The organism is Cylindrospermopsis raciborskii Cr2010 (assembly GCF_003367075.2).
Classification (GTDB): Bacteria; Cyanobacteriota; Cyanobacteriia; order Cyanobacteriales; family Nostocaceae; genus Raphidiopsis; species Raphidiopsis raciborskii.
This window is the reverse complement of the sequence record NZ_CP065936.1, coordinates 805,999-921,341: the sequence shown is the minus strand read 5'-3', so window position 1 is coordinate 921,341 and position 115,343 is coordinate 805,999. Positions and strand designations below refer to the sequence as shown.

Annotated in this window: 102 protein-coding genes, 3 tRNA genes and 2 pseudogenes (1 of these 107 running past the window's edge); 47 read left to right on the top strand and 60 right to left on the bottom strand. The window is 40.0% G+C overall.

Annotation, left to right across the window (positions count from 1 at the left end; all coding sequences use genetic code 11):
* The 3 genes from ntrB to C6N34_RS04210 form a co-directional block, all read right to left on the bottom strand.
* Positions 1-399, bottom strand: partial view of a nitrate ABC transporter permease gene (ntrB, locus tag C6N34_RS04220; RefSeq protein WP_236107407.1) — the 5' portion only. 363 nt of this gene lie to the left of the window's left edge; 399 of the gene's 762 nt are visible here — the first part of the coding sequence; it begins with the start codon at positions 397-399; its stop codon lies beyond the left edge, outside the window.
* A gap of 73 nt (positions 400-472) precedes the next feature.
* Positions 473-1,165 carry an IS1 family transposase gene (locus C6N34_RS04215; protein ID WP_141302948.1) on the bottom strand — a complete coding sequence of 231 codons (693 nt, stop codon included), beginning with the start codon at positions 1,163-1,165 and terminating at the stop codon, positions 473-475.
* A gap of 125 nt (positions 1,166-1,290) precedes the next feature.
* Entirely contained in the window at positions 1,291-2,658 is a 1,368-nt protein-coding gene (locus C6N34_RS04210; RefSeq protein WP_115539161.1) for a CmpA/NrtA family ABC transporter substrate-binding protein, read from the bottom strand.
* Positions 2,659-3,020: 362 nt separating this feature from the next.
* On the opposite strand from C6N34_RS04210, the gene C6N34_RS04205 reads away from it, so the two are divergent.
* Positions 3,021-4,307, top strand: a complete 1,287-nt coding sequence (locus C6N34_RS04205) for a recombinase family protein (protein ID WP_115539160.1) — start codon at positions 3,021-3,023, stop codon at positions 4,305-4,307.
* A gap of 10 nt (positions 4,308-4,317) precedes the next feature.
* Here C6N34_RS04205 and C6N34_RS04200 read toward each other — a convergent pair whose 3' ends face one another.
* Entirely contained in the window at positions 4,318-5,829 is a 1,512-nt protein-coding gene (locus C6N34_RS04200; protein WP_115539159.1) for a hypothetical protein, read from the bottom strand.
* Between the two features lie 191 nt (positions 5,830-6,020).
* On the opposite strand from C6N34_RS04200, the gene C6N34_RS04195 reads away from it, so the two are divergent.
* Complete coding sequence (locus C6N34_RS04195; RefSeq protein WP_235528996.1) at positions 6,021-7,349, top strand: ArnT family glycosyltransferase; 1,329 nt, start codon at positions 6,021-6,023, stop codon at positions 7,347-7,349.
* Between the two features lie 539 nt (positions 7,350-7,888).
* Positions 7,889-9,769 (top strand): chloride channel protein, encoded by a 1,881-nt coding sequence (locus C6N34_RS04190; protein WP_115539158.1) that lies wholly within the window; start codon positions 7,889-7,891, stop codon positions 9,767-9,769.
* Positions 9,770-9,822: 53 nt separating this feature from the next.
* On the opposite strand, the gene C6N34_RS04185 is transcribed toward C6N34_RS04190, so the two are convergent.
* Positions 9,823-10,239 carry an AbrB family transcriptional regulator gene (locus tag C6N34_RS04185; RefSeq protein WP_057178543.1) on the bottom strand — a complete coding sequence of 139 codons (417 nt, stop codon included), beginning with the start codon at positions 10,237-10,239 and terminating at the stop codon, positions 9,823-9,825.
* A 338-nt stretch (positions 10,240-10,577) separates the two neighbouring features.
* On the opposite strand from C6N34_RS04185, the gene C6N34_RS04180 reads away from it, so the two are divergent.
* From C6N34_RS04180 to pyrR, 3 genes are read left to right on the top strand one after another with little or no spacing between them, the layout of a single operon-like run.
* On the top strand, positions 10,578-11,021 hold the full coding sequence (locus C6N34_RS04180; RefSeq protein ID WP_096547439.1) for an Rrf2 family transcriptional regulator: 444 nt from the start codon (positions 10,578-10,580) through the stop codon (positions 11,019-11,021).
* 34 nt (positions 11,022-11,055) lie between these two features.
* Positions 11,056-12,021, top strand: a complete 966-nt coding sequence (cbiB, locus tag C6N34_RS04175) for an adenosylcobinamide-phosphate synthase CbiB (RefSeq protein WP_407928744.1) — start codon at positions 11,056-11,058, stop codon at positions 12,019-12,021.
* Positions 12,011-12,547, top strand: a complete 537-nt coding sequence (gene pyrR, locus C6N34_RS04170; RefSeq protein WP_006275882.1) for a bifunctional pyr operon transcriptional regulator/uracil phosphoribosyltransferase PyrR — start codon at positions 12,011-12,013, stop codon at positions 12,545-12,547. Before cbiB ends, pyrR begins: the two co-directional genes overlap by 11 nt.
* On the opposite strand, the gene C6N34_RS04165 is transcribed toward pyrR, so the two are convergent.
* Positions 12,544-14,454 (bottom strand): ATP-binding response regulator, encoded by a 1,911-nt coding sequence (locus C6N34_RS04165; protein ID WP_115539166.1) that lies wholly within the window; start codon positions 14,452-14,454, stop codon positions 12,544-12,546. The two genes, pyrR and C6N34_RS04165, sit on opposite strands and share 4 nt — an antisense overlap.
* Positions 14,455-14,861: 407 nt before the next feature.
* On the opposite strand from C6N34_RS04165, the gene C6N34_RS04160 reads away from it, so the two are divergent.
* From C6N34_RS04160 to C6N34_RS04150, 3 genes are all read left to right on the top strand, one after another.
* Complete coding sequence (locus tag C6N34_RS04160) at positions 14,862-15,347, top strand: molybdenum cofactor biosynthesis protein MoaE (protein ID WP_096547440.1); 486 nt, start codon at positions 14,862-14,864, stop codon at positions 15,345-15,347.
* Between the two features lie 54 nt (positions 15,348-15,401).
* A complete protein-coding gene (locus tag C6N34_RS04155) occupies positions 15,402-15,836 on the top strand; it encodes a DUF29 domain-containing protein (RefSeq protein ID WP_096547441.1) in 435 nt (144 codons plus the stop codon).
* A gap of 102 nt (positions 15,837-15,938) precedes the next feature.
* The gene (locus C6N34_RS04150; protein WP_057178547.1) at positions 15,939-16,265 is read left to right on the top strand and encodes a hypothetical protein; all 327 of its coding nucleotides are present in this window, start codon (positions 15,939-15,941) and stop codon (positions 16,263-16,265) included.
* Between the two features lie 58 nt (positions 16,266-16,323).
* Here C6N34_RS04150 and C6N34_RS04145 read toward each other — a convergent pair whose 3' ends face one another.
* Together C6N34_RS04145 and clpS are read right to left on the bottom strand one after the other, a co-directional pair.
* Positions 16,324-16,620: a DUF2103 domain-containing protein gene (locus C6N34_RS04145; RefSeq protein ID WP_006278795.1), complete on the bottom strand. Its 297-nt coding sequence runs from the start codon at positions 16,618-16,620 to the stop codon at positions 16,324-16,326.
* A 5-nt stretch (positions 16,621-16,625) separates the two neighbouring features.
* Positions 16,626-16,949 carry an ATP-dependent Clp protease adapter ClpS gene (gene clpS, locus C6N34_RS04140; protein WP_006278794.1) on the bottom strand — a complete coding sequence of 108 codons (324 nt, stop codon included), beginning with the start codon at positions 16,947-16,949 and terminating at the stop codon, positions 16,626-16,628.
* A gap of 123 nt (positions 16,950-17,072) precedes the next feature.
* On the opposite strand from clpS, the gene C6N34_RS04135 reads away from it, so the two are divergent.
* A complete protein-coding gene (locus tag C6N34_RS04135; RefSeq protein ID WP_236107405.1) occupies positions 17,073-19,496 on the top strand; it encodes a tetratricopeptide repeat protein in 2,424 nt (807 codons plus the stop codon).
* A 16-nt stretch (positions 19,497-19,512) separates the two neighbouring features.
* On the opposite strand, the gene C6N34_RS04130 is transcribed toward C6N34_RS04135, so the two are convergent.
* Complete coding sequence (locus C6N34_RS04130; RefSeq protein WP_181884048.1) at positions 19,513-21,534, bottom strand: FAD-dependent oxidoreductase; 2,022 nt, start codon at positions 21,532-21,534, stop codon at positions 19,513-19,515.
* A gap of 1,804 nt (positions 21,535-23,338) precedes the next feature.
* On the opposite strand from C6N34_RS04130, the gene miaB reads away from it, so the two are divergent.
* Together miaB and aspS are read left to right on the top strand one after the other, a co-directional pair.
* Positions 23,339-24,682 carry a tRNA (N6-isopentenyl adenosine(37)-C2)-methylthiotransferase MiaB gene (gene miaB, locus C6N34_RS04125; protein ID WP_057178550.1) on the top strand — a complete coding sequence of 448 codons (1,344 nt, stop codon included), beginning with the start codon at positions 23,339-23,341 and terminating at the stop codon, positions 24,680-24,682.
* A gap of 113 nt (positions 24,683-24,795) precedes the next feature.
* A complete protein-coding gene (gene aspS, locus C6N34_RS04120; RefSeq protein ID WP_057178551.1) occupies positions 24,796-26,592 on the top strand; it encodes an aspartate--tRNA ligase in 1,797 nt (598 codons plus the stop codon).
* A 50-nt stretch (positions 26,593-26,642) separates the two neighbouring features.
* Here the strand turns inward: aspS and C6N34_RS04115 are convergent, their stop codons facing one another.
* From C6N34_RS04115 to alr, 3 genes are all read right to left on the bottom strand, one after another.
* Positions 26,643-27,263 carry a hypothetical protein gene (locus tag C6N34_RS04115; RefSeq protein WP_006278789.1) on the bottom strand — a complete coding sequence of 207 codons (621 nt, stop codon included), beginning with the start codon at positions 27,261-27,263 and terminating at the stop codon, positions 26,643-26,645.
* A 69-nt stretch (positions 27,264-27,332) separates the two neighbouring features.
* Positions 27,333-27,414: transfer RNA gene (locus C6N34_RS04110), tRNA-Leu, on the bottom strand.
* A 69-nt stretch (positions 27,415-27,483) separates the two neighbouring features.
* Entirely contained in the window at positions 27,484-28,659 is a 1,176-nt protein-coding gene (alr, locus tag C6N34_RS04105; RefSeq protein WP_115539155.1) for an alanine racemase, read from the bottom strand.
* A 143-nt stretch (positions 28,660-28,802) separates the two neighbouring features.
* Between alr and C6N34_RS04100 the strand changes: the two genes are divergently transcribed.
* From C6N34_RS04100 to C6N34_RS04085, 4 genes and pseudogenes are all read left to right on the top strand, one after another.
* Positions 28,803-29,300: an HNH endonuclease gene (locus tag C6N34_RS04100; RefSeq protein WP_040010093.1), complete on the top strand. Its 498-nt coding sequence runs from the start codon at positions 28,803-28,805 to the stop codon at positions 29,298-29,300.
* Between the two features lie 91 nt (positions 29,301-29,391).
* A complete protein-coding gene (locus C6N34_RS04095) occupies positions 29,392-30,657 on the top strand; it encodes a DHH family phosphoesterase (RefSeq protein WP_006278786.1) in 1,266 nt (421 codons plus the stop codon).
* A gap of 7 nt (positions 30,658-30,664) precedes the next feature.
* On the top strand, positions 30,665-31,672 hold the full coding sequence (gene tilS, locus C6N34_RS04090) for a tRNA lysidine(34) synthetase TilS (protein WP_115539153.1): 1,008 nt from the start codon (positions 30,665-30,667) through the stop codon (positions 31,670-31,672).
* 103 nt (positions 31,673-31,775) lie between these two features.
* A pseudogene (locus C6N34_RS04085) lies at positions 31,776-32,104 on the top strand (hypothetical protein); the annotation flags it as partial.
* On the opposite strand, the gene C6N34_RS04080 reads toward C6N34_RS04085, so the two are convergent.
* Positions 32,073-32,816, bottom strand: coding sequence for a class I SAM-dependent methyltransferase (locus C6N34_RS04080; RefSeq protein WP_115539152.1), 744 nt, complete (start codon positions 32,814-32,816; stop codon positions 32,073-32,075). The pseudogene C6N34_RS04085 and the gene C6N34_RS04080 sit on opposite strands and share 32 nt — an antisense overlap.
* A 190-nt stretch (positions 32,817-33,006) precedes the next feature.
* Here C6N34_RS04080 and C6N34_RS04075 point away from each other — a divergent pair, with 190 nt between their 5' ends.
* Positions 33,007-33,750 carry a class I SAM-dependent methyltransferase gene (locus C6N34_RS04075; RefSeq protein WP_115539151.1) on the top strand — a complete coding sequence of 248 codons (744 nt, stop codon included), beginning with the start codon at positions 33,007-33,009 and terminating at the stop codon, positions 33,748-33,750.
* Positions 33,751-33,858: 108 nt separating this feature from the next.
* Here C6N34_RS04075 and C6N34_RS04070 read toward each other — a convergent pair whose 3' ends face one another.
* Positions 33,859-34,932: a glycosyltransferase family 4 protein gene (locus tag C6N34_RS04070; RefSeq protein WP_115539150.1), complete on the bottom strand. Its 1,074-nt coding sequence runs from the start codon at positions 34,930-34,932 to the stop codon at positions 33,859-33,861.
* Positions 34,933-35,188: 256 nt separating this feature from the next.
* Here C6N34_RS04070 and C6N34_RS04065 point away from each other — a divergent pair.
* From C6N34_RS04065 to C6N34_RS04050, 4 genes and pseudogenes are all read left to right on the top strand, one after another.
* Positions 35,189-35,626 (top strand): annotated as a pseudogene (locus C6N34_RS04065) (TilS substrate-binding domain-containing protein); the annotation flags it as partial.
* 36 nt (positions 35,627-35,662) lie between these two features.
* A complete protein-coding gene (locus C6N34_RS04060; protein ID WP_115539149.1) occupies positions 35,663-36,223 on the top strand; it encodes a chemotaxis protein CheW in 561 nt (186 codons plus the stop codon).
* Positions 36,220-37,671 carry a methyl-accepting chemotaxis protein gene (locus C6N34_RS04055; RefSeq protein ID WP_115539148.1) on the top strand — a complete coding sequence of 484 codons (1,452 nt, stop codon included), beginning with the start codon at positions 36,220-36,222 and terminating at the stop codon, positions 37,669-37,671. Before C6N34_RS04060 ends, C6N34_RS04055 begins: the two co-directional genes overlap by 4 nt.
* 35 nt (positions 37,672-37,706) lie before the next feature.
* Entirely contained in the window at positions 37,707-39,158 is a 1,452-nt protein-coding gene (locus C6N34_RS04050) for a chemotaxis protein CheW (RefSeq protein WP_115539147.1), read from the top strand.
* A gap of 22 nt (positions 39,159-39,180) precedes the next feature.
* Here the strand turns inward: C6N34_RS04050 and ftsH3 are convergent, their stop codons facing one another.
* The 3 genes from ftsH3 to C6N34_RS04035 form a co-directional block, all read right to left on the bottom strand.
* Positions 39,181-41,022 (bottom strand): ATP-dependent zinc metalloprotease FtsH3, encoded by a 1,842-nt coding sequence (gene ftsH3, locus C6N34_RS04045; protein WP_006278775.1) that lies wholly within the window; start codon positions 41,020-41,022, stop codon positions 39,181-39,183.
* A gap of 109 nt (positions 41,023-41,131) precedes the next feature.
* On the bottom strand, positions 41,132-41,923 hold the full coding sequence (locus C6N34_RS04040; RefSeq protein ID WP_006278774.1) for an aminotransferase class IV: 792 nt from the start codon (positions 41,921-41,923) through the stop codon (positions 41,132-41,134).
* Between the two features lie 28 nt (positions 41,924-41,951).
* Entirely contained in the window at positions 41,952-42,737 is a 786-nt protein-coding gene (locus tag C6N34_RS04035) for a hypothetical protein (RefSeq protein WP_115539146.1), read from the bottom strand.
* A 138-nt stretch (positions 42,738-42,875) separates the two neighbouring features.
* Here C6N34_RS04035 and C6N34_RS04030 point away from each other — a divergent pair, with 138 nt between their 5' ends.
* Genes C6N34_RS04030 through C6N34_RS04020 form a run of 3 tightly spaced genes read left to right on the top strand, consistent with a single transcriptional unit; the run spans position 42,876 to position 45,220 of the window.
* Positions 42,876-43,364, top strand: a complete 489-nt coding sequence (locus tag C6N34_RS04030; RefSeq protein ID WP_057178558.1) for a hypothetical protein — start codon at positions 42,876-42,878, stop codon at positions 43,362-43,364.
* A gap of 37 nt (positions 43,365-43,401) precedes the next feature.
* Positions 43,402-44,181, top strand: a complete 780-nt coding sequence (locus tag C6N34_RS04025; protein WP_115539165.1) for a hypothetical protein — start codon at positions 43,402-43,404, stop codon at positions 44,179-44,181.
* Positions 44,182-44,215: 34 nt separating this feature from the next.
* Entirely contained in the window at positions 44,216-45,220 is a 1,005-nt protein-coding gene (locus C6N34_RS04020) for a hypothetical protein (protein ID WP_115539145.1), read from the top strand.
* On the opposite strand, the gene C6N34_RS04015 is transcribed toward C6N34_RS04020, so the two are convergent.
* The 11 genes from C6N34_RS04015 to C6N34_RS03965 all read right to left on the bottom strand — a co-directional run bounded on the left by C6N34_RS04015 (position 45,210) and on the right by C6N34_RS03965 (position 58,338).
* Positions 45,210-46,565, bottom strand: a complete 1,356-nt coding sequence (locus C6N34_RS04015; protein WP_115539144.1) for a (Fe-S)-binding protein — start codon at positions 46,563-46,565, stop codon at positions 45,210-45,212. The genes C6N34_RS04020 and C6N34_RS04015 overlap by 11 nt on opposite strands.
* A 116-nt stretch (positions 46,566-46,681) precedes the next feature.
* Positions 46,682-47,971, bottom strand: a complete 1,290-nt coding sequence (locus C6N34_RS04010; RefSeq protein ID WP_236107403.1) for an FAD-binding oxidoreductase — start codon at positions 47,969-47,971, stop codon at positions 46,682-46,684.
* 23 nt (positions 47,972-47,994) lie between these two features.
* Entirely contained in the window at positions 47,995-49,236 is a 1,242-nt protein-coding gene (argJ, locus tag C6N34_RS04005) for a bifunctional ornithine acetyltransferase/N-acetylglutamate synthase (protein ID WP_115539164.1), read from the bottom strand.
* 230 nt (positions 49,237-49,466) lie between these two features.
* Complete coding sequence (gatB, locus tag C6N34_RS04000) at positions 49,467-50,945, bottom strand: Asp-tRNA(Asn)/Glu-tRNA(Gln) amidotransferase subunit GatB (RefSeq protein WP_115539143.1); 1,479 nt, start codon at positions 50,943-50,945, stop codon at positions 49,467-49,469.
* Positions 50,946-51,009: 64 nt separating this feature from the next.
* Complete coding sequence (ung, locus tag C6N34_RS03995; RefSeq protein WP_057178563.1) at positions 51,010-51,684, bottom strand: uracil-DNA glycosylase; 675 nt, start codon at positions 51,682-51,684, stop codon at positions 51,010-51,012.
* A 23-nt stretch (positions 51,685-51,707) separates the two neighbouring features.
* Positions 51,708-52,964, bottom strand: a complete 1,257-nt coding sequence (locus C6N34_RS03990) for a dihydroorotase (RefSeq protein ID WP_115539142.1) — start codon at positions 52,962-52,964, stop codon at positions 51,708-51,710.
* A gap of 25 nt (positions 52,965-52,989) precedes the next feature.
* Positions 52,990-54,336: a histidine phosphatase family protein gene (locus C6N34_RS03985; RefSeq protein ID WP_057178565.1), complete on the bottom strand. Its 1,347-nt coding sequence runs from the start codon at positions 54,334-54,336 to the stop codon at positions 52,990-52,992.
* A 156-nt stretch (positions 54,337-54,492) separates the two neighbouring features.
* Positions 54,493-55,887: an amidase gene (locus C6N34_RS03980; RefSeq protein ID WP_115539141.1), complete on the bottom strand. Its 1,395-nt coding sequence runs from the start codon at positions 55,885-55,887 to the stop codon at positions 54,493-54,495.
* Positions 55,888-55,908: 21 nt separating this feature from the next.
* Positions 55,909-56,739 (bottom strand): type I methionyl aminopeptidase, encoded by an 831-nt coding sequence (gene map, locus C6N34_RS03975; protein WP_006278761.1) that lies wholly within the window; start codon positions 56,737-56,739, stop codon positions 55,909-55,911.
* A gap of 319 nt (positions 56,740-57,058) precedes the next feature.
* Positions 57,059-57,199 (bottom strand): hypothetical protein, encoded by a 141-nt coding sequence (locus C6N34_RS03970; protein WP_236107402.1) that lies wholly within the window; start codon positions 57,197-57,199, stop codon positions 57,059-57,061.
* 452 nt (positions 57,200-57,651) lie between these two features.
* The gene (locus C6N34_RS03965) at positions 57,652-58,338 is read right to left on the bottom strand and encodes a histidine phosphatase family protein (protein WP_006278759.1); all 687 of its coding nucleotides are present in this window, start codon (positions 58,336-58,338) and stop codon (positions 57,652-57,654) included.
* A gap of 350 nt (positions 58,339-58,688) precedes the next feature.
* Here C6N34_RS03965 and C6N34_RS03960 point away from each other — a divergent pair, with 350 nt between their 5' ends.
* Positions 58,689-60,026, top strand: a complete 1,338-nt coding sequence (locus C6N34_RS03960) for a S8 family peptidase (RefSeq protein WP_057178568.1) — start codon at positions 58,689-58,691, stop codon at positions 60,024-60,026.
* 130 nt (positions 60,027-60,156) lie between these two features.
* Here C6N34_RS03960 and C6N34_RS03955 read toward each other — a convergent pair whose 3' ends face one another.
* From C6N34_RS03955 to psaA, 4 genes are all read right to left on the bottom strand, one after another.
* Positions 60,157-61,026: a Tab2/Atab2 family RNA-binding protein gene (locus C6N34_RS03955; RefSeq protein WP_006278757.1), complete on the bottom strand. Its 870-nt coding sequence runs from the start codon at positions 61,024-61,026 to the stop codon at positions 60,157-60,159.
* Positions 61,027-61,080: 54 nt separating this feature from the next.
* A complete protein-coding gene (gene mtnA / locus C6N34_RS03950) occupies positions 61,081-62,106 on the bottom strand; it encodes an S-methyl-5-thioribose-1-phosphate isomerase (protein WP_006278756.1) in 1,026 nt (341 codons plus the stop codon).
* Between the two features lie 92 nt (positions 62,107-62,198).
* A complete protein-coding gene (gene psaB, locus C6N34_RS03945; protein WP_006278754.1) occupies positions 62,199-64,430 on the bottom strand; it encodes a photosystem I core protein PsaB in 2,232 nt (743 codons plus the stop codon).
* A 110-nt stretch (positions 64,431-64,540) separates the two neighbouring features.
* Positions 64,541-66,796 (bottom strand): photosystem I core protein PsaA, encoded by a 2,256-nt coding sequence (psaA, locus tag C6N34_RS03940; RefSeq protein WP_115539140.1) that lies wholly within the window; start codon positions 66,794-66,796, stop codon positions 64,541-64,543.
* Between the two features lie 511 nt (positions 66,797-67,307).
* On the opposite strand from psaA, the gene C6N34_RS03935 reads away from it, so the two are divergent.
* Positions 67,308-68,723 carry a hypothetical protein gene (locus tag C6N34_RS03935; protein ID WP_236107400.1) on the top strand — a complete coding sequence of 472 codons (1,416 nt, stop codon included), beginning with the start codon at positions 67,308-67,310 and terminating at the stop codon, positions 68,721-68,723.
* Here the strand turns inward: C6N34_RS03935 and C6N34_RS03930 are convergent.
* Positions 68,706-69,755, bottom strand: a complete 1,050-nt coding sequence (locus C6N34_RS03930; RefSeq protein WP_082604693.1) for a glutaminase — start codon at positions 69,753-69,755, stop codon at positions 68,706-68,708. The genes C6N34_RS03935 and C6N34_RS03930 overlap by 18 nt on opposite strands.
* 239 nt (positions 69,756-69,994) lie before the next feature.
* On the opposite strand from C6N34_RS03930, the gene C6N34_RS03925 reads away from it, so the two are divergent.
* From C6N34_RS03925 to C6N34_RS03900, 6 genes are all read left to right on the top strand, one after another.
* Positions 69,995-70,981, top strand: coding sequence for a cytochrome c oxidase subunit II (locus C6N34_RS03925; RefSeq protein WP_006278750.1), 987 nt, complete (start codon positions 69,995-69,997; stop codon positions 70,979-70,981).
* Positions 70,982-71,006: 25 nt separating this feature from the next.
* Entirely contained in the window at positions 71,007-72,674 is a 1,668-nt protein-coding gene (ctaD, locus tag C6N34_RS03920; RefSeq protein ID WP_181407021.1) for a cytochrome c oxidase subunit I, read from the top strand.
* 31 nt (positions 72,675-72,705) lie between these two features.
* Entirely contained in the window at positions 72,706-73,302 is a 597-nt protein-coding gene (locus C6N34_RS03915) for a cytochrome c oxidase subunit 3 (RefSeq protein WP_006278748.1), read from the top strand.
* A gap of 140 nt (positions 73,303-73,442) precedes the next feature.
* The gene (locus C6N34_RS03910) at positions 73,443-73,934 is read left to right on the top strand and encodes a hypothetical protein (protein WP_057178572.1); all 492 of its coding nucleotides are present in this window, start codon (positions 73,443-73,445) and stop codon (positions 73,932-73,934) included.
* Between the two features lie 84 nt (positions 73,935-74,018).
* Positions 74,019-74,624: a cysteine dioxygenase family protein gene (locus tag C6N34_RS03905; RefSeq protein WP_057178573.1), complete on the top strand. Its 606-nt coding sequence runs from the start codon at positions 74,019-74,021 to the stop codon at positions 74,622-74,624.
* A 279-nt stretch (positions 74,625-74,903) separates the two neighbouring features.
* The gene (locus C6N34_RS03900; RefSeq protein WP_057178574.1) at positions 74,904-75,350 is read left to right on the top strand and encodes an ArsC/Spx/MgsR family protein; all 447 of its coding nucleotides are present in this window, start codon (positions 74,904-74,906) and stop codon (positions 75,348-75,350) included.
* Here C6N34_RS03900 and recN read toward each other — a convergent pair.
* The 3 genes from recN to C6N34_RS03885 form a co-directional block, all read right to left on the bottom strand.
* Complete coding sequence (recN, locus tag C6N34_RS03895; protein WP_115539138.1) at positions 75,347-77,068, bottom strand: DNA repair protein RecN; 1,722 nt, start codon at positions 77,066-77,068, stop codon at positions 75,347-75,349. The genes C6N34_RS03900 and recN overlap by 4 nt on opposite strands.
* Positions 77,069-77,165: 97 nt before the next feature.
* Positions 77,166-78,134, bottom strand: coding sequence for a DUF4145 domain-containing protein (locus C6N34_RS03890; RefSeq protein ID WP_115539137.1), 969 nt, complete (start codon positions 78,132-78,134; stop codon positions 77,166-77,168).
* A 9-nt stretch (positions 78,135-78,143) separates the two neighbouring features.
* Complete coding sequence (locus tag C6N34_RS03885) at positions 78,144-81,017, bottom strand: CHAT domain-containing protein (RefSeq protein WP_115539136.1); 2,874 nt, start codon at positions 81,015-81,017, stop codon at positions 78,144-78,146.
* A 184-nt stretch (positions 81,018-81,201) separates the two neighbouring features.
* On the opposite strand from C6N34_RS03885, the gene C6N34_RS03880 reads away from it, so the two are divergent.
* Together C6N34_RS03880 and C6N34_RS03875 are read left to right on the top strand one after the other, a co-directional pair.
* Positions 81,202-82,272, top strand: coding sequence for a cell envelope integrity protein TolA (locus C6N34_RS03880; RefSeq protein ID WP_236107397.1), 1,071 nt, complete (start codon positions 81,202-81,204; stop codon positions 82,270-82,272).
* A 69-nt stretch (positions 82,273-82,341) separates the two neighbouring features.
* Positions 82,342-82,412, top strand: a tRNA-Gly gene (locus C6N34_RS03875).
* Here C6N34_RS03875 and C6N34_RS03870 read toward each other — a convergent pair.
* A complete protein-coding gene (locus tag C6N34_RS03870; RefSeq protein WP_236107395.1) occupies positions 82,383-84,266 on the bottom strand; it encodes a peptidoglycan D,D-transpeptidase FtsI family protein in 1,884 nt (627 codons plus the stop codon). The two genes, C6N34_RS03875 and C6N34_RS03870, sit on opposite strands and share 30 nt — an antisense overlap.
* Positions 84,267-84,283: 17 nt before the next feature.
* Positions 84,284-84,718, bottom strand: a complete 435-nt coding sequence (locus C6N34_RS03865) for a hypothetical protein (RefSeq protein ID WP_141303598.1) — start codon at positions 84,716-84,718, stop codon at positions 84,284-84,286.
* On the opposite strand from C6N34_RS03865, the gene C6N34_RS03860 reads away from it, so the two are divergent.
* The 4 genes from C6N34_RS03860 to glgB all read left to right on the top strand — a co-directional run bounded on the left by C6N34_RS03860 (position 84,687) and on the right by glgB (position 88,221).
* Entirely contained in the window at positions 84,687-84,905 is a 219-nt protein-coding gene (locus tag C6N34_RS03860) for a hypothetical protein (protein ID WP_115539132.1), read from the top strand. The genes C6N34_RS03865 and C6N34_RS03860 overlap by 32 nt on opposite strands.
* Positions 84,906-85,098: 193 nt before the next feature.
* Entirely contained in the window at positions 85,099-85,299 is a 201-nt protein-coding gene (locus tag C6N34_RS03855; RefSeq protein WP_057178615.1) for a hypothetical protein, read from the top strand.
* A gap of 142 nt (positions 85,300-85,441) precedes the next feature.
* Positions 85,442-85,765, top strand: coding sequence for a hypothetical protein (locus C6N34_RS03850; protein ID WP_057178579.1), 324 nt, complete (start codon positions 85,442-85,444; stop codon positions 85,763-85,765).
* A 164-nt stretch (positions 85,766-85,929) separates the two neighbouring features.
* Entirely contained in the window at positions 85,930-88,221 is a 2,292-nt protein-coding gene (gene glgB, locus C6N34_RS03845) for a 1,4-alpha-glucan branching enzyme (RefSeq protein WP_115539131.1), read from the top strand.
* 39 nt (positions 88,222-88,260) lie between these two features.
* On the opposite strand, the gene sfsA is transcribed toward glgB, so the two are convergent.
* The 4 genes from sfsA to C6N34_RS03825 form a co-directional block, all read right to left on the bottom strand.
* Positions 88,261-88,989, bottom strand: coding sequence for a DNA/RNA nuclease SfsA (gene sfsA, locus C6N34_RS03840; protein ID WP_115539130.1), 729 nt, complete (start codon positions 88,987-88,989; stop codon positions 88,261-88,263).
* A 39-nt stretch (positions 88,990-89,028) separates the two neighbouring features.
* The gene (locus C6N34_RS03835) at positions 89,029-91,092 is read right to left on the bottom strand and encodes a serine/threonine-protein kinase (protein ID WP_115539129.1); all 2,064 of its coding nucleotides are present in this window, start codon (positions 91,090-91,092) and stop codon (positions 89,029-89,031) included.
* 178 nt (positions 91,093-91,270) lie between these two features.
* Positions 91,271-91,771: a 2TM domain-containing protein gene (locus tag C6N34_RS03830; RefSeq protein ID WP_057178583.1), complete on the bottom strand. Its 501-nt coding sequence runs from the start codon at positions 91,769-91,771 to the stop codon at positions 91,271-91,273.
* An 80-nt stretch (positions 91,772-91,851) separates the two neighbouring features.
* Positions 91,852-92,688, bottom strand: a complete 837-nt coding sequence (locus tag C6N34_RS03825) for a prephenate/arogenate dehydrogenase (protein WP_040010097.1) — start codon at positions 92,686-92,688, stop codon at positions 91,852-91,854.
* Positions 92,689-92,785: 97 nt separating this feature from the next.
* Between C6N34_RS03825 and dhaK the strand changes: the two genes are divergently transcribed.
* From dhaK to C6N34_RS03810, 3 genes are all read left to right on the top strand, one after another.
* The gene (gene dhaK / locus C6N34_RS03820) at positions 92,786-93,859 is read left to right on the top strand and encodes a dihydroxyacetone kinase subunit DhaK (RefSeq protein WP_057178584.1); all 1,074 of its coding nucleotides are present in this window, start codon (positions 92,786-92,788) and stop codon (positions 93,857-93,859) included.
* Position 93,860: 1 nt separating this feature from the next.
* Positions 93,861-94,532: a dihydroxyacetone kinase subunit DhaL gene (dhaL, locus tag C6N34_RS03815; protein ID WP_006278729.1), complete on the top strand. Its 672-nt coding sequence runs from the start codon at positions 93,861-93,863 to the stop codon at positions 94,530-94,532.
* Between the two features lie 211 nt (positions 94,533-94,743).
* A tRNA-Val gene (locus C6N34_RS03810) sits at positions 94,744-94,817 on the top strand.
* 11 nt (positions 94,818-94,828) lie between these two features.
* Here C6N34_RS03810 and C6N34_RS03805 read toward each other — a convergent pair.
* On the bottom strand, positions 94,829-95,197 hold the full coding sequence (locus tag C6N34_RS03805; protein ID WP_057178586.1) for a pentapeptide repeat-containing protein: 369 nt from the start codon (positions 95,195-95,197) through the stop codon (positions 94,829-94,831).
* Between the two features lie 335 nt (positions 95,198-95,532).
* Between C6N34_RS03805 and C6N34_RS03800 the strand changes: the two genes are divergently transcribed.
* Positions 95,533-96,246, top strand: coding sequence for a C40 family peptidase (locus C6N34_RS03800; protein WP_236107393.1), 714 nt, complete (start codon positions 95,533-95,535; stop codon positions 96,244-96,246).
* 62 nt (positions 96,247-96,308) lie between these two features.
* Positions 96,309-97,319 (top strand): glycosyltransferase family 2 protein, encoded by a 1,011-nt coding sequence (locus C6N34_RS03795; RefSeq protein WP_057178588.1) that lies wholly within the window; start codon positions 96,309-96,311, stop codon positions 97,317-97,319.
* A 10-nt stretch (positions 97,320-97,329) separates the two neighbouring features.
* Here C6N34_RS03795 and C6N34_RS03790 read toward each other — a convergent pair whose 3' ends face one another.
* From C6N34_RS03790 to C6N34_RS03730, 13 genes are all read right to left on the bottom strand, one after another.
* A complete protein-coding gene (locus C6N34_RS03790) occupies positions 97,330-97,797 on the bottom strand; it encodes a DUF29 domain-containing protein (RefSeq protein ID WP_006278725.1) in 468 nt (155 codons plus the stop codon).
* 12 nt (positions 97,798-97,809) lie between these two features.
* The gene (locus C6N34_RS03785; RefSeq protein ID WP_236107391.1) at positions 97,810-98,040 is read right to left on the bottom strand and encodes a hypothetical protein; all 231 of its coding nucleotides are present in this window, start codon (positions 98,038-98,040) and stop codon (positions 97,810-97,812) included.
* A 415-nt stretch (positions 98,041-98,455) separates the two neighbouring features.
* Positions 98,456-98,749, bottom strand: coding sequence for a YraN family protein (locus C6N34_RS03780; RefSeq protein ID WP_236107389.1), 294 nt, complete (start codon positions 98,747-98,749; stop codon positions 98,456-98,458).
* Between the two features lie 130 nt (positions 98,750-98,879).
* On the bottom strand, positions 98,880-99,137 hold the full coding sequence (locus C6N34_RS03775) for a HetP family heterocyst commitment protein (RefSeq protein WP_006278666.1): 258 nt from the start codon (positions 99,135-99,137) through the stop codon (positions 98,880-98,882).
* Positions 99,138-99,281: 144 nt separating this feature from the next.
* Positions 99,282-100,379: a T3SS effector HopA1 family protein gene (locus C6N34_RS03770; RefSeq protein ID WP_115539128.1), complete on the bottom strand. Its 1,098-nt coding sequence runs from the start codon at positions 100,377-100,379 to the stop codon at positions 99,282-99,284.
* A 61-nt stretch (positions 100,380-100,440) separates the two neighbouring features.
* Positions 100,441-101,604 (bottom strand): phosphotransferase family protein, encoded by a 1,164-nt coding sequence (locus C6N34_RS03765; RefSeq protein WP_115539127.1) that lies wholly within the window; start codon positions 101,602-101,604, stop codon positions 100,441-100,443.
* 17 nt (positions 101,605-101,621) lie between these two features.
* Positions 101,622-101,819, bottom strand: a complete 198-nt coding sequence (locus C6N34_RS03760; protein WP_236107387.1) for a hypothetical protein — start codon at positions 101,817-101,819, stop codon at positions 101,622-101,624.
* 125 nt (positions 101,820-101,944) lie between these two features.
* Positions 101,945-102,178, bottom strand: coding sequence for a hypothetical protein (locus C6N34_RS03755; RefSeq protein ID WP_006278661.1), 234 nt, complete (start codon positions 102,176-102,178; stop codon positions 101,945-101,947).
* A gap of 77 nt (positions 102,179-102,255) precedes the next feature.
* On the bottom strand, positions 102,256-102,492 hold the full coding sequence (locus C6N34_RS03750; protein WP_057178592.1) for a hypothetical protein: 237 nt from the start codon (positions 102,490-102,492) through the stop codon (positions 102,256-102,258).
* A gap of 63 nt (positions 102,493-102,555) precedes the next feature.
* The gene (locus C6N34_RS03745) at positions 102,556-102,786 is read right to left on the bottom strand and encodes a hypothetical protein (protein WP_057178593.1); all 231 of its coding nucleotides are present in this window, start codon (positions 102,784-102,786) and stop codon (positions 102,556-102,558) included.
* 245 nt (positions 102,787-103,031) lie between these two features.
* Positions 103,032-103,268 (bottom strand): hypothetical protein, encoded by a 237-nt coding sequence (locus tag C6N34_RS03740; RefSeq protein ID WP_006278658.1) that lies wholly within the window; start codon positions 103,266-103,268, stop codon positions 103,032-103,034.
* A gap of 236 nt (positions 103,269-103,504) precedes the next feature.
* Positions 103,505-105,022, bottom strand: a complete 1,518-nt coding sequence (locus tag C6N34_RS03735) for a M16 family metallopeptidase (protein WP_006278657.1) — start codon at positions 105,020-105,022, stop codon at positions 103,505-103,507.
* Positions 105,023-105,045: 23 nt separating this feature from the next.
* Positions 105,046-106,593, bottom strand: coding sequence for a M16 family metallopeptidase (locus C6N34_RS03730; protein ID WP_057178594.1), 1,548 nt, complete (start codon positions 106,591-106,593; stop codon positions 105,046-105,048).
* A 153-nt stretch (positions 106,594-106,746) separates the two neighbouring features.
* On the opposite strand from C6N34_RS03730, the gene C6N34_RS03725 reads away from it, so the two are divergent.
* Positions 106,747-107,373, top strand: a complete 627-nt coding sequence (locus tag C6N34_RS03725) for a TetR/AcrR family transcriptional regulator (RefSeq protein ID WP_006278655.1) — start codon at positions 106,747-106,749, stop codon at positions 107,371-107,373.
* On the opposite strand, the gene C6N34_RS03720 is transcribed toward C6N34_RS03725, so the two are convergent.
* Positions 107,367-107,654, bottom strand: coding sequence for a DUF29 domain-containing protein (locus C6N34_RS03720; protein ID WP_115539126.1), 288 nt, complete (start codon positions 107,652-107,654; stop codon positions 107,367-107,369). The two genes, C6N34_RS03725 and C6N34_RS03720, sit on opposite strands and share 7 nt — an antisense overlap.
* 467 nt (positions 107,655-108,121) lie before the next feature.
* Between C6N34_RS03720 and C6N34_RS03715 the strand changes: the two genes are divergently transcribed.
* Positions 108,122-110,035 (top strand): alkaline phosphatase, encoded by a 1,914-nt coding sequence (locus tag C6N34_RS03715; RefSeq protein ID WP_115539125.1) that lies wholly within the window; start codon positions 108,122-108,124, stop codon positions 110,033-110,035.
* 319 nt (positions 110,036-110,354) lie between these two features.
* Positions 110,355-110,780, top strand: coding sequence for a DUF29 domain-containing protein (locus C6N34_RS03710; RefSeq protein WP_115539124.1), 426 nt, complete (start codon positions 110,355-110,357; stop codon positions 110,778-110,780).
* Between the two features lie 75 nt (positions 110,781-110,855).
* Here the strand turns inward: C6N34_RS03710 and C6N34_RS03705 are convergent, their stop codons facing one another.
* Entirely contained in the window at positions 110,856-111,047 is a 192-nt protein-coding gene (locus tag C6N34_RS03705) for a hypothetical protein (protein WP_115539123.1), read from the bottom strand.
* Between the two features lie 526 nt (positions 111,048-111,573).
* Between C6N34_RS03705 and psbA the strand changes: the two genes are divergently transcribed.
* Positions 111,574-112,656: a photosystem II q(b) protein gene (psbA, locus tag C6N34_RS03700; protein ID WP_006277566.1), complete on the top strand. Its 1,083-nt coding sequence runs from the start codon at positions 111,574-111,576 to the stop codon at positions 112,654-112,656.
* A gap of 141 nt (positions 112,657-112,797) precedes the next feature.
* Here psbA and C6N34_RS03695 read toward each other — a convergent pair whose 3' ends face one another.
* A complete protein-coding gene (locus C6N34_RS03695) occupies positions 112,798-114,417 on the bottom strand; it encodes a protein kinase domain-containing protein (protein WP_236107385.1) in 1,620 nt (539 codons plus the stop codon).
* Between the two features lie 80 nt (positions 114,418-114,497).
* The gene (locus tag C6N34_RS03690; protein WP_236107383.1) at positions 114,498-115,292 is read right to left on the bottom strand and encodes a M15 family metallopeptidase; all 795 of its coding nucleotides are present in this window, start codon (positions 115,290-115,292) and stop codon (positions 114,498-114,500) included.
* Positions 115,293-115,343: the final 51 nt, after the last annotated feature.

Genomic DNA, 115,343 nt, shown 5'->3' with positions numbered 1-115,343 from the left:
AGAGGTGATAAAAATTACGAACAATGCCGCTGGTTCATTCTGTCTTAACGCAGCTAAAGAAATAGGTACCCAAGCTAAGGGTGGTACGGTTCTTAGCAATTGAAATAGGGGATCTAAGGCCTTGGACATGGTGGTATTTACACCAATTAAAATTCCTAAACCTATCCCTACCACAGCAGCTAATGTGTAACTAATAGCCACCCTTTGTAAACTGGCAAAAACTTGCCAGAATAGACCTTTGTCAATCCCACCTCGATCATAAAATGGGTAAATAATCAATTGCCAAGTGTCTTGTACTACTTGAATTGGTCCGGGTAACGTACCACCTACTAAGGAAAATACCTGCCAAACAACCAAAAAGGCAACTATGGCAATAAACGGAGGTATAATTTCTGGCATTTTTTTATTGATAAATGCCAGTATAAGATTCTCGGAACTATTATTATTGGGCGTTGCATATTTGCGGGATGAATCAACTAAACGCGGGTATTACTTCATACTTTAAATAGTGAAGTAATAATTTAATTGAATACCTAAGCATATCTACAGATTTTGAATAGCATAGCGTTTTTCTATGTAGTCGCGCTAAGTAGTGACGTAAACGTGTATTTTCACCCTCTACCCTAGTCATATATGTTTTGCTCACAATATGATCCTCTGGCTGAATAAAACTCGGATAAACCCTCCACCCATCAGTAACATAAAAAAAGCATTGCCAGAGTTTAACGATGTCCCACAAAGGTTGAAATGCTTGTGAGCTGTGGTCTCCCACAACCCAAGCCAGGATATTTTTACGGAAGTGATTTACTGCTGTCCACAACCATATTTTGTTTTTTTTTGATCCCACAAAGGTCTCCAACTCATCAAGCTCACCTACCAAGGGTGTTTCCTCAACTGGTGGAGCATCTGGAAGTATGGAACCAATTTGTTTTAGCCAGTAAATAATAGTTGTATGATGAACGCCTTTATCGCGTTCAATTGCTCTAAATCCCATACCGTTAACATAAGAGCGCAGGCAACTTTGTTTAACTTCTTCTGAATAGCCTTTAGGTGGACTATAGACATCGATAAATTGACGACCACAATCAACACAAATGTGATTTTGTTTACCTCGACGTTTGCCATTCTTTCTGATTTTGGAAGACCCGCAGTTTGGACAATGCACAGTAGATTACCTCAATTCATACCTCTATTATGCAACGCCTTATTATTGCTACGACGTTTGGCGGTTACTGTTGTCATCTTTGTATCCTTTTGTAGTTTATAGATTTTAGCTAGTGATCAAAGCAATCAAATATTTACCTTTTTGATTTTCAAGCTCTTTAAGTACCCACGAGGATCTGATGGATCAAATGTAATACCATCAAAGAACTTTTCTAACCCACGGGACGTACTAGTAGGAATATCAGTATCAGGTATGCCCAATTCCTTAGCAGCTTCTCGCCATATATTTTCTTTGTTAACTCTGTTGATCAGATCCTCTGATTTTTCTAGATAGTCTGCTGGTAGGAATCCCCAACGAATACTTTCAGTTAAAAACCACAGGTCATGACTCTTATATGGATAGGAAACACTACCTCTTTCATCCTTCCAATATAATACCGCCATTGATTTATCTTTAACTTGTTGACCATCTCCCATATCATAGTTACCCTGGAAGGGGTCTGTGAGGAAGGAGGGTGATAGGTTAAAGTATTTGAGAGGGGCTAAAATGTTGGCAGCAGTTTCTCTGTTTTCAAACTTATCTAACCACTGCTGGGCCTCCATAACTGCTTTTAAAATCGCCTTTGTGGCTTTTGGGTTAGCATCTACCCACTCTCCTCTGATTGCAAGGTATTCTTCAGGATGATTTTTCCATATTTGGGCAGTAAGCGCGGAGATAAAACCTATTTTGTCTTTGACGATTCTATAAGGCCAAGGATCTCCTGTACTGAAAGCATCCACAGTTCCAGTTCTCATATTGGCTACCGTTTGAGCAGTAGGTACTGGAATCAATTTCACATCAGTGTCAGGATTTACCCCTCCCGCTGCTAACCAGTAGCGCAACCAAAATTCCTGGTTAACTTTCCCAAAAGTAAATGCCGCTGTAAAAGGTGATGGGGTTGATTTTAATTTGTCAAAAACTGCCTTTCCCCCCTTAGATAAGTCAAGATGAACTTGCTTGCCTGCATGCTTATTAGCAATTGCAATACCATTACCTTGCGTGTTCAATTGGGCTAGTAGATACATGGGTATTTTTACGTTTCCCTTTGTAATTAGCCCCTCAGTGATTAAGTGTGGCATGGGCATTTGATATTGGCCACCGTCTACACCTCCTCCTGCAGACCCAATTTCCGTGTTGTCTCGCATGGAACCCCAAGATGCTTGTTTGGCAAGTTCAACTTCGGTCATTCCCCATCTTTTAAAGAACCCTAATTCCTGGGCGATAATTAGTGGTGCAGCTTCTACAATGGGAATATATCCTAATTTAATTTTTGGGGTTTCTGGTGTGATCTCTGGTGTTAAATTTGCTGCTTCTACTTGTTGACTTTGGGAGCTGGACCCCGCACCCTTTTCTGGTGGGTTTCCTAAACATCCTTTAATTAATACTGCACCCGTGGCAATTCCTGCTGTGGTAAGAAATTTGCGTCGGGAAGTTTGACTCCATAATCCGGACATCAGTTTATCTCTTTATCTCTTGTTGTTAATATCTGGTTTCTAGTCCTTGCTTGACCCCTATACCCCCCTGAACAATTAGTTATCTTGGATGGGATCAAGTGTTTGCTCTCAACCAATGAAATTTAGTCTACAGGTTTTTAAAAAAAATAGATCACTAGTCAACAGCAAATTCCACACAAATATTGGATTGGATATATAAGAAAAAATTTATATTTTTAACCCGATGATTATCATTGTTCCTAACTTATGATTCATATCTATAATAGATGGAAATAATTGTATTCATAGTTTTTAAACTATGCACTTTTTCTGGGAAGGTTAAAGTAAAATCAAGTAGAAATCTATAATTTCTATAACTTCCCATGAAAATCATTGCCTATGCTTATACAGATCCACTTTTAGAAACTGCACCCGATGACTCTATTTGGGGTTGGGAGGTAGATAAGATTTATCATGACCTGGGAGGAAGGTCTCAATTACAACAGTTAATCTGGGACTGCCATTCCCCTACCTATCTTCTCATTAGACGTTTAGAAGAACTGGGAGATACTCTACAACAAGTGGGCGATCGCCTGAATCAACTAGAAACTATGGGAGTAATAATTATTGCTATAGAACAACCATATATATCGGAAAATGTTGAGGTACCCCTGACTATGCTGGATTTAGCCCAGGAAATTCAAAGCCAACAGCGTAGTCGTCGTATTCGTCGTGGACACGCCAAAAATCGTCTGGAAGCCTTGCGACCACCTGGTAAGATTCCCTATGGCTATCGGGTCAGTAAGGGAAAGTACATTATTGATCGCAGTACATCTCCCGTAGTCAAAGAATTTATTGATCACTTTTTACTCTATGCTTCTGTACGGGGTGCAGTTCGTTACCTAGCCAAAAAATACGGTAAAAAAATCTCCGTTACCACTGGTAGACGGTGGTTAACCAATCCTGTTTATCGTGGTGACACTATTTATCAAAATGGAGAAACTATCCCTAACACCCATCCTGGTATAATATCTAAGGAAGAATCAGCCCAAGTTGACAGAATTTTACGCAGTAATAGTCGTTTATCATCCCGTACAGCTAGTGCGCCCTATTCCTTAGCTGGACTAGTCCTATGTAATCAATGCCAACAAAAAATGAATATTAACCGGGTTACACACTCTTTCCAATCACAAGAGTACCTATATTTGCGAAACACCAAGTGTCCCCAAAATCCTAAATGTCATTCTATTTCTTATCAACAGGTTCTAACCAGAACCATTGAAACTATTTGTCAAAATTTACCTACAGCTGTTGCCCAAGTAAATTTTACCCAATTAGATAATATGAAAAAAAAGTTAACTGCTCAAATTGTAAGTCAACAAGAAATTCTTGACCAGTTACCCGTCTTAATAGAAACGGGAGTGCTAGATCAAGAAACAGCAAAATTAAGGCGTTATAAACTCCAGACAGAAATTTCTCAACTGGAGTCTCAGTTGGCTATTCTCCCTCCCGTGAATTTGTCCTCCGTTGCACAAGCTGTCTCCATTCCACAGTTCTGGATGGACTTATCGGAGGTAGAAAGGCGTTTTTACCTCCGAGAATTTATTCGTCAAATAGAGATTATTCGTCAAGGTGAAAATTGGAATTTACAAATCATCTTCAGTTTTTAAAAACTACTCCCTAATTCCCCGTTCCCTTGTTCCCTTTACCCGTATTTCTCACATTCATAACTTTACCTAGTAAGTCAAACCAAAAAGGCGCACCCATAGCAATGGCAAAACCACTGACTAGCCAACCCATTATCATATTAGAACTTACAACCGAGACACCATTAATTTTGATCGGATTAGTCCCCAGTTGCTCAGCTAAGTTTTTTTCACTCCAACCAATGGGTAAACTAATATCCTCTAATATCTGATTGGTGTCAATATTTTTCAAGTTAGGATCCAGCACTTGCTGATCTATGGTCTGTTGAGCTTTATAAACAATTGCTTCCCTCAACGCTGTATCCTTCGATAACCGATCAATAATGTAAAATGTATCCGCGTTAGCACCAAAAGCTATAACAATACCAATTAAAATTGCCACCCCTTTGGCATTACGTTTATAAACACCTCCAGCTCTTTGCATGGAACTATCAAAAGAATTTTCTATTTCTTGTCTTAATACCCGTATCCCCTCCTCTGTAGTTTTGGCTTTATACTGGGCTCGCTTGGCCATGGTCGCAATGTTATGCTTCATTCCCGGTGGTAAGCTATCAATCAAATCTCTAATGGTGGCATATTTTTCACTATCTCTCTGTTGTAAACTACTTTGAATTTCATTATATCCAGCTTTACCAGTTTCCATTAATTGGATAATTTCACTAATACTGGGCTTGAGACCCGCAACAGTAATTGCTTTCTCAAGACTAGGAAAAATATGATTTTGTAAAGTTTGCAACCGCTTGTGTGTTTCCATTAACGCTGGATGATTATTTTCAATATTAGCTTGAAAATTGTTGATATATTTGCTTAAACTATCCTGCATCCGATTCACACTAGTATCTACATCAAATCTTTGATTTTTAAAGTCATCCACAATTTGCCTATATTCAGAGTCTAGATTCACAAAATCATCATTAATATCATGAGTAACATTAGTTGATAACTCACTAGCTGCTATTTGTCTTAAAGACCTGGTTAAAATTAGTTTAATTTCTCGCAAATGTTGAATTTTAAAATTTTCTAACCTCACTTCTGCAAGAGCATGAATGATTTTAGGCACTTTTAACTCCTCTAATAAACCAGAAACAAAACTGTCACTAGAGATATAGGAAGGTCCACTATTTTGATTGGCAAAAATTTTGTTTTCCGGTGATGATCTAGAAACCAAATTTTTGACTGAACGAACTATGTCAGCTACCTTCCAGGTCATTTTTCTGGGTAAGGTTGATAAAAATCCCTTTGTTTCCTGGTTAATGCTCCTAATGATAGGATTATTATAAATCCTATTCACCAGGTCCAGTACATCCTTAGTATCTGAATTCTTTACATCCCCTGCTAAGAATATCTCAATAGATTTTTTCAGATGTACCGCTCGCCATTGCAAAACAGTAGCAATTAGCTCTTGAATCTCCGAGGCTAACAAACTTAAAATTAGGTAGGTGAAAACTAATCCTAGGGCTATATCCAAAACAACAGGTAGGTTCATTGGTAAACTCCTTATAACAGACTGGTCAAGTTGGTTTTGTGTCACTTATAACATTTAATTGACGCAAAAAATGTTAAATTGTTTAAAAAATAACTAAGAAAAGTTTTGTTCAAAAAATTATTATTTTCTGCTGAAAACTGCGCTATTTTTAGATCTAGTTATTACTTGTCAGCACAAACAATTAATACAGGGTGACACAGAGCAAATGGAGATCCGATCAGTCAGCAAAATTATCAGTAAAATTATTACTATGGAATATGCAAGAAGGAAGTTATATTTGGATTTGGCCACAACAACAGTATGGTGCAGTTAATAACCGGACTGATAGGATATTTCTAACCATACTAGTCCTAGCAGCAATATTACTATTTATTATTGATCTTGGTGAAGCACCACTTACCAGTCAGGAAATTTCCGTTTCTGTAGTAGCCAGTAAAATTTCTCAAATAGGTACTATAGGCTACTCTACTTCTGACAGTGTGCTTACACCTCATCTTATCCACTGGTTAGTAGCTCTGGCGTATTTTCTGGGAGGTAACAACGAATGGACAACCCGTCTTCCAGCAGCTATTCTTACCTCCTTTTCCGTACCCCTATTGTACTGTATTGCTAGAGAGACTTTTCGGATTCGGGCTATTGCTATTTATAGTTCATTTATTTATCTTACTATTTTACCAGTGGTTTGCTATGGCAGGTTAGCTATATCAGATGGTATATTTACCACCATGTTAATGGTTCTAATTTTGTCCGTTTTGAGATCGCGCCGAGATTTGCGCTACTGTTTGGGTATAGGAATCTGTTTGGGAATGATTTGCCTGACTAAGGGACTATTAGCAATATTATTAACCTTTATAATGGTAATGGTGTTTCTATTTTGGGACACACCAAGAATCCTGATTAGTTCCTATTTATGGCTAGGAATTTTTATTGGTTTATTACCCTCCCTAACCTGGTACATTTGTCAACTAGTAGAACACAACCACTGGTCAGGGGACTGGGGAAATCAAACCCAACCTCCCTGGTACTATTGTGTGGAGTTGATAAAATGGACTTGGCCGTGGCTGGTGTTTTTACCGCAAACCATTAGAGCTACTTGGGAAAACCGCAATTTTAGCTGGGCAAAATTGACTATGGTCTGGGGTGGAGTCTATTTACTGATGATATCCTTAGTCAAATTTAAACTGACTTGGTACTTATTTCCTGTGTATCCCAGTTTGGCATTGGCCTTGGGATTCTACTTGACAACAATTGAAGACTGGACTTCATTTTTTTCCTACCCTCGGATTTGGGTGATCAGTTTTGCCATTTTGTCTCTGGTGGCCTCTGGAGCTAGTATTTATCTGGGGTTAACAATTCCTGGAACAACTGAACTACAGGTAGTCCTGGGAACTGCGGCCATAACCATGATTTTAGCCGCAATCCTAGCACAAAAACAAGACCGGCAATTTTTGCCCATTCTGGTCTGGGGAAGTTACATTTCCCTACTTCTGCTAGTTCGCTCTCACCACTGGATATGGTAAGCCAAAAAAATACTAAATTCCCAATCCCATCTATCAAAGGTGACGTAATTGATTAGGGTACTGTTTATAACTAGTGTTTTGTTCAGTGATTACCATTGTCGTCAATATCACGCTAATTCCCACTCCCACTAGGAGCAAGTATCGCCTGAGGGAAAACAAGTCGCGTACCAATCTCGATAAGGGTTGACTTTGACGGCGCAATGCCGAACCCAAAACAATTTTCCGCCAGCTAAAGGGGTCACGCACATAGTGACCACTTTTGCAAACTACTAGCCTTTCGTGACAGAACGGACAGGTGAAAAGTCCCATGTACGTCCCAAAGGATTTTCTTGTGTTACTCCCCCGGCAAATCGGGCAGCTTAGATGATTACTATCAGAAATGTTTATGTTCATTTATGGAATTTGCCCAGTCAATGGAATAGACAACTGGGAATTTAGTCACAGTTTCTCTTCCAATAGTTGTTTACTAGGTAAATTATGCCTCACAATAAAGACTAACAGATAAAAATTAAATTTTTCGTTATATTTACTGGTTTTCCATGAGCTTATTGCCCCCCACACAAATGCATAAGGTATTTCAACCGACTACCTTTCCTCATATTTCCACTTTCTTAACTAATCTGATTCGCCGTTTCGAGCCATCCCAGGAAACGGTGGTATTATTTCTAGCTATACTTATCGGTAGTGGTACAGGTATGGGTGTAGTAACCTTTCACTATCTAATTGAATTTGTTCACGACTTAATGTTAGAAAACCTAATGGCATCCATAGGAAGGTGGGGAGCTTGGACTTTAGCTTGTGTTCCTACCTTGGGTGGCATAGTTGTTGGTTTAATGCGTTGGCGCACTCAGGATTTTGGTCCTGGGCTTTTGTCTTTAATTGCTGTTTCCCAAGGGAAGGAAGTTAAGCAAAAACTTCGTCCCGTTACCAAAATGATAGCTGCTGGTGTTTCTTTGGGTAGTGGTGCTTCCCTAGGTCCAGAGGGTCCGAGTGTGGAAATTGGGGCAAATTTTGGGGTTTTATTCTCAGATGTCTTACAAGTTTCTCAAGAACGACAAAGACTGTTAATAGGAGCAGGCGCTGCTGCTGGTTTAGCCGCTGGGTTTAATGCTCCCATTGCTGGGGTGTTTTTTGCCTTGGAAGTGGTTTTGGGCGCTACCTCTTTTGCTACTTCGGCAGTTAGTATAGTTTTACTAGCAGCAGTGGTGGCAGCCTTAATCGCCCAAATTGGTTTGGGCGGTCAACCGGCTTTTACTTTACCTGCATACGAGGTTCGTAGTCTTTTGGAGTTACCCCTATATCTGGGTTTAGGTTTGGGAGCTAGTGTGGTAGCTCTTACTTATAAACAATCTATTAGCATGGCCCAAAACTTGTTTAATGGCAAATTTAAGGGTCTGGCATTTTTAGGTAAGATTCCCAAACCTATACAACCAGTTATCGGTGGTTTTCTGGTTGGTTTGGTAGCTTTAAAGTATCCCCAAATTTTGGGTATTGGTTATGGAACCGTGGAAGCTATTTTACAAGACCGGGAATTTTCTTTGTATCTCTTGCTGGCTTTAATGTTGTTAAAACTATTAGCAACGGCAATTAGTTCGGCCAGTGGTTTTGTAGGGGGACTTTTTGCCCCAGCAATGTTTTTAGGCGCATCCCTGGGTTCTGCATACGGAAAGTTCCTGTCCTTGATATTCCCAAGTGTAGCTGAGTATATGGCTGCACCCCCCGCTTATGCCATGGTTGGTATGGCTGCTGTTTTGGCTGCCAGTGTTCGAGCTCCTTTAACTGCTATATTAATGTTATTTGAACTGACCCGTGACTACCGTATTGTTTTGCCTTTAATGGCAGCAGTGGGTTTAAGTATATGGCTCATGGAATTGATTAAACCTACTGTTAGTTCCAATGTGAACCTACAACAAATTGGTCTTGCGGAATTAAAAGATCACAAATTGGAAGTGATTCAAACCATTTCTGTTGCTGAGGCCATCCATTTCCACCCCAAAAAAATCCCTGCCAATCTTAGCGTGCTAGAAGCAGCTTTGGAAATGATCCACGATCATGTTCCTAGCGCCCTAGTGATTGATGCTAATGAAAAATTGGTGGGTATTGTCTCTTTGGATGATATTAATCGCACCCTTTCTCGCTGGGAAAACTACCAAACTCCCTCTGACCAACTAAAACCCGATTTTTTTGGTCAAACCATTCTCGATATTTGTACCACCGATATCCTTTATGCTTGGCAAGATGAACCTTTGTCTGAGGCTTTAGACCGTATGGCACTCAGAGGACTGCAGCAATTACCGGTATTAGACAGGCATAATCCTGATTGTATTGTGGGTTTGTTAGAACAAAAGGAAATTGCTTTAACCTGTAATTTAGCAACTACTCGCAAAGTAGTAGAGCCTTATTTATCTAAAGACTGCTGAAGTAATGAAAACTCCCCGCTTTAAAAAGACGGGGATTCGGAAATTTTCGATAATTAGGCTGTTACTTCTTCCAGCTGATCATCATCTTCTCTTTCTTCTGGCTCTACTTGTCGCAGTCGAATATGCTTTTTACCTAAGGTGATGACAAATTCATCGCCGGGTTTTAGATTCATCTGTTTTGTGTAAGCTGAACCTATGAGTAAATTGTTGTTCGACTGGACGCTAACTCTATAGCTGGCACTCCTTCCACCACGACCGTTGGCACCGGGTGCGCCATCTAACTGAATACCCTCGGCCTCAATTAAGGCGTTCAAGAACTTCATTATATTCACCCGCTCTATGCCATTCTTGGTAATGGTATAGTAGCCACACTGTTTAGCTTTCTCTTCCCTGGTTTCGCTCCCTAGCTCCTTAACCCTTTGGAGCAGTTCTTCACCAACAAGAGGATCAATTTTCTTTTGCTTAGGCATCAACTTTGGCTGGAATTGGATAACTGAAGTGGTTGATTCGATTTGATTTTAACTGATACCCGAGCCAATGGGAAGCCCCTAAATTGGTTCCCCAAACCTGCTCTTAGTTTACAGTTAAACTATATGGAAATTATAATAGAAATTGTTGCACAATCATCTATTTTGTCAAGGGGTTTTTTTGAAGAAAATTTTCTCCCTCCTCCTACCTTTAGGTGGATAAGTTGATTTGTACACTGATTTTCAGGATCGAATTCATTAAGTTTTTTAAACCCCTGTCAATATTTCCTAGGTTGGAGGAAGATGGGGGAGAAAGTTTGTTGAGCGGGTTAACTATAAAGATGAAATTAACTACCAGGGGACACTATAGTGTAAAGGCGTTGCTGGATTTGAGTTTACAACCAAAATATGGGCCTGCTTCCGTGAAGGCGATCGCCTCGCGGCAAGAAATTCCTGCTGCTTATTTAGAAAAGCTATTGATAGAAATGCGTCATGCTGGTTTAGTTCACTCCCTACGTGGGAGTATTGGTGGCTATAAATTAGCAAGACACCCTCAACAAATTTCCATAGGGGAGATTTTAGAAGCGGTGGGGGAAAATATCGCTGATTTGGCTGTGAAAGTTTCACCATCCACACAAGCTGAAGATTGGGTGACATTTACTTTGTGGCAAAGACTCAACCAAAAGTTACGAGAAGCTCTATATAGCATTACCTTGGCTGACCTCTATTATGATGCTAGAAGCAGACAAGCTGCTGTTGGGGAAGAAGCAAGTTTTGTGGTTTAGTTGGAATTTGGATATGAGCTACATCATATTAATAATGGCTGCTTTCTTAGATTACATCATTGGTGATCCCTGGGGTTGGCCTCACCCTGTTAGGGTAATGGGTTGGTTTATTTCTGGTTGGACTCAATTTTCCTGGCAACACTTCTATGGGCCCCTATCACAGCGTCTAGCTGGTATTGGTTTGGCCTTGACTACAATTGGTGCTGCTGCTGTATCTGGGTGGCTGATTGTTCATATTGCTCACTGGTTACACCCCTGGTTAGGTATTACTGTTGCCAGTATTTTGCTGGCCAGTTGTTTTGCCCTTCACAGTTTAACCAAAGCTGCTTTGGATGTTATCAAACCTTTAAATGATGGCAAATTATCACAAGCTCGAGAGATTCTCAGTCAATACGTGGGTAGAGATACAGCAGATCTCTCGGAATCAGAAATCCTGCGAGCAGTTTTAGAAACTGTGACGGAAAATGCCACTGATGGGGTTATGGCCCCTCTATTTTATGCTATCATCGGTATATTGATTCCCGCTGTTGGTCCTATTCCTTTGGCCCTAGGTTATAAAGCCAGTAGCACTTTAGATTCTATGGTTGGTTATCGAGAACCTCCCTATACCTATATCGGTTGGTTTAGTGCTAAGCTAGAGGATTGTTTGACCTGGGTTCCCTGTCGTTTAACAGTCATTACGTTGGCTATTTTGTCACTTAAACCCCTAAGTGTTTGGCGTCTTTGTAGGCGGGATGCCATTCAAGACCCTAGCCCCAATTCTGGTTGGAGTGAGTGCGCCTATGCTGCCATTTTGGGCGTCCAGATGGGAGGATTAAACTGGTATAAAGGAGTAGCTAAGTATAAGCCACTTTTAGGGGATCCTATTTATCCCATTACTTCTACTTCCATTTATCGAGCTTTACAATTAACTCGATATTCCTTTTTACTTTGGTTAGGGTTGACAATTTTAGCATATAAAATTATCACAACTTATTATATTGACTATCATGTCTACTAAGGTAGTTGAAATTCTCTCATCGGAAGAATTACGTCGTACTTCAATTCGTCTGGCTTCTCAAATTGTAGAAAAGACTCGGGATTTATCACAGTTAGTTTTTTTAGGTATCTACACCAGAGGAGTATGTCTAGCTAAGTTATTGGCACGTCAAGTCGAAAATTTAGAAGGTATCAGCGTCTCCGTGGGAGCATTGGATATCACATTCTATCGTGACGACCTAGACAAAATTGGACCAAGAACCCCAGCTAAAACTCACATACCTTTTGATTTGACGGGTAAAACTGTGATTTTGGTGGATGATGTGATTTTTAAAGGTAGAACCATTCGCGCAGCTCTGAATGCTGTTAATGAATATGGTAGACCGGAACTAATTCGTTTAGCAGTTCTAGTAGACCGAGGTCACCGAGAATTACCTATTCATCCTGATTTTATCGGTAAAAAATTACCAACTACCAAGGAAGAAATTGTTAAGGTTTACCTGCAAGATTTTGATGGTAGAGACGCAGTGGAGTTAATCAGCAATTAATTGATGGCAAAATTATTTACTCCATTTACCGCACTAATGGTTTGCAATAACTGAGTAGCAGTAAAAGGTTTACATAAAAATGCTGTTACGCCTATACTATAAGCTGCATTAATTTTATCACTAGGTGCTAACCCACTAAAAGCAATAATTTTTAAATGGGGATTAATTTTCTTGAGAGTTCGAATACTGGTCAATCCATCCATGGATGGCATAACTATATCAGTTAGAATCAGAGATATCTGATCTCGATGTTCCACATATAAGGCGATCGCTTCAATACCGTCATGGGCGGTCATTACCCGATAGTTATAATTCTCTAGTGATGCTTTTGTTATTTCACAAATAGCTGGTTCATCATCAACCACCAAAATGGTTTCTCCGTGACCACGAGGAGGGGATATTTCTGTGGTCTCCATAATTTCACTTGTATCTTGAGCTGGTAAATAAACTTGAAACTCACTACCCTTGTTTTCTCGACTGTAAACATTAATAAAACCACCATGAGCTTTAACAATCCCCAAAACCGTAGAAAGTCCTAAACCCGTACCCTGACCAACATCCTTAGTGGTGAAGAAAGGTTCAAATATCCGATCAATGAGGGTTGGTTTAATACCCATGCCCGTATCTCTGATACTAATCAACACATAAGCACCTGGTTTAAAATCAGTATGTGTTTGGGTATAATGTTCATCAATCAATATATTTTCAGACTTAATACTTAAAGTACCACCATTGGGCATAGCATCCCGGGCATTGATACATAAATTCATTAAAACCTGATGTAATTGAGTAGCATCACCACAGACAGTCCATAGACTTTGAGGAATTTCAGTGGTTAAAATAATAGTTTTAGGGAATGTTTCTTTAATAATATTCTGAACTTCTATGAGTAAGTGTTTTATTTGTAAAATAGTCCGCTCCCCTTCCATACCTCTGGCAAAGGATAACACTTGTTTAACCAAATTTGCGCCGCGTTTAGCACTAGCAATTAATATAGGAATCAGTTGACGAGGTTTTTCATCTTTCACTTGAGTTTCTAAGATTTGTGCTGTCATCAAAATTGGGGTGAGAACATTATTTAGATCGTGGACCACACCACTAGCCAAAGTACCGATACTTTCTAGTCTTTGAACCCGTAGGAATTTCTGCTCCAATTGCTTTTTTTGGGTAATATCAGTATTAACCACTAAAATAGATTGATGTTTACGGTTGAAGGTCATTACTAATGTCCAGCGACTCGCAACAATTACTTCTTGCTCGGACTTATTAATTTGTGTCAGTTCCCCTTCCCAATTGCCATAGCTGGTTAGCACTTTAAGCACCCGGGAAAGTTGAGGTAACTTTTCTGCTGAAAATAAGTGATGAATTTGTTTTGTCATTGCTATTTCCGCAGACCAACCATATATACGTTCTGCTGCTTTATTCCAAAATAAAATGTGCTGATGATCTAAATCAGTTACAAAAATCGCATCATTAGACCCATCCAGCAAGATCTCTTGTTGGTGAATTTTCTCATCTCTTTGTTTTTTTTCAATCGCATAACGGATGGATTTTTCTAACAAGGGGGCTGTTAATTGACTTTTTTCCAGATAATCGACCGCTCCAATTTTTATCACCTCCATATCTGATTTTATATCCTCTTTACGTGCTAACAGAATAAATGGAAAGTTCCAACCATTTTCTGTAGCCTCCCGCAATAGTTTTAAGCCATTATTACTCTCTAAATAATAGTCCACTAGATAAATATCATGTTGGTATTGGGCTATGGATTCCTTCGCCAATTGATAACTATTCACCCATTCTAAGTCGCAGGTAATCAGCTGGAATTGTCTAAACCAGCTGCGAGTTAAAATATAATCATCCTCAGCATCATTAATTAACAAAACTTTTATGATTTCATCATTCATGATTATTCGATTTTTATCATCTCCAGCAATCACAAAAAATCCACTCCCAACTGTTCATATCTTTTTACTAACTAAGTAGGGAGGCGCAATTATTTGTAGGATGGGTCGAGTCACGAGACCCGTGGTGTTGGGTTTCATACTTCAACCCAACCTACGTTAATCTTATATTTAATTTCACCGACCCACTTACACTTGTATAATACTTATATAATTAGTAGTATTTTTAAGTGTATTATTAATCCCCCTTGAGGAAGAAAAATCGGAGTTAATAACAATACCTCAGCCAAGATCCTGAAACGCAATAAAATCGTAACGCACCCTACCATATTTGGACAATTTTTTCAATGATCGGAAGAAAAGAGGTTAGAATTCCCTAGGTATAGCAGTTTAAAAGACATTTAAAAAACATGAACCCCCCGAAAATCTTAGTTAATTTACCGACTAAACCCAGAGCGGAAGACAGTTTTGCCATTACCCTAGCTCCCCTATTACCAGAAGAAATATATACTGCTGCTCAAGACCTGAGCAATGGTGCGGTTGTATTGATGAGTGGTGTTGTTCGTAATCAAACCGATGGTAAGCCCGTAGTAGCATTAGAGTATCAAGCCTACGAACCTATGGCTTTGCAGGTGTTTTACCAAATTGCTACCCATATTCGTCATCAATGGTCTAATGTGAATAGGGTAGTGATTCATCATCGCATTGGCAAATTGAGAGTGGGAGAAATTAGCGTCCTAGTAGCGGTAGGATCTCCCCACCGAGGTGAAGCCTTTTCTGCTTGTCAGTACGCGATAGATACCCTTAAACATCAGGCACCAATTTGGAAAAAAGAATATTGGCAAGATGGTTCTAGTTCTTGGGTAAGTATTGGCTTGTGTCAACAAGAATGTTGATTTAACAATAGGATAGGATGGATAATTAGATCCTAAAGATCTGTGGAGGGTAGGATGGGATTCAATCTCTATGAAACCGACTTTTACGGGTGGACCCTAAAACAGTCCAGGTTACTTAAACAAGGCGATTTTCGACAATTGGATATTACTAACCTAGTAGAGGAAATTGAGTCATTGGGGAAGCAAGAACGTCGGGAGTTAGAAAATCGCCTAGCCATTTTAATCGGTCATTTGCTCAAGTGGGAATACCAAGCTGAAAAACGCAGTAAAAGTTGGAGGGCAACTATTCGCGAACAAAGACGCATGGTACAAAAACTGCTCAGTCAAAACCCTAGTCTTAAACCTTACTTATTGGAGTTAATTGCTGATGGGTATGAATCTGGCAAGGATTTAGTCGTGAGGGAGACTCCACTAGACTACCTAGACCTACCGGAAAAGTGTCCTTATATACCTGAGCAAATCTTGGACCGGGAATACCCGCTTGAATGATAGTGGAGAATATTTCAGTTTGTTACTATTTTGTGTCATCCCCAGGAATATGACCTTAGACTAATGCGGGTATGAATATGATTGAAATAGGAACAAAGGTAAATGTGTCTAGCAAATGTCTTTTGCCACCAATTTGTCATTGCCCTTTCCTTTATAGCTTGTATTATGGGGTTATGGTTGCTTAGGAACAGTCAACAGCAAACAGATGAAACTGAGGAAACCGAAGCAGTTCTCTTAAGAATGAGCTTTACCTACTGGTTAGTTTATTGTATTGCCTTCACCTGTGAAAAAATTCTCATAAGCTCAGAATGGGAAGGTTTAACAATGACTCTAAGAATTACTACGGCCTTGGCATATTTTTTAACTTTCTCTTGCATCCTGAGTCTACCACTATATAAGTTCGCCGTCCATAAAGTTGAAATTGATTGAAAGCTATCATAAGGATCAAAAGAGGAGTGCTGGGAACTCCTCTCGTGATGCTTAATGCTCATGCAGTTTTCATAGCGATCGCGATCGCATTTTCCAATTCTTCCTGTGGTAAACTAGTAACCACAAACACTTCCTGTACGGTTTTACCCTGGCGTGCAATTACCTTATAACCACCGCGAATTGGTACGGAGACACGCAACTGCATTTTAGGAGCGTGTCCTTTAACTCTGCCAATTACTGCTGGCGTTACAGTAGTAATGCCATGTTGTTGACATAAACGTTCTAAAATAGGAATAAGTCCGGGAATATGGGTAGAATGATTCCAAACAAGTCTACCATCTGTTAGTTTACTCATATTAGCTAAGCTGCTTCCAGGGGGGCCATAGTCAATCCAGCGCGACGCAGCTGTTGGTGGTATAATTCCGCTTGTTCTTGAGGTCCTACCCAAACAATAGCTTGTCCCTCATAGTGTACCTGGTTAGTTAGCTCCCAAGCTTGTTCAGTGGTCATTCCCGGAATATACTTCATTAAAGATTTAGCCACATGCTCAAATGTATTAAAATCATCATTTAACACAATGACCTTATAATTGGGATAGGGTTTGCGAACTACTTGAGTTCCCTGGTCAGGGGTGACAGTGGGAGCTGAGGCCATTGCATAAACGGGAGATGGTCTTGTTTTCATAAATCAAAAACCTACGGTTGAAAAAAACACTTCAACTCTCCAGTGTAATTCAATGTTGGGAAACAGGTTGAGCTGAGGATTTTGGCCGTCCACTGGAGAGGAATAATTATAGATAGGGAAATCATGAACAGCAAAAACTCCACTTTTTCCGGACTAACATTAAAAAGCCTAGTTCTATTGTCATCTTTATTGATATATAACAGTTTGACTATTGGAGGGTTTGAATTGTCTGCAAATGCTCAGGTACTGTCAAGTGCGGAAAGGGAAGAACTAAGTAGACTTAGGACAGAAACTAAGATTCAGAAGCAACTACAGTCGTATTTGAGTATTTGGTTGACATTGCTCAGTTTGTTTGCGGTGGGTTTAATAGCCACTCTATGGGTTTTAAGAAAGGCCATAATTAGGGATATTGTTGGACGAGCAATGAGACAAATTGGGAGTATAGAAAACTTGCAGACGGAGCTAATTGCTGCTAATCAAAAGACAACTGGTTTGATTGAGTATTCACAAGATTTAGCCTTAGAGTTGGAACAAAAGGTGAATCACCTGAAAACGACTATTGAGGGTGAGGGAGGGAAATTATCCGTACTTTTATCTGATTTGCCCAAGTCGAAGCAGGAATTTTTAACTGCGTTGGAAAGGGAAGTAACAGCTGCGCAGGAGAATATTAGTAGCTTAGAATTTAAGCTGAATACTCAATTGGAGCAAGTGACTCTTGCTGCGCAACAGCAAAGGGTAACTATTGAAAATATTAAAAAACTAGAATCGGAGCTATTTGCCCAGTTTTCGGAAATAAAATTATCTATAGAAAATCATCGAGATACTGCTGCTAGTGATATTAGTAATTGTCGTTCTCAGTTAGTTGAGCAGTTTGAGATTTTGGCACTGGAAACTCTAGAAAACAAAACCCAGGTTGTGGAAGCTATCACCAAAAATGCGTCGGAATTTACTGGTAATTTGTCCCAGTTACAAACCAATGCTCAAGAACAAATAAATAGCTTTACTGGTAATTTGTCCCAGTTACAAACCAATGCTCAAGAACAAATAAATAGCTTTACTGGTAATTTGTCCCAGTTACAAACCAATGCTCAAGAACAAATAAATAGCTTTATTGGTAATTTGTCCCAGTTACAAACCAATGCTCAGCAGAAGATGGATGTCTTTACATCTAGTTTATCAGATATAAATCAAGCCAGTAAATTACAATTATCGGATTTACAAACTGATGCTCAAAAACAAAAAGACGATATTTGCAACGATTTGGCAAAATCACAGTCCGAATTTTCTCACTACTTGCTACAGCTAAAGAACACCACTGAAAGTCGCCAAGGAGAAATAATTGATAATTGGCAAAAATCTGTTGATGAGGTTGAACAGATGCTTTTTAACCTTCACAATGATGTAGAGGAACAAAAAACTAATATATTAGAAAATCTAAAAGCTTTGGGCTTAGAGTTCCAGAAGCAAATTGGGGATTTACACAACTCTACTGAACAACGTCAGCGCAAATTCTTTCAAACCTCCCAACATTCCGTTGACCAGTTCATATCAGAGTTTACCTCTGAACTATCAGTTATGAAATCACACATGAAAAATGATCTTGATCATCAAAAAACAACCTTGATAGCACGACTAGCAAAACTAGAAAAGTTAGAGGCTCAATTTGTTGATAAACTAGAAAAATTGCAACTAGATGCGGAAAATCGCCAGTATGAAACCTTAAAAGAATTATCACAAATGACTCCCCAAACTCCCGTAAAGGAACAACAGCTATCACCACCGGGGACTGACACCAATACTATTGATGTTAATAATATTACTGATATTAATATCAATGTTGATAATCCTGATAATTTTGATCATCGGATTCAAGAAGCAGAAGAGCTGCTTTCACAAAACCGTTATGAAGATGCTTTGTCAATTTATGAAAAAATCACCAATATTCAACCCAACCAGGGAGAACATTGGTTAAAACGTGGTTTTATCCTCAATAAACTCAAAAGACATAAAGAAGCAATTGGAGCATACAATCAGGTAATTAGAATTAACCCAGCACACTACCAAGCATGGTTTGACATTGGTATTACCTGTGGTAAACTAGGTAAACATCAAGAAGCTTTCAATTGTTTTAATAAAGCCACAGAAATCAAACCGGAAGAGAGTGTTGCTTGGTTGAATCGTGGTTTATCCCTGGTGGAATTAGAAAATTACGAAGAGGCCATATTTTCCTTTGATAAAGCACTAGAAATCCAACCCAGTTCCTTTAAAATTTGGGATAAAAGAGGTTATACATTAGTCAGATTAGGAAAAGACGAGGAAGCAATTACTAACTTTAATAAAGCCCTAGAAATCAACCCAGACTACGGTAGCGCCTTATATAACAAAGCAGCTTGTTATGCACTACAAAAGAATGTAGAATTAGCCTTGATCAATTTGCAACAAGCTATAAAAAACAAACCTAGTTATAGGGAAGACGCTGCAGGTGATATAGACTTTGATGACATCAACCATGACCCCAGATTTCAACAATTAATTCATGGTGATTAAACCCGGAAAATCCCTCCTATCTCCAATCTTCCCAACTTTGATTAAAAATGGAAGTATCAGGAAAAGCAGTTGGATTTCCGTTCTGGTCAAGAATTTTCCTGAGCATCTGTAACTTAGGTTCGAATCTCGGTAAATTATCAACCAACTCATAGGGAAATATATTTTTCCTCAGTGCAAAACTCGCTACAGTCCCAGCAGCAGCACCGGAAGACCATTCAAAAGAATGGACTCGATAAGCAGCAGCAGCGATGTGACTAGTAGCAATGCTTTTACCCCCAACTATTAAATTATCAATTTTTTGGGGGATCATTGCTCGCAGTGCAATTTGAAAAGGATAAGCATAACCAGCACCCCTTCTTTCTCCAGGACGTTCTATATTACTTGGTGCTTCTGGTGGACTTTTATCCATACAAGGATGAAAATCTATAGCATAATGTCCGATACCTACTGCATCTGGAAAAATTGTGGAGCGACTACGATTTACTATCCTATCTGATGGTAGTTTACCTGTAATTACAGAAGTTGCTTCTAATCCTGCAAGGGTTGCTTTCAACTGACGATACATAGCTGGTGACAGGGTTTTGCGGTAATATTCATCATTATAATTGCGACGAGAAATATCCACTTCCCAAATACTAAACCCTTGGGGTTGTCCCCAACTAGGACGACCAATAATTCTTCTTCCCTCCCTCATATAAGGATATTTTGATAACCCATGTTCAGTTCCCATGGGTGAGTTCAAACCAGTTAATAAAATGTGATTTGGTTGGGGTTGTTTGATGTTTTCACCCAGTAAACTATCCGTATTTCCCGCTACTAGCCAGTAATAATAGGCAAGGGCGTTTTCTTCTCCTTTGCGGAGAGTTTCCGTTCTCATTCCTCCCATCCATCCACCTGGATTCAATTGACCTGTGGATTGTAACTGTTGGCGAGTATAAATTAAATTATCCTGGGCTGTTCCTGGACGGTAGTCATTACCCCAAGTCCAGTTCTGCATGGATATATCTCCAGGAGTGGGAGTGGTAAAATTAATTCCCCCAAATCTACTCCATGGACCTGTTTGGGGACTCCAAATACGACGATAGGTGAAAACTAAATCAAAGTTGGCCAGTCTGGGTAGTTCATAGCTAAAATAGGGAGCATATTGGGGATAAAATGCTGGCATGGTTTGGTTTTGTGGCTCTTTTGTGGCCTCCATGGCAAAGGTATAGGTAAAACCTTGGGTACAATAGGGATCCCCTGTGGTACTGGAAGATGAAGGTTCCAGATAGGAAATGGGATCTACTCCCAGACGATAGGGTACATCTGCTAGAGCAATAATTTCCCCAGTTTCAGTAGTATCTATAATATACCATTGTTTGGTTTTTGGTGATGTTTTGGCAACAAAACGAATGATGGTTTTATCCAAGCGGGATGAGTTTTTATAACTGTAAGAATCCTCTATGGTCTCAGATAGGGGGAAGGTGTTCAGAGGTGGTGCATTTTTCGCTGGTTGATGTTGAATTGCGATCGCACTGTTAATGATCTTACCATTTTGAGAAATCTCTAGATCTTTAACCACGGTATTGGGAAAAAAGTGTAATTTTCCTCTTCCTTTGTTTTGTGCGTCTTGCAACATTTGGTAAAGAATCCGATGACCATCCCCGGGGAGAAAACAAGAGTCGCTTACCCAACAGTCACCGGGGTTAATTGTCCCATATTTTTTTGCAATTCGGTCTCTTAATTCTAAATATCCGCGAGAGTAAAATCTTTTGATCCGTTGGGTTGGTCTTTCATCTAGCGCTGATGTACCCTGGGCGGAAATTTGTCCCCCTAACCAGTCAGTTATTTCGGTTAAACAAACTGTGTTCCCTGCTAGTAAACTTTCGTAAGCTGTGGCAATTCCTGAAAGTCCACCACCTACAATGAGAATTTCACAGTTGACGATTTTGCCTGGATTTCGCGGTGGGTTTGCCAGGACGGAACTGGGCGAAAAGACTATGGTGAGTGTAACAACACCTGTTAGTATTTGATTGGCTTTTTTCTGTTTACTTTTCATGCAATTCGCTTTATAACCTACTTAACTGTTTTGGCTTTATAGCCCGAAAATGAGTCAAAACGCCTACTCTCACTTTTACCCACCGTTCTGACTAAAGCTATAATAGCAAAAGGATTTATCTTCTATATAGATTTTCCTCGGTTGGGGTTGAGAAAACCCAAAAAACCCACGGGATTGCCTGGTCAAATTATTTATATATGTATATATAGGGGTAAATAATAAGAAAAAATTATGTTTATAGGGGGTTGAGATAAGTTTTTCTGTGGTCGAAGGGGTAAAAATGTGGTACTATGAAAGTTGAGTATAATGGAGTGTGAGCATTTGCAAAAAAAGTGGACAGATTTTCATTATCAGGGTATCACGTCCAAAGGTCAATAGTCAACCCCCACCATGGGAAAAAAATGGGCGCCTAGATTCCTCGCTTGAAATTAATTGCGATCGCTATTTTATGGACTTCCGGTGTAATTACCAAAGATGGGAAAAATTCTGCTGTGATAGAATATCAATCGCGAATATCAAATACTAGTGAGTGGAATTAAATATAATACAATGTAGGTTGGGTTGAAGTATGAAACCCAACACCCGCATGGATAACCCATACTACAAATAATTGTACCTCCCTACAAGCGATCGCGAATATCAAATACTAGTGAGTGGAATTAAATATAAGACAATGTAGGTTGGGTTGAAGTATGAAACCCAACACCCGCATGGATAACCCATACTACAAATAATTGTACCTCCCTACAAGCGATCGCGAATATCAAATACTAGTGAGTGGAATTAAATATAAGACAATGTAGGTTGGGTTGAAGTATGAAACCCAACATCCCCAACCCATCCTACAAATAATTGTGCCTCCCTACAAGCGATCGCGAATATCAAATACTAGTGAGTGGAATTAAATATAAGAAAATGTAGGTTGGGTTGAAGTATGAAACCCAACATCCCCAACCCATCCTACAAATAATTGTGCCTCCCTACAAGCGATCGCGAATATCAAATACTAGTGAGTGGAATTAAATATAAGAAAATGTAGGTTGGGTTGAAGTATGAAACCCAACACCCCCAACCTATCCTATAAATAATTGTACCTACCTACAAGCGATCGCGAATATCAAATACTAGTGAGTGGAATTAAATATAAGAAAATGTAGGTTGGGTTGAAGTATGAAACCCAACACCCCCAACCTATCCTATAAATAATTGTACCTACCTACAAGCGATCGCTCTTTAGCAAATAGGGGAATATCAAATATTAGTAGTACAGTTTAATTATGGGAACTCTTATAGTTGACTAGTTTATGTCCTAATCTTGATGGCTACAGCTATATATGATTGAGTGATGATAAGTGATGATTTTTGTATTAACCAATCCTGATTCAGAATCGATAAAAATACCCCTAATTAGTTTCTATGTAGGTAGAGACCTTTTAGAGGTATTTTGAAGTCATTAATGTTTTTTGCAAGCAAGGGGGAATGCAACTGAGAAATTTGATAATTGATTAACTGCAATTGTTAAAACAACCCAGCTCTGACTAGAGTATTCCCTACGAATAGACCTTAGTTATATCTCATGTAGAAGATATAACGTTTTCCCCCCTGTCTCATCTATCCTAAGATATAGTTAATATCTACCCTAGGATATATTGACTAATTTATCATATATATGATAGAGGAAGATTGATTTACAGACTAATAGCTCATTCTAAATAATTAGGAAAAGGTTATATTAGGTTAATTGCTAATTCCTCGCTACTATAAAGTAAGCAAAGTAAGTAATATTGATTAAGCGTAATTTACTATGAATGGTTTACCTCGTCGTTATCACATTACCACATTCGGTTGCCAAATGAATAAAGCTGACTCAGAGCGCATGGCTGGTATACTGGAAGATATGGGCTTTGAATGGTCAGAAAATCCTCAGAATGCTAATCTGATTGTCTACAATACTTGCACTATTCGGGACAATGCAGAACAAAAGGTTTACTCTTATTTGGGTAGACAGGCTAAACGTAAACACCAAGAACCGGATTTGACTCTGGTTGTTGCTGGCTGTGTGGCACAACAAGAAGGCCAGGCTTTGTTGCGACGAGTGCCAGAATTAGATTTGGTTATGGGTCCCCAATATGCTAACCGCTTGAAGGATTTATTGGATTCGGTTTTTGCGGGTAATCAAGTAGTAGCTACAGAAGAGGTACACATATTAGAGGATATTACCCAGCCCCGTCGTGATAGTCGGGTAACTGCTTGGGTGAACGTAATTTACGGTTGTAATGAACGTTGTACCTATTGTGTAGTCCCTAATGTCCGGGGTGTGGAACAGTCTCGTACCCCTGAAGCTATTCGTGGAGAAATGGAAATTCTGGGTCAACAGGGTTATCGGGAAATCACTCTTTTGGGTCAAAATATTGATGCTTATGGCAGAGATTTACCCGGTTCAACCGCTGAAGGTCGCCATCTGCACACCTTTACCGATTTACTCTATTATGTCCACGATGTGCCGGGTATTGAAAGAATTAGATTCGCTACTAGTCATCCTCGCTACTTTACAGAAAGGCTGATCAAAGCATGTGCAGAGCTACCCAAAATTTGTGAACACTTTCATATTCCCTTCCAGTCCGGGGATAATGAAATATTGAAGGCCATGTCCCGAGGTTATACTCAAGAGAAATATCGGCGGATCATTAACACAATTCGTAGCTATATGCCAGATGCTTCTATCAGCGCAGATGCTATTGTGGGATTTCCCGGAGAAACAGAAATACAGTTTGAAAATACTCTACAATTGGTTGATGACATTGGATTTGACCATTTAAATACTGCTGCTTACTCACCCCGTCCCGGTACTCCAGCAGCACTGTGGGATAATCAGTTGAGTGAAGAAATCAAGAGCGATCGCCTGCAAAGATTGAATCACTTAGTTAATGTGAAAGCAGCACAGCGATCGCAGCGTTACCTAGGGAGAATGGAGGAAGTATTGGTAGAAGATCAAAATCCCAAGGATCAATCCCAGGTCATGGGTAGAACCAGGGGAAACCGTCTGGCCTTCTTTCAGGGGGATATCAATCAACTGAGAGGAAAAATGGTCAGGGTACAAATTCAGGAGGTTCGCGCTTTTAGTTTAAGTGGTGAACTGGTGGAGTAAGATCTTCATAGGTCAAACTATCTATATTCTCAAATCTTTGCCTGCTTTTTGCCTATAATCTACAATGGGCAAATCTTGACATTTATTTATTCAGACCGAAAAAAGAACTTACTATGCGAACTCACTATTGCGGAGAACCTCGAAAACATCATATTGGAGAAAATGTAATATTATATGGTTGGGTAGACCGTCACCGCGATCATGGAGGTGTAATTTTCCTAGACCTGCGCGATCGCTCTGGTATTGTGCAAGTTGTAAGCGATCCACAGCGCACTCCAGAATCTTATCAAATAGCCAATAGCATACGCAACGAATACGTCCTCAAAATCACTGGTAGAGTGACGGAGCGTCCAGCTGAATCCCTGAATCCCCGTTTGCTCACGGGTGAAGTAGAAGTATACGCAGATCATATAGAACTACTCAATTCCGTTAGTAAGAATTTACCTTTTCAGGTTTCCAGTGGGGAGACGGAGAATGTGAGGGAGGACGTGCGGTTAAAATATCGTTATTTGGACTTACGACGGGAAAGGATGGCTAAGAACATACAACTGCGCCATCAAGTGGTCAAAGCCATGCGTCGTTATTTAGAAGACCAGGAGGGTTTTATAGAAATAGAAACTCCTGTTTTGACCCGTTCTACTCCTGAAGGTGCTCGGGACTATATCCTTCCTAGTCGGGTTAATGAAGGTCAATGGTTTGCCCTACCCCAATCCCCGCAGTTGTTCAAACAAATATTAATGGTGTCGGGGATGGATAGGTACTATCAAATTGCTCGCTGTTTTCGGGATGAGGATTTGCGTGCAGATCGACAACCGGAGTTTACCCAACTGGATATGGAAATGAGTTTCATGTCAGAAGAGGAAATTATCCAGCTGAACGAAAAATTAGTTTGTCACATTTTCAAAACCGTTCAAGATATTGACTTACCCCATCCCTTCCCCCGGTTAAGATATCAGGATGCCATGAATAAGTATGGTACGGACAAACCAGATACCCGCTATGGTTTGGAACTAGTAGATGTTTCTGACGTAGTCCAAGATTGTGGTTTCAAGGTGTTCAGGGATGTGGTTGCTGGGGGGGGTATGGTGAAAATCTTACCTATTCCCCATGGGAATGATGCCATCTCCAACGTACGGATTAAACCCGGTGGAGACATTTTTCGGGAAGCAGCAGAAGCTGGTGCAAAAGGTTTAGCATATATTCGGGTTAGGGACAATGGGGAAATTGACACTATTGGTGCAATTAAGGACAATTTAACGGCAGCACAAAAACAAGAAATTTTAACTAGAACTGCTGCAAAAGAGGGACACTTGTTACTTTTTGCTGCTGCTGATGCTTCTGTTGTTAATAAGACTTTAGATAGATTGCGTCAGTTTATTGCTAGGGAGTTTAACTTAATTCCCCCTGGGAAGATCAACTTCCTCTGGATTACGGAATTTCCTATGTTTGAATGGAATGCTAACGAAAAAAGATTAGAAGCTTTACATCATCCATTTACCGCTCCTCACCCGGATGATTTACATGATTTGAAGACTGCTCGCGCTCAAGCCTATGATTTAGTGTTGAATGGATTTGAAGTAGGTGGAGGAAGTTTAAGGATTTATCAACGAGAAGTACAAGCGCGAGTATTTGAGACTATTGGGCTTAGTTCAGAGGAAGCACGAAACAAATTTGGTTTTCTTTTAGAAGCTTTTGAGTATGGCACACCTCCCCATGGTGGAATCGCTTATGGGGTGGATAGACTAGTTATGTTACTAGCTCAGGAAGAGTCCATTCGTGATGTGATCGCTTTTCCTAAAACCCAACAAGCTCGCTGTTTATTGACTGATGCACCTGCAACGGTAGAGATTAAGCAGTTAAAAGAACTTCATGTGAATTCCACTGTAAAACCTAAAGAAAGTAGCCTTTGACCTATTATTTAAACATGGGTAGAAAAAGGCTGTAAACCCACAGCCTTTGGCTATGTTAAGATGCCCACTAATACTTTCATGAGTATTTCCAAATCCATAGGGACGCGATATAGCATTAGATCTTGGGTAACCAGTTTGCTCTCAGGTTGAAAACTGCCAAATTGCCAAATTTCTCCTGTGGTTACTGCTCCGTACAATATAGGTTCAGTCCTCCATATCCATTCATTTAGAGCAATTAGCTCCACAGCAAGTTGGGTAAAACCTCTAGTTAAATCCGCTTGTTTGGCTTCCACAACCAATATTTGGTGTTCAGATTTTAGGTAGTAATCTAAATCTCCCCGCAAAAATTGGTTGATTTCTATAGGGTATTCTATATTAATGCTGGATCGGGTAATGTGGGCAATTTCTAATAAAATCGGGGCTATTAAAACCTCTCTTCTAGCTGCTTCGCTAGTGAGATTGACTATTTGAATTGCTTCTTCTAATCTCTGTTTTAAATCCTCCAATCTAGTAATCTCATTCTTACTCGTTGGTAGGTCAATCCTACTCTTAATTAAATTTGCACCTAATTCTCTTAAAATGTCACCAGGGGCAAATTTTAAATCAAAGTATTTCCGAAAGGTATAGGTTTCACCGACTTTGAGAATTGATGGACGTTGTATATTATCCATAAAACTACTAAACCGTTATGTTTCTATTACCTCATAAGCACTCAGTAGCTTGTAAACGGGTTTATATAATGCGGATGAAAGGACTTGAACCTTCACTCCTGTCGGAACTAGAACCTAAATCTAGCGCGTCTGCCAATTCCGCCACATCCGCATTAGTATCTAATACTATCATAGCAACTTTTCCTTGGCAAGAGGGATCTGCTATTTTTTTTCTTTTTGATCAAATTTCTCCATCAATCCCTATAGCCACACGGGGTAGACGATGTTTGAACCCACAAATGATTTCCCAGGAAATAGTGTTCAATTGATTTGCCCAATCATCCGCTGTGATGTTCTCTTCTCCCTGTTCCCCTAATAGGGTGACTATTTCCCCTTCCTCTACTTCCACCAGGGAACTAATATCTATCATCAGTTGATCCATAGTAATCATACCAATCTGCTTAACTCTTTGACCCTGCACCAATACATCCATTTGGTTAGAAAGACTTCTGGGCACTCCATCAGCATAACCAATACCAACTACTCCAATTCGCATTTCTCTAGGAGCAATAAATTTATGCCCATAACTTACCCCTGTTCCTTCACTAATTGTTTTTATATGTGTGATTCTCGCTTTTACCTGTAGTGCGGGACGCAGTTGCAAATGATTTCTCTGGTGAGCAGCTGGATAAAGTCCATAAATGGCTAGTCCCGCACGCACCATGTCATAGTGTAATTCTTTGTTCCCTAGGGTAGCAGCAGAATTGGCTAGGTGTAAACTTGGTATTTTTATGCCCATTGCCCTAATTTGAGCGATCGCCTGTTGGAATCTTGCATGCTGTTGTTCCATAATTGTGGTATCAGGACTATCCGCTGTAGCAAAGTGAGAATAAACACTAGCAATATGTAACCGAGGCAGTCCTTGCACCAACTGAGCAAATTGACCCGCTTGTTGCCAGTCAGCACCTAGTCTTGACATTCCTGTATCTAACTTAATATGAACTGGCAATTCATAATTATAGTCAATAGAATTTAATAAATCAGAAAATATTAAAGCTTGTCCTGGACTACATAAAGTAGGTTCCAGTTGCCAAGAGGTGATAGCATGAATTTGTTCTGGTGTATGGGTAGCACCCAAAATCAGGATTGGGGCCCTAATTCCAGCCTCCCGCAATTGAATACCCTCGGTAACTGTAGCTACTCCTAGCCAGGTGGCCCCCGCAGCTAAAACAGTTGTAGCTACAGTAACAGCACCGTGTCCGTAGGCATCCGCCTTGACTACAGCCATCAATTGGCTTCCTGGGGATAAAAACCCTACTAACTGCTTCACATTATTAGACAAGGCTCCTAAATCAATTTCTACCCAGGCACGTTGTGAAAACCAAGCGTAAGTATCTTGCACAATAAGCATTTTCATGTAATCTCCCTGTTTTGAAAGTGGGGAGATGTAAAATTCTCACCCCTATTTAACTACCATTTTTAACCTTTGGGCTGTCTCATCTGTCTAAAAAGGTATATTTGTGTTAGAATGTTCAAAACTAATACCTTGAGCTAAAATCAATGGGGAAGGTTTTAGTCCTAAACGCCTCCTACGAACCGCTCAACATTACCACTTGGCGACGTGCCATCGTTTTGTTGATTAAAGGCAAAGCAGAACATGTGGAACACAATGGCAAATTCCTCTGTTCCGATTTTCCACTGCCAACCGTAATTCGGTTGCGTCATTATGTCCGCGTTCCATACAAAGAAATCCCACTTACACGTCGAAACATTTTTCACCGTGATAGTCACACTTGTCAATACTGTGGCTGTACCGGTGATGATCTGACATTGGACCATGTAATACCCCGATCTCGTGGTGGAGGTGACACTTGGGAGAATATTGTTACTGCTTGTGTACGTTGCAACGTCAAAAAAGGCTGTCGCACCCCCCAAGAAGCCCGGATGCCATTACGGTATCCGCCGCGCCAACCTCATAGTAGTCTCTACTTTGAGGTAACGAAACATCTGAAAAGTGGACTTCATCAGGAGTGGCAAAAATATGTTATAGGACTTTAACCAATTAACTGGGAATGGGGATGTTTGGGTGAAAAGGATTAAACAGATCATATAGATATATAATTCCATAACAATTAGAACTGTCCGCACCATGTTGAATTCTAGTGTTTCTCAAATTGAGACTTTCACGCTGACCACAGAGCCAAAGGGGGAGGATATAGAAATAGAGACTACGGTTGACATTCCTCCATTGCATCGAACTCAGGCGCTACCATCTAATGGTGATGGGAACATTGCTAATGCTTCCCGTTCCCTGGGCGCTCAAAAGTCAGAAGAATTACAAAAAACTCTTCTCGCCCACCGACACGAGCGCCATTTGGTCATCCTCCAAGACTTTCCTGACCCGGATGCTCTCTCTAGTGCTTGGGCATATCAACTGATTGCTCAACAGTATGACATCAAGTGTGAAATTATTTATGCGGGCACTCTCAGCCATCAGGAAAATATCGCTTTAGTTAAACTCACTGCCTTACCTGCTCAACGCTGTACAGCACAAAGCATTAAAACCAAAGATTTGGTTTCTTATCAGGGTTTTGTCTTGATTGATAATCAAGGAACTACTTCTGCTTTAACGTCTGCCCTTCAGCAAGCTGGAATCCCTTTGATTACCCTGGTAGATCATCATAGTTTACAGGGGGAACTCAAGGCCGAGTTTACTGATGTTCGTCCATACGTGCGAGCAACAGCAACTATTTTTACCCAGTATTTACAGTCAGGTCTACTCACCCTGGATAGCAGTATGGGACAGCATGTGAAATGTGCTACAGCATTGATGCATGGGTTAAGATCTGATACTAACCGGTTAATGCAAGCCCAGGAAGAAGATTTTATGGCTGCTGCATACCTGAGCAAGTTCTATGATGCTCAACTACTTAATGCCATTCTACAAGCTAATCGCTCTAAGCGTGTAATGGATGTTATTGAGCGTTCTCTGAAAAATCGCATTGTCCAGAATAACTTTTCTATAGCTGGTGTTGGTTATTTGCGGTATGATGACCGGGATGCCATACCTCAAGCGGCGGATTTTTTGGTGACAGAAGAAAATGTGCATACTGCCATGGTATATGGAATAGTACATGATGAGGACGATGAGTTGGAAGTGGTGATTGGATCCTTGAGAACTACAAAGTTGACCTTAGATCCGGATGAGTTTATTAAAGAAGCTTTTGGACAAGATAGTACGGGAAGATTTTTTGGCGGTGGACGCACTGGCGCTGGTGGGTTTGAGATTCCCATGGGATTCCTGTCTGGTGGTAATGAGAATTCCGCATACGCTAAGATTAAGTGGGAAGTTTTCGATGCCCAAATTAAACAGAAACTATTAAAACTAGTCAATCCCAAGGATAACCCAATCTAGTTAATACATGGCATGGACTTCTTTACACGCTAAAATACATCGCACAATCCGGAATCGTCATTTATTTGCACCCCATGAACATTTATTGGTTGCCCTATCCGGTGGACAGGACTCACTGTGTTTAATTAAGTTGTTGGTGGACTTACAAGTTAAATGGAAGTGGAAACTGGCGATCGCCCATTGTGATCATCGTTGGCGAGAAGATTCCCAAGCGAACGCGGATCATGTAAAAAATCTAGCAACTAGTTGGGATTTACCATTCCACTTACAAATTGCCACTGATCCGGTAAATAGCGAAGCTGATGCTAGGAATTGGCGATATGGAGTATTTAGGGAAATTGCTGAAGATTATGGTTATAAATACATCGTTACGGGACACACCAGTAGTGATCGAGCGGAGACCTTAATATATAATCTGATTCGGGGGAGTGGTGCTGATGGTTTACAGTCCTTAAATTGGCAAAGATCTTTAGGGAAGAAGACGATGTTAGTTCGTCCCCTGTTAGAGATTACCCGGGAACAAACTGGAAAATTTTGCCAAGACTTTGACCTACCAGTTTGGGTGGATAGCACAAATCAAAATTTACAGTACCCCCGAAATCGTATTCGTCAGCAGTTACTCCCCTATCTTGCAGCAAACTTCAACCCCCAGGTGGAATCCCATTTATCTCATACAGCAGAGTTGTTGCGAGCAGAAGTAGAGTATCTAGAACAAATAGCTCACCAGTTGAGGTTACAAGCCTTAACAAAGTGTGAAAATGGTGATTTACATCTGAATCGTCATTTATTGAAACAACAGCCCTTAGCTCTCCAACGCCGGGTGATCCGTCAAATATTGCATGAAGCGTTACCACAAACCCCCAATTTTGATCATATTGAAAAAATCACAGATTTAATTAACGCCCCCAATCGTTCTCAAAGTGATCCTTTTCCTGGTGGTAGCATAGCAATAGTAGAAAATGCTTCCATAGTTATTCAACAACCCATTCTAACTCCAAGAGAAAAAGAAAGTTAGAATGGGCTACAACCCACTTGGAAAACTCCCGAAAATATGGTCAGCAAACCGGACTTTGTAACAGACCCTCGCCAGAACCTACATGGCAAATTACCAGAAAATGCTGATGCTCCCCCTCAAAGATGAGCCAGAATGGTCAATGAAACGGTTACTTGATATTTTAGCAGGTCGAGCGATCGCACCTTTAAAGGGTAATGGTTGGGGTGGTGGTACAGTGATGCACCTCCGAATATACCCAGTTTGAGTATAGAGGAGGTTTTGGGCGATCGCTTATCTGATCTCAATATTCCCATTGTTTCCGATTTACCCTTTGGTCATGATAGCCCTAATGCAGCTTTACCTGTGGGGGTACAAGCAACATTAGATGCAGATCAGGGAATATTAGAAATTTTCCATGAAATTAAATCCATTTGCGATAACAACGAGCAGTAATTAAATAAGGATGAAAAACTTCTACAAATTTAGTTTGTAATGTCTGAAAAAACCTATCTAGCAATTCTGGTTCATCATGGTGAAAAGGATATTCTTGATTAAAACCTTTAAAGAAATACCAATTCATAATGATTTTTCCTGCATCATCTAAAGACTGATGAAACGTAAGTAATTGCTGAATAGGATCTGGTAAATGCTCTAAAACATCAAAACAAACAATAGTATCAAACATTTCTGAACTAGGCATTTCTTGACACAAAACTATTTTTTTGTCTAACCCTAATTGTTTAGCTCGATATTCGAAAAACTCGCAATTAATCGGATTAATATCAAAATAAAACACCTCTTTAACATTTGGCGAACGTGCAGCACCAATAGCATGAGTACCAATTCCCCCACCAAAATCTAATACCCTACCTTGGGCATATTTGGCAATTAATAGTAAAGTATTACCAATATAATCATGACTGTTTAAATGCCAAGCTCCAAGCTCAAAAAGATACTCATTTTTCACCTGATACTGATAGAAAGCTGTAGCTTTTTCCCAGTCAAAATCTTTATGGCCTAACTCAGCCATTTCTTTTTGACCAGCAGCTAATTTACTTTCTAATGTTTGCTCATCCAAACTTAAAAATCCCTGAAGATGTTGCTTTAAACTAAAAGCATCTTCCCAAAAGCTATTTAAAAAAGATGGAATAGGTGGTGTGATCATATTTTTCTACCTGCTGAATACAATAATTTAGCTAAATCATGCGTAATATTTGATATTATGCCTAAAAGCACATCAATTTCACAATTGTATCGGAAATTGACCTAAACTGCTGTATGATTCTAAGTACACACTCTAGCCTAAGTGCTGTACCTTTGTATTTTTAACATATTTTCATTGATAGGAGATCAAAATGCCTAGTGTTCAGGAAAACTTAAATACATGGTCTAATTACGATTGGACCCAACAGGGTAATGAATGGTCGAGTCCATGGGGTGGAACAGATAACTGTTTTTTTGGAACTATACATCCGCGAATTAAAACCTTTATTCCTGAGACAAAAACAGGAACAACAATATTAGAAATAGCTCCTGGTTTTGGACGTTGGACACAATACCTAAAGGATTATTGTCAAGATTTAATTATCGTAGATTTAACTGAAAAGTGTATTGCCGCTTGTCAAGAACGCTTTGCAGATTGTTCTCACATTACATATCATGTCAATGATGGAAAATCATTAACCATGATTGAAGATGAATCTATTGATTTCATTTTTAGTTTTGATTCCTTAGTCCATGTGGAAAAAGATGTCATTAAATCCTATTTACAACAGATAGCCCTGAAACTTAAACCCAATGGTGTAGGATTTATCCATCATTCTAACTTGGGCAATTATCTCAATCCCGCTACTGGAAAGCTAGAGGTAGAAAACATTCATTGGCGAGCAGAAAGCATGACTGCTAAACTATTTGAGCAATACTCCCAAGAGGCTGGCTTACAATGTTTTCACCAAGAAATAGTTAATTGGTGTGGCGATATTTTGTGTGATTGCTTTTCCTTAATTACACTAAAAAACTCTCAATGGAGTCAACCCAATCATGTAATTGAAAATCCGAATTTTGGTGCAGAAGCTCAACGTTTACGCCAAGTATCATAAAATAATTGGAGGTAAGCAAGATGCTTACCCCAAAAGATTTTGAATATTTTGCTGTCATATCATGTTCAGTAAAAACAGATAAGGAATAAGCAAACTATTGATTTTTTCTTATCTGTTTAAAATCTTCTCAAACCATTGTTCTACACGAGCGCCCATTGCTGCCAAAGAATATAAACTCTCTGCTTGCTGGCGACAATTTTGACGATCAATAGTGTGTACCCGTTTAACAGCATCTATTAAACCTTGTACACTATCTGGCTCAACCAAAAACCCAGTTTTGCCATCTTCCACTATTTCCACTAAACCGCCCCGACTATAAGCAATCACCGGTACTCCACAAGCTAAAGATTCTAAACCTACAGTGGGGAAAGCGTCTATCCAGTGGGGAGTAGCTAACATAGCTTGACATTCCCTCAGTCCCGCTTGTAATTCGTTTGTAGAGACAAATCCTTGGTAATCTATCTGTGCATCGGGATACGCTTGACGAACTTGCTGCCAATATTCCTCATTTTGCATCAAACCAAAGATTTTTAGAGGCATTCCTAAAGTATTTGCTGCTGCTACCGCATCTTCTAAACCTTTTTCTGGTGCTATGCGGCCTACCCAACCTAAGCTATTACCAGGTTGATCACAAAACTGATACAAAGACAAGTCTAATCCATTAAATAAACAAACACATTCATCAGGGCAAGGAAAAGTTGCAGCTTGTGTTTTTGAGTGAACACCAATAGCATGGGGAAACTGAGTTGCTACCTTGGCAATCATATCATCCATCGCATCCAGTAAAGAACTCATACTAATTAAATGGGCAACTGGACGATGAAAAAATTGCGTTAAATATAATGGCAACCAATCATAGCTAAAATTCAAAATTAAATCATAATTTCCCTGTACTTGATAAGCATAACTCCACATATTTGCTAAAACTGAATTTGTCGGAATCCCTATTTCTGCATCATACTTTTGATCTTGGGCGGCATTTTGTGTATTTCCGGGTATTTCTATCAAAGGTAACGAACCACTGCGAGAACCTGCTGGTGCGACAATATCTATTGTGTGTCCTCTTTGCTGCATTGCTTTGACAATATTGGGGAGGGTGACTTCTATTCCACCACCTAACCCTGAACCCAAAGCACCAACACCTGTGGACATAAATAATAATTTGTAAGTCGGTTGACTCATTATTAATATCCTCAATTAAAAATTGCAGTTATCATCATACATGAGTAACTCTACAAATTAAATAGGAATACTATATTTTTGTGATAATTTTTCAGCCTCCAGTGATTAATTATTTTTGCTTTGACATCGGGTAATTAATTTACCAATCTGAGTTTTATATATTGCGGCTTTGATTAAATGCGTGCAAGCATAATATATGTAGCCATTTAATTAGGCTATTAAAAAATCTAGCAACTAGTTGGGATTTACCATTCCACAAAATTTACAGTACCCCCGAAATCGTATTCGTCAGCAGTTACTCCCCTATCTTGCAGCAAACTTCAACCCCCAGGTGGAATCCCATTTATCTCATACAGCAGAGTTGTTACGAGCAGAAGTAGAGTATCTAGAACAAGTAGCTCACCAGTTGCGGTTACAAGCCTTAACAAAGTGTGAAAATGGTGATTTACGTCTGAATCGTCATTTATTAAAACAACAGCCCTTAGCTCTCCAATGCCGGGTGATCCGTCAAATATTGCAGGAAGCGTTACCACAAACCCCCAATTTTGATCATATTGAAAAAATCACGGATTTAATTAACGCCCCCAACCGTTCTCAAAGTGATCCTTTTCCTGGTGGTAGCATAGCAATAGTAGAAAATGCTTCCATAGTTATTCGACAACCGTTTCTAACTCCAACAGAAAAAGAAAGTTAGAATGGGCCACAACCCACTTGGAAAACTCCCGAAAATATGATCACTCGCCAAAACCGACACGCCAAATTACCAGAAAATACTGATACTAAAGGTCTCAATCAATCCCCGTCTTTAAAAGACGAGTTGTATCTGAGGTTTTATTTGTCCTCACCCGAGGAATTTGCCCTACCCTTAATTAGCATCAAAGAGGTAATAGAAGTTACTCCCAATCAAATCATACCCATTCCTAACACCTCCCCATTGGTTTTAGGAGTAGTCAATTGGCGAAGTCGGTTAATTTGGGTAGTAGACTTAGGAAAGTTTATGGGAGAAATGATACCTTTAAATCTAGAACGTAGATCACAAGTATCAGTTATTACGACTGAGTATGAAGACACCATAATTGGTTTAGCAGTAGACCAAATATGTGCTACGTTTTGGTTAGATATGGAATCTGTAGTAGCTCCAACCGATGTACCAGATGACACAGTTCCTTTTGTTCACGGGGAATGGCTAGATAGTGAAAATAACAAGTCCGTAAAACTGATTAATCAAAAAATAATTCTGCAAAGCGATAAATGGGCAAGTATGGTCAAATTTAATCAGGAGGAGAAATGATAAGTACAGATGAGCCAAATTCCAAATATCAGCAGGCATTAACAGCTTACATAAGAGGTGATTATCAAAGTGCTGCTACTCTAATAGACCAAGTAGTCAGCATTTTAGGAGAAGACCCTAATTCCCACCTGTTGCGGGGTAATATATACTATGCTCTAGGAAAATTTAAGGTTGCCAAAGCGGAATATGATCGGGTACTGGGTTTAACAAATAATCAAGAAATACTAGGTTCAGCTCGTCAAAAATTGCAAGTGATTGAACAGGAGCTAGTCACTGACAGCTCTGCTTTAAAGAGTGGTTCTGATGGTGCTTTCATTGGAGATCCCAGTAGTGTGGAACAACTGTTTTCCGATATAGAAGAAAATGATCCATCACACCTTTTGGAATCAGATAAAAAGTATAGTTATAACGATATGGACAAAATTGAATTCCTGGTTAATTTCGATGAATTTGATGATTTAAAAAGTATTTCATCTTGGGAACCGGTAGAAATGGATGAAAACATAGATACCCATGATGAATTAGCTGGTAACCATAACCAAAGGTTACTAGAAGATAAATCCGTAAGTACCCAAGATCCATTACCAGAGAATGTTCCCGTTCGACAAAATTCTTCCTTAAATGCTGTTTTAAAAAAACAGCAGTGGTCTACCGCACTAGTAGTAGGTTTTACCTCAGCCCTAACAGCTGCTGTAGTTGGCTTTGGAACCAGCTCATGGGTATCCCAACGTGAATGGATGAGAAATGCCAATTGGGGAGTACCGCTAGGTGCTGGAATTATAGGTGGAATCACTGCTGCTTCCATGGGTGGTCTGGCACATCAATCTGTTCGACGTGCTTTTCAGGAACAAAACTCCGGCCAAGCCAAAGAGTTAGCAGTCACTCTTAACTCCGTAGTAACTATGACCCAATCCCTAGAGGAAGTCAGGAAAATAGGTAAAGCAGCTCAAACCTCGGTTCATCGCGTTAATGACATTAATAGTCAAGTTAGTGAAGCTCTGGAAAACATGGTGGCGGAAATTTTGGTAGTTGGAGAAACCCTAACAAAAACCGAACCTCAACTAAAATACTTGGTCGAGTCTTGTCAAGAAATTAATTCCTTGGCTACCTTAGCATCCCAATTAGCCTCTCGTACTAATTTGTTAACATTAAATGTCAGTATTGAAGCAACAAAATCTGGCGTAGGAGGAAGAGGACTGGCAATTATGGCCAATGAAATATCCCAACTAGCAGATAAGACAGCTAAATCTATTAAGCAGATTCAAGACATGTTTGGAAACATTGATAAGGAGACTAACCATATCCTACTCACTATGGAAGGGAGTAAACAACGAGTTATCAATAGCACGAAACTTGCACAACAAGCTAGGCAATCTCTGGAAGATATTACTCCTATAATAGCTGATATAGACTCCTCAATTGAGAAAGCAACTCTTAACTCCCCCTAAATACCATTATTTAAACCTAGGTAAAAACAAAAAGTATGCATGATGCTAATAGTTTTTGGGAAGATACGGGAAACAAACCTGAAAAAAAACCTGTAGATGAGAATTTGGAAGATTTGATTAAGGAGTTGGAAGATAGCTTATTGGCAGGATCTAAACAAGTCTCATCACAAATAGTCAGGGAAAAGGGAGCTGGTCCTACTCCCACAGAGAGAAAATACCAAGTTGCCAAAATACCAGAGCCCTCGTCTCTTGCGGGTAAGGAGGGTGTCAATATTTCTTTTGATCATTTAAATCAAATGGCAAGTTTGGTGGGGGACTTGCTGACCAGTCACCATGTCCTAGCACATAATCACCAGTACCTGTGCCAATCTTTAGACCATCTGCTCTCTCAAATTCAACAGCTTTCTCAGATCGGTATCAGAATACAAGAGTTAAATGACCCATCTAGTCCTTTTTATTCCCTGCACCAAGAAATTATAGAATGTACTTCCACCATGGTGGAGTCCGCAGTAGATATTGATTTTGTTCAAGAGGAAATTCAAACTTTAAGTGAGCAGTGTGATCAAGTCACGGAAAAATTACGAGATAGTTGTGTCAGCATACAACGGATCCCTTTTGCTCGAGCTAGTGAACGATTACGTAATCAGGTGACTATTGATGGAGTGAAGTATGGCAAAAAGGTAGACTTGGTTATACAAGGACAAGAAACTCTTGTGGATAAGCTAATTTTACCCCACCTGACTGATTGTCTGATTTATATACTCCATCATGCTATGTCCCAGGAAACTAAAACTCCTTCAGTTCGCATTGCTTCTGGCAAATCACCTGCAGGAAAAATCACTATCCAGGTTTCTGTTAAGGGTAAATATAATCTCCTATCTATAACTTTTATATCTGTAGCTAATAATACTCTGGGAATTAACTACCATAGGCTAATCCAAAATTTGCTACCCATTCTTCACCAAGTTTATGGCACTATTAGCACTGATTCCTCTAGAACTTTGACTATCAAGTTACCTATTAGTTTAAGTGGTCTGACTGCTTGTGGAGCTATATGTTGTGTTTTCCATAACTACACAATTGCTTTCCATCAGGAATATGTGATGGAAACCATGGATATATTGGTGAAAGACCTGGCCAGGGATGCTAAAGGTAAACCATTTATCCGCTGGGGAGAACGGATTTTGCCTTTACGCACTCTCTCTGAAGTATTAGGATTTCATCGTCAAATTTTTAATACTCCCTCAACGGACAATGGTCAAAACACTTCTGTAGTTATTCTTCACCCCGGTAGTAGTGATATTGTAGTCGCTCTCCAGGTTGACCAGGTGTTGGGTGAAAGGGAAATCTTTGTTAAACAATTCCCGGGAATTTTACCCAAACCCACTGGTCTTGCAGGAGTTACCATTGACTCCGATGGTACTATTGTTTTTGTAGCAGACCCCTGGGAAATTATTACTCAATTAAATCTAGTGTCACCGACCTAATTAAGATCGGTGATTTGCTAGTTTAGGCAAAGGCTGCCGTTTTTACATCATTATTAGATAGGATATCCTGCAATTCGTCAGCATCCACCGTTTCTTTATCAATCAGCATTTGAGCAATTTGGTCTAAAATCTGACGGTTATTTAGTAGTACTTCCTTGGCTCGGGAGTATGCCGTATCAACAAGTTTGCGAACTTCTTCGTCAATTGCAGCGGCAGTCTCCTCCGAGAAATCCCGTTCGGACATGATGTCTCTACCTAGAAACATATTACCTTGCTGACGACCTAAAGCTACAGGACCCAAGCGATCGCTCATACCAAAACGAGTAATCATTTGTCTAGCTACTCTAGCTACCTGTTGCAGGTCGTTGGAAGCACCAGTGGTTACTTCTTCTTCACCAAAAATAATTTCTTCTGCTAAACGACCACCCAACGCAACGGCCATTTGATTTTCTAGATATGCGCGGCTATACAAGCCTGTATCCATCCGGTCTTCACTGGGAGTAAACCAGGTTAAACCACCTGCACGACCACGGGGGATAATGCTAATTTTTTGTACGGGGTCATAATCAGGCATTAATGCACCAACTAAAGCATGACCAGCTTCATGATATGCTACCAAGGTTTTGCGTTTTTCGCTCATTACCCGGTCTTTCTTTTCTGGACCTGCTAATACCCGATCAATAGCATCGTTAATTTCATCCATGGAAATTTCGGTCAAGTTGCGACGTGCTGCTAAAATTGCTGCTTCGTTCAACAGGTTGGATAGGTCCGCACCGGTGAATCCGGGAGTGCGACGGGCAATTCTATCTAGGTCTACATCTTTTGATAGGGTTTTACCTCTAGCATGAACTCTGAGGATTTCACTCCTTCCACCATAGTCAGGACGGTCTACTACTACTTGACGATCAAATCGACCAGGACGCAATAGAGCTGAATCAAGAACGTCTGGACGGTTAGTGGCAGCAATAATGATAATTCCTGTATTACCTTCAAAACCATCCATTTCCGTTAGTAATTGGTTGAGGGTTTGTTCTCTTTCATCGTTACCTCCCCCTAAACCTGCTCCTCTTTGACGACCTACCGCATCAATTTCATCAATGAAGACTATACAGGGAGCATTGGATTTTGCCTGTTCAAACAGGTCTCGCACTCTAGATGCACCCACACCCACGAACATTTCCACAAATTCTGATCCGGAAATACTGAAGAAGGGTACACCCGCTTCCCCTGCTACTGCTCGTGCTAATAGGGTTTTACCTGTCCCTGGTGGTCCTACTAATAATACACCTTTAGGAATTTTCGCGCCAATAGCAGTAAAGCGATCAGCATTTTTTAAAAAGTCTACAACTTCATTTAATTCCAGTTTGGCTTGGTCAATACCCGCCACATCCCCAAAGGTAACTTGGGTTTGGGGTTCCATTTGCACTCTGGCTTTAGATTTCCCAAAGTTCATCGCTTGACTACCAGGACCACTCTGGGCCCGACGTAGTAGGAAAAATAAACCTACTAATAGCAATACAGGGAAAAATAGGCTACTGAGTGCTCTAAACCAAAATCCGTCGTCTGTTTGAGGTAGTACGGCAATATCTACACCTTTATTGCTTAGGGTGTTGATTAAATCTGGGTCGTTGACCAGGATGACCCGCTTTTTATTCGGATCATATTTTGGTGTCACCACCGCTGTGGTCCGATCTGAACTGAGGCTAACTCTTTCTACCCGCCCCTGTTCCACCTGTTGGATAAATTCACTATACCTCCACGTTTCTACCTGTGGCGGTTGATTGTCAAAAAACGCTGTCCCTAAGGCTATTACTACTATAAATAACAGCGCGTACAGCCCCGCATTTCTCCATCTCTTGTTCACTGAGGTATATCCTCCTAGTTTTGGGCGTTAGTCTAAGTTCTCTAAAATAAGAGAGATTTTATGAGAATTATGTTAACTTATTTTAAGATATACCAAAACTTCACTCCTGTCATGATAGAAATAATCTTTTGATCTCCCAAAAGCATGAATGTCTAGGATTATATTCTAACCTCTCTTGACAATCCTGCACCATATATATGGGAACTATCTCTACCACGCTGTTGCTATAGGCGATCGCCTCTAGGTTTTTGACCAGGTTTCCTGTCCATGGTTCTTGCTTGACGGGAATTTGATTTTTTTGTAAGTGCCCGATAATGAGCGATCGCTCGATTCCCGGGAGAATTCCCTCTGTGAGAGGTGGTGTCCACCAGCAGTGGTCTTTCCAACCCCAGAGGTTACCAGTGGCAGTTTCCAGCCAATTTCCCTGGTTATCTACTAAGATTACTTCTTGGGCTTTGAGACTTTGGGCATTAGTTTTTGCCAACCAAGGAGCCAGATAGTTACCAGTTTTATGCTCGGGTAGGGAACGGTTCCATCTAACATCGCCAACAGCGACCATTATACCATGATTTTGTCTTTCAGCTAGGTTTTCTGGGAGGAATCTACCTGTAATCCATTCTCGACCATCGGGGAAAACAGTGATTCTGATGACGGGGAAATTTTGTGAAAGTATTTCCGCACCTTGACGTATAGATAGCCAATTAGGCTCTTTCCAGTCAAATGTCTCTAGAGTAGATTTTAAACGAAAGCAGTGAGCATGCCAACTAGTTAGTCTATGATTTATACAGCTTTGATATACCCTAATAGTTGTAAAAACTGTAGCTCCGTAAATTAGTCCTGGGTCATCAACATCTAATGTCAGTGTTGTTGATTTTATCAGTTGACCACAATACCAATACATCATCCGTTCCTATTCATAACCGAAAAAGTCAGTCCCTTTCAGGAAAAATAACAATGGGTAAACCCAAGTTATTAACAACTACCTTACCACCTAAATTTTCAATTTCGCCAATAGCAATTTGTCGAGTTTTACCATCCATATTATTTTGTAAAACCATGCTCCAGGTGGCAATACGAGCAAACTTACTGTCAGGATTCCTCAAAAGGAAATTAGCAGTTTTTTCAGAGAAGAAAACCACTTTTTGCGCCTCTGGATCATCATATTCCCGCGCCCAAGTAGCAGCTTTTATAAAAGACTGACGAGCTGCTTGATGATCACCTAAAAATAATAACTCATCAATACCCTTATAACTCCACACATAATAGGACTTTGGCGGTAATTTGGGGGAGAGCAATTGTAAATTAGTCGTCATTAGATTAACAGCAGTTTTAGGCATCCCAGCATATAAAGAGGTGCTAACAGAAAGACTTAAATAAGCATCAAGGAATCTTGGATCATGTTTGAGAACGATTTTTAAAAACTCCGGACTTAGACCATAACCAGTCCTCTGTCTTTGCTGGTCATCCCCAAAGTATTGTAAAAACTCGATATACACCCATTTAGAGAGTATATTGTTATAACCAAAACTGGGCATGTTATCAAGCAATTTAAGACGTAAAGCATTTTTCTGGTCATCTTTTTCCACAGACTCCCCTGACCTATTTTCTGGAGCGGTTACCAATTCCTGTAGTCGTAGGTACTGATTGGAAGTCACAGCGAGAATAGACAGGCTAAAAACCAAGGGAGCAATAATCAATTCGCGAGCTGATAGCATAGTAAAATTTACTCTTGTTAAGTTTTTTTAAAAACAATGGAAAAAAAATCTCAAGTAGTTAATAATGCCCTAGTGGAGTGCTAATGGAAACCCATACAGTCCTATCCACACTTTTTCACATAGTACCTAAAAGTAAGTATGTCTGAAACCAACCTCTCCGCCAACCTAGAAATCCAAACAGTGCAAATTGAAAAGGTCGAGTCAGCAAAAGTAAATAAGTTCCAAAGCCAGCTTAACAATTTAGATTTTAAGAGCAATGCTGTGAACTTGAGTAGTGTCATGGATATTGTTAAGACAGTCCTTGCAGATGTAATTGAGTTACAAATTGAAACTTCTGTTATTGATGAGTCATCATATAACAACAACGCTTCTAGTGCCAAACCAGAGAACAAAATGGTAACCCGTATTAACCTGGTTGATGGTGACATTAGAAATGAAATAGGTACTAGCTTCATTGGTAGTGGTCCCTATGTAGAGCTGAGGGAATTTCATTTGAGCCAAGTTCAGGAAGGTCGGGAAATAATCCAAAAAAACATAGAAAGCGTGCAAAAACTGGGTGAGATTTTGATGTCAATGGTTAAACAAAGTCAAAATAGCCAAAGTTCGCAACTAGCAAAACTTCCCTAGCATTTATCCACGGTACTTAATGCGGAGAGCAACCCCCATGTTAGCAAAAGACTCAAATTCTTTGGAATCTCAGCCAAATCAAGGTACAGCAGGGAGAGCTAAAGACCTACTGGGCAAATTTGTTGATACCGTAGGCGTAATAGTTAGGGATATTACAAGCTTAGAGGTAAATACAATAGTTGTAAGTAGTATTAGCGGTTCCAAATTCAACCCCTGGCAATCATACTATAATATTTATGCCATAAGTCAACCCAATTATTTTGCCAGTAAGAACATTGTGTCCGAGTTAGAAGACCGTTATATTAATATATTCTTGCAATTGGAAAGAGAATATATTTATACGCTTTTAATCAAGGAATTAGAGTCTCCATCACCCAAAGCTCGGGTGGTGCAGGAATATCGTAGTCGTCTGCAATATATAGATGAAAATCGCTTAAATTCCGATGGTACAAAAGTATCCCAAATAGTTTTACCCTCACCTTTTGACCAGGAAAGTCAGGTGGAAAATTATCAGAAAATCGCCGAACTAGTGACTGATGATAAGTTTGTATTGACCTTGCGGAAGGTTTCAGAAATGAAAGCAGCACTGGATGGGGGTGATGTCACAAGTGAAAATGTGGATACCATCTATGCTCAAACCATCATCCAATTAGACGGAGATATTATTACTCGTTATCACCGCGATTTATTCAGTTTGAAGGAATCTGATAAAGATCTAATTATGAAGGTTCATAATGATGGAGTGGTATCTGGAGAAAAACAATGGCGTGAGGTAATAGACTTCCTGATTAATTTTATCAAAGGTATTGCTTCTTGAACTTAGATATGTTAGTAGTTTGGGTGGGTGATGCGTGAATATATTCCAAGAAAATTACCAGAAACCAGACCTGAATTATAGTTTGAATTATGGTTTCTTATTTCCCTGGCAATTTCCCCAAAATAATGGCCAAGATAATTGTTGCTTAGAGGTAAAAGCTGAGGAAGGAGCATATAGTTTTTATTTAAATAGAACTATTTTAGAAAAAATTGCACAGTTAAAATTGCAGGGTATATCTTTAGATATACCCAAGGGACTGTTATTGAATTTATGGTACTATTCCATTTTTGATTCCCTTGTTGATAGGGATGAGAATTATGATAAGAGTGTGGATATTTATCAACATCCCCAGTTATCTGTTTTAATATATTTCTTCCTGGTAAAAACTTGGAAAATACTCACCAGTCAGAACCGCAATAAAACCATTAAATTTCAATCTGGGTTTACCTTTAATTCCTATTATCAATCAACTGAAAATCAGCATTTTGATAATTTAAATATTATGATGCAAAGCACCATACTATTTGACGGTGATATTATCCAAAAAATATCCCAGGACTTAATAAACAATGGGGATGCTTCTGGTATTGTCAATTCCCATTATTGGCTAACAGAACAAGTCACCAAATGTCTAAGAAGTAATTTGAATTCAGTGTATTGGTTTGTATCTGCTATATTTCCCGCAGCTGTCATAACCTGGAAAATCTCCTCCGGAATGTCATTGTGGTTATCAATATTAATCTCAACCTTGGGTTGGATAATAATATTTTTAGTTTTGGGAACATTGAGTTTACTAATTATCAGTCAATTAAAAAAACTACTGGTAAGGATAAGAAATAAATCTGTGGATAAATTTATAGAACCTGTTATTAGCTGGTTGGTTTGGGTAGTCACTAACTTGGTAATCAGCGTCAATGTTTTCTCCCATGATTCAGTTTCATTGATAGAAAATTCCCTACTTATGCTCTTTATACCAAATGTACTGAAATCCCTACTTCCCAAAGTAGGTAAATATTTATCCAAGTTCTTTATGAAATAATCTGCTCCAGTGGCAATTTTTGATTGCGAATAGAATAGTCCAATAATTCCATAGGGTGCATGACAGATGCTTTTCTATCCCCCAAATATTTACTGATTTGTAAACTACATCCTGGGTTAGGAGAAGCAATAACATCAGCACCTGTATTTAATAAATTCTGTGCTTTTTGCTCACCCAGCTCCTGAGCAATTTCTGGTTGTAGGAGATTATAAACTCCTGCGCTTCCACAACACAAAGCAGCATCTAAAGGTTCTTTTAAATTTACCCCTGGAATTTGTTTTAGAAGTTGACGAGGTTGAAGACTAATTTTTTGACCGTGCAATAAATGACAAGCATCTTGATAAACTAAAGTTAAAGGTTTGTCGCTCAAGGATGAAAGTTCAGCAGTTAACCCAACCGACACTAAAAATTCCTGCGCATCTTTTACCTTTGCTGCAAATATTTGAGCTTTTGCTGCGTATTCTGGGTCATCAGCTAAAATATGACCATATTCCTTTAAGGTATGACCACAACCAGCAGCATTAATAATGATAAAATCCACATTGCTATCTGCAAAACTGTCAATCATTTGTCTTGCTAAAGCTTTTGCTTGTTCTGTTTGTCCTTGGTGTTCAGGAAGCGCAGCACAACAACCCTGGGACTTGGGAATGATTACCTCACAACCATTAGCAGTTAAAACCCGCACTGTTGCTTCATTAACGGGGGAGAAAAACAGACGTTGTACACATCCTAAAATCATTCCTACTCGATAGCGTTTTGCACCCTGAGCGGGAATGATATCTGGTAAATTATTACCAAAAGACTGGATGGTAATTTTCGGTAAAATTGATTCCATCGCAGCTAACCTAGGAGAGATTTTCTGGATTAGTCTGGTAGCGCGTAACAATTGGGAAATTCCCAACTTCTGATAGAGAAATAGGGGAAAAAGCAATATTCTTAAAATATCTGGATTAGGAAAAAGGGAGAAGATTAATTGTCGGATTAATTTATCAGCAAAACTGCGCTGATAATTCCTTTCTACCTGGTGACGAGTCGCGGAAATCAACTTATCATACTGTACTCCAGAAGGACAAGTAGAAACACAGGCAAGACAACCTAAGCAAGAGTCAAAGTGTTGAACTGTAGCAGTATTTAGGGCAATTTCCCCTTCGTTAATAGCATCCATTAAATAAATACGACCTCTGGGTGAGTCCATTTCTTTACCTATCACCCGATAACTAGGACATGTGGAAAGACAAAATCCACAATGCACACAACTATCAATTAATTTTGGGTCGGGGGGATGGTTGGAATCAAATCCCTGTAGATTTTTCATATCATTGCTGGAACCACTGGCAATTTGCATGATTTTGTTCCTCTTTTAGTTTTTGACAGTTTTTGATATTTTTGATTTATACTTTTTAAAAATCTGCTTGATTAATTATTACCAAAATTTAAATTGCCAAATTTAAGTCGCCAAACTTAAATCCCACCTATAAATCGACCAGGATTTAATATGGAATTGGGATCAAATTGTTGTTTAATCCGTCGCATAATTTCTATGTTATTGGCATTATAACCCCAAACATCCATATTTTTTTTGACTGTTACCGGTGCGGATAACATACTTAAAAACCCTAAATTCTCCTGACACAAACTGCGCAAGGTGAGAACCGGATTTTCGTCTTCTAACCGGACTAAACCTAACCCGCTATTGAGATGAATTAATCCATACTGGATTTGACTAATGATGTTCACAGCAGCAGTTGGCAATACTCCTATTTTGGCAGTAATTTCCCAATTGTGCCCGCAGTTATAGATTAGTTCTGGTAATTGTTGCCATAGACTGGCTTCTTGCTTAGTCTCATCACCTAAATAGACTGTTGATGTTAAACCTAGTTCTTCCCCCATACTTGAACATCTTTGTAACTGCTGCTGGACGCTGTTCTCAATACTTTGAAACCTAACCATTAAACCAATACCGTCTCCTAAACCTAATTGGGAAACTAATCCATGGGATATTAAATCAGCTTGGGTTGGTGTTAATTGAGAACTTTGAAGAATTTTGGCAACCTGGGAAATAGGTTCAGGTTGACCAGTTAGTATTACTGTTCCCGAAGTTTCTGGTAAAGGATAAACCCTAAGGGTAACTTGACTGATAACCCCCAGAGTACCATAAGCACCAGTCAACAATTTCATCAGATCATAACCAGCAACGTTTTTCACCACCCTTCCCCCAGCTTTGGCAATTTTTCCATCAGCGCGGACAAAAGTTATGCCTAAAAGTTGGTCACGCACTCCTCCATAACGTTGACGTAGAGAACCAGTGTCCCCAGTCGCTACTATACCCCCAATAGTCGCATGTTCAGGAAACGCAGGATCTAATCCCAAGGTTTGCCCACGTTTGCCTAAAATCTCCTGGATTTCCCTGAATTTGATTCCCGCTTCTACTGTAATGGTCAAATCACCAACCGCATGTTCTATGAGTTTATTTATATATTCTGTGCTGACAATGACAATAATATCAGGACTGGTTAAACCACCCCAGTTAATTTTCGTCATCCCCCCACAGGTCAGAACTCGCCATCTATTACTATTTGCTGTGGCTATAATCGTACTTAGTTCTTCTTGGGTTTGGGGATAAACCATACAACTGGGGTGGGTTTGATCCATTGCCAATCGCACCCGTTCTTGTACAGTCTGACCTAGTTCTTCCCAAGGAGTTACCTTATTTATCCCCGTTAGGGTTAGAAACTGAGAAGTCGCACTCATAGTTATGTGTTATATCTAAGTTGTTAAGTTGTATATTTGGCATTAATTTTTACATAGTCATAACTCAAATCACAACCCCAAGCTTGACCAAAACCATTTCCATGACCAACACTGACAGTAATTAACACCGTATCTTCTTTGAGATAAGTTCCTGAAGCTGCTTGTTTTAAATAGGCATTGACAGCACCTTTATCAAAGGGTAGGGGTTGACCATTTTCCATCAGCAGGAAGTCACCAATCTTAATTTTCAGGTGATCTTGTTCAAATGGCACTCCCGCACGTCCAGCAGCACCAGCAATACGTCCCCAATTGGGATCACGTCCAAAAATTGCCGCCTTGACTAGGGATGACCCAGCAATGGTTTTAGCTATTTGTCGCGCTGCGGTTTCATCCGCTGCACCTGTAACCTGTACCTCTACTAAACAAGTTGCACCTTCACCATCACGAGCGATCGCTTTTGCCAAGTGTTGACAAACAGCTGTTAACATCCCTTCTAGTTTTTCGGATTCTGGTCCTATTTCGGTAATAGCGGGTGTGCGAGATTCTCCATTGGCTAAGGCAATTAAACTATCATTAGTGCTGGTATCACCATCTACGGTAATGGAATTGAAGCTTCTATCTGCAGCGCGTGTTAACATTTGCTGCCATAGAGTGGGGGAAACCGCTGCATCACAGGTGATAAATGCCAGCATGGTAGCCATTTGCGGGTGAATCATCCCTGAACCTTTGGCAATACCACCAATACGTACTGGACGGTCATGTATGGTGGTTTCCAACGCAATGGATTTGGTGACTAAATCTGTAGTCACAATAGCCTTAGCTGCTGCATCTGAACCTGTTTCCGAGAGTTGGGCAACCAGTTTGGGTATACCATTTGCCAAAGCATCCATTTTAATTCTCTGACCAATTACCCCCGTAGAAGCAAGCAAAATTGACTCCGGGTTTATATTTAGTTCTTTCCCTAATAGGTTTGCACTTTCTATTGTATCTTTGATACCTTGGTCACCAGTTGCAGCATTAGCTTGACCTGCATTACACAGTATAGCTCTGGTTGTATGCTTGGTCTGTAGTCTTTGACGACAATAATCTACACAGGCGGCCCTTACATGACTTGTGGTGAATACACCAGCAGCAATTGCATCTACGTCTGATAGAATTAAAGCTAAATCAGGTAGTCCCGAAGGTTTTAACCCAGCTGCGATTCCTGCAGCTCTATATCCCCGTGCTGCGGTGATACCACCCGTGATTTCATCCCAGTCTGCCATAATGAAGGCCCCAAAACTCCACAAGTTCTTAGCACAACCATTATACATATATAAGGCGAAGGGAACCTAAAAAAATCACCAAAAATTACCAGAAATGAAAAAAGAGAGCCATGAAATAGCTCTCCAAATCATCAGGGTGCATCTACTTATCACACTATAACACTATTAGTGTGAGGGGTCAAACCCCTTTTTAGTTTTTTTTCAAATTTTTCCATTTTTTTTCCGGTTGGTTATGAGTTGTTGAGTTTTCTTTCCACTAGTTCGTTGGTTAGTTTGGGTTCCGCTCGTTTATTAGTCTTTTTCAATACTTGTCCCACAAAGAAACCCTTGAGGTTAATATTGCCACCCCGGTATTTCTCCACCTGTTGTGGATTAGCAGCAATTATTTCATCCACTATGGGACCTAACACGGCTGGATCCGTGATTAATTCCTGACCAGCAAAGACTTCCTCCACAGAAATACCTGTAAGTAAATCCGCCAATTTTTCTTTTGCTTGAGCATTACTAATTTTACCTTTCTCAATACGACTAATCACCTCCGCTATGGTCTGGGGTGTCAGTTTAATTTCTGATATGGTAAGTTTTTGTTTGTTTAGGTAGGCAGCTATATCTTGAGTAATCCAATTAGCAGCTGATTTGGGGTTAGCACCAGCATTTATAGCAGTTTCAAAATATTCTGTGACTGGTAGATCCTCCGTTAAGACTCTGGTATCGTATGCTGAAAGTCCCAACTCATGTTCATAACGGTGACGTTTTTGAGCGGGTAATTCTGGTAATTCAGATCTCCAGGTTTCTAGTTGGCTATGGGAAACTTCAATAGGTGCTAAATCCGGTTCGGGGAAATAACGATAATCACTAGAACCTTCTTTCACTCGCATACTGCTAGTGCGTTGGGAACCTTCCTCCCACAAACGGGTTTCTTGAATTATTCTCTCTCCTGCTTCTATAGCAGCAATTTGACGTTGAATCTCATAATCTATTGCTCTTTGGATAGCACTAAAGGAGTTCATATTTTTGATTTCCACCTTAGTGCCAAATTTCTTTTCCCCCACTGGACGAACAGAAATATTCACATCACAGCGGAGGGAACCTTCTTGCATATTCCCATCACTCACACCCAAATATCGCATAATTCTACGTAATTCCTGGGCGTATTCAGCTGCTTCTTGACCGGAACGTAGATCGGGTTCCGAAACAATTTCTATTAAGGGTACACCAGCACGATTGTAGTCTACTAGGGAATAACTGGAACCAGCTAATCGATCACTGCCAGCATGCACCAACTTTCCTGCATCCTCTTCCATGTGTAGACGAGTAATACCAATCCGTTTACGAACGGGGTTATCATGATCATCTACCATTTCGATTTCTAGCCAACCATGTTCAGCTATGGGTAGGTCATATTGGGAAATTTGATAGTTTTTTGGCAGATCAGGATAAAAATACTGTTTACGGTCAAATTTACTATACTTGGCAATTTGACAGTTTAAAGCTAAACCTGCTTTAACTGCATATTCTAGAACTTTAGCATTGAGGACTGGTAAGACACCCGGTAAACCCATACAGACTGGGTCAATATTGGTGTTGGGTTCAGCACCAAAAGCAGTAGAGCTGCTGGAAAAAATTTTGGTATTGGTGCTAAGTTGACAATGGGTTTCTAGTCCTATGATGGCTTCGTATTCTGTTTTTACAGCTGTGGCTATGCTCATATTTTCATAAGGTAGTTATAAAGTGATTCTAACAGATGGGATCCGTGGTTGGTTTTGGTTAAAGCTATAATCCCCAGTCAATTTCTGGTTTATCCCAGATCTTTAAAGCTGAATTTATTGCTGAGAAGGGTTTGCTACCAAAAAAGCCATGATAGGCGGATAAAGGAGAAGGGTGGGCTGATTCAATCACTAAGTGTCGATTTGTGTCAATTAGTTTGACTTTTTTTCTCGCATATCCACCCCAAAGAACAAAGATGACGGGTTTTGTTTTTTCATTAACCTTTTTAATCACCTCATCGGTGAAAAGTTCCCAACCTTGATTTTTATGAGAATTGGCTTGTCCCTCTCTTACGGTTAACACCGCATTTAGCATTAAGATACCTTGCTTAGCCCAATTAGCTAGGTAACCATGATTGGCAATAGGACATCCTATATCTTGTTGAAGTTCCCGATAAATGTTTTTGAGAGAAGGTGGTGGTTTAATACCAGGTTTGACGGAAAAACATAAACCATGGGCTTGATTTCTTTGATGATAGGGATCTTGCCCTAATAATAAAACATTTACCTGTTGGTAAGGTGTTAATTCAAAAGCAGAAAAAACTTCTGACTCTGGTGGGTAAATGGTTTGAGAACTTCTTTCTTGAACGAGAAACTCTTCCAGTTGCTTCCAATAAGGTTTCCGGAACTCGTCCGAGAGAACACTATCCCATTCCCCAGGAACCTTTAAATCAAAAATCATACTTTAATTTCTATACTTCTATTTTAGTCACACCAGATCTGGATCACTCTTCCTTTTATTTCCTCCCCTAACCATGGTGTATTATTACTCAAGGAACAAAGATTATCTATGGTTGCTTCCCAAGTCTTGTCAGGATTAAACAGTGTTAATTCCGCCCTCTCTCCTGGTTGAATAGGGTTTATTTTCTGCTTTAAACAAGTTGCAGGTCCATAACTTAAACTCTTCCATAATTCCAAGGCGGTAAATTCCCCAGTTTCTACCAGGTTTTGCCACAATAAGGCTAAGGCCAGTTCTAAACCGATTGCTCCTGGTAGAGATTCAGAAAAAGCCTGCACCTTCTCTTCATAGGTGAATGCAGCATGATCAATAGCTATACCATCTATTATACCTTGACGCACCCCCTCACGCAACGCTTTCATATCACTAACATTTCCCAAAGGTGGTTCTAAATGTAGACTAGTATGATAACTGTAAATATCTTCGCTACTCAATAACAGATGCATCCAGGTACTACTTGCAGTTATGGGTAACCCATCAGATTTAGCCCTAGCAATTAATTCCACACTCCTGCTTGTAGATACCCGCATAATATGTACAGGAGTTCCAATTTCCCCTACTAATTCTAATAGTCCCGCTATGGCACTGGTTTCCGCACTCGCTGGTATCCCTGGTAATCCCATGCGCAACCCCTCTACACCTTCTCTCACTTTACCATTTAAACATAAAGAGCGATCGCACGGTGAAAAAGCCACAATTTGACTATATGGCTGTAAATATTCTAATATCCTCCTAACCATACCCAAATTTTCCCAAGGTTTATCATCCGTAAAACCCACCACACCACAATTGGCTAAATCAGCAAATTCGGTTAACTGCTTACCCGCTAAATCCAGGGTTATTCCCCCCCAAATTTGTAGTCTGGGGGAATTTTTACTCCTATATTTTTGCTGTAATTGTAACACTAGAGATGGTTGGTCAATCACTGGATATGTATCAGGTAGGACGTTTATTCTAGTAAATCCACCAACTTGAGCCGACCTTAATAAAGAACTCAAAGTTTCCCTTTCTTCAAACCCAGGTTCACCAGAATGACTGTATAGATCCACCAAACCATTGCCCAATAATAGACCTTGACAATCTCTCACAACAGTTTCAGGGCTGGGATTGGGAATTTGGCGGGCGATCGCCTTAATTTCACCATCAAAAATCAACACATCGGCTACTTGGTCAGTTTGCATAACTGCATCAATCACCCGCACTTCTTTTAGCAATTCAATCATATCCGCTTCAATTCCCCAATGATGATTAGAGAGCGCCCGCTGCAGTTTTATCTAACACTCCACCACTTAAATGTCCGGTAATATTCATAGCTTGTAGAACGGGTGAACTGTCAGCACCTTGAGGATAATCAATCACACTAACTGCTCCATTCCCCTGACGGAAATTCCAGAAATTTTCCAAGGACAGACCGAGTATGTGACAAAGTAAAGTTTTATTTGTTGCATCGTGAGCCACAACTAGACCCATACCAAGGTTTTGACTTTGAGCAGTTTGTAATATTTCTTGCCACGACCCAACACTACGTTGATATACCTCTTGTAAATTTTCACCTTCTGGCATTTGCACCTGAGCGGGAATAGTGCGCCAGCGGTGCAACTCACCGGGGAAATCCTGATCTATTTCCGATTCAAACTTACCCTCCCATTTTCCATGGCTAATTTCCCTTAAACCATCCAATAATTGTAAACTGACGTGGGGATGGTCTTGAAGGATAATTTCTGCTGTTTCTCGGGGGCGGGCCATAGTGCTACTAAAGGCAAAATCAAGAGATATGGTTTTGAGAAACTCTCTAGCTTTTGTTGCTTGAACCCTACCATGGTCATTCAAAGGTACATCAATTTGTCCTTGGAACTTCCCTTGACGATTCCATTCAGTTTCTCCATGACGAACCAATAGTAAACGAAACCCTTGATGATTTGGGCGCAAACTAGGCAAAATATCTCCCAGATGTTGGGTTTGATTCATGGACTCCAACTGTACCGGTTCACCCAGTCCCCCGCTAAAATTAAGCACACTGATTCCACAATTAGACTGTTGTATAGAATGATAGCGACTAGGGGGAATACCCAATGCTGTACTAATTAGAGCACGATTAATGCCATTATGTGCAACTACAAGAATAGTCCTTGCCCGGGGATGGGATAAGATATGCTGCCAAAATTGTCGTGCTTGTTCATATAAAGATAATATAGGTGAGTGATCTCTTGTACCATTTGCGTCACTAATTGTCATTAGCAATTCCTGGGGACGTTCTTTCCAGATACTATAATCGAGGGAGAACTTTTCCTTCACCTCTCCAGATAACATTCCCTCCCACAAGGGTAAGTCCACCTCCAGTAAATAGTCAGTAGTCTCCACCGATGGAACCGGATGACCTGTCAACTGATTGTGGATAATTTCCGCAGTCTGTTTAGCTCGGGTGAGGGGACTGCTATATATAGCCGCAAATGGTATATTACTAAGCACTTGACCAGTCCTAAGAGCATCCTCGGAACCTTTTTTGGTTAAGCTGGACGTGTTAGTGCGTCCCTGAATGCGTCCTTCAGTGTTATAGGTACTTTGTCCATGACGCACAATAATCACACGAGTCATTTAAAAAACCTCTTCTCTTTTGAGGAAGTAATTTTACATTAAAATGTCAATTAACACACCACTGAAAAATCTTTTATTACAGGTGACCATAATGAGATATTATGTAGAGGAATCGGTTCCTCAGTTTAGTATTGATTACTATTTCAATTGTCCCATTTAATAATTTTTGCTACTCTTTGGCAACTCGCAGTATTGCACCCAAGGATTAACCATTTCTAATTGTGATGCGATGCTAATCAAGGTAGATTCAGCAGCGGGCTTGCCAATTAATTGCACACTCAAGGGTAAACCATTAGCATCAAATCCCATAGGTATGGATATAGCAGGCAGCCCCGTCGCGTTTGCTATGGGACAGGGTGCAATCCATTTAATGATTCTTTCTAGGGTGTCATCAGGGTTCAACTGACTCCACTCACCAATTTTTATGGGTGAGTGGAGGTACACAGGTAATACTAATATATCTATGGGATCAAAGAAAGACACAATTTGCCGAGATAGGATTTGCATCTGTGTTACCGCTCGTAGATACTCACCTGCTGAACCTGTTCTCTCTAATAAAAACTGATTGAGAGGTTGTAAGATCTGTGGGGGTATTCTAGCAGCAGCTACTCCAGCTTGCCATACAACTTGAAATGGTTGGACTAACCCACTTATATCCGGACACTTCTCTACTACATTATGTCCCAACTCCTCCAATAATCTGACCGCTTTTAATACCCCCTGTTGACCGTTCCCATCTGCTTCCCCTACGGAGGGAATACTTGTACTAAAGGCTATGTTCAGTCCCACCTTTGTTCTCGACTCCAAGAAACAAGGTTCTGGATCATTTAACCAAAAGGGATCCCCCGGGAAATATCCAGAAATTGCATCTAGCATAGCAGCTGCATCAGCTACCGTTCTGGCCAGGGGACCACTAGTAGCTATGATACTAGTACCAGGAGCATTAGTTACCCTTCCCCTAGCAGGTTTAATCCCTACCAGGCCGCAACAAGCCGCAGGTACCCTAATAGAACCACCCCCATCAGAACCTTGGGCGATCGCACATAATCCAGCTGCAACAGCGGATGCAGCACCACCACTAGAACCACCAGGAGTATATTCTAGATTCCAGGGATTTCTAGCTGGGGGAAAACCTGGAGGTTCAGTATAGGGATAAGACCCTAGTTCCGAGGTAGCTGTTTTTCCCAGAATGACAAAACCCGCTTGTTTGATTTTGGTAACCACACCATCATCATAATTGGGGATGTTATTAACCAAGGTTGGATTGCCATAGGTACAGGTAACACCCGCCACCGCATTCAAATCTTTGATTGAAATGGGAACGCCAAAAAAGGGTGGTAATGCAGTTTCCCTGGTATTAGCTAGTATTTCTGTTTTATAACGACTATCAGCTATGGCTGATTCCGCCATAACCGTGAAGTAACTACCCAATTGAGGGTTGAAACGAGAAATTCTATCTAAATATAACTCTGTGAGTTCTAGGGGAGATATCTCCCGCTTACGAATTAACCTAGCCAATTCCAAAGCGGGGGTAAATGCTAAATCAGTCATCAGTTATGTGGGGGGTTTGGTTTAAAGTGATGATCTATCAGTTAAAATTTCATAACCCGTTTCCGTAACCAACACAGTATGTTCAAATTGGGCAGATAGAGCATTATCAACAGTAACAGCAGTCCATCTATCACTTAATATTTTAGTAGTTTTTGATCCAGCATTAATTATAGGTTCAATAGCCAAAGTCATACCAGCACGTAATTTAACATTAGGAATTTCACGAGTTCTATAATTAAAAACTGCAGGTTCTTCATGAAGGTTTCTACCCACCCCATGACCTGTGAACTGCTCTACCACATTAAATCCAGTTGTTTTAACATAGTCTTCAATCCCACCAGCAATATCAGCTAAATGGGCATCAGCTTTCACTTGTTCTATACCTGCATATAAAGCTTTTTCAGCCACTTCAATTAATTTTGCTGCATCCGGACTTACAGTGCCCACAGCAATGGTGATACAAGAGTCACCATGGAAACCTTGATAGTATGCTCCCGTATCAACCTTTAGCACATCTCCTGAGCGAATCACTTTTTTCTGACTGGGAATACCATGTACCACCTCGTGGTTGATACTAGAACATATAGAAGCTGGAAATCCATGATATCCCTTAAAACTGGGAGTTGCGCCCATTTCTCGAATACGTTTTTCTGCGTGTGCATCCAGATCCGCAGTAGTCATCCCCGGTTCAACCAATTCAGAAATTTCCTTGAGAACAGTAGCAACAATCCTAGCTGATTGTCGCATGATATCAACCTCACGAGGAGATTTGATTTCTATTCCCCGACGTTGCTGTGATATGAAAGGTTTAGACTGCACTGGTAAGGTAAGTAGGTCGCTGAGAATGTTCATCATCTGGTTTGGTAGTTATCGCTGTTAAACAGCTAAGGTTTGCTCTAGGTGAGATTTGATTCCAAAATGGATCCACTCCACCCCCATTCTACCACTTCTCTCAATATACAAGGTTGGGTTGAAGGACGAAACCCAACAAACGATTTACTCCATGCGATCGATCAATGAAAAGGGCGATTGGGAAGCACACGGAATTAACCGGGATTGTTTGAATTAACCAACGCCTGGAGACTGTCTGTGGGGGAGACAGGGAATGAATTCCCTGTCCAAAGTGGGTTTTCAACAGACTGGTCTTGTGGTGGGTGATTTTACTGTGGTTTCATTCATCCAAATTGACACCCAGGGCTGCCAATTTGTCCGCTCGTAGTTTTTCCTGTTCTGCTCGTTGCTTTTCCTGTTCTGCTGTTTCAGCTATTATAGCGTCATTAACATTGCTGATAAAATTTGCAGTCCGTGCCATAATTTGATTACCTCTGAACGAGGTGTAAGGTGATCTGGAATTCTTAGCGGAACGGCCCGATCACCTTATTTTTAAATATAACACTAGTTAAATAAATATGCAAGGGGTTTATAGAAAATAATTAACAAAGTTTGTAAATCTTTTAGGCTTGTCAAGCATAAATGACAGGGATATACAAAGTCAATCCTCTTGGTCTTACCGCAGGCCACTGTAGGTTGGGCCATTAAACTTAACGAGGTTGTCACCAACTTCGTTGGTCTTCAAAACCGTGCATGAAAGTTTCCCTTCACACATCAACCTGTTATTCTAGTTTAGACTAAACAGAGGAGCGATCGCTTCCCTAATAGATAATGATAGATGCGGATTAACCATAATTGTTTAAATTAACCCCTACCTGGAGACTGTCCGTTGGGGAGGGAATGAATTCCCTGTGTGAAAGCCAAAGTAGGTTTTCAAGCAACTGGTTTTGTCGGTGGTAGTTGCCATAAGCTGGAGTATTCTGGTTGCAGTCCTGGTATTTCTTCCAAATGGGAAGTATCTCCCTTGAGTTCCAAAAACCATTGTGATTCCTGATGCACTAATTTAACCAGGGAGCATAATTTGGCCTTTACTTCAGTTTTGGCTAGATCTCCTACAAATCCCATAGCAGCACCTAACACAGAAGCTCCATGTGCGACTAATAAGATATCGTGAGGCCAAAATTCCGCTGCTAAACATCTGGCAGTCTGTCCTGAACGATATCTCACCTGTTCATGGGTTTCAGGGTATTTTGCAGCAATCCGAGGTGTATAGCTCCTATCTATTCTAGGAAATAATTTGACCAGTTCCAAGGTTGACAGTTTTTCTGGTTCTTCTGTCATCCACTCTGGATTTAACCACTCGCTGAGTCCTGTCTCTAATTTGATATCTAAATCCAAGATTTCCGCTACTGCATTGGCTGTCTGTACGGTCCGCAAAAAAGGAGAGGCAAAAATATGCTTTATTCTTTCGCCTTTTAACCGTTTTGCTAGTTGCTGTGCCTGAATTATACCATCATCTGATAAAGGGGGATCATAACGCCTTTCTGCTGTCAGAAACCAGTCAGGGTTGACAAAGTCAAGTCTGTTAGCATGTCTAGCGATCCAAATTACTTGGCTCATGTAATCATATACATATTAAGAATAATAAAAATATATCATAAAGCAATAATCAATACAATATTGCCAGTGTCATATTAACTTAACAATTTCTTGATTAGTAGCCTATCTGGCTTTTTGTCTTCATAAAACTTTGGTAGTCTTTAACCAAGATTAATAATTTAAATTTTTCAATAAGAGGACAATATTTTGTCTTCAAATCTTGTTGTTTTACCTTAGTTAAAGCATGGAATTTTTATCACACCCACTTTTTAAAAATTGGCACTTAGTTGCTTTTTATAAATTTCAAAACTTTGATTTATCTGGCTTTTGATTTTATTTAGCAAGGTCCAATTATTGAGGATAAAAAATCCATGAGATTAGATGTTACGGCAACCAGTTTTAGTGACAGTCAACTTAATATACAAGATGAAAAGTTGGTAATTCCACAATTACAAACTCCTTTAGAAAACTCTGTAATTTCAGCAGGCCATAGCTATCTAGTATTAGAGGAAGAAAGTCAACAAAGTGTTACCACAAACAACTATAATACTAATAATGGATATGGATTAATAAATGCGGGGAATGCAGTAAGTATGGCAGTAGGTCAAAGTCCCTATCCTAAAGCACCTCAAATAGGAGGAAACAATTGGGGTGCGGATATGATTAATGCTCCTACAGCTTGGCAAAATGGTTATACAGGTCAGGGAATTATTGTTGCTGTTTTAGACACTGGAGTAGACTATAACCACCAAGATTTAAATGATAATATTTGGTTCAATCCCAAGGAAATTGCAGGAAATGGTATAGATGATGATGGCAATGGTTATATTGATGATATTAGAGGGTGGAATTTTCAAAGTAATAACAATAATGTTCTCGACGATAATGGTCATGGAACTCATGTTTCTGGGACTATTGCAGGTGAAAATAATGCTATTGGTGTAACTGGTATTGCCTATAATTCTCGAATTATGCCCGTGAAGGTTTTAGATGAAAAAGGTTCGGGATCTTATACCAGTATCATCCAAGGTATCCGTTATGCTACTGATAATGGTGCTCGCATTATTAATATGAGTTTAGGAGGAGGTTCTGGTAGTGATGGTTTAAAATCAGCCCTTGAATATGCTGCTAGTAAGAATGTAATCGTAGTTATGGCTGCTGGGAATGAGGGCAATTCTATACCATCTTATCCTGCTCGTTATGCGTATAATTCAGGACTTGCAGTGGGCGCAGTAGATATAAATAATAAAACCACTAATTTTTCCAACCGTTCTGGTTCTCAAGAAATTAAATATGTCACCGCTCCCGGTGAGGATATTTACTCCACAGTTCCTAACAATAAATATGCCAATTATACTGGTACTTCTATGGCTACTCCCCATGTTGCTGGAGCGATCGCATTAATGTTAAGTGCCAACCCCAATTTAACAGAAAGTCAAGTGCGAGAAATTATTGTTAGCACAGCGGAAAATAGCACTAAACCTCCACAACCCAATCAACCTCTTCCACCCTCACCTTTCCCCTTTCCTATAAATTTATTTCCCTTTGATCTTGGGAACCAATTCCCCACAGATATTGGTTCTCAATTTCCCTCTCAATTTCCCACGGATATTGGTTCTCAATTTCCCATCGGATTTCTCCAAACATCTAGTTTGGAATCTGATCTTTTAGGTTGGGTAGATGAACAAGACCCAACACCCTGGATATAAATGCGATTGCGAAGTATTCACTACGCGAGATATCTAAATTCTCCCCGATCTAAGTAGATAGGGATTCATTAAAACTGGTTTTGTACAGAGGTTTGGTGTCATTGCAGCAAACATTGCCAACAAGTTTCGCTCAAAGATTGATTTCTTTTAATAACCAAAAACCAGCAAAAGACTGGGACTGAGGATCAGACTGTACTCCAATAAAATGCACACCGTCGGCTTTTTGTTTAGCCTCTTCAAACCCCTTAGCCTCTGCTAATAATTGGGGAGTTCTCAAATTTGCTAAAATCCAACTTTCCGTACCACCTGTCTCTAAAACTAATCTATCCCCTTGATTATTACGATTACTATCCAATCGTAAATATGCCAACTCTAAACCGGACATCCATCCAGCAATGGGTAAAGCTCTGGGAGAAAAAATCAAAATTCCCGGAATGGGGATTTCTGGGGATAAACCAGCTAATTCTAAGGGAAAAGCCTCGCCAAAAGCAATTTCCCATTCTGGCATATCAGTAATATCACTGGCTCCTAGACTAACAAATGTCCATTGTTTACCTTCTAGCGCATCCGGTAACCTTTGAGGTAAGGGTCTTTCCAATCGTACGGAAGAGTTAGTTACCTGTTCATATCCGGGTTCTTGAGGATAAACTTCCTCCATTCTTTGTTGTATCCATTGGTTGAGAACTAAAGTTTTGCGACTAGGTAAGGCAGGTATCCCCATATCTTGACAAGCTTTAGTAATCATATTATTCATCTGTCGGCGGAAAAAACGAATTTTTATGGGTGCTACACCTGCTTTTTCAATAGCTTCTTGTAATGCTTGGCGTAACCAGACTGAATTGACTTGGGTACTGGGGCAATATTGCGCGTAGCGAAATAGGGAATCCACTTTAGTAAGAACATCTGTAGGACTTTCACAGATCAAGACTTCCCAAACTTTTTTTTGATTTGCGTCCAGAATAGGACGAGAGTAAAAATCGAGTTCCCAAATATTGCCCATGTTATAATGTGAGACTGGTTATGAATATTATGTTATGACTATTATGACTGGTAATCATGGAGTGGGCAATTCATTGGGAGCAAAAGCACCATTTTCAGTAATGATAGCTGTTATTAATTCAGCTGGGGTGACATCAAAAGCGGGATTATAAAATTCCACGCCTGAAGGTGTGAGCATACTATCACCAACCTGGTAAATTTCGGATGGGTGACGCTCTTCTATGGGAATTTTATCCCCACTATCTAGACTGAAATCAATGGTGGAAACAGGTGCAGCTACAAAAAATGGAACATTATGGGATTTAGCAACAATGGCTAGATTATAAGTACCTATTTTATTCGCTGTGTCTCCATTGGCTGCTATTCTATCTGCACCAACAACTACGGCATCAATTAAACCTTGCTTCATACAGTGTGCTGCCATATTATCAGCAATGACAGTGACGGGAATACCTTCTTGTACACATTCCCATGCGGTGAGCTTTGCACCTTGTAAACGAGGACGAGTTTCATCGGCAAAAACCCTAGTTAGTCTCCCCTCTTTCCAAGCTGAACGCACCACCCCCAATGCTGTACCATAACCAGCGGTTGCTAAAGCACCTGCATTACAATGAGTCAGAATAATTAATTTTTCTGGTGTTTTCGGTAAAACTTTCAACCCGTTATCACCTATAAGTTGACAAGTTTCTAGATCTTCAGTACGAATTTTTTCAGCAGTTTGTAGCAGATTTTGTTTAATTTCTTCTATAGTTCCTAGGGTTTCATAGGCAATTTGCATCATTCTGCCAATAGCCCAAAATAGATTGACCGCAGTGGGGCGAGTAGAGCGTAATAACTGGGCCACACCTTCTAATTCATGTAAAAACTCCTGGCGATTATTTGTTTTTATTTCCCTGGCGCCCAAATACATACCATAAGCAGCAGCCACACCAATAGCAGGTGCGCCTCTAACAATCATGGTTCTAATTGCCTCAGCCATATCCTGACTACGATGAACCTCAATCACAGCGTATTCATTGGGTAGACGAGTTTGATCAATTAGTATAACTGAGTCATTTTTCCAGATTACAGGATAAAGCATAATTACCACTATAGATAAATCTTTTGAAAGCTCTAATTAAAGCTTTAGTCCCACCCTGGGGGAGGGTGGGGCTATTAACTACTACGTGAGCATCAACCAAATTTGCCAGCGGTAGAAGCAATTAGGAATGCTGCATAGGTAAGGATGTAGCCAACGGTGAAGTGAGCTAAACCAACCACACGAGCTTGAACGATGGAGAGAGCAACGGGTTTATCCTTCCAGCGAACTAGGTTAGCTAAAGGAGTGCGCTCGTGAGCCCAAACCAAGGTTTCGATTAATTCTTGCCAATATCCTCTCCAGGAGATCAAGAACATGAAACCAGTTGCCCAGACTAGGTGTCCAAATAAGAACATCCAAGCCCAAACAGATAGGTTATTCATACCATAGGCATTGTAGCCGTTGATCAACTGAGCAGAGTTGGCCCAGAGGTAATCGCGGAACCATCCCATTAAATAGGTTGAGTTTTCGTTGAATTGGGCAACGTTACCCTGCCAAATACCCAGGTGTTTCCAGTGCCAATAGAAGGTTACCCAACCAATGGTGTTTAACATCCAGAACATTGCTAGGTAGAAAGCGTCCCAAGCTGAAATATCGCAAGTACCGCCCCGACCAGGACCGTCGCAAGGGAAGGCGTAACCAAAATCCTTTTTGTCAGGCATTAGCTTGGAACCACGAGCATCTAAAGCACCTTTAACCAGTACTAAGGTGGTGGTGTGAATAGCTAAAGCAAAGGCATGGTGAACCAAGAAGTCGCCAGGTCCAATGGTTAAGAACAGGGAGTTAGTACCAGAGTTAATGGCATCTAACCAACCAGGTAACCAAACATTACCAGCGTTGGGGTAAGCTGTGTAGGCAATACTGTCAGGGTTAGACAACAATACGTTAAGCCCGTATAAAGCTTTACCTTGAGCAGCTTGAATAAATTGGGCAAACACTGGCTCGATGAGGATTTGCTTTTCAGGAGTACCGAAAGCAACCACTACATCGTTATGAACGTACAGACCCAAGGTGTGGAAACCGAGGAACAGGGACACCCAGCTGAGGTGGGAGATAATCGCTTCTTTGTGCTGAAGAATCCGGTCTAGTACGTTGCCTTTGTTTTGTTCTGGATCGTAGTCCCGAACCCAGAAGATGGCAGCGTGGGCAAAAGCACCAACCATCAAGAAACCAGCTATGTACTGGTGGTGGGTATACAATGCTGCCTGGGTGGTGTAGTCCTTAGCGATGAACGCGTAGGAAGGCAGAGAGTACATGTGTTGCGCCACCAAGGAAGTGACGGTTCCTAACGCTGCCAAGGCCAAAGACAGTTGGAAGTGTAAGGAGTTGTTGATGGTGTCGTACAAACCTTGGTGAGGTAAGTTGAACTGACCTTCACTCTTGCTACCGGGGACTAAACCTGATTTGGAATTCAGCATTTCTTTGATGCTGTGACCAATTCCAAAGTTGGTGCGGTACATGTGACCAGCAATAATAAACAGAACTGCGATCGCCAGATGGTGATGAGCTATATCAGTCAACCACAGAGATTCTGTTTGAGGATGGAAACCACCTAAGAAGGTCAAAATTGCTGTTCCTGCGCCGGTGGAGGTGCCAAAGATCTGACCTGCGGTATCGGGGTTCTGAGCATATACACCCCAGTTACCGGTGAAGAAGGGGGTCAAACCTGCGGGGTGGGGAGCCACACTCAAGAAGTTATCCCAGCCCACGTGAATACCGCGAGACTCAGGAATGGCAACGTGAACCAAGTGACCAGTCCATGCTAGGGAGCTAACACCAAATAAACCAGCTAGGTGGTGATTTAAACGGGGTTCAGCACTCTTGAACCAAGAGAGACTAGGACGGAACTTGGGTTGCAAGTGCAACCAACCAGTAAATAGGAACAATGCGGCCAAGAGCAACAAGCCTAGGGAACCGGTATATAGTTCTTGGTTTGTCCGCATCCCAATGGTGTACCACCAGTGATAAACACCTGAGTAAGCAATGTTGACAGGATTGCTTGCGCCAGCTTGGGTAAAAGCGTCAACTGCTGGTGCGCCGAAATGAGGATCCCAAATCGCATGGGCGATGGGACGGACGTTAAGGGGATCTTTGATCCACTGTTCAAAGTTACCTTGCCAGGCTACGTGGAACAGGAGGCTGGATGCCCACAGAAAGATGATTGCCAGGTGACCGAAATGGGTAGCGAAAATCTTTTGGTAAAGATTTTCTTCCGTCATGCCGTCATGGCTCTCAAAATCGTTGCCTGTGGCGATCGCATACCAAATCCGACGGGTAGTCGGGTCCTGTGCGAGATCCTGGCTAAATTTGGGAAATTTTGTTGCCATAGGGTTGATGATTCCTCTGACCTTTGACCTTTAGCCATTGCTTAGTATCAGAGACATTTTGGGTCTTAGATTTTGGTAATTTCCAAAACCCAAAATATCGCCTGAAGTTGTTAACCTACCGAAAGGATGTGTGCGTGGAAGAATGCCCAGGTAGTGGCAATTCCTCCCAGGAGGTAGTGAGCTACACCTACGGCCCGACCTTGAGTGATGCTCAAAGCGCGGGGTTGAATTGTGGGAGCTACTTTTAGTTTATTATGTGCCCAAACTATGGACTCAATTAATTCTTGCCAGTAGCCGCGACCACTGAACAGGAACATTAAACTGAATGCCCAAATGAAGTGAGCGCCCAAAAACATTAGTCCGTAAGCGGATAGTTCACTACCGTAGGAGTTGATTACTTCTGTAGCTTGTGCCCACAGGAAATCCCGTAACCAACCGTTGATGGTGATGGCACCTTGGGCAAAGTTATCACCTGTGATGTGACTAACCACCCCATCATCTACAGTACCCCATACATCCGACTGCATTTTCCAGCTAAAGTGGAAGATTACAATAGATAGGGAGTTATACATCCAGAACAGTCCTAGGAATACATGGTCCCAACCGGAAACTTGGCAGGTACCACCACGACCTGGACCGTCGCAAGGGAAGCGGAAGCCTAAATTGGCTTTATCTGGAATTAAACGAGAACTACGAGCATACAGTACACCTTTGAGCAGGATTAGCACTGTTACATGAATGGTAAAAGCGTGAATGTGGTGAATCAAAAAGTCCGCTGTGCCTAAAGGAATAGCTGCAGCTGCTACTTTGCCACCTACTGCCAACACTCCACCGCCAAACACGTAGCTTACTGCTTCTAGAGCATTGGGTGCTGTTGTTCCGGGTGCTAGGTGGTGTTGATTTTGTATCCACTGAGCAAACACTGGTTGCAATTGAATTGCTGTGTCTGAGAACATGTCCTGGGGACGACCCAGAGCACTCATTGTGTCATTGTGAATGTACAAACCAAAGCTATGAAAGCCTAAGAATATACAAACCCAGTTGAGGTGAGATATGATAGCATCACGGTGACGAATCACACGATCCAACACGTTGTTTTGGTTCACTACTGGATCATAGTCGCGCACCATGAAGATTGCCGCGTGAGCAGCACCACCTACAATCAGGAACCCACCTATCCACATGTGGTGTGTAAATATACACAACTGTGTGGCGTAGTCGGTTGCCAAATATGGATAGGGAGGCATCGCGTACATGTGATGAGCGATGATGATTGTCAAGGAACCCAAGAAAGCCAGGTTGGTAGCCAGTTGGGCATGCCAAGAGGTGGTCAGGTTTTCGTAGAGACCTTTATGACCTTCACCTGTGAAAGGACCCTTGTGGTTTTCTAGGATATCTTTGATGCTGTGACCGATACCCCAGTTGGTGCGGTACATGTGACCAGCGATGATGAATAACACTGCGATCGCCAGGTGGTGATGAGCAATATCAGTCATCCACAGCCCGCCTGTTACTGGATTCAATCCACCTTTAAAGGTCAAAATGTCAGCGTAGGCTCCCCAGTTCAAGGTGAAGAAAGGAGTTAACCCACTAGCAAAGCTAGGATACAGGTGGGCAATCAGTTCTTTGTTCAAAATGAACTCATGAGGCAAGGGAATATCCTTAATAGCCACACCGGAATCCAACAGTTTGTTAACTGGTGCGGAAACGTGAATAATGTGACCTGTCCATCCCAAGGAACCACAGCCTAATAATACGGCTAAGTGGTGATTTAGCATTGACTCCACGTTTTGGAACCATTCCAGTTTGGGAGCGCGTTTGTGGTAGTGGAACCAACCAGCAAACAGGAATAAACCTGCTAACACTAAACCGCCAATAGCAGTTACATAAAGTTGGAATGAGCTGGTTATACCCCAACCACGCCACACTTGAAATAACCCAGAGGTGATTTGAATGCCGTGGAAACCGCCACCAACATCACCATTTAAAATGTCTTGTCCCACAATTGGCCATACAGTTTGCGCGCTGGGTTTTACCCCTAGCGGATCTGCTAACCAAGCTTCGTAATTAGAGAACTTAGCTCCATGGAAGATCATTCCGCTTAACCATATTGTCACCACGGCCAAATGGCCAAAGTGTGCGGAGAAGATTTTGCGGGAAATGTCTTCTAAGTCGCTTGTGTGCGTATCGAAATCGTGGGCGAGGGCGTGGAGGTCCCAAATCCACGTGGTGGTTTTTGGACCTTTAGCCAAGGATCTGTCGAAGTGACCAGGTTGGGCCCATTTCTCAAATGAGGTAGGCACGGGGTCATTATCAACTATGACTCTTGCTTTTTTCGCCTCTCGCTCCGGAGGACTAATCGTCATTCGACCTCCTCTGTCAATAGGGAATGAGGAATCATGGACACCACAGAGTTAATTTTACTCTTCGTTTCCAGTTGTTTTCTGGAACCGTGTGGATTTTTCGTTTCTGTTGAATTATAGAGTCTGTACTTGTACTTTGTTGGAGACATTTTAACAATAATTTAAAATTGCCAGATTCGTTGTTACATCTGCCTTTTATATTTGGGTCTCTTGCTAAAAAGTCAATAGTTTTTTTATTTAATTTACAAACCATTACAATTCTTAAAACTAATAGTTTTTAGGATCCTGTGGCCACCCTGTCCCTGCTCTCCCGACCTTAGTTGTACGTAAACTATTACCATAATTTCTGGTAACTAATGTTACTTAATATGGCAATTCGGTTGGAGAAGAGCAATCTATCTCAAACTACAGAATGATTATTTTTCCTAAGTTTAGGGGAAAATGTGTGAGTGAGACTTGTTGTCGTTTAATATGTGATCAATAGATTTTCTTGAGGAGAACCTTAGGTAAGGGTATGAACCATAAGTTAATACAAATGAAAAAAAGCCTTTTTCAATTTTGCTTTTCCCTAACAAGATGGGTTGTTATTCTTATAATAGCCTTTTATACTAGTGCTTGTACTGATAAAGCAGGAGGGCAAGATGTAGTTATTGAACCAGAAAAACCAGCAGTTGAAATTCCCCAAACACCACGACAGTTCTCTGAGGTATCCCCACCACAAGTTATTCAAGAGCTAGAATCTAATTTAGAACCTTATCAACCACAGGTATCAATAATTAATCCCATCTTTGATCAGGTTATAGAAGAGAACTCTGTAGCAGTGCGTTTCCAGGTGAGGGATTTACCAATCTTTAAGCATCCTCAACTTCAGCTAGGTCCACATTTACACGTTATTCTTGATAATCAACCTTACATACCGGTTTACGATGTAAATATTCCATTAGTGCTTAAAGATTTATCTGCTGGTACACATACACTCAGAGTTTTTGCATCTCGTCCCTGGCACGAAAGTTTTAAGAATGAGGGAGCTTATGCACAAACAACTTTCCATGTATTAACAAAAAGCAGCGATAATAATCCTGACCCTAATTTACCTCTACTTACTTACAGTCGTCCTAATGGTAATTATGGTGCGGAGCCAATAATGTTAGATTTTTATCTTGGAAATGCCCCTTTACATACGGGTGCACAAGAAAATCTTGAAGGTGAGGAAGGTAATGTAGGTAGTAATATAGGTAATTGGCGAATTCGTTGCACTATTAATGGTGAAAGTTTTGTTTTAGACAATTGGCAGACAATTTACCTCAAAGGGTTTAAACCCGGTAAAAACTGGCTAGAACTGGAATTTTTGGACAATGAAGGTAATCCTGTTAAGAACGTATTTAACAGCACGGTGAGAATGATTGATTATCAACCCGGTGGTCAGGATACTCTATCGAAAATCGTGAGGGGAGAGGTTACTGCTCAAGAGGTAAGAGGGATTGTAGACCAAAATTATGTGGAGACTCCTGTTTCTCCATCAGTTGAGACTACACCTGAAACTACCCAGGAAGCGATAGCGCCAAAACCAACTCCGGAACCTCCTGTTTCTCCACCAGTTGAGACTACACCTGAAACTACCCAGGAAGCGATAGCGCCAAAACCAACTCCGGAACCTCCTGTTTCTCCACCAGTTGAGACTACACCTGAAATCACCCAGGAAGCAGTAGCGCCAAAACCAACTCCGGAACCTCCTATTTCTCCACCAGTTGAGACTACACCTGAAACTACCCAGGAAGCAGTAGCGCCAAAACCAACTCCGGAACCTCCTATTTCTCCATCAGTTGAGACTACACCTGAAACCACCCAGGAAGCATTAGCGCCAAAACCAACTCCGGAACCTCCTGTTTCTTCCCCTGCATTAATGGAAACATCACAATTTACTAAATAAAGTTTCAATAAACCTTAGTCCTGCTATAGAATTACCAGTTAAATCTAAAGCAGGACTATAAATAGCGATCGCACCGTGATCAGGTATTATTGCCAAAAGTGCCCCACTAATACCTGACTTCATAGGTAAACCAATTTTTTGAGCATAGTAGGGGGAGGACTCATAAAGTCCACAACCTAACATGACGTGATTGACCAATAGACGATGCTCAGGAGCGATTAAACCACTTTCCCGAGCCAATAATTTTCCCAACTTCCCCACATCTACTACCGTTCCGGAAATACAGCATATTTCCTCATAGATATCCAGAGCAGATTCAATATTGTCAATATATCCATTTTCATACAGAATCCGTGCGATCGCCAAATTGAGAGGAGAACGGGTAGATCGGACAGAAGTCAACATAGCCACGTCCAAGTATAGTTGGGTATCTGCCAATTTATTTAACCATTCAACAAAAGGTTGAGACAGAAAACTTCCTGTATAATTACTACTATTAATTACCTGACTTATATTATTTAATTTATGAGCCACAGTAATGGCACCACTATTAATCATAGGGTTGCGGGGGTATCCCTTATCTGAAATTAGCTGTTCTAAGGAATTAAAAGCCATTGATGAAGGGGATGTACCCACAGATTGAAGAACCTGGTCCTCACCCACATGTTCAAGGAGATATAAAAAACTAAAAGGTTTAATAACACTCATGAAAGGGAAAGGAGTAGTATAATCTCCCAGACTATAATGAATATTAGGTTTAGAATAAATATAAACAGCAAACAATAGAGGATTAATATTAGCCAACAGAGGTATACGCTGAAGAACTTGACCTTGGGATATAGAAGTTTGGGATTGTGCCATCCAGAGAGACAAGTCATCAACCGACAAATTATCAAAATTGATATGTTTATTGATATGTTTCAAGGGACTAAATAATAACAGAACACCAAAATTATACAAGGAGTGGAGATAAGAGTTAAAAGAAAAGTTCAAAATTAACAACACTTCCTGAAATAATTTGTTATTTATCATATTTATTCTGTAGATTTAAGTGGGGAGGCACAATGATTTGTAGGATGGGTTGACGATGGCGTAACCGGTGGGGGTGTTGGGTTTCATACTTCAACCCAACCTAGGTTCATCTTATATTTAATTCCAGTCACCAGGGGATATGAAAAAAATCTGGAGTTTTATCAACTTGGCAATAGAGTGAGGTAAAACTGTAGATAGGAACTGATAATTGACAACACAACCACACAAATAAAGAACCTATGCAAAAAGTTCCCGTATCATTATGGACACTATTGGTAGGAATGATAATTTCTCCTATTAGTATATGGATAGGACAACATCATCATTTGTTACCCATACAAGCTTCAGCCCAAGCGCCCTTGGTAGACAATTTTTTTAATGTCATGTTTACCATTGCAGTAGCTCTATTTTTAATAGTTGAAGGAACCATAGTAATTTTCTTATTTGTGTATCGTCGTCGTGCAGGAGATGCTAGTGATGGTATACCCATAGAAGGCAATTTAGCCCTAGAGATTTTTTGGACTGCCATACCCACAGTAATTGTAATTGCTTTAGGTATTTACAGCGTCAATATCTATAATCAAATGGGAGGTTTAGAACCAGGTAGTCATCCCCATCATATTGCCCATGTTTCAGGTACAGCAATAGCAGCTACCATGGATAATGAAAGTAAATCTTCCAGTAATTCCCTTCACACACCTGCTGCTAATATTGGGATTGGCGCAAGTCCTGAAACTCAAAACAAACCAGCAGATTTGGTAGTTAATGTTCAAGGAATGCAATTTGCATGGTTATTTAACTATCCCGAAACCGACATAAATGCAGGAGAATTACATATTCCTGTAGGTGCAGACGTACAGTTAAACCTGTCCGCGACAGATGTAATTCACTCATTTTGGGTTCCCCAATTTCGTCTCAAGCAAGATGCGATTCCTGGTGTACCAACAGAACTGAGATTTGTAGCAACAAAACCAGGAACCTATCCCATAGTTTGCACAGAATTATGTGGTGGTTATCATGGTTCCATGCGCAGCCAAGTAATTGTTCACAGTCAGGAGGAATTTAATCATTGGTTAACAGAAAATCAGGTAGCACAACAAAATTCTCCCCAAATATTAGCTGTTAACCCTGGTGATGTATCTCCCACGGAATTTCTAGCGCCCTATGTTCAGAATATGGGAATAAATTCCCAAATCATTCCCTCATTTAAGAGCATCACCAAATAACCAAAACTCACAACTTATAATTCTCATGACTTCCAGCGAATTTTTTCCTGAAATACCAACAAATCCACCAGATCAAAGTCAACAAAAAACTCTTCTGGTATCCCACACTTCACATCAAGAACCTTGGAAATTTAAAGACTATTTTACTTTTAATACCGATCATAAAGTCATCGGTATTCAATATTTAGTCACCGCCTTTTTCTTCTATTTAATAGGTGGGTTAATGGCCGTTGCCATCCGCACAGAATTAGCCACACCCGACGCTGATTTCATTGACCCCAATCTGTATAACGCCTTCATGACTAATCACGGAACAATCATGATATTTCTTTGGATTGTTCCCAGCGCTATTGGGGGATTTGGTAATTATTTAGTACCCTTAATGGTGGGTGCTAGAGATATGGCATTTCCTAAATTAAACGCCATTGCTTTTTGGTTAAATCCCCCCGCAGGTTTGCTATTATTAGCCAGTTTCTTTTTTGGTGGTTCTCAATCCGGTTGGACCGCCTATCCACCCCTAAGTTTAATTACCGCCCCCATCGCTCAAAGTCTCTGGATTTTAGCAATTGTTTTAGTAGGAACTTCCTCAATTTTGGGTTCAATTAACTTTGTCATCACAATTTTGATGATGAAAGTTCCTAGCATGAAATGGGATCAAGTTCCCCTATTTTGTTGGGCAATTTTAGCAACTTCTATTCTGGCACTTTTATCCACTCCCGTGTTAGCAGCAGGCTTAGTTTTGCTACTATTTGACATTAATTTCGGTACCTCCTTCTTCAAACCTGATGCTGGTGGTAACGTGATTATTTACCAACATCTATTTTGGTTTTATTCCCATCCAGCAGTTTATTTAATGATTCTGCCAATTTTTGGCATTATGTCAGAAGTGATTCCTACCCATGCGCGCAAACCAATTTTTGGATATAAGGCGATCGCCTATTCTAGTGTTGCCATTTGTGTGGTAGGTTTATTTGTGTGGGTTCACCACATGTTTACCAGTGGTACTCCTGGTTGGATGCGCATGTTTTTCACTATTTCCACACTAATAGTTGCTGTTCCTACAGGGGTAAAGATATTTGGTTGGGTGGCAACTCTTTGGGGTGGTAAAATCCGATTTACCAGTGCAATGTTGTTTGCAATTGGTTTATTATCAATGTTTGTTATGGGTGGTTTAAGTGGCGTAACTATGGGAACTGCTCCCTTTGACGTTCACGTTCATGATACCTATTATGTGGTTGCCCATTTTCACTATGTTTTATTTGGTGGTTCTGTTTTTGGCATTTACTCTGGTATCTATCATTGGTTTCCCAAAATCACCGGTAAAATCATGAATGAAACTTGGGGTAAAATCCACTTTATTCTGACTTTTATTGGTACTAACCTAACATTTTTACCAATGCACGAACTGGGATTACAAGGGATGCCAAGACGAGTGGCTATGTATGACCCACAATTTATTAGTTTGAACCAGATTTGTACGGTGGGAGCATTCATTTTAGCTATTTCTGTTATTCCCTTTGCTTATAATGCGATTAATAGTTGGTTCAATGGTGAGTCAGCAGGTGATAATCCCTGGAAGAGTTTAACCCTAGAATGGACTACTAGTTCTCCCCCGATTATTGAAAATTGGGAAGTTTTACCTGTGGTTACCCATGGACCTTATGACTATGGACATCAACAAGATGAGGTCTAGCAAAAATTAACCCCTCAAAAAGAAAAACACCATGACAGCAATTACGACTGACAAACATCTCTCAGGTGACCATCACGAACATCCGGATTTGCGGGTTTGGGGATTATTAACTTTCTTGGTTTCTGAATCCTTAATGTTTGGTGGATTTTTTGCTACCTATTTATTTTTTAAAGGTACTACCCCAGTTTGGCCTCCAGAGGGGACAGATGTGGAATTGCTTATCCCTACCATTAACACCATAATTCTAGTATCTAGCAGTTTTGTTATTCATCTAGGTGATGCAGCAATTAAAAGAAATCGTGTGGGGTGGATGCGATTTTGGTATTTTATTACGGCCATCATGGGTGCTGTATTTTTAGTGGGACAGATTTATGAATACATGAATCTGGGGTATGGGTTAACTAGCAATGTTTTCGCCAATTGTTTTTATTTAATGACTGGTTTTCACGGATTGCATGTTTTTGTGGGATTGCTATTAATTTTGGGTGTTTTATGGCGTTCTCTCAAACGTAATCATTATTCTGCTATTAAACATACGGGAATCGAAATGGCAGAAATTTATTGGCACTTTGTCGATATCATTTGGATTATTTTGTTTACCTTGGTTTATCTCATGAATGCTTTTTGAGCTGCTAATTGATAAAAGGGAATAGGTAATTAGGTAACTAAGTGAGTGGGTGGAATTAAATATAAGATGCACAAATAATTGTGCATCTCTACTTACCTATTTCCTTTGAGTTTCAAGTCCAGTAGATTAAGTAATTAGATATGAATATCAATTGTGACCAGTTTTCCTGGTTTGACGCTTCTGCTGAAGTTAAAGAACTATTAGTCTTAGCTACTAAAACATGGGAAAATCCAGAAGAGTCTCTTAAATATATGGAGCAAGCTCTAGCTGAAACTAAGGAGAATAACCATATGGACGTTTTGGTAGCAGCTTATCGTTATTTTTATTATCAAAATAATTATGCTCTAGCGGAAAAAACAGCGAACACCATAATTGCTAGAATCAGAAAAACTCACCAATTACCTGATAACTGGGAAAAACTTCGATCAGTTTTACTTGCAAGAAAGGATGAATCTCAAATTAGAATTTTTTTAAATGCTTATACTGCTCTGGGAATGATTTCAGCCAAGTTGGGAAAATTAGACCAGGCTAAAGCAATAATCAAAGAGATACAGAACATAAATGATAAAGAAGATTTTGGTGCTAATATTCTTTGGCAGATTTTAAACCCTTCATTGGAGGAGGATGGGTAAGTAGGTGGAATTAAATATAAGATGAACAAATAATTGTGCATCCCTACTTAATTTTTGATGGACGTATTATGGAAGTATTAGGTTATGCAAGGAAAAGATTGGTTCATCCCTGAGAGTGGAAAGCATGAACTATGTAAAGCTGCAAGAGAATGGGACTTATTAAGAGAAAATTATCGTTTTTATCGGTTTCTCACGGAAGTAGAAGATGTTCTCAATGATGTAGAAGAAGAGTCTGATTTTCTTCCTCACCTGAGAATGCTGGTCAGAAGACTAATAGTTAATTCCTATTGGGTAAAAAGTCGAGTTTTAAAACCACATTCTCCAACCGGAACATCAGTTTTGTTACTATATGATGAGTTGGGATTTCCTTTAACAGTACAGACTGTCACTTTTGCACCAGGAATCACCTCCAATATCCATAATCATGGAACCTGGGGAATAGTCGCTATTTTACAAGGTCAGGAAAAAAACACATTTTGGCAACCTGATCCAGCAAATCCTGATCGTATTCAACAGGTAGGATCTTTAGATTTATTTCCCGGTGATTTAATTAGTTTTACTTCCCAAACCATACATCAGGTCTATTCTGTGGGACCAGAACCAACTGTTACTTTTAACATTTATGGAGAAACCAATTCTCAAAACAGACGAGAATTTGACATAGTTAACCATACCAGCAAGAATTTTTAAAAATATAGTTCTGCACAAGGTTAATGGGTGATGAGCAGTGGATATCTGGCTACTATTATCTTTGGTAAATACTGTAGCAGAATTATGAATCAGAGATTATCATATTAAATAAGTAGTGGATAATGAGTAAGTAAAACCACAGGTAAAGTCAATAGTGGGAATATTCTCAACTATTAGAAAATATAGCTCGTGTGATTCTTTGTGATTTTTAGATAGGTGAGTGCGTAGATCCGAGTAATAGTTATCAAGTAAACTCAGAATCAAGAGGAGAAAGTTGTTATGGCTAGAGTGATTTTCTATGAAAAACCTGGATGTAAAAATAATATCAGACAAAAGGTTTTACTAACAGCAGCAGGTCATCAGGTAATAGCATATAGCTTATTAACAGAACCATGGACGAAGGAAAGATTAAAATCCTTTTTCGGCGATCGCCCGGTAGTGGAATGGTTTAATAAAACAGCTCCCAGTGTAAGATCAGGAGAGGTAAATCCAGAAAACATTGATGGGGAAACTGCTTTATTAATGATGCTGAAAGATCCTCTATTAATTCGCCGTCCTTTATTAGAAGTAGGTAATCAAAGAGAGGTAGGTTTTGATGTGGAAAAAATCCACGCCTGGATTGGTTTGAACTCCACGGACGAGTCCTTACAGGTAATGACTGAAAGTCTCATGCAACAGGATTTGCAAGGGTGTGCTCACGATAAAAACCACGAACATCATCATTAGTCCTGTACTCGTAATTTAGCAGCTTGAATTAGTAAAGATTCAGCAAAAGCGATCGCCTGATTAGCAGATTTACCACCAGCTAATTGGGCCAATTCATCCCTGCGAGTATTTAAGTTATCCAAAGAGGTAACTCTGACTACGGTGCGCTCCTCCGTATTACCGTTTTTTTCAATCACCTCTTTATAAACCCGGAAATGTCGATCAGCCATAGCTGCGACTAAGGGTTGATGAGTTACACATAATACTTGTTGAGCTTCGCTTAATTGACGTAATTTTTCGGCAATAACTTGAGCAACTCTCCCGGAAACACCCACATCAATTTCATCAAAAATCATAGTTTCTACACTATCATGCTGATTAAAACAAGCTTTGAGAGCCAATAAAAATCGACTCATTTCCCCACCAGAAGCAATTTCTGTCAGTGGTTGAATGGGTTCCCCCGCATTGGGACTGAACATAAAGGTGATTTTATCTGCACCGGTGGAGGTGGGTGGAATGGGGGTAATTTCTACTTGAAATTTTACTTTTTCCATGGCCAGTGGTTTTAGTTGAGCCAACAAATGAGATTCTAAATTAATCGCACTCTGTAAGCGTAATTGAGTCAACTGTTGACAGACCTGATTAAGATGTTGTAGACAAACCTGCTCCTGTTGTTCCAAACTTTCTAAGGAATCTTCCGTACTATTCAATTCCTCTAATTCATTTTGAATACGTTGATAATATTCTATTGCTTCTGAGAGACTAGGTCCATATTTACGACAGATTTGTTTTAGCTCTCTTACTCTTTCTTCTACTTCTTCTAGTCTTTGAGGATCAGCTTCTAATCCATCTCCATACATACTAATTTGTCTTCCTACTTCCATAACTGTTGCCAACGCATCCCTAACTAACTCCAAAATGGGTTGCAGTTGAGGGTCAAACTCCACAATGTGGTTTAATATGGTCTCACTAGCTCCTAATAAATCCACAGCAGTGGGAGTTTCAGCATCATTTTGATATAAGGACTGATGAATTTTATAACTCATTTGTTGCAAATCAACCAGATGATTTAGTCTTTCTCTTTCCTGGTTCAATAGTTCCATTTCTTGTGGATCATGGAGATTTGCTGTGGTCAATTCTTGAATTTGATAAGTTAGGAGGTCTAACTGTTGCAAACGTTCCTTTTCTGACCTACGTCGTTTTTCTAAACTTTTATGTGCCTCTTGATATGCAGCGTAAGCACTACTCACCTTTTGTTTGTGTTGAATTATATCCTCACCACCATAGAGATCCAACCAATCTCTGACTTGAGCAGACTGTCCCACTTGTAAAGTTTGTCCTTGTGCAGTAATTTCCACCAGGCGATCGCGCAGACTAGTCATAATTTGGCGATTAACTAACACACCATTTACCCGTGAACGACTGCGGATATTAATTCCAGATGCAGTAATTTCCCGACTGATCACCAGAGAATTATCATCAATCAAATCAATTTCCTGTTCAGTTAACCAAGTAGCCAAAAACGGAGCAATACTGAAAGTTCCTTCTACCACAGCACGATTAGTTCCAGTGCGAATTACCCGACTAGAAACCCTTCCACCCAAAACTGCATCAATCGCATCCAGAATAATCGACTTTCCTGCACCAGTTTCCCCAGTTAAAACATTCAATCCTGGACCAAAATCTAACTCCAGTTGGTCGATCAGGGCAAAATTCTCAATTCTGAGGGACAGTAACATTAATCCATAATCTCCGTGAGAGTGTATGCCAAATATCTCTTAATTTTACCTTCATTTATGGCTTACTGAAAAGAGTTTGATAATAAACAATTAACCGTTAATTTTTTCCTTCTGGTTTGCTCTTGTATTTAAACTGTTCAAATTTTTTCCTGTACGTGAAAATATAATCAATAACTGTATATGTAAAGTTAATAATGTATTGAGCATCTGTTGCACCAAAAGTTATATTCTTATGCACAAAATCATTTTCTGTTACTCTTAACCTATCAGCCCAATCATAAAGATTCTGATCAATAATTTCTTGTTCTTTCATTTTCTTGAGTTTATTCTCAAGCGATCCTGCCTCAATTTTATAATCTTTACATACATAGTCTAATGTCTTAACACACATAATCACGGATGCAATAAATGCTTTATTATTATAGCACCGTATAGCCTCTTCCAATACCGTCCTTATGTATGTAGGTACTTCAGAACTAATAGTTTTCTCAGATGTGGGATATAAGGTTTTGGGTTGACCATAGGTGGGATCATTGTAATGTTCGGGATTATCAGAATATTCCGTGCGAGTGATAAAAGGCTGAGAACACTTAGTGCATTGTAAAAATGTAAACTTATATTTAGTGCCAATTTTATCCGGAGAATTAGCCATGGAATCTTTGGTCTGAATTGGTGTAAAGTAGCTATCTATTTCTTTGGCATTTACTAAGCCTTTACAAGTCACACAATTTAATACATGCACAACGTCACGCATTTTGCTGAGCAGCATTTTTACTTTTTGTTTATGTAAAGCTTCCCCATCCGGGGAAGTGCTTTGTGATCTGGGTAAAAATTGCCTTTCTGTTTTCCGCTCATTTCTGAGTTGTACAAATATCCTATTATACTCCTTTCGCAGGGAAGGTTTATTCTCCAACCATTCATCTAGTAAAGCGGCAATTTCCTTTTCACTGGGATATCCAGATTTCTCAATTTGTTCAGCCAAGGATGAGAAATCCCCCGTATCTTTATTGAGAAAAATATCCAGTGCAGTTAAAATTATATCTTCTGGACTAAGACTTGTGATCATGGTTCTCCTCTAAATTCCAACACAGGTAAAGGCGGCCCAGTAGTATGGTTCTTGAAAAGGGCGTTGAGACTCTGGCATTGTATCAAAATCAGCGAGTAATGTCAGCCTTGTCCCGGAAAATGGTAACTTTGCCGCCCAGGTTAACAACTTTCCCGCTGGAGCATCTCGTAACCATTGCTGGGCATGGTACAGTGCTAAGCGAGGACGACCATAGGTCAGAAGATTTTCTGTGTCCGTATAGAATTGGTAGAAACGAATCATTAACAAAGCAGTAGTATAATCACTCACAGCCCATAAACTACTAATTATGGTAGAAGCTCCTGCTAAGAGAAAACCCGTGGGCAAACTGATATAGTCATCATTTTTGGTATCAACCATATCACCGATCCCCATTTCATAAGCGGAAAGAGAAACAAGATGGCATCGACGCATATCCAATCCACAAATATCACCAAGGGTCAAACATTGGGAGAGATCCACTGCTGCACCATTTGGTAAGGGGAGGTATTCCCCACCCTTGGGGGGAGCTGGTAGAATACAATTGGCCAAAAGTATGGCAGAATGTAGAGGTTTTTGAAAATTAGAGTACCCAGTGCAGGAAAAATGCAGGTAATTTTTCTCTGGAATGGATCGACTAAAAATAGTTTCACGGGTGGCTTCTTTCTCAGTTATCACCTCCGTGCCAATCAACAGTCGGGTAATAATTGTTTCTACTTCAAAACTGGCATATTGCAGGTTTTGGGTAGGATTTTGAATGGCCAGGGATTGTACTACCTCTTCCCGCTCCGTAACTCCTACGGAACTGAGGAGCTGACAACTGGGGAAATAACTAAATCCCAGGGGAAATCGCTCCCAGGGAAATAGAGCGTGTAGAGGGAAGATATGTAAGCAACCATAAGGTATGAGTACCAGTTCTTCACATGGGGGGGATAACTTCCACAATTGAGTTAATAAAGTCTCAACTTGCAAAATCTCCTTCAGTTCGCCCAGTAGTTCCGGTAAGGCCTGTTTCCAGTTACCTAAATTGTGGCGATCGCGGTAGATATCTAAGTATTTTTGGCTGAATTGGCGGATCACACTGGGCGATATAACCACTTTGTGAGGAAAAATTGGTACATCTGGATTAGCAGTGATGATAAAGGTATAGAGAACATCATCTGTAAAGTACCACTCCAGGATCACCCGGCGCGGATCTGCTCCCACCAGCTTGAGTATTTTAGATATGGTTATTGGTTCCACCCTCTGGGTAAGGGAGAAATGGGGATCAAGGGGTTTGACCTGGCTAGTAATAAATTGATCTAATTCTTCTATGAGCGTATTGAGTTGACCATGGCTTCTTTTTTCTCCTTGGATTTCCAGTAGTCTTACTTCATTGCGAATTGCTTGACGAAGACGATCTAATTCCCCATAAATACGAGAGGGAATATTTCCTTTTGGATATAGATGTTTATTCTCTAGTAGCTCCACTAAATTTCGTGATTTACTGCGCTCTACTAATTCAACTGCTTTTCCATATTGATGCAACTCAATACAAGCACGCACTGCTGACTGGTAAATATGGGAGTGTTGGATCTCCCCAGGAGATTTATCCCGCCAAAATTGGATTGTCTCTAGTGCTTTGATTCCCTGTTCATAACCCTCTAGAGCGATATCCCACCAACCCTGCTCAAACCCCAGATCTCCTAAATGACTGGCAAATTTTAAATAGTCTGCTGGAGAAAGCTCCGGGGTAGCAATTGCCAGAGCTTCTCGATAATGGGCGATCGCCATTTCTAAGTTAGACTGGGACTCGGTTCCCAGTTCAGCTTGAGTTTGGTAAGCTTTTCCTAGATTGTGAAGGGTTTGAGCCAGATCTGGTTCTAATCCTGGTTGACGGAGAATAGTTAAAGCTTTAGTAAAGACAATAATTGCTCTTTGTAGATTAGCATCTGGATCCTTACCCCGTTCTACTTCGTTTAGGTAGGCAATTCCCAGTTGATTGAGAGTTTCGGCCAAGTCTCTTTCCAGTCCCAATTGGCGGAACATGGTAATAGCTTCTCTAAAAGGAGTAATTGCTCTTTCTAGTTTACCCTGGCTAATATAAACACTACCCACACTGGTTAAGGTTTTAGCCAAGTCCCTTTCTAAACCTAGTTCCCGTAGAATGGAGATCGCTTCTGTATAGGGTGGAATTGCCTTTTGTAGATTCGCTTGCGAGTCCTTACCTAATTGAGCTTGGGTTTGGTAGGCGCTCCCTAAATTGTAAAGAGTTTGAGCTAAATCCCTTTCTAAATCCAATTCCCGTAAAATTGAAATGGCTTCTGCATAAGCAGTCACTGCTCTTTCCAGATTAGCTTCCTTACTCATTTGAGCTTGGATTTGATAAGCCGCACCTAAATTATTCAGAACTTGAGCCAATTCCCTTTCTAACCCGGGTTGACGACGGATGGTAATAGCCTCATTATAAGCTGCGATCGCTTTTTCTAGGTTAGAGTGGGAGTCCGTACCCATTTGGGCCTGGGTTTGGTAAGCAGCACCTAGATGATTGAGAACTTGAGCCAATTCTTTTTCGAGTCCCAGTTGGCGTTCTATGGCGGCGCAAAATTCGTATCCACAGATGGCTATAGCGAGGTTAATTAGCGGATCCCCTCCGGGAAAATGATAAAAAATCCGAGCCAGGAGGTATAGTGATGCTCCCAGTTGAGCATTTTGCTCGGGAGTTGCTTGTTTATTTACCTGATGACCGCCCCAGGATTGTAGTTGGTCAATAAAGGTTGCATCTAAAAGATGGAGATTGTTTTCCAACAGGGGGTAAATTACTTGGCTATCCCCCTTGCTCTCAAAAATGGTTCCTATCAGCAACTCAATTAAGTCAATATAATCGTAAGTGCGCCCTTGATTCATAAAATTAACTCTACCCTACACCCTAGTTACTGAAGTTTAGACTAAAATGAAGAGCGATAGGTAAATAGTGTAACTGAAAAATGGAGAGATGGCGAAAAATCGAGAGATACCTGTAAAAACAGACACCCCCGTAGCGGAAAATGAAAAAAGCACAACTACAGTTATCAATTAGGAGGTAAAGTTGTTGGACTCCCTAACAGTTAAGAATCTCTCACCTAAAAGCCAAAGGGTGATGGATTCCCCTGGTTTGTGGACACTAGCATTTTTGGGTTCTATTTCTCTACATGTCTTACTCTTTTGGTGGTTAAGCTCTTCCAAACTATTCGGTTTTTGGGTTCCTCCCTCCCAGTCTGGTCAAGACAATGTGGTGGTGGAACTGGTGGATATTCCCGCTTCAGTAGAGCCGCAAAAACAAGTTCCTAAGTCTAAACCTGCTCTAGCCAAACCAAATCCTTCTCCATCTACCCCAAAGCAAGCTAATTATAACACTACTAAGAAAGTGGCTGAACAGGTTGTTGTTGCTAAACCTATTAACTCCAATTTAAATAGATTCCCAGTTACCCCCCCCAGGCAAAATCAGCCCAATACTCCATTAATACCTAAACCTACACCTGGAAAATTTCTACTTCCACCTAAATCAAGTCCTCCACCAAATGATCTTCCTTGGAACTCTCCTCGAGAGGAAGTTAAAGTGGAATCGGAGAAATCAAACCCCTTACCGGAAATTGCACCCGATAAGTTGCCCAAACCCATCTCTTCCCCATCACTGAGTGAAAATCCTACCCCGGAAACCACTCCAGTGGGGGAAAATTCCCAACCTCAATTATTTCCTCAATTATTTACTCTCACTATTGAACCCCTCAACAGAGATGAGATACAGGAGCTAAGAAAACAAGATTTGATAGCAGGGGATATTCCCCCCGATGTGTTACCCAAGTACCAAGGTAGTAGTACGAAGGAGCTAACAATTACTTTTTCTTCTGCTCAAACACAACCATCAAAACGGATAACGATACTGGTTAGCCTAATAGTTAATCAGCACGGCAAGTTAGAGCAAGTTTTTATTATTGACCCCAACATATCTGAAAAAGATCAAAGTGTTTATGAGCCACCACTCCGGGAGCTTTTTCAGCAGGAGAAATTTGTAGGTGGTTATGACAAGAATGGTTCCCAACCAGAAAAGAGTAACTTATATCTGAGAGTAACCATCGTTCCCAGGGATTCTCCAACAAGTTCTCCAAAAAATTCTCCCTAGGGACTTGCAATTTCCCACAGACTCTGTTACTATTGCCAAAGTTGGAAAAAACAAACTCCAAACCAACCTGCGGGCGTAGTTTAGTGGTAAAACTATAGCCTTCCAAGCTATTAATGCGGGTTCGATTCCCGCCGCCCGCTTTCTCCACCGTCTATTGGTGGTATTTCTTCTATTGGTATAAGTACGTCTAAGACAGACTTGACTATAGGGGCAGCAACAGTGCCACCATAGGCATGCCCTCCCTTTGGTTCATCAACAACCGCCAAAATGACATAACGGGGAGCCTCAACAGGGAAAATACCCACAAAGCTGGTAATTCGGGCACCGGGAATATATCCGCCATTGGGACTAGCTTTTTGGGCTGTACCAGTTTTACCAGCTACAGCATAGCCTTGAATGCGTGACGCCTTTCCACTACCCTGAGTAACCACGGTTTCCATCATGTTTACAACTGTTTGGGTAGTACTAGGGGAAAAAATCTGTCGAGGGACTGGTATTTCGGGAGAAAAATGTACTTTTCCCTCACTATCTATTAATCCCTGAACCACATGAGGTGTGACCAGTTTACCACCATTAGCCAAGGCACCGTGCATCTGTACTAATTGTAAGGGTGTGAGGGAGAAACCCTGTCCAAAAGAAGCGGTTGCCATTTCTAGGGGAGATGATAAGAATCGATCTTGATTTTTCAGACTACCACGGGTGCTAAATGGTAAATCTGTATGCATTTTTTGACCAATACCTAGTTTTTGTAACCAACTGTAGTAGATTTTTGGTTCGAGACGTTGGACAATTTGTACCATACCCACATTGCTGGATGTCTGTAAAATTTCAGCAATGTTAATTTGTCTAAAACTATTGATAACTGCATTCTTGATGACATGGTCGCTAACCTTGATAGTACCTGGATCATTAAATCTATCATCGGGAGTGATGACACCACTTTCTAAAGCAGCGGCTACAATTAAGGGTTTAAAAGTAGATCCGGGCTCGTAAAGATCAGTCACGGTCCAATTTTTAAAAGACGCAATATTAGCTTTAGAATACTCATTAGGGTTATAACTGGGTTGGGACACTAAAGACAATAGGGAACCGTCTTTAGCATCCATAACAATTACAGCACCGCGTTTAGCCTGAAACTTTTCCACCTGTTGTTTCAGGGCGCTACGAACAGCTCTTTGCAAGCGACTATCTATGGTTAACTGCAATTTAAAATCATCGGAATATAAAAACTCATCTGGCGCATAATCTGGCATAATATCTCCTGCACCAGTTCGCGTCAGACGCACGGTTTCTCTGGAACGCTCCAACAGTTTGTCCTGACTATATTCTACCCCAGCTTGACCATGTCTTTCTAAATTTACATAACCCACCACATCTGCTACTAAATCCTCTTCGGGGTAGAAACGAGAGTATTTTTCAATAAATTCTAAACCATCTAGTCTAAATGATATTAATCGGTCAGCAATATTTTCAGATACCTTATCAGCTAAAAGAATACCACTTTTCCTAGTTTTAAATAGCTTCACTAGGTTTGTAACATCTTTATTCAAAAAAGGTGCTATTTTTTCCGCTATTGCCTGATTAGATTTACTGAATAATTTAGGGTGAACATAGAGTGTATAAACAGGACGGTCAATAGCCAACAAAGTTTTATTGCGATCCACTAATGGACGGCGGGGCATAAAAGGAAGTAATACTGTTGCTTGTTGGTTTCTAGCCCTTTTGGTAAGTTTTGGTCCATCCACAACTTGCAGACGATACAAATTTACAACTAGACCCATCCCAGATAGAAATAGAACTCCCCAAACCACCAACAGTCGGGAGTGAAAATTGACCAGTCTAGTTGGAGTACCAGGGGAATTTTTATCTGGGAATGGTGGGGAAAATCTGTTTCTCCCTGTTAATTGTAAATACCGTCGGAGATTTTCTCGTAGATTGGGTAAGTTTCTGAATCTGCTCCTAGTGGGTTTGCTTTTGCTGGGTAACTTCTGCATGGCAATGGTCAATAAGCTTAATATCCTAACGGTGGAATTGAGGTGCGTTTACCTGGAGATGGGGGGATCTTAGCTCTCGATGGTGGTTGAGAATTATTTGATACTGCGGGCAGAAAGACCATCTTACCTGGAGCAGATAGTCCCAGTCCCATTGCTTCTGCTTCCTGAGCCATTTTACTAATAATGATAGCATTAGCTGCAGTTAGCTGTCGTTCCTGGCGTTGTAAACTTTCCAGTTTGCGATAGGAATGACTCCAAATTTGTTGACAATACACCGTTCCACCATAGATTGCCAACATCACCACCACAAACAAAAATGCCGTCATGGAGGAATAGTGGTGAATGTTGTTAAGGCGGATAATCCACGAGTTTTCACTATTAGAAGAGATTGGTAACTGTTTACTAGTTTGACCAGTCAATATGGCTTTTTGCACTGGAGCATTAGGAAACATAGACTTAGAGTTAGGTTCGTCTTTCCTGCGTGCTGGTTTGGTGGAAGACACAGGAGAACGTTCCCCATACGGAATAGGAGAGGAATCCGGTCTAAACCATGAGCTTTTTGTGGAAACAGCTGATTTGGGTAATGCTGACATAATGGTGATGAATGCTAAATTTAGTCCTGAACAGGTAGCATGCTAAAAAAATTATGGTTCAATTATGCTTGCTGGATTACCTATTGGCAATGTCCTATCTCCCTTGAGCTACGACCATAACAAAAAAAAACTGGAAAGAAATTTATTCTGTACAAATTGTTTCACAAAAAGCAACAAATGAGATATCTTATTCAACAGGAGCAATCCCTTGTATTGCACTTATTGGTGAAAGAGGAGTTATGAAAACAAAAATCTTTGGTTTGGCTATCGTTTTAAGTCTGGCTACTATGCTGGGCGCTTGTGAAGGTGGTACTGAACCCTCTGGTGATGCTACAACCACACCTGCTGCTACTACTACACCCGCTGAGCCCACTGATAGTGGTACTGCTACCCCTGCTACTACTACAGAACCCACAGCAACCCCAACTACTACTCCCTAGAACTTTTTAGGAACGCCTAATTTTGTTCAATAAAGCTGTGACTACCCCATGGGTGTCCCCCAGTAGCTAGTTCGATAAACAAACCCACGCTCTACCCCTTTGGGTAGGCGCTGGGACTTTACACAAACCAACAAGACGGAAAATGAAAGGTCTACCCGTAAAATTCCAGTTTGTAGTTTTGGGAGTGATTGTAGCTGTAATGGTGGGAATAATTAACCATGGAGTAACCATAGCAGTCCCACCACTAACAGAAGATATTCCGGAAGAAATACTACGTACAGAAATCATCACCATCGGGCGATCGCCTATTGATGGTAAGATATTAACCGCATCGGAATATGCTGAACTAGAGGAGCAGCTGAGAACAATTCCGCCCAGAAAGCTAAGTCCCAGGTTGAGACACACAGTATTTTTGCTCAGGATGCGCAGAATTTTACTGCAAATTTTCCCGTTTTTAGATATTTAATCTCCTCTTTGCTGCCAGAATTCATGTTTATTTCATACTTACAATATAAGATACATCCTGATCTACGGGAACCATGAGGACAAAAATGCAAATAAATGTAAAGAATATATATAGTTATAAAAAACTGAATTTAGTTAGTCACCTTATTGAATGTAGGTAGCTCCATGACCACCAGCACCATTGCTCCTGAGCAGGTTAACCGCATAGTTTCCAATCAACACCATGATCCGTTCGAGGTACTAGGTTCACATCTTGTAGAACAAGAGGGTAAAAACATTTGGGCTGTACGTGCTTACCTACCCAACGCCAGCGCGGTTTATGTAGTAGTTCCCCAAGAGCGTAAAGAATACGCCATGGAAAGGGTACATCATCCCCATTTTTTTGAATGCACCATTGAGATCGAAGAACTTAATAACTACCAGTTAAGAATTCAAGAAGGGGAACACGAGCGGGTAATTTATGATCCCTATGCTTTTCGTTCTCCCCGATTAACAAATTTTGATTTACATTTGTTTGGTGAGGGTAACCACCATCGCATTTATGAGAAATTGGGAGCGCACTTAACCGAAATAGATGGTATTAAGGGAGTATATTTTGCCGTGTGGGCACCCAGTGCTCGCAATGTTTCTCTACTGGGGGATTTTAACCACTGGGATGGACGTAAACACCAAATGCGCAAGGGGCACACGGGAGTATGGGAACTATTTATTCCTGAATTGGGTCCTGGGGAACATTATAAATATGAAATCAAGAATTTTGACGGTCATATTTACGAAAAATCTGACCCCTACGGTTTTCAACAGGAACCACGGCCGAAAACTGCATCTATTGTCACTAATTTGAATGCTTATCCCTGGGGTGATGAACAATGGATGGAGACAAGAAGAAACAGCGATCCCCTTGGGCAACCCATTTCCGTTTACGAAGTGCATTTAGGTTCTTGGTTACATGATGACAGTGCGAAACCAGCTAAGTTACCAGATGGAACAGAAGAACCAGTAGTTATTGCTTCCGAACTGAATCCAGGAGCGCGATTCCTTACCTACCGGGAGTTAGCAGCTAAACTGATTCCCTATGTGAGGGACTTGGGTTACACCCACATAGAGTTATTACCTATTGCTGAACATCCATTTGATGGTTCCTGGGGTTATCAGGTTACTGGTTACTATGCTCCCACTTCCCGATTTGGCACCCCCGGGGACTTTATGTATTTTGTTGACCAATGTCACTTAAATAGCATTGGTGTGCTTGTGGATTGGGTACCAGGTCATTTCCCCAAGGATGGTCATGGTTTAGCCTTCTTTGATGGTACTCATCTTTATGAACATGCTGATCCCCGTAAAGGTGAACATAAGGAATGGGGAACCTTGGTATTCAACTATTCCCGCAACGAGGTGAGAAATTTCCTGGTTGCTAATGCCTTGTTTTGGTTTGATAAGTACCACATTGATGGTATTAGGGTAGATGCTGTTGCTTCCATGCTTTATCTTGACTACTGTCGTAAAGATGGAGAATGGGTAGCTAACGAATATGGTGGTCGGGAAAACCTGGAAGCTGCTGATTTTCTCCGCCAAGTAAATCACAACATTTTTAGTTACTTCCCAGGGGTTCTATCCATTGCGGAGGAATCCACCTCTTGGCCCATGGTATCTTGGCCCACATACACTGGAGGGTTAGGTTTTAACCTGAAGTGGAATATGGGTTGGATGCACGACATGTTGGATTACTTTAGCATGGATCCCTGGTTCCGTCAATTCCACCAAAACAATGTCACTTTTAGCATGTGGTACAACCACAGTGAAAACTTCATGTTAGCACTGTCCCATGATGAAGTTGTCCATGGTAAGAGCAATATTATCGGTAAAATGCCCGGTGATAGATGGCAAAAGCTGGCCAATGTGCGGGCTTTATTTACTTATATGTTTGCACACCCTGGCAAGAAAACCATGTTTATGAGCATGGAGTTTGGTCAATGGAGTGAGTGGAATGTGTGGGCCGATTTGGAGTGGGGTTTATTACAGCATGAACCTCATGAGCAGTTAAGAGGGTTCTTTAGGGAAATTAACAGTGTTTACCGTTCTGAACCTGCTTTATATAGTCAGGACTTTGGACGAGAGGGCTTTGAGTGGATTGACTGTAGTGATAATCGTCACAGTGTAGTTTCTTTTGTCCGTCGAGCTAAGGACTCCGATGAATTTGTAGTAGTAGTTTGCAACTTTACCCCCCAACCCCATTCCCATTATCGTATTGGTGTGCCACAGAAGGGATTCTATACAGAGCTATTTAATAGTGACGCACGTGAGTATGGTGGTAGTAATATGGGCAATTTAGGGGGTAAATGGACTGATGACTGGTCTTTACATAATCGTCCTTATTCTTTGGATTTGTGTTTACCACCTTTAGGGGTTTTAATTCTCAAGTTAGATAGGATCAAGACTGCTCAGTCCCTGGGTTAGAAGCGGTGGATGCTATGGGGGAAGCTTTCCCCCACTTCCTCAAATTTTTAATTCAGCTAAACCCAAATAACGAACTCCTTGAGGAGAAACATCAAATCTACACGGCAAAACTTCTAAACCTACTTTTATTGCTTGTCTTAGTAACTGACCATAAAGTGGATCCGCACTATCTCCAGGAGCAAATTCCACACAGTCCCCTCGATTGATAAAGTACAACATCACCGCACGATTTTTGGGTAATACCTCCATTAATTCTCTTAGATGCTTTTGTCCCCTAGTGGTTTCTGTGTCAGGAAATAATGCTAAACTACCCTGACTCCAAGTAGTGTTTTTTATTTCTAAGTAAATTGGCATCTCATTTCCTGTTAGGTAAAAGTCCACTCGGCTTCTTTTCTCTTTTCCATAAACCACCTCCCCTTTAGCTTGCTTATACTCTCCTAGTTGTGGAAAGAGCTGTTTTTCTAAAGCTAGTTTAATTATGTTATTGGGTAAGTTGGTGTTTACACCAACCCATGTTGGTTCTGAAGTATCCACATTATCCACTTGAATCAATTCCAATGTATAGGCTAATTTGCGCTGGGGATTATCAGTTTTGGACAACTGCACAGCACTGCCAATTTGAGAAACTCCAGTCATGGGTCCGGTATTGGCACAGTGCGCTGTGACCATTTCTCCAGATTCTAGTTCCACATCAACAAAAAATCGCTTGTACCTTTTTAGTAATTTTCCAGAATATAATTGGTTGTATTGATAAAGATAATTGTTCATTGCAATATGTAGTTTATGATTTGTGAGGTTTTTGCCATATTAGGGAGAAATCTCCCAAATATTAATCTTATTATCTTCTGTTCCACCCACTAAAGTTTTACCATCAGCACTTAAAACTAAGGATGTAACAATTTTGGTGTTTCCTGGTAGAGCGTAAATTTCTTCCTTTGTGCTTACATCCCATAATTTAATCACAGAGGAAATTTTCTCAGAACAATCTGGGCAACTTTTGGCTTTGCTAATCAGGGTTTTACCATCGGGACTGAAAATCACAGATGTAACATTTTGTTTTTTACTGGCAAAAATTATCTCCTTATTCTTAATATCCCAAAACTTAATTTGGCGATCGCGACTGGTACTGACAAGTGTACTAGTGTCCGGACTAAAAGCTAAAGATGTGACTGTTTGGGAAGTAGTATCTAATAGTGTAGTTGGTTTTTGCCCACTGGTTTGATTAATATTCCATATTTTAATAGTTTTATCAAAACTTCCACTTGCTAGAGTGAACCCATCGGGACTAAGAGCTAAAGATCTAACCCAATAATTATGGCCTAGGAGAGTTTTTAAAAACTTTCCTGTTAATAGACTCCAAACTTTAATTGTTTTATCATCTCCCGCACTAACTAGGATTTTGCTATCTTGACTAATAGCTAGTGCTTGAATTGAGTCTTGATGACCAACTAGATTAAAAGTAAGTTTTTTTGTTTGTAAATTCCAAACTTTAATCGTTTTATCATCTCCCGCACTCACTAGGTTATTTCCATCTGGACTAATGGCAAGAGCGTTGATATTTTGTGTATGTCCTGGTAGGGATATAATTTGTTTGCCCGTTTTGCTATTCCATAATTTAATTTCTTTGTGACCCGCACTGACAATAGTATTACCATCTGGAGTAATAGCCACCACTGCTAGGGATTTATCTACTTGTGTTATGGTTTTGAGTAAACTAACTTTGTTAGTTCTAATAGAGGAAGTTCTCCCAGATATTTGCCCATACTCGGGACTGGTAGAAGATTTATTACTTGGTATTAATAAAGGATTAAATTGAGAGAAAATTGCCGTTTGCATTTGACCTAAGTTCCTATATCCCAATCCCCCCACAACCGAAATTGTTACCAAAATCAAAAATATATTTCGCAAAATAGTATGTTTATGTTTTTCATGTTTACCCTTTTTAAGGTATATGCCAGATTTTTTTGAACCATAAACATTCTTTTTACTAAGGTCTTTTATAACTTCATCAGCAGATTGATAGCGATTTTTCAGATCTAGTTGTAATAGCTTATCTAAAATAATAATTAGCTCAGCACTCCTAGAATTGTTAAGGCAATCTTGCCAATTCTTGACCCAACTATAACCATGTTCTATCCACAATTGAAAGGGAGATAGACCAGTTAAGAGATGAAAACAAGTAGCACCCAAGCTAAATAAATCACTAGCTGGATAGGCTTTGCCATCTCTAATTTGCTCTATAGCAGAATAACCATGGGATCCAATAGAAGTACCATATTTTTTTTGAACTGCAACTGTTAATTGTTTGGCAGAACCAAAGTCAATTAAGATTAATCTTCCATCCCTTTTACGTCGGATAATATTCTCTGGTTTGATATCTCGATGAATTATTCCCCGACTATGAAGAAATTTAAGAATAGGCAATAAATCCAGTAGTAAAGATTGAATATCACTGTCTTTATAGTGCTTTCTTAATTGTAACTCCTGTAATAGGTTATTGCCATCTATAAATTGCTGTACTAAATATAAACATTTATCTTGCTCAAAATAAGCCAATAAGGTGGGAATTTGTGGATGCTCTCCTAATTCTTGCAGTCTCTTTGCTTCTTGACTGAATAACTCCATTGCTTTTTTTTGTGCCCAAGTACCCTGAAACTTAGGTGCTAATTGTTTGACCACACAATTATCATTTAATTTATCTGTATCTTCTGCTAGATATGTTCTGCCAAATCCTCCTTCATCTGAAAGCACACGAATAATACGAAAACGATTTCTTAACAGTGGTACTAAAGGAGTGTCACAACTTTGACAAAACTTGCTACCATGGGGATTTTGAGGATTTTGACAATCGGGATTTAAACAACATATCATGACGTTGAAATTAAATTTCACAGCATAAAAATCAACAGAATCTATCTTACAAACAATTGTGCCCCCTACTTACTTCTTTCTAGTTATACAATATCATAAACCAAAAATCAGGTCTATCTGTTAACAAGTTGTTAAAGCTCTATAATGTTCCTGTAAATAGTTTTTAAATCTATCCTCCCTACTTAAACCACTTATTAATCACTGTACTGATCACCGTATTTACAGTTTGTTTGATTTGGTGCTGACGATTCCATTTTTGAAAAGCAGCTTCATATTCTTCACCTTGATTACGAAAGGTCTTCCAAACCTCAACTAGGATAACTAATCCCGAAAACATCAAAATATATAGAGACCAGGTTAGACCAGCACTGCCAATTAAATTTGTCAGCACGAAAAAAGTGTTAATAATTATATAGTTTCCTATACGTTTCTTCAATTTATTTTGACGATAAGTATTAAAAGCCTTTCGCTGCTGTGTTTCGCTTTGTAGAGCCAACCATTCAGTTTTGGCGTGTAAAACAGCTTCCGGTTCAATTTGTAGCTCCTTAGCAATCTCTAAAATCTGCTGATAGGAAAACTCTTGACTAAGATCTTTACTCTGACGTGCGATCGCCAGGTTTAAAATTTCCTGTACCTCTTCCTGGGTGTAAAAACGCAGTTTGTTGGATTCTGATGTCATGTTTTCTTTCCTGAGCATCATTATTTTAAAAGGTAGCAACGGTGGAATCCAATCTCCACTAATTCCACATTAGCATTTTCCTACAGAAATCTGGGACGGTTATGTTGATTGAAAAGGAGTTTCTCCCCCAAAACCTCCCAGTTTTCCTCTTCGATCAATTTGATAAATGAATCCAGGTGGTCACGATATTGATGTAATGAATTAACGAGTGCTTGACTATTATATTGTGCCATCATTACTCCCAGTTCGGGATTGCCACCACCTACCCGACTGGTATCCCGAAAACCAGAACTGGCAAGGTTTTGAGCTAGTTCTAAAATTTCTAAATCCGTTTCATTTAAACAAGCATCAATTAGAGCAGCACTAACCATCACCGGTAAATGAGATATCCAGCTCACAGCTCGATCATGTTGCTCCGGTGAACAGTAGTAAACATTAGATCCAAGCGATCGCACAATTTCTTCTAGAAGTGTTAAATTGTTTTTGATTGTTTTAGCAACTGGAGTAATTACGTAAGGACAATTTACAAACAAGTTAAACTGAGCAGCTTCTATTCCCGCACTAGTATTTCCGGCCATGGGGTGACCACCAATAAAATTCTCCCATAGGGGGGAAATAGAATGGACAATGGGTCCTTTCACAGAACCAACATCAGTAATAATAGTATTCTTATGTAGGTAGGGTATTAACTCTTTTATCTGAGGTACAATTAATCCTATAGGAGTACAGACAAAAATTAGTTCTGAACTTACCAATAAACTCAAATCAACACTAGCTTGGTCTACACTGCCAATTTCCATAGCTTTTTGACAGGTTAGTTCTCGACGACTAACCCCCAAAACATAATGTCCTTGGGAGCGTAAGTCAAAACCCAAAGAACCACCAATCAATCCTAAACCCAGAATACCAATTTTCATTTTCATCTTGAGAGATTAATTTGGGCCTAGTCATCAGTTTGAATGGCCACATTAATCGTAGAATTAAACCTTATATTTATCCTTAATAACATCAATTATGAAAAAGCTGATTAATCAACCAGAAAACTTTGTCAAAGAAAGTCTCATGGGCATGGCTAGGGCACACAGTGGTTTAATAAAAGTAAACTTTGACCCTACTTTTGTTTATCGTGCAGAAACTCCTGACAAAAGTAAAGTAGCAATTATTTCTGGTGGTGGTAGTGGACATGAACCAATGCACACGGGTTTTGTAGGCAAAGGAATGTTAGACGCTGCTTGTCCGGGAGAAATTTTTACCTCGCCAACCCCCGATCAAATGTTAGCAGCAGCAGAAAAGGTTGATAGCGGTTTAGGGACCCTGTATATTGTAAAAAATTATAGCGGCGATATAATGAATTTTGAAATGGCCACCGAACTAGCTAGAAGTCAAGGAATTCGTACCTTAAATATGATAATCGATGATGACGTGGCCGTGAAAAATAGTTCCTACACCCAAGGAAGAAGAGGAGTGGGAACAACCGTACTAGCAGAAAAAATTTGTGGAGCAGCAGCAGAGCAAGGTTACGATTTACCTCAGGTTGCCAATTTGTGCAAAAAGGTAAATCTTCTAGGAAGAAGCATAGGAGTGGCCTTAAGTTCTTGTACAGTACCAGCTAGGGGAACACCAACCTTTGACCTGGGAGATGACCAAATAGAGTTGGGTATTGGCATTCATGGAGAACCAGGAAGAGAGAGAGTTCCCCTAATGCGTGGTGATGAGGTTACCGAAATTCTAGCGCGATCGCTCTTTGATGATACGGATTATTGTCGAACAATGCGGGAATGGGATGAAAAGCAGGAGGAGTGGAAAGAAGTAGAACTGTTAAATAAACCCTGGGAAAAAGGCGATCGCCTACTAGCATTTGTTAATAGTATGGGTGGTACTCCTATTTCGGAACTTTATCTCGTCTACCGTAAACTAGTAGAACTTTGCGAGCAAGAGGGGTTAGAAATTGTGAGAAATCTGATTGGACCTTACATGACATCCCTAGAGATGCAAGGTTGTTCTATTACGTTACTCAAACTAGATGAGGAAATGTTAGACCTATGGGATGCACCAGTTAAAACTGCGAGTTTACGCTGGGGAGTTTAAAATGGTTACTCAGGTGCAAATTGTTGAATGGTTGCAAGTGTTTAGTTCCGTCATTGAACATCACAAGCAAGAATTAACTGAACTAGATGCTGCCATTGGTGATGCAGACCATGGAATTAACATGGACAGGGGTTTCAAAAGAGTCAGTAGCATTCTACCAAGCATTGAGGGAAAAGATATTGGCAGCATTTTGAAAACAGTGAGCATGACCCTCATATCCAGTGTGGGAGGTGCTAGTGGTCCGTTATACGGAACCTGGTTTTTAAGAGGTAGTGACATCACCATGGGGAAGACCCAGCTAAGTACAAAGGACATATTAGCTTTTTTGAAAGCTGGTTTAGATGGAGTAATAGAAAGAGGTAAGGCTCAGCTAGGGGATAAAACAATGGTAGATGTAATATATCCTGCTGTGTTAGCCTTTGAAAAAGCTGTAGCAGAGGACAAGGAGACAATCTTAGCCTTGAAAATAGCCGTGGATGCAGCAGAGCAGGGACTAAGAGATACCATACCCATGATAGCAAAAAAAGGCAGAGCCAGTTATTTAGGAGAGCGTAGTATTGGACATCAAGATCCTGGAGGTACTTCTGCTTATTTAATGCTCAGGAGTTTATTAGAAGTGGTAGAGGGAGCCAGGAGGCGGATTTATCCGCAGTCAAGTATTGACATCTACTGATCAAGGTGGTAAGATACAAAAAGGTATGGACAATATCTAGACTTGTTCTAGATGGAGTCAGTAGGGCGTTTTTGACTGCGCCAATTGGATCGCTATTGTAAAACGTTTGGCATAACAGACCTCTATGCAAAAACGGTCCTAATGAATCTACGTCTCTTTAGAGCCGGAAAATTCAAATCAAACATGTATGATATGGTTAGATCGGAGTTAAGGACGTATAGCTCAGTTGGTTAGAGCGCTACGTTGACATCGTAGAGGTCACTGGTTCGAATCCAGTTACGTCCACTCCTAGCATCTCATACTTTGCGCATACCATGACTGAGTGGGTCAAACCCCCTAGGCAGTCTAGTGCTCATGTCATACATAGCACCATTCAGGTTAGCACCATAGAACTTGGTGTAGTGTAGTTTAGCTCCTCTAAGATTGGCATGAGAAAGATTCACCCCACACAAGTTAGCTCTGGTTAAGTTCGCATTGGCCAAATTAGCTTGGCTCAAGTTTGCCCCCCAAAGTTTGGCCCTAGCCAAATTAGCTTGGCTCAAGTTTGCCCCCCACAAATTGATTCCCGGCAAATAGGCATCAATAAGTCTAGCCCCAATCAGATCAGCAGATACAAAGTACCTCTCGCCTGTGCCATAAAGCCGTTTTAAGTCTTCTGCTTCCATTTATCCACGCTTACCCAAAAAAGAGATTAACAAATAGGTTAACTTTTGCAGTAGTATAAGTATATAGCTTTAGCCATAAGCAGTCAAAAAAAAGCACCTGAGTTTCTTTAAGGTACTCAGGCACTCCCCCGTATAAGTTTCACCAACTTACTCCAGACTTGGTATGGAGAACTTCAAACATTTCCATTACACGGAGCAGAGCGAAGTCAATAACAAACCTGAGTAAAGAGGTATCACTCCTTGCATGTAATTTAGAATATTCCCTACAAAGTGAGTAACCAACCTGGATGGTGACAGTTTATTAACTGACACGTAAAATACTGGGAATTTTTTGTATGGACCATGAACTTGCCCAAGAAAACATTATGGAAATGATTGAATATCAATGTATAAGCAACCTAAACATTTATGATTCTCCTGAATGTGTCCGATTAGCAACCCAAGCTGCTAGGGGAAGGAATTTAAGAATTCCCCAGGAAGGACAAATTCAAGATACTTGTGTTGAAGTTTATTTGTGTGAAGATCAGTACCGAGGATGGATTGATCCCAATGATTTGCGCTTATTAAAACTTGCCACAAAACCCTATCAACCAGCTAATTTTACCGCCTTAGAAATCGAGAAACTTGTACCAGAAGTAATTGAATTTACTCAAAAAGCCATGAGACAAACCAATTATTATCTATGGGGCGGAACCGTAGGGCCCAATTATGATTGTTCCGGTTTAGTGCAGGCTGCTTTTCTATCCGTTGGTGTGTGGATACCAAGGGACGCTTATCAACAAGAAGCATTTACTCAAACTATAGATATTAATGAGATACAGCTAGGAGATTTAGTATTTTTTGGTACTAACCAAAAAGCCACCCATGTGGGTTTATATTTAGGAAATGGATATTATATTCACAGCTCGGGAAAAGACCAGGGACGCAACGGAATCGGAATTGATCAATTATCACCAGATGGCGATCGCATTAGTCAGTTATACTATAAACAACTGCGTGGATCTGGTAGGGTTGTGAGAAGTTACATCCCCATTTCCCAAGAATGGTAAATATTAACTACATTAACCACTACTAATTCTAACCCTACTTATTTCTACATTTAGTAATACTTATGACTAATTATCCACTGCCAGCCACTAATGAAAAATTATCTAGTAGTCAATATAAAGCACTTGACATTTCAGTAGTTTTACCGATTAAAGATGAACTAGAAAGTTTGCCATTATTGCTAGAGGGAATTTGTCATGCTTTACAAGTAAATAGATTAAATTATGAAATTGTTTGCGTAGATGATGGATCTAAGGATGGTTCAGCAGAGTTTCTCAAGACCCAGGCTCAAATGCGCAATGATCTAAAAGTAATAATTTTGCGACGGAATTATGGACAAACAGCTGCTATGTCCGCTGGTTTTAATTATGCCACAGGTGAAACCATTGTTACCTTAGATGCGGATTTACAAAATGACCCCATGGATATTCCCGCACTATTAGCTAAACTAGATGAGGGTTATGACCTAGTGACTGGTTGGCGGCAAAATCGCCAGGATGGAGCAATAAATCGCCTCATACCCTCCAAAATTGCTAACTGGTTAATTCGTCGTGCTACTGGTGTTTATGTTCATGACTATGGTTGTTCTCTCAAGGCCTACCGTGCAGAATTAGTAGCAGATATGAATCTATATGGAGAGCTACATAGGTTTCTACCTGCATTAGCATATATTGAAGGAGCAAGAATTGCAGAAATTCCCGTACGTCATCACGCAAGACGTTTTGGTAAAAGTAAATATGGTATATATCGGACTTTTCGTGTATTAATGGATTTAATAACTATTCTTTTTATGAAAAAGTTTCTTACTAGTCCAATGCACGTTTTTGGGTTATTAGGTTTAGGTTCAATCATTATTGGTGGGGGACTAAGTATTTATCTCACCATTCTCAAGTTGTTTTTTTATCTCAACATTGGTAGTCGTCCCCTACTAATTTTAGCGGTATTATTGCTGGTTACCGGAGTACAGTTATTTTGTTTTGGACTATTAGCGGAAATGCTAATGCGTACCTATCATGAGTCTCAGGGGAGGCCAATATATCGGGTTAGGGAAGTTGTAGGTAAAATTCCCAACTAGGTTATAATGGTTAGTCTCCATAAAAGTCCTCATCCAGAATTTCCTCTATTTGAAAAGGACAAATTATGGGATACTCACTCTCTTCTGGTAGACGGACTCCCAATTTAGCAAATTTGCTCTCCTTAATTGCCAATTTTCGTCCATCAGGATAGGCTTTTTCCACTGCTTCCACGAGAAAACCTTTTAGAGATGGAGTATCTGCTAAATTATCCAGTACCCGTTGACGATGTTCTACAACTGAACCGTACCAACTTGTTTTCATCATATCAGGTGCATCATGCTGAATTTTTAGTTTGAGTAAGTGAGCTAATAATATCTTAAGATTACTTTTAAGTGTATTCTTCTGGGACTTACCCAAATCTACTAACTCCTGAATTAAATGCTCAACATCCAAAGATACAAACTCACGATTTTGCAATTGTTGAATTGTTTGTTCGATCCATAATTCTAAATCGCTATCATACAGTTTATTATACATATTATCCAAGTCCTAATCACTAGACATTAAGGCGATCGCTGTTTCTTCCATAGATATACGGAATTGCTCCATATCTTCTTCATGTTTTCTTTGGCGTTCCTCGTATTCCCGTTGACGCTGTTCATATTCCTGTTGACGTTCTTGAGATAGACGTTTTTGTTCAGCTTGTTCAGCTTCTCTTTGCCTTTCGCTTTCTTTGAATAAGGCAAAAATATCTGCGAGCGTAATTGTTTCGTTGCTCATAAGTCTATAACCTTCAGTAAAAACTTCTTCTATTCTAACTTATCCTACGTTACCAACTAGTAGTATAGACACGATAAATGCGATCGCATATCTATTTATAGACTTACCACACCTTGGCTTGAAAATCCTCCTTCATGTCAATAGCTACCGAGTCTCCTGCTGGACGAATTAAAAATAAACCTTATGTTTTCGCTGACGGGCCTCATTTTCCCGTTGACGTTCTTCACGTTCCCGTTCAATTTCTTGAGATAGACGCTTTTGTTCCGCTTCTCTTTGTCTTTCACTCTCTTTGAATAAAGCAAAAATATCTGCGATTGTAATAGTTTCATTGCTAATAATTCTATAATATTAGGTAAAAATTTCTTCTATTATAACTTATCCTGTTTACCAAATAGACATGCGATCGCCTGTCCATTTAGTGTCTAGTTTGGGATACCAGAGGTAAGTGAGACTTAACTTCAATGGCTACAATTTCACCATCATTTTCTGCCCAAATATCAATTTCTATGGAACCTTTATAATCATGAGCTTTTACCTGAAGAGAGGTATAGTGTACATTAATACCCTGCTCCTTAAATAATCGCGCCGCAGCAGGTCTAACTAAGTTTTCTACAAACTCACCCCATCTGCTAGTGATGGATCCCATATTTTTATTAGTTTCAGCCACCATCTTCCTGGTTTCTTCCATAAATATACGGAATTGGTCCATCTCTTCTTCATGTTTTCTTTGGCGTTGTTCATATTCCTGTTGATGTTCTTGAGATAGACGTTTTTGTTCAGCTTGCAGGGAAAATTGCGATCGCCCTCACACCTAAATCTTCCAAACTGGGTCAGTAAATCTAACTACTCAATTTTTTGTCAGTTGTCAACTCCCGATTAGTTGATACTGGTGGAAAATTATCTCTCACTAACTTAGTGTAAATTTCTTGAGGTATATAGTGGAGGGGATCCCTTCCTGAAAAGTAAATAAATAAAATACAGGCCCAAGCATATTTGCCTGCAATAATGGCATGAATAATTTGCTGAATTTGTATATGCTGGAATGTTATATCTATCTTTTCTGACTCTTGCTTTTGTTCAAAATTCTCTGGAATCATTTATCACCTCTATCAGTCATTAAATAGTTATTTTGTCAGTTACTAAAGTTTCGTGTTAAACACCCCATAAAATTGGACATGAGACTGGTAGTGATGTTTTGGGATAGTGAGGAAATAATCCTCACAGTTGAAATTAAACCCTTTTTAAAAAAAGGGAGTATAAATATCCTGAGAATGGGGATTGAGATAAGGATGTTGTAACTGGATGTTTTGTAATGCAAACTGTTTAAAGATAGCACTTATGCGGTACTCTGGAGTATGATCACCCGCTAGCCAGGCTTCAATTAATCCATTAGCAATAATTTGACAGCGGTGAGTACCGAAGCTCTCTTGGTCGCCAAATTTTTGCTCTGGTTCTTCCGCACAGCCTAACCCAGGTGCTAGTATTTTAGTGAACATGGGAACCTGTTGCTGAAAGTATAATTCATTTTCTGCATAGACTTTTTGCAAAACAGGCCAGACTATCTGATGTTGACTTTTATTAAAATAGAGAACAGCTGAATCGTAACGTTGATAATCACCGGGATTATATAATGCTTTAAAAGAGAATGAAATGTCAAGATCATTAAGATATTCCGTTACACTTTCCATCACTGTTGCTGCTCCTTCAGCTGCTATATTAAAGTAGATGCGGGTAATCTCCTGATTGTTTTGAGTTCCCGCATTAGCTACGGCCATATAAAAGCCGTTTTGTACCAAATTCTTCGGCATTTTAACGGATATAGTCTTTCCAGCACTGAGACCTTGAGTTGTTGGTGATAAATGTAAATTGGGGTCAATGTGCAGTGTTAAGCCGTTCTTATAGACTGCTAAGGTACCATCTGTCTCTTCCTTGACAATCTCCCAATTATGACTCCAGTAACCTTTACCTTTGTTCCCATTGTGTAGACGATCATAAAATTCTAGATCTACCCCAAACAAACTATTGTTTTCAAGCTGTTTGTTCAATTTACTGCTGTCTATGTTCTCATCTGTACTTGATTTATTCTTTATGTTAACGTTATAATAGTTGTTATATATAAAGTTACGCAATTGTAATTTTAAATGTTGCTGCTGTATCTCTAAAGGTAGCCTTTCAAACTGAGAAGTTACAGAATCTGGTAGAATTGAATGCTTGTAGCGTGTATGCTTAATAGAGTAATAAGACTCAATTTGAATGTGACTAACCATATCCTGCAGAGAATCTTGCAACTGCTCAGGGAGTTGTGTCAGCTGAAATTTGCGAGAATTTAATAATTGCATAGTTTTGTCACCTATAGATAAAAACAACAAAATCCCCTTGACTGACCTTTTGACGCCTTAATTAGATCTCAAATCTAATATCCTCCCCAAAGATTGTGCTGAGGGATGTTTGGGGACGACACAAGAGAGTTTTGGCTAACTGAAGAATAGCAATACCAGAATTACCAAAGGTCTTTTCGTGTTGCAGTTTAGCTTGAATGGAGGTAATTAATGAAAAGCCAGTAAACTGTACAACTAATTGCAAAAAATTAGGTCGACGCTCTAAAATCTCTGGAAAGGTAGTTAAATAACCACCTACTAGTTCTGCTATAGAAGGTTGTATCAAGTGCAAAGGAATAGCTGCTAATCGTAGTGATTCTTCAATTGGTATAGTTCGACTGGTTACCATACTATATAGCCAAATTTGTAAATAACTGGCAATTATGGAACCTAAATCACTTGCTGGATCTCCCCAATTACCACGCTCCCAGTCAATGAGGCGAATTATTTTTTCCCCCCGGATATTACCGGATGATTGACTTATTGTAGATTCCCAATTTAAAGACAGGAGAATATTATTGAGTTTTAGGTCATTATGGGTCAAACAACAAGCATGATAGGATTGACCCAATTGGGAAATTGCTTTCCCCAAATTGTCATAACGTTGATACAGGGAAAAGAATTTTAAATCATCTGCAGTCAGTTGACCAAATAGTTCCGGTGTAATTCTAGGGATTCCCTCATGTACGTGAGAATTTTTATGTTTTCTGGTGATCTGAGAATTTTGAAAGAAATTTTCATATTCTGGACGATCTAAAGTCAACTGATGAATTGATGCCAATATTTCCCCTAGGGAGCGAGCAATTGTCATGGGAAATAAATTTTCTCGGGCATAAAACTCACCTATATCCCGATATTCTCTGAGATAGTTGAAGACAAGGATGGAATTTGCCTGATCAAAATGTATTGCTTCTGATAGGGATGAACGAAGATGATTTACTGCTGAAAATGTCTGAAAAAAATTATGAACTTGCCATTCATCTATAAACTCACCGCTGGTTTTACCCTCTCGATTAATACGTTCTTGTTTCACCAATAATTGACGGTTATCGGGTAAAGTAAGTAATAGATTAAAATTTTTAGCAGATTTGAGATCAATCTTGCTTGCTGATTGCTCTTCTTGAGTGCAAATTCTTTGAGAAATCAGGTAAGAAAAAACGTTTTCAGAACTTAAAACAAATGGCATAATTTTTAGGAGATATGTTATTCTTGAAAGGAATATACTAGAAAAGAAATGGCATTAATAGCTGTGATAACAACCATAAACTCAAGAGTTTTGATGCCAAAATTTATCAGTCCATCAAAATAAGGATCTTCACCACCAAAAATAGCTTGAGAATTTTGATTATTCAGATCATTAATGAATGTTTCTGAGTTAATAGGCTCCAGATCATTGATCATAATTTTAGCCATGGATCTTAATAGGTATTAAGGGTATTCTAGAGCCTTTTTTATTGGCTCTCCTGTGGTATTAATAATTTACCTTTGATTCCAGGAGAGCCAAACTGGCTAATTATTTCAGCGTATTAGTAGTCGTAGTCGCTGTAGGACTTGGCTAAGTAGGCAATATGACCAATACCATAGGTATTGACAAATGCTTCTGCTAATTTGGTGAATATGGACATATCACTGAAATCATAAGATCCACCACCATAAACAGAGATAGAATTGACATCGCTCATTTCATTGAGAAAACTTTCAGAATCTTGAAATAGTTCAGAACCGGTGGTTTGCAATTGACCCAGTTTGATACTTGCCATAATTTCCTCCTCAAGGATTTTTTATTAACTTAGTATGAGTGAACCAGAAGTGACCAGGAAATGATCTGGTAATTTTCTTACCAATAATAATCATGATCACTATAAGACTTAGCTAAATAGGCGATATGACCAATACCGTAGGTATTTACAAATGCTTCTCCTAATTTAGTGAGAGTGTACATGTCACTAACATCAGACCCACCACCATAAACAGAGATAGAATTGACATCGCTCATTTCATTGAGAAAACTTTCGGAATCTTGAAATAGTTCAGAACCAGTGGTTTGCAATTGACCCAATTTGATACTTGCCATAATTTCCTCCTCAAAGACTGATTGCTAGTGATAAACATTCCCTAAATCAACAGTGTTTTAGTTTTATACTCCACTGCTGTAGGACTTAGCCAAATAGGCAATATGACCAATACCGTAGGTATTGACAAATGCTTCTGCTAATTTGGTGAATATGGACATGTCACTCACATTGGATCCGAATCCTCCATGAACAGAAATAGAGTTGATATCACTCATATCATTGAGAAAACTTTCAGAATCTTGAAATAGTTCAGAACCAGTAGTTTGTAACTGATCCAGTTTAATACTTGCCATAATTTCCTCCTAGAATACTTGTTCTTATTGGTGAATATGGGATGGGAGCGTTTGACGTTTGCTCAACCCATACTCCTATTTTTATGGGAGAAAATTTAAAAAATCAAGGGTTTGAACTGTGTTGATTGGACATTAGTCATGATTTAATGTCCTTCTGTTTTTAAAAACAGCTACCTGAATATATAATAAATCCCCCCTTGACCAAGGGAGGAATAATAAGAATTAGTAAAAACTTAACTCAAAGGTTAGAAGGTGACTGAATCTCTCAATTGATCTAGTGTGTCATCAATCTCCACTCTCCATCTTTCTAGGTTGTCGTTGACACGTCCTAAAATTTGGGAAATATCACCACTCTCAACCGAATTGGAATTTCTCCTTCTTCGTCTTACACCTCCTTGGATATTAACCATTTCGCCAGGAGTAACTTCTTGCAAAAGGTCGCCATCACCATTAGGGTATAGATCACTGATTTTTATGTCCATTTTTGCATCACCTCGTGAGATCTTGGGTTACGGAGAATTGACTTAGAATTTTAAATTCTTTTTCTCATGTTCTGAGATAATCTCTCAAAATTGCAACCTTTCAATATCAAGTTTATAGACATAACTTCAGGCTTATTGTCTCTAAATTACCCCACTCTATAAGCTAGAAACTCTGGGATTTACGAGTGAGGTAAGAACTTTGAACTGGTTTCCTATCTCCTGAGAAGATTTACTTTTCAGTTGATTTTTGAGCCTGTGTCTTGAGATCCGGGAATGGTGATATCTATTGGTGTAATTTTACTTGCTAACTGGGTTAACGGTGGTTGAATGGCACTTTGATTTCCTACGACTAAAGTAACTAAATTCTCTGGTTTGAGATATTTCTGAGCCACTCTTTGCACATCTGCAGCTGTGGTTTTTGTCACCGCTTTTTGATAGCGAAACAGAAAGTCAGCAGGATAACCATAATATTCATAACGCATTAACCGTGACAGGGTTTGACCTGGATCCTGAAAATTGAATACAAAAGAATTTAGGGTGGACTCCTTAGCATACCTTAATTCTTTCGCTGTTACTGGTTGCTTTTGAATGCGCTCAATCTCTAATTGAATGGATTTTATAAACTGTACGGTAGCATCAGAACGAGTTTGTCCACCAGCAATAAACACACCCGGATAATCAAAACGGGGATTCCATAAACCATATACAGAGTAGGCTAAACCTTGGCGCGATCGCACTTCATTAAATAGTCTTCCTCCAAACCCATTTAGCACACCATTCATCACATCTAATGCTGCATAATCTGGACTATTGAATTTTCCCCCCAAATGTCCCATCAAAATGCTGCTCTGTGTCAGTTGTGGTTGATTGACAAAGAATAACCCACTTAAATTAGCTTGCTGCACTGGTGGTAATTGAGTTTTAGCAATGTTGAGATTAGGTTGCCAATCACCCAGTTTAGTCTGAATCAGAGAGCGCATTTTTTTCGGGTTAAAATCCCCCACAATTCCCAGGATTATGTTATTGGGATGGAAATATTTCCGATAGAAGTTAATCACATCTTCTCGCTGGATTTTATCCAGAGTTGCATATTCTATAGTGCGTGCATAGGGACTATTTTGACCATAGATTAATTTGCGAAACTCCCGACTGGCAATATTGTCAGAATCATCATTGCGACGGGCAATACTTCCCTTAATTTGAGTTTTAATCAATTCCAACTTTTCTGGAGCAAAAGCTGGTTCTCGTAAGACTTCTGCAAACAACCCGAACACAGTTTCTAAATCTTCAGTTAAACTTTCAAAACTCGCAGTTCCAGTGCTTTCATTAATATCAGTTTCTACGGATGCTGCTCTTTGCTCCAAAATTTCATTTAGTTCATCCGGGGAGTGTTTGTTAGTTCCTCCAATGCGCATTAGTGAACCTACAACGTCACCCAAACCAACTTTGTCTCCTGCTTCCCAACGACTACCAGTCTTAATTAGAGTTGTTCCACTAACTAAGGGTAATTCATGATCCTCCATTAAATAGACGACTAAACCGTTGTTTAATTGGAATCGCTCATACTTTGGCAGTTTAATTCCCGGTAAAGAATTGAATTGTAAGTCGGTATAATGCTTCGCTGCTGCTGTTGCTACCCTTGAGAAATTCAAGGTCAATACTAAGGCAATTACTACCGCGAAAAATAATTGCCAAGTTCTACCCAACTTGGGGAAAATATTACGTGAAAATTTCAATTTTTTACTCCTGACCATGGTTCTGCTTTCTTCCTCTCTACCTATGATTTTTGGGAAAGTAATTTACCAATTGTGCGATTTTCCGCTGTGAAGGTTGATTGTGCTACTCTTTGAATATCCGCAGGGGTAACCTTTGTAATGTCATCCAATTGCTTGAATAAATTCCGCCAAGAACCTGTTTTCACTTCATATTCCAATAGTTGCTGTGCCATACCCATATTGGAATCTAAACTCCTTAGTAAACCTGCTCTAGCTTGTGTTTTGACTCGCTCTAATTCTTTCTCAGATACGAGCTGGGTTTGCAATTTGGTAATTTCCTGACCTAGGGCGATCGCCAATTTATCTACTGTATGACCTGGTGCTGTCAGAGCATAAAATAACATTAAATTAGGATACTTGTCTCCTGGAAAACCACTAATCCCTTCCGCCACCAAAGCCACTCTTTGGGTTTCAATCAAAGATTTATACAGTCGTGAAGTCCTACCATTACTTAGTAAACTGCTGATAATATCGTAAACAGCGTTATCGGGGTCAGTGATACTAGGACGATGATAGCCCTCCAAGTACCAAGGTTGTGAGGGTAGTTCTACGGTAATTTCTCTGGTGCTGGTTTGTTTAGGTTCGGGGTTAATTTTAGCTTGTGCTTTCGGTTTAGCTGGATATCTACCAAAATAAATTTTGGCCAATCTTTTAACCTGATTAGGGTTAACATCACCAACCACCGCAATGGTTAAATTACTGGGAACATAATACTTGTTAAAAAACTCCCTCACATTAGCTGGAGAAAGGTTACGAATATCTTCATCATAACCAATAACAGGTCTCCGGTAAGGGTGAACTTTAAAAGCAACATCGGTGAATTTTTCAACCATTAACCCTACGGGAGAATTTTCTACCCGCATTCGTCTTTCTTCTAAAATCACATCCCTTTCTTTATAAAATTCTCGGAATACCGGTTCTAAAAATCTTTCTGATTCCAGAGACATCCACAGCTCCAATTTATTGGCGGGAAAACTATAAAAGTAACGGGTTGCTTCACTAGAAGTATTAGCATTTAAACCCACACCTCCAGCTTGTTCAACTATTTGACCCATTTCATTTTGTTTCACCAATTTCCCAGCTTGAGCTTCTACGGTTTTGAACTCTTTTTTTAGCTTTTCTAGCTCTTCCGTTCTATTTTCACTCTTGGCAGCTCTAATTTGACTATCTAATTGCTCTAATTTATCTAATAAGGGCTTCTCCTCTTTGTAGTTTGTTGTACCAATACGCTTAGTTCCCTTAAAAGCTAAGTGTTCCAAAAAATGAGCTACTCCTGTTTGTCCATCTGGTTCATCTATCCCCCCAACATTTGCATAAGTCAGAAAAGAAACCACGGGTGCTTGATGTCTTTCCAAGACAATAAACTTTAAACCATTATCTAAAGTGAACTCTGTTAGTTGCTTAACAACTCGGTCTAAATAGGGCTTAATCGAACTTTGATTACCTTGTAGGGCGATCGCTGTTTGAATGGGAAAATTACCACAAAATAAGAAAAATGCTAGGGTTATTACCAGAAAACGCCTCATACAAGTAAAAATCCAATGGGTCATAGCAAAAATCCAACTAAATTTACAATTCTTTAAAATTCCGGTCAGATAGCAAACAAAGCATTAATCTTCTATTAAGCTTTCCGTACTTCCTAACTTTCATGTTAGACAATGCAGATAAAATTCGTGTTCCCTAACACACACCGAATAACTACTATGCCAGTTTTTCATTATTCCTCCCCTTCAGAAGCTCAAACCCGTAGCCGCATTGTTATAGCAGCATTGCGTTTATTTGCTTCCAGGGGATTTGATAGCACTACTACCCGTGATTTAGCCCACGCTGCAGGAGTTGCTGAGGGTACACTCTTTCGTCATTTTGCCAATAAAAAGGCAATTCTGGTAGAGGTAGCAACCAATGGTTGGGTAGAAATTCTCACGGACCTACTGACAGAATTGAGTGAAATGGGTAGTTATAAAGCCATAGCTCAGGTTATGCGTCGCAGAATGTGGAACATGCAAAAGAATGTTGATTTGATGCGAGTTTGTTTCATGGAGGTGCAGTTTCATCCAGATTTGCAGAATCGCATCCAAACTGAGGTGATTGATAAAATGACCAGTGTTGCAGAAGCATTTTTCCAAACCGCCATGGATAGGGGTATCTATCGCCAAATGGATGCTAAATTGGTTGCTAAAGTATTTTTAGGAATGTTCGCGATCGCAGGTTTTTCTGATCACACTCTAATTGAACCAAATGCATCTCCCCAGGAAATGCAACAAATGGCCGAAGGTTTAGCAGATATATTCTTAAATGGAGTTTTGGTGAAGGAATCCACAATTCAATAATAATTCTCAAGGATTCTTGTGTAGGAGTTTTGCAACTCTTTGACGGAATTATACCAATTGTTCTTCATACTAGGGGGTGCATCAGACTGAACCATCAGCTTTAGTAGATGGGCTAGCAAGATAGTTAAGTTACTCTCTAAAGAGTGCTTAATGGAGTTACCCAGATCCTTTAATTCCTCAACTAAATGCTCAACATCAATTGCTGCAAAATCACCATTAACGGGACAATGGGTAGTCTGCTCAACCCATTGGCAGAAATCTTTTTCATAAAGACTTGTCATTTCTAGCCGGTTTATTAGCTGTACTAAGAAGCTATGAGATGATTAGGAGTAGGTCGCCACTTCTGATTGTAGCAATCTAACAGTTGCCCCCTTCAAATCTTAACAAAAACTTAACCCGAACTCAACCTCCAGAATATAGAATAGGAGTGATTCTTTTCCAGAGAAACATGATTTCATTGTTACCACGAAAGTATTACAAACCTGTGATCTGCTTTGTATCTGGTCTAATCGCCTTCATATTAATGTCTTTAAGTGGGTTCAACGAAAAACCGGATACGCCCTATCAGCTCACTAACGATAACATAACACCCATTGTTTCAGAATTTACCGCTACGCACTTAGAACCCAATTTTTATCAGTAAATACTCAACTCACTAGTTTTAAGAGATACCAGGATGCCATCATTATCAAACAGGTGCAGAAGACTTATATCCTTCAGTCTTTCCCTAATTTTCTCGGTCTTTATAGTGGCTTTTAGTTATCCTCAAACTGTCTTAGCCACTGGTAATGGCATTAACGTCATTCTCATGATTGGTGATGGCATGGGTTGGAATATGACCCGTGCTGCTGCAGTAGCTAGAGGTGGGGCTTTTTATACTGCAGGCAAAGGATCTGGTTTAAGTATGCAAACTTTAACCGGATATGGACTAGTAACCACTTTTGGTACTACCATTCAGAGGGGTAATGGAACTAAATCTACTGGAAACTCTGCCCTGGACGGTAGTAATCCAGTCACAGGAGCTAGTCAGGTAATTGAGGGCTTTTCATTTAATTCCTCCCCACTTAATCCTGGTAATCGCTCCGATGGCAACAGTACAAACCCTGGCAATGTTGTTGGATACGACATATCTCAAGGGGGACCTACTCCCTGGATCCCTCTGACTCCTGCTCGTCCTAGTAGTTACAATAAGGAGTACATTAAATATAGCTATCCTGATTCCGCTAACACGGCTACAACCTTATATACAGGCGTAAAGAGTTATAATAACGCCATGGGTGTGGATATTTATGAGAAGAAACTAACCACCATTCTGGAAATTGCTAAACAGCAAGGTAAGTCCACAGGTTTAGTAACCTCAGTACCTGTGAGCCATGCGACTCCTGGAGCAGCAGCTTCCTTTGTTAATCGTCGCAACAAATATGACAGTACTTATGACCCCAAAAAGACCAACCAGGATAGCATATTGCAACAAACACTGTTAGATTTTCAACCCAATGTTTTGTTGGGTGGTGGACACCCTCTGGATTTATCCAATTCTACAGCTACTGGATACGTATGTAAATATACTTATATTACTGGAGATACTTATAAGAATTTAAGTGGCAAAACAGAAATCTCCGACACAGTTGCTTGTGCAGTTAATCACCTTACCAAACCTAACCTCAAGAATCGCTATGGTTATACTTTTTTGGAACGAGGTCCCAATGCCAGTGAAATCCTAGCACAGACTGCTGCAAATACTAATCCAAACAATGGTGATAAACTGTTTGGTCTGTATGGGGCCCGTGGTCAAGATGGTAATATACCTGTCAGTTCTTCTAAGGGAGATTATAGTCTCACAGGGTTAGGACAGTTTGGTTTGTATAGCTCGGTGGTGAAAACTGGAACTACTTCTAGTTGCGCTTCCGGGAAAATAATTACTGCTTCTACCAATGAATGTATACCAGTAATTGATAAATCGGGGAACCCTACCACTGCTAACTCAGCTAATACAGATACTGTTCGTCCTTTGGCTCCTGGTGAAACCAATGCTTCCTTTATTGCTAGAGAAATCAACGAAAATCCCACCTTAGAGGAAATGACCAAAGCAGCTCTAACTGTCCTTGGTAAAGATAGGGATGGTTTCTGGCTAATGGTAGAGGGTGGTGATATTGACTGGGCAGCTCATGACAATAATATGGATAATTTAATTGGTACAGTCAATGACTTTGACAAAGCCGTTCAAAGTGTGGTTGATTGGATTAACACTAATGGTGGATGGAAGAAAAATTTGCTGATTGTGACTGCTGACCATGACCACTATCTGACACTAAACGATGATTTTCCCCAGAAATTAACTCCCCAAGATGGAAAAATGGCTAGGGGATTGAAATATAATGCCAAGGATATTACCTTTATCAAGCACAACCCCAGAGATGCTGGTCATTTTTGGGGGTCAGATCCCACCCAAAAGTATCTGTGGGGCAATCATACTAGAAGACCTGTACCTGTTTATTATCAGGGAGCTTATTCTGGTAATTTAACCATATATGCAGGACAGAACGTAAAATTTACAGACAGTACTGGGTCTACCTATACTATACCAGGTGGACGTGGTTTAGTGGATCAAACCCACATATTTCAAACCATGAAAAGAGCCATAACGAGTTCTAATCCTTAAAAACTAGTTTCTTCAGCAATGATTTCCTATGTACTCTAACCTATCACTGGGCGATCGCTTGTTAAAATAGTAAAGTCAGCTTTTTTTTGATTTGGTTTCATCCCAACTAAAAGTTTACTCCCCCATCAGTTTTTTCCACCTTACCTACCCCACCATAAATGCGATCGCCCACAGCGAGTACTTCGCGATCGCTTGTTAAAATAGTAAAGTCAGCATTTTATAGGAGTCATAGTCATGATAATTGCAACTGCTAAAAAATGACGGAATTTCTTAATTATGATGACGGGACAGATAATTTCTATGAACAGATATACAAACTATGACAACCTTGTATGAACAAGATTTTGCTCTCTGGTCAGAAAAGATGGCTGATCTAATTGCTAACGGGCATTTTGATAAGCTAGATATCATAAACTTAGTGGAAGAAATTAGAGACTTGTCGAAACGAGAACGAGATCGGTTATTAAGTAGTATGCGACTAATATTGCATCACTTACTCAAGTGGGACTATCAACCTGAATTGCGATCGCGAAGTTGGTTGGTGACTGTTCAAAGAGAAAGGAGCAATATTGAGGATTATTTAATCGATAGTCCGAGTCTTAAAAAATATATGACGGACGAGTTTTTAAATAGGATTTACCAAAAAGCTCGTTTGGATGCGATCGCTGAAACAGGTATGGAGATACCAGTTAATTGCTGTTACACTCTCAAGGATGTTACTGACAGGAACCTGAATATATTATAATGCACTATCTCATTCTTTTGCTCAAGATTATCTTTGACATTATACTGCTATTTAACCAAGGATGTGCGATCGCATTTATGGATTATATAATTTGAGAGTGCGATCGCACCGACGACCAAGGCTAACAAGTGCTTGATCAAATTTGCTAGATAGTGTCTGTGTCCACTCAATGGCGGGATGAGGAGGTAAAGGCTTGGGAATAAAAGCATGCGCCCTCTCACCTGCTGTGGAAATGGTCACATAATGTCCCTGAATCCCTCGTTTCATTTGCTCCACCTTGAAACTAAAATAAGATTTAATCTTATTTTAGTTTCTGCCATTATCCTAAAATAAGAATAAGAATTTCACAAAAAAATCTCTGGAAGTGCCGTAGCCTTTTATAGTTCTCATACTTTTTCTACCCATTATACCACAGCTTTGTAAACCCACTATATATCAAGACGCGATTACAAAGCACTCCCTATGGGAGATCGGAAAGCACTAGCACTCGCCAGATCGCGCTTCTTATCACAATTCTTATAATAAAGTATAGATAAAAGCTAACTCAATTAAACTTAAATTACATAGCATTTAACACAAAACAATCATTAAAAGCTAAATTGAGCGTCAAAACTAGTAACTTAATACCCAGAAACCCCTACCATTTATGGCGAAATCCCTAATTGGCAAAATTATTAAAAATTTTGTAAAAACCCCTTTACAAAACTAAACATTTGTCTTAATATAAGTTCATAAGGTAAAAACACCTACCTGAACATACATAAACCTTCGGTTAAACCGCATTTATAAAAACATGACCACCACCATTCAACAGCGCCAAAGCGCCAACGTATGGGATCGTTTCTGTGAATTTATCACCAGCACCAACAACCGCCTCTATATTGGCTGGTTCGGCGTGTTAATGATCCCCACCCTACTTGCAGCTACCACTTGCTTCATCATTGCTTTCATTGCTGCTCCCCCCGTTGACATCGACGGTATTCGTGAACCCGTAGCTGGTTCCTTAATGTACGGTAACAACATTATCTCCGGTGCTGTTGTTCCCTCCTCCAACGCTATTGGCTTGCACTTCTACCCAATTTGGGAAGCTGCATCCTTAGATGAATGGTTATACAACGGTGGTCCTTACCAACTAGTAATTTTCCACTTCTTGATTGGTGTAGCCTGCTACCTAGGTCGTGAATGGGAACTATCCTTCCGTTTAGGCATGCGCCCTTGGATTTGCGTAGCTTTCTCCGCCCCCTTGGCAGCAGCTACCGCAGTATTCCTAATCTACCCCATCGGACAAGGTTCCTTCTCTGATGGTATGCCTTTAGGTATCTCTGGAACCTTCAACTTCATGATAGTGTTCCAAGCAGAGCATAACATCCTCATGCACCCCTTCCACATGCTAGGAGTAGCAGGTGTATTCGGTGGTAGCTTGTTCAGCGCCATGCACGGTTCCTTAGTAACATCTTCCTTAGTAAGAGAAACAACCGAAACCGAGTCTCAGAACTATGGTTACAAGTTCGGACAAGAGGAAGAAACCTACAACATCGTAGCAGCACACGGTTACTTCGGACGCTTGATATTCCAATATGCTTCATTTAACAACAGCCGTTCACTACACTTCTTCTTGGCAGCATGGCCAGTAGTAGGAATATGGTTTACAGCACTGGGTGTAAGCACCATGGCATTCAACCTGAACGGATTCAACTTCAACCAATCAATCATTGATTCTCAAGGTCGTGTAATAGGTACATGGGCTGACGTAATCAACCGCGCTAACCTAGGTATGGAAGTAATGCACGAGCGCAATGCGCACAACTTCCCCCTAGACCTAGCTGCTGGTGAAGTAGCTCCTGTAGCATTAACCGCCCCCGCAATCAACGGTTAATAATCAATACTGGTAAGTGAAAAGCCCCTCACCTAGTGGGGGGCTTTTTTTATGGCGTAACATCAGGATTGGAGAGCATGATTATCAGGAATATACCAAGTGCGATCGCTTTGGTTATTCATCATCCTTTGAGGATGGATTTTATCGACTCTTTTTAACCCAAAATTGATATCCAGATGCGGAACTTAAAGCATTGGCAAAACTCCAAGCAGCACTTTCAGAACTAAAACTGGCAGCCTGAGTTTCCCTGCTGGCAATATATGCATCTCCACAATATTTATTTTTAACTACACTGAGTGCAGAAGCAGGACCTTTTACTGCCCACCATTGAGAACCAGATGTATATGAATCTCCACATGTTGGTCTCCAGCTGCTACTAACATTAGAATTAGTTGTATATACTGGTTCGCTGCTAGTATTATTATCTGGTGTATTACTTGTTATATAATTTTCCGATAAAGCTGCTACACGTGATCTTTCTGCCGCTAATCTTTGGCGTTCTAATCTGGCTTGTCGTGATTCATCTGCTAATCGTCTCCTCTCTTCTTGTGCTTGTCTTTTCTCGACTGCTAATCTTTCCTGTTCTGCTGTTTGTCTGAGATTCTCTGCTTCTAGTGCTTTTTGTTGAGCTTGTAGCCTCTCTTTTTCTGCTATTTCTTTTTTCTCCTCTGCTTCCTTTTTTTCCCTTTCTAATTGCGCCGCCCTTTCCTGTGCTTCCAACATTTGTTGTGTTACAAAAAAACCTCCTGCTAAGCCTAAAATACTTAATGCAATTACTGCAACTCTGGTGTAGTTAACGGGAACTTTTGTGTCCTTGTTTTGGGACTTTACTTTATTAAATACTACACTGGTTAAACTGGAAATCAAATTTTTACTTTCGCCACCTGGTGATACAACTAGTGTATCTTCCTGACTTTTGGGTGTTAGTACGGTAGACAGTGGTATGCCGGAGGAAGTATGTAAGTCAGAATACATTGCCTCCGCTGTCAGATATCTACTCCCTAAATCCATCTTAATAGACTTATTCAATACTTGTACTAGCTTTGGATCTAGATTAGGCACATAACTTGTCCAATCTATTTCTCCTGTTAGTTGACTAACACTAAATTCGATGGGTAGCTTTTGAGTTAAAGCATAAATAATTGTTAACCCCAAGGCGTATAAATCCGTACTAAAAACAGGTCTTCCTGCGGTTTGTTCGGGAGCCATAAATCCTCTGGTTCCCACTACCACTGAACTAACTGTGGAACCGGACCCCAGGGTAACAGCGCCCATAGTTTCCTTGACAGCACCAAAATCAATTAATACAGGTAGTCTATCACTATCTCGAAGAATAATGTTTTCTGGTTTAATATCCCTGTGGATAATATTTTTGCTGTGGACATATTTCAGGGTATTCAACAAAGAAGACAAAATGACTGTAGCCTGTTCTGGTTTAATTTGTCCTACCTGGGACAAGTTTTTGCCCTCTATATATTCTTGAACCAGATAAAACTCTCCCTCTTCTGAAAAATAGCTGTAAAGTTGAGGAATTTGAGAACAATGGTTTCCTAACTCTTCTAATACTGCTGCCTCTTTTTGAAAAAGGTTTTCAATTAATTCTGTAGAACTATGACTATTTTGAAGAGCGGGCTTGAGATGTTTAATGACAACTAGACGCTGTGAGGGCATTTGAGTATCACGAGCCAAGAAGGTTTCTCCAAATCCTCCAGATCCCAGAGGATTTATAATTTCATAGCGGTTAATGAGTAAGCTGTTCATGTGCAAATCCTTAATTTTTTATATGGTTTACTTAACAGATTCAACAGGTTCACTAAGCGAACTCAACTTTATTTTGAGAACTAGAACTTTCTTGAGTTTTGTTGTATCCTGGCTGCCTTAAAAATTTCTTTAGCTGTAAGGGAACCAACAAATCGCCAATGCCAAGGTTCATGACTAACTCCCTGAAAATTGTTTCTTGGAAATGATAGTTCAAATCCATATTGAGAGGCATTAACTTCTAGCCACCGATAGGCTTCAGTAGACTCAAACGCGAATTTAAGGTCAGTTTCAGGATGTCTATCATCACTGATATCGATTGCATAGCCCGTGTGGTGTTCGCTAAAACGCGGAGGCGCACTCAGTAGTTGGGCTGCTTGCGCGCTACCCCGACGTTCAATCTGTTTTTGAAACAGTTTTTCCTGTTCGACAAATGAGCGAAAGCCAGATATAGGAGCAAGTTTAATTCCTGCTTGGTTGGCAGCAAGTTTCATTTTTTTGAATGCTGTTGCGGCCTCCAAATTCAAATAAGCTGTGCGGTTATAATAGGTTCCGACTTCTACTAAATTTTGTTTATTTTCTGGATAACGAAAGTGAGCTGGTGGTTGACTTTGAATAGATCTTGAACTGGGTAAAGTAGGTTCAAAAGATTTGCTAAGAGGTTGAGGTATAATATCAGTATCATTTGCAACTTGACTAGCCGGAGGAGATAGGGAATATTGAGGGGTATTTGTCAGACTTTCAGTGACCTGGCGGGGGGGAGGATTAGAAATTTGATAACTAGAAGAACCGGGAGAAGAGTTAGTAAACGTAGTGGGGACTGGAACATCAGAAGGTCGCAACAACATATAAATTCCCACACCGATGATAAGAATCATAGTTGGGATAAAATGTCTGAAGAATGATAGAAATGATAGAAAGAGTTTCAT

What these genes read in the sequence shown, in the direction of transcription:
- C6N34_RS04040 (WP_006278774.1), bottom strand. Translation starts at nt 41,923, where the DNA reads ATGTATTGGTATTGTGGTCAACTGATAAAATCAACAACACTGACATTA.
- argJ (WP_115539164.1), bottom strand. Translation starts at nt 49,236, where the DNA reads ATGGCAGACTGGGATGAAATCACGGGTGGTATCACCGCAGCACGGGGA.
- C6N34_RS03885 (WP_115539136.1), bottom strand. Translation starts at nt 81,017, where the DNA reads ATGAATCAAGGGCGCACTTACGATTATATTGACTTAATTGAGTTGCTG.
- C6N34_RS04190 (WP_115539158.1), top strand. Translation starts at nt 7,889, where the DNA reads ATGAGCTTATTGCCCCCCACACAAATGCATAAGGTATTTCAACCGACT.
- psaA (WP_115539140.1), bottom strand. Translation starts at nt 66,796, where the DNA reads ATGACGATTAGTCCTCCGGAGCGAGAGGCGAAAAAAGCAAGAGTCATA.
- C6N34_RS03825 (WP_040010097.1), bottom strand. Translation starts at nt 92,688, where the DNA reads ATGAAAATTGGTATTCTGGGTTTAGGATTGATTGGTGGTTCTTTGGGT.
- C6N34_RS03725 (WP_006278655.1), top strand. Translation starts at nt 106,747, where the DNA reads ATGCCAGTTTTTCATTATTCCTCCCCTTCAGAAGCTCAAACCCGTAGC.
- C6N34_RS03695 (WP_236107385.1), bottom strand. Translation starts at nt 114,417, where the DNA reads ATGAACAGCTTACTCATTAACCGCTATGAAATTATAAATCCTCTGGGA.
- psbA (WP_006277566.1), top strand. Translation starts at nt 111,574, where the DNA reads ATGACCACCACCATTCAACAGCGCCAAAGCGCCAACGTATGGGATCGT.
- C6N34_RS03730 (WP_057178594.1), bottom strand. Translation starts at nt 106,593, where the DNA reads ATGACCCATTGGATTTTTACTTGTATGAGGCGTTTTCTGGTAATAACC.
- C6N34_RS04060 (WP_115539149.1), top strand. Translation starts at nt 35,663, where the DNA reads ATGATCACTCGCCAAAACCGACACGCCAAATTACCAGAAAATACTGAT.
- map (WP_006278761.1), bottom strand. Translation starts at nt 56,739, where the DNA reads ATGAACATTCTCAGCGACCTACTTACCTTACCAGTGCAGTCTAAACCT.
- C6N34_RS03770 (WP_115539128.1), bottom strand. Translation starts at nt 100,379, where the DNA reads ATGCAATTATTAAATTCTCGCAAATTTCAGCTGACACAACTCCCTGAG.
- alr (WP_115539155.1), bottom strand. Translation starts at nt 28,659, where the DNA reads ATGAAAATGCTTATTGTGCAAGATACTTACGCTTGGTTTTCACAACGT.
- C6N34_RS03900 (WP_057178574.1), top strand. Translation starts at nt 74,904, where the DNA reads ATGGCTAGAGTGATTTTCTATGAAAAACCTGGATGTAAAAATAATATC.
- C6N34_RS03910 (WP_057178572.1), top strand. Translation starts at nt 73,443, where the DNA reads ATGAATATCAATTGTGACCAGTTTTCCTGGTTTGACGCTTCTGCTGAA.
- C6N34_RS04150 (WP_057178547.1), top strand. Translation starts at nt 15,939, where the DNA reads ATGTGTCTAGCAAATGTCTTTTGCCACCAATTTGTCATTGCCCTTTCC.
- C6N34_RS03970 (WP_236107402.1), bottom strand. Translation starts at nt 57,199, where the DNA reads ATGGCACGGACTGCAAATTTTATCAGCAATGTTAATGACGCTATAATA.
- C6N34_RS04035 (WP_115539146.1), bottom strand. Translation starts at nt 42,737, where the DNA reads ATGCTATCAGCTCGCGAATTGATTATTGCTCCCTTGGTTTTTAGCCTG.
- C6N34_RS03870 (WP_236107395.1), bottom strand. Translation starts at nt 84,266, where the DNA reads ATGCAGAAGTTACCCAGCAAAAGCAAACCCACTAGGAGCAGATTCAGA.
- C6N34_RS03765 (WP_115539127.1), bottom strand. Translation starts at nt 101,604, where the DNA reads ATGCCATTTGTTTTAAGTTCTGAAAACGTTTTTTCTTACCTGATTTCT.
- C6N34_RS03915 (WP_006278748.1), top strand. Translation starts at nt 72,706, where the DNA reads ATGACAGCAATTACGACTGACAAACATCTCTCAGGTGACCATCACGAA.
- C6N34_RS04010 (WP_236107403.1), bottom strand. Translation starts at nt 47,971, where the DNA reads ATGAGTGCGACTTCTCAGTTTCTAACCCTAACGGGGATAAATAAGGTA.
- C6N34_RS03805 (WP_057178586.1), bottom strand. Translation starts at nt 95,197, where the DNA reads ATGGAAGCAGAAGACTTAAAACGGCTTTATGGCACAGGCGAGAGGTAC.
- C6N34_RS03990 (WP_115539142.1), bottom strand. Translation starts at nt 52,964, where the DNA reads ATGATTGAATTGCTAAAAGAAGTGCGGGTGATTGATGCAGTTATGCAA.
- C6N34_RS03965 (WP_006278759.1), bottom strand. Translation starts at nt 58,338, where the DNA reads ATGAGCCAAGTAATTTGGATCGCTAGACATGCTAACAGACTTGACTTT.
- C6N34_RS04095 (WP_006278786.1), top strand. Translation starts at nt 29,392, where the DNA reads ATGTTGAATTCTAGTGTTTCTCAAATTGAGACTTTCACGCTGACCACA.
- C6N34_RS03775 (WP_006278666.1), bottom strand. Translation starts at nt 99,137, where the DNA reads ATGATTCCAGAGAATTTTGAACAAAAGCAAGAGTCAGAAAAGATAGAT.
- C6N34_RS04210 (WP_115539161.1), bottom strand. Translation starts at nt 2,658, where the DNA reads ATGTCCGGATTATGGAGTCAAACTTCCCGACGCAAATTTCTTACCACA.
- C6N34_RS04200 (WP_115539159.1), bottom strand. Translation starts at nt 5,829, where the DNA reads ATGAACCTACCTGTTGTTTTGGATATAGCCCTAGGATTAGTTTTCACC.
- C6N34_RS03955 (WP_006278757.1), bottom strand. Translation starts at nt 61,026, where the DNA reads ATGGGCAATATTTGGGAACTCGATTTTTACTCTCGTCCTATTCTGGAC.
- C6N34_RS04075 (WP_115539151.1), top strand. Translation starts at nt 33,007, where the DNA reads ATGCCTAGTGTTCAGGAAAACTTAAATACATGGTCTAATTACGATTGG.
- C6N34_RS03830 (WP_057178583.1), bottom strand. Translation starts at nt 91,771, where the DNA reads ATGACATCAGAATCCAACAAACTGCGTTTTTACACCCAGGAAGAGGTA.
- C6N34_RS03935 (WP_236107400.1), top strand. Translation starts at nt 67,308, where the DNA reads ATGAACCATAAGTTAATACAAATGAAAAAAAGCCTTTTTCAATTTTGC.
- C6N34_RS04050 (WP_115539147.1), top strand. Translation starts at nt 37,707, where the DNA reads ATGCATGATGCTAATAGTTTTTGGGAAGATACGGGAAACAAACCTGAA.
- dhaK (WP_057178584.1), top strand. Translation starts at nt 92,786, where the DNA reads ATGAAAAAGCTGATTAATCAACCAGAAAACTTTGTCAAAGAAAGTCTC.
- C6N34_RS03745 (WP_057178593.1), bottom strand. Translation starts at nt 102,786, where the DNA reads ATGGCAAGTATTAAACTGGATCAGTTACAAACTACTGGTTCTGAACTA.
- C6N34_RS04015 (WP_115539144.1), bottom strand. Translation starts at nt 46,565, where the DNA reads ATGCAAATTGCCAGTGGTTCCAGCAATGATATGAAAAATCTACAGGGA.
- C6N34_RS03780 (WP_236107389.1), bottom strand. Translation starts at nt 98,749, where the DNA reads ATGGACCAATTCCGTATATTTATGGAAGAAACCAGGAAGATGGTGGCT.
- C6N34_RS03800 (WP_236107393.1), top strand. Translation starts at nt 95,533, where the DNA reads ATGGACCATGAACTTGCCCAAGAAAACATTATGGAAATGATTGAATAT.
- C6N34_RS04115 (WP_006278789.1), bottom strand. Translation starts at nt 27,263, where the DNA reads ATGGATAATATACAACGTCCATCAATTCTCAAAGTCGGTGAAACCTAT.
- C6N34_RS03850 (WP_057178579.1), top strand. Translation starts at nt 85,442, where the DNA reads ATGAAAGGTCTACCCGTAAAATTCCAGTTTGTAGTTTTGGGAGTGATT.
- tilS (WP_115539153.1), top strand. Translation starts at nt 30,665, where the DNA reads ATGGCATGGACTTCTTTACACGCTAAAATACATCGCACAATCCGGAAT.
- C6N34_RS03835 (WP_115539129.1), bottom strand. Translation starts at nt 91,092, where the DNA reads ATGATATGTTGTTTAAATCCCGATTGTCAAAATCCTCAAAATCCCCAT.
- C6N34_RS03905 (WP_057178573.1), top strand. Translation starts at nt 74,019, where the DNA reads ATGCAAGGAAAAGATTGGTTCATCCCTGAGAGTGGAAAGCATGAACTA.
- C6N34_RS03740 (WP_006278658.1), bottom strand. Translation starts at nt 103,268, where the DNA reads ATGGACATAAAAATCAGTGATCTATACCCTAATGGTGATGGCGACCTT.
- C6N34_RS03925 (WP_006278750.1), top strand. Translation starts at nt 69,995, where the DNA reads ATGCAAAAAGTTCCCGTATCATTATGGACACTATTGGTAGGAATGATA.
- C6N34_RS03860 (WP_115539132.1), top strand. Translation starts at nt 84,687, where the DNA reads ATGGCTTTTTGCACTGGAGCATTAGGAAACATAGACTTAGAGTTAGGT.
- C6N34_RS04080 (WP_115539152.1), bottom strand. Translation starts at nt 32,816, where the DNA reads ATGATCACACCACCTATTCCATCTTTTTTAAATAGCTTTTGGGAAGAT.
- C6N34_RS03930 (WP_082604693.1), bottom strand. Translation starts at nt 69,755, where the DNA reads ATGATAAATAACAAATTATTTCAGGAAGTGTTGTTAATTTTGAACTTT.
- C6N34_RS03790 (WP_006278725.1), bottom strand. Translation starts at nt 97,797, where the DNA reads ATGTATAATAAACTGTATGATAGCGATTTAGAATTATGGATCGAACAA.
- psaB (WP_006278754.1), bottom strand. Translation starts at nt 64,430, where the DNA reads ATGGCAACAAAATTTCCCAAATTTAGCCAGGATCTCGCACAGGACCCG.
- gatB (WP_115539143.1), bottom strand. Translation starts at nt 50,945, where the DNA reads ATGAGCATAGCCACAGCTGTAAAAACAGAATACGAAGCCATCATAGGA.
- sfsA (WP_115539130.1), bottom strand. Translation starts at nt 88,989, where the DNA reads ATGAACAATTATCTTTATCAATACAACCAATTATATTCTGGAAAATTA.
- C6N34_RS04185 (WP_057178543.1), bottom strand. Translation starts at nt 10,239, where the DNA reads ATGCCTAAGCAAAAGAAAATTGATCCTCTTGTTGGTGAAGAACTGCTC.
- C6N34_RS03750 (WP_057178592.1), bottom strand. Translation starts at nt 102,492, where the DNA reads ATGGCAAGTATCAAATTGGGTCAATTGCAAACCACTGGTTCTGAACTA.
- glgB (WP_115539131.1), top strand. Translation starts at nt 85,930, where the DNA reads ATGACCACCAGCACCATTGCTCCTGAGCAGGTTAACCGCATAGTTTCC.
- C6N34_RS03980 (WP_115539141.1), bottom strand. Translation starts at nt 55,887, where the DNA reads ATGACTGATTTAGCATTTACCCCCGCTTTGGAATTGGCTAGGTTAATT.
- dhaL (WP_006278729.1), top strand. Translation starts at nt 93,861, where the DNA reads ATGGTTACTCAGGTGCAAATTGTTGAATGGTTGCAAGTGTTTAGTTCC.
- miaB (WP_057178550.1), top strand. Translation starts at nt 23,339, where the DNA reads ATGAATGGTTTACCTCGTCGTTATCACATTACCACATTCGGTTGCCAA.
- C6N34_RS03890 (WP_115539137.1), bottom strand. Translation starts at nt 78,134, where the DNA reads ATGATCACAAGTCTTAGTCCAGAAGATATAATTTTAACTGCACTGGAT.
- mtnA (WP_006278756.1), bottom strand. Translation starts at nt 62,106, where the DNA reads ATGCTTTATCCTGTAATCTGGAAAAATGACTCAGTTATACTAATTGAT.
- C6N34_RS03710 (WP_115539124.1), top strand. Translation starts at nt 110,355, where the DNA reads ATGACAACCTTGTATGAACAAGATTTTGCTCTCTGGTCAGAAAAGATG.
- C6N34_RS03985 (WP_057178565.1), bottom strand. Translation starts at nt 54,336, where the DNA reads ATGACTCGTGTGATTATTGTGCGTCATGGACAAAGTACCTATAACACT.
- recN (WP_115539138.1), bottom strand. Translation starts at nt 77,068, where the DNA reads ATGTTACTGTCCCTCAGAATTGAGAATTTTGCCCTGATCGACCAACTG.
- ung (WP_057178563.1), bottom strand. Translation starts at nt 51,684, where the DNA reads ATGATTTTTGATTTAAAGGTTCCTGGGGAATGGGATAGTGTTCTCTCG.
- pyrR (WP_006275882.1), top strand. Translation starts at nt 12,011, where the DNA reads ATGTCTACTAAGGTAGTTGAAATTCTCTCATCGGAAGAATTACGTCGT.
- C6N34_RS03785 (WP_236107391.1), bottom strand. Translation starts at nt 98,040, where the DNA reads ATGAGCAACGAAACAATTACGCTCGCAGATATTTTTGCCTTATTCAAA.
- C6N34_RS04030 (WP_057178558.1), top strand. Translation starts at nt 42,876, where the DNA reads ATGTCTGAAACCAACCTCTCCGCCAACCTAGAAATCCAAACAGTGCAA.
- C6N34_RS03760 (WP_236107387.1), bottom strand. Translation starts at nt 101,819, where the DNA reads ATGATCAATGATCTGGAGCCTATTAACTCAGAAACATTCATTAATGAT.
- clpS (WP_006278794.1), bottom strand. Translation starts at nt 16,949, where the DNA reads ATGAAAACAAGACCATCTCCCGTTTATGCAATGGCCTCAGCTCCCACT.
- C6N34_RS03855 (WP_057178615.1), top strand. Translation starts at nt 85,099, where the DNA reads ATGAAAACAAAAATCTTTGGTTTGGCTATCGTTTTAAGTCTGGCTACT.
- C6N34_RS03720 (WP_115539126.1), bottom strand. Translation starts at nt 107,654, where the DNA reads ATGACAAGTCTTTATGAAAAAGATTTCTGCCAATGGGTTGAGCAGACT.
- C6N34_RS04165 (WP_115539166.1), bottom strand. Translation starts at nt 14,454, where the DNA reads ATGAATGATGAAATCATAAAAGTTTTGTTAATTAATGATGCTGAGGAT.
- C6N34_RS04135 (WP_236107405.1), top strand. Translation starts at nt 17,073, where the DNA reads ATGAACAGCAAAAACTCCACTTTTTCCGGACTAACATTAAAAAGCCTA.
- C6N34_RS04145 (WP_006278795.1), bottom strand. Translation starts at nt 16,620, where the DNA reads ATGAGTAAACTAACAGATGGTAGACTTGTTTGGAATCATTCTACCCAT.
- C6N34_RS04205 (WP_115539160.1), top strand. Translation starts at nt 3,021, where the DNA reads ATGAAAATCATTGCCTATGCTTATACAGATCCACTTTTAGAAACTGCA.
- C6N34_RS04130 (WP_181884048.1), bottom strand. Translation starts at nt 21,534, where the DNA reads ATGAAAAGTAAACAGAAAAAAGCCAATCAAATACTAACAGGTGTTGTT.
- C6N34_RS04180 (WP_096547439.1), top strand. Translation starts at nt 10,578, where the DNA reads ATGAAATTAACTACCAGGGGACACTATAGTGTAAAGGCGTTGCTGGAT.
- C6N34_RS04055 (WP_115539148.1), top strand. Translation starts at nt 36,220, where the DNA reads ATGATAAGTACAGATGAGCCAAATTCCAAATATCAGCAGGCATTAACA.
- C6N34_RS04100 (WP_040010093.1), top strand. Translation starts at nt 28,803, where the DNA reads ATGGGGAAGGTTTTAGTCCTAAACGCCTCCTACGAACCGCTCAACATT.
- C6N34_RS04160 (WP_096547440.1), top strand. Translation starts at nt 14,862, where the DNA reads ATGAACCCCCCGAAAATCTTAGTTAATTTACCGACTAAACCCAGAGCG.
- C6N34_RS03705 (WP_115539123.1), bottom strand. Translation starts at nt 111,047, where the DNA reads ATGAAACGAGGGATTCAGGGACATTATGTGACCATTTCCACAGCAGGT.
- C6N34_RS04070 (WP_115539150.1), bottom strand. Translation starts at nt 34,932, where the DNA reads ATGAGTCAACCGACTTACAAATTATTATTTATGTCCACAGGTGTTGGT.
- ctaD (WP_181407021.1), top strand. Translation starts at nt 71,007, where the DNA reads ATGACTTCCAGCGAATTTTTTCCTGAAATACCAACAAATCCACCAGAT.
- C6N34_RS04025 (WP_115539165.1), top strand. Translation starts at nt 43,402, where the DNA reads ATGTTAGCAAAAGACTCAAATTCTTTGGAATCTCAGCCAAATCAAGGT.
- C6N34_RS03865 (WP_141303598.1), bottom strand. Translation starts at nt 84,718, where the DNA reads ATGTTTCCTAATGCTCCAGTGCAAAAAGCCATATTGACTGGTCAAACT.
- C6N34_RS03755 (WP_006278661.1), bottom strand. Translation starts at nt 102,178, where the DNA reads ATGGCAAGTATCAAACTGGGTCAATTGCAAACCACCGGTTCTGAACTA.
- C6N34_RS03960 (WP_057178568.1), top strand. Translation starts at nt 58,689, where the DNA reads ATGAGATTAGATGTTACGGCAACCAGTTTTAGTGACAGTCAACTTAAT.
- aspS (WP_057178551.1), top strand. Translation starts at nt 24,796, where the DNA reads ATGCGAACTCACTATTGCGGAGAACCTCGAAAACATCATATTGGAGAA.
- cbiB (WP_407928744.1), top strand. Translation starts at nt 11,056, where the DNA reads ATGGCTGCTTTCTTAGATTACATCATTGGTGATCCCTGGGGTTGGCCT.
- C6N34_RS03690 (WP_236107383.1), bottom strand. Translation starts at nt 115,292, where the DNA reads ATGATTCTTATCATCGGTGTGGGAATTTATATGTTGTTGCGACCTTCT.
- C6N34_RS04155 (WP_096547441.1), top strand. Translation starts at nt 15,402, where the DNA reads ATGGGATTCAATCTCTATGAAACCGACTTTTACGGGTGGACCCTAAAA.
- C6N34_RS03735 (WP_006278657.1), bottom strand. Translation starts at nt 105,022, where the DNA reads ATGGTCAGGAGTAAAAAATTGAAATTTTCACGTAATATTTTCCCCAAG.
- C6N34_RS03795 (WP_057178588.1), top strand. Translation starts at nt 96,309, where the DNA reads ATGACTAATTATCCACTGCCAGCCACTAATGAAAAATTATCTAGTAGT.